This is a genomic window from Bifidobacterium sp. N4G05, from assembly GCF_002742445.1.
Lineage (GTDB): Bacteria > Actinomycetota > Actinomycetes > Actinomycetales > Bifidobacteriaceae > Bifidobacterium > Bifidobacterium hominis.
In genome coordinates this window covers 173,014-288,356 of record NZ_NJNQ01000004.1, presented here as the reverse complement: position 1 = coordinate 288,356, position 115,343 = coordinate 173,014, and the positions used below count along the sequence as shown (strand labels likewise).

Sequence of the window (115,343 nt, the reverse complement as noted above, 5' to 3'; positions counted from 1 at the left end):
GAGGAAGTTGTAGTACAAGCCGGCCTGCATGGCTGGTTTGGTGCTTTTCGCCAGAATCGATGCGGGGCGGGTGATTTCCACTTCCGGCAACTGGGCCGTGGCCTCCCACAAGGCGGCCGCGCCCGTGCGAATGCCGGTGGTGATCAGTCCGCAAATCACTGAAGCGTCGGCTGTTACGTAATTGAATGTGGTAGCCGTGCCGAAATCCGCCACCAGAATCGGACCGCCATACTCGTAGTAGGCTCCCGCACAGTCGGCGATGCAGTCGGCACCCATGTTCTGCGGATTGTCCATACGAATGTTAATGCCGGTTTTGACGCCCGGTCCAACGATCATCGGATCGATATTGAGGAATTTCACAATGCTGGCGCGGAACGAATGCATGACCTTCGGCACCACCGATGAGATGATCACATCATCCACATCGCCCGGCGCGTAGCCGCTCAACCGCAGGAATTGCGTGATCATCAGGCCATATTCGTCTGACGTGTGGTTCGATTTCGTGGTGATGCGGTATGTGCCGGCGATGTGCCCGTCATCAAGGAAGCCGATCACCACATTGGTATTGCCGATGTCGACTGCGACCAGAAGCATATCGAATTCTCCTTACGATTACTGTATTGACGCTATTTCTTGCGATTGTGGTTGATATTCACGATTTGGGCGGAATCGTGTTGTCGGTGTTGCGCAATGCCGACAATTCGGTGAGTATGCGTTCCGCCAATTCCTGCTTGCCCATCTTGTTCCAATGTTCGATGATTGGCTCATCGGGGGTTGCGCCGGGCTTTAATACCGTCACCACATTCGTGTCCACCGCGAAGCCGGCACCGGGGGTATTGAGATTGTTGGCCACCAGCATGGAACAATGCTTCGATGCGAGTTTTTTCGCCGCGTTCGCTTCCAAATCCTGCGTTTCCATGGCGAAACCGCACAAGGTCTGGTCAGCTGTTTTATGCTCGCCCGCCCACGCGAGAATATCGGGATTCGATGTGAGATGCAGATCGATATTGACGCGCCCGTTCTTCTTGATTTTCTCCTGAGCCTGCTCGACGGGTCGGAAATCGCCGACTGCGGCCGCCATAATCGTCAGATCGGCTTGCACGAACCGTTCTTGTACTGCGTCGAACATGTTCCGCGCGGTGGTGACGTGAATCACATCAACGCCATGCGGTGCGCTCAATGACACAGGGCCCGACACGAGCGTCACATCCGCACCCATATCGCGTGCCTGTTCGGCGATCGCATAGCCCATTTTTCCGGTGGAATGGTTGGTGAGGTAGCGTACGGGGTCGAGCGGCTCCTGCGTGGGGCCGGCGGTGATGAGCACACGTAATCCGCGTAATGGCAACGTTTCAGCAGGTTGGGTCGCACGCAGCAAATCAGCCACGGCCGCTTCGATCGCGGCAGGCTCCTCCATGCGCCCTTTGCCGACATCCTGGCAGGCGAGCATGCCGGAACCCGGTTCCACAATGGTCCACCCGAGTTCACGGCAGGTATTGAGATTGCGTTGCGTCACGGCATTCTCATACATGTGCACGTTCATGGCAGGGCATAGGATTTTCGGTCCTTCGCTATAGGCAAGCACGGTACTTGTCAGCTGGTCGTCGGCAATGCCGCATGCGATTTTCGCAATGATATCGGCGCTCGCGGGAGCGATGACGAGCATGTTCGCCCATTTCGCATCATCCACGTGATTGATATGCAGCGGATCGGAAGGAGTGTGGGCAACATCACAATCGTTGCGTTGTGCTGCGAACATGGACGTGCGCGTCTGCGTATGCGTGAGCGAGCTGAACGTCAACGGGGTGACGAACTCCTGTGCGGCTGCGGTCATGGTCACGCGAACCTCATGTCCCTGCTTGCTCCAGTCGGAGGCGAGATGGCAGGCCTTGAATGCGGCGATGCTGCCGGTCACGCCGAGAAGAATATGCGCCATAGCCGATATTGTCCTTCCATTGACGTTGGCAAGACTTACGAAAACTGCGTCAAGTATATATCGAACCGGCTGAAGCATGCGGCATTGCGGCATTGCCGTCAGATGAATCCTGCGGGCATGGCGGATTGTAGAATCAGACTTTGGTGATCGACCCGTACAGGCGGTCAACCAGAACAAAACCATAATCAAACAGGAGCAATCATGTCGCAATCTTCAGGTGCGTACGGCGCAGCCGGCGCAACCGAACAGAAGAACGAATCGAAGGAACAGCCGCACAACACGGCCAGCACCGACACCACGCTGAACGAGCGGGCCAAATCACCGAAAACGCAAGGCCCGAAGAAGTGGGTCTATGTGCTTGTCGCCGTCATTGCGGTCATCGCCATCATCATTGGTGTTAACGCTTTCCGAAACCATAGTGAATCCAACAACGCGAATGGTACATCGGCCAAAGCCGACACCGTTACTGTGGGTCTGAAACTTTCCCCGGTCAGCCTTGACATTCGCCAACAGTCCGGAGCCGCGCTCGAACAGATCCTCGACGGCAATGTCTACGAGGGACTGGTGTCGCGCGATTCGAACAACAAGGTCCAGCCAAGCATCGCCAAATCCTGGGACATTTCCAAGGACGGTAAGACCTATACGTTCCATCTCAATGACAAGATGAACTTCTCCAACGGCCACAAGCTTGATTCGGCCGACGTGGTGTGGTCCATCAACCAGCTCATCGAGAAGCAGTATCTGGATTCCGACGCCATCGAAAGCGTCAGCAAGGTCGAGGCGGTCGACGCCGACACCGTGAAGATGACCCTTTCCGAACCGGATTCGAACCTGCTGTGGAACCTCACCGGACGTCCGGGACTGGTGTTTGACAAGGACGCCAAGTACGACGCGAAGACCCAGGCCGTTGGTTCCGGACCGTACACCGTCGAATCCTTCGACCCGGGCAACAAGATCGTGCTCAAGGCCAATGCGAAGTACTGGGGCACCGCGCATAAGGCGCAGACCAACAAGGTGGTCGTCCGCTTCTTCTCCGACGACAACGCCGCAGTTAACGCGCTCAAGAGCGGTGATGTGGATGTGCTCTCGCCGGTGAACGCCACACTCGCCAAGGGGCTCGACAAGTCGAAGTATCAGGTCTCCGCGGCATCCGGAAGCGACAAGTTCGTGCTCGCCTTCAACTGCACCAATCCGAAGCTGGAAGACAAACGCGTGCGCCAGGCGATCCGCTACGCCATCGACCACAAGGAGATCATCGCGTCCCGCGGCAACGTCGACCAGACGCTCGGCGGTCCGATCCCATCCGTCGATCCTGGCTACGAGGACCTGACCGGCCTGTACCCGTACAATCCATCCAAGGCCAAGAAATTGCTGGGCGAAGCCGGATACTCCGCCGACAAGCCGCTGAAGCTCACCCTCACCTATGCCAACACGTATGGTCCCGAACTCGGCAACCAGCTTAAGAGCCAGCTCGCCAAGGTCGGCATCAACCTGAACATCAATTATGTGGAATTCTCCACTTGGCTGCAGGACGTGCACGCCAATGGCGACTATGAGCTTTCCTTGGTGGACCACGCGGAAAGCCACGATTTCTATTCGTGGACGAACCCGGAATACTACTTCCACTACAACAGCAAGAAGGTTCAGGAACTGTACGCCAAGTCGCTGGCCTCCACTGATTCCGCGACCAGCGAGAAGTACCTCAAGCAGGCGGCGCGTACCGTCAGCGAGGACGCTCCCGCGGATTGGCTGTTCGGATACCGTGTGACGGTCGCCCGCGACAAGAATCTTCACGGATTCCCGGGCAAGCTTACGCAGATCCTGCTGCCGCTATGGCAGGTCTACAAGACCAAGTAAGTTACCGGTAATGAAATTCATCATCCAACGGCTGGGGCTGTTCATCGCGGCCCTGGCCGGTCTTTCTCTTTTGGTGTTTCTCGCACTGCGTATCCTTCCCGGCGACGTCGCCGCGGTGATTGCGGGAACGAAGGCGACACCCGAACGCGTCGCCGCGTTGCGCTCGCAGCTCGGACTTGACCGTTCTTATCCGGCGCAATACGCGGATTGGATACTTGATCTGCTGCACGGCGATTTTGGAACATCCGTGATCAGTGGGCGTTCCGTCGTGTCCCAAGTGACGGAACGTGTCGGTATCACCTTTCCTCTGATCGTTATGAGCCTGGCTATCGCACTGGTCATAGGGCTTCCGCTGGGATGTGCTGCCGTGCTGACCCGCAATCCGCATCTGCGTGGTTTGTTCCATGTGGTCGCCATCGTTGCGGGTGCCATCCCCGCGTTGTGGGGCGGACTGCTGCTGATTCTGCTGTTCGCTCGCGGTAGCGGATTGTTTGGATTGTTCCCATCTCAAGGTTTCCCTGATGAGGGATGGTCGGATCCGTCATCCGCATTGTCCTCTCTTGTATTGCCGTCAGTTGCTACCGGTATTACTGCGGGGGCGTCGGTAATGCGGTACACGCGTGCGGCGGTCGGCGACATGGCCTCGTCGCAGGCGGTCGATATGGCAATGGCATGCGGCATGACCCGCAAGCAGGCGATATTGAAGGTCGCCTTGCGTCTTGCCACGCCGCAGCTCGTATCGGTGATCGGCCTGACCTTCGCGCATATGGTCACCGGCGTGATGGTGGTGGAGAACCTGTTCGCGCTTCCCGGACTTGGTGCCATGCTCGTCACCGATGTGGGCAACCGCGACCTTACCTCCGTGCAAAGCGAGCTGTTCCTGCTTGCGGCGTTGTTCCTGTTGCTGGGGTTTGCGGTCGATTTGGCACACCGCGCGTTGGACCCACGTCTCAAAAGCGCGGGCGTCGGCTCGCAGGAGGTGTCCGCATGACCGATTCGAACAATCGAAACATATCGCCCAAACCCGTGTCATGCGCGACGGTTCCGGACGGAGCCAAGCGCACGGCAGCAGGGTCGCCGGCAGCGAAGACGGTCATCGCATCCATCTGGCATACCGGCGGTGGCAAATACGCGATGATCGTCATCGGACTATGGGTCGCGGTATCGGCCATATCGTTGTTCTGGACGCCGTACCGTCTCTTGGACACCGATGGCTACCATGTCTGGGCGTCACCATCCGGTTCCCATCCGCTGGGTACGGACGGTGTCGGTTCTGATGTGCTGAGTTGGCTGATGGCGGGATCTCGTACCAATCTGGCGATAGCGTTGCTCACTGTATGCGTCGCCGCTGCGGTCGGTCTGCTGCTCGTCGCAGCCATGGTGTCACGCAACAGTGCATTTGCTTCCACATCGGTGGTCGTCGTGGACGCGCTGATCTCCCTGCCCACCGTACTGATCGCATTGATTCTCACAGTGCCGTTCGGAGCCTCGGCCGCGGTCATCGTCATCTCCTGCGGATTCGCATACGGCATGAATCTGGCAAGGATTCTGCGCCCAGCCGCCATGCTTGCGGTGCGCTCGCCATACGTTGAGGCGTCATTATGGGCCGGGGCCAGTCCGATTCGCGTGTTCTTCACGCATATCCTGCCGAACACCCTGCCTGTGCTCAGCGTGCAGCTTTCCATCAGCGCCGGCACCTCGCTGCTTGCCGAGGCGGGATTGACCTACCTTGGCGTGGGTGTCGGTTCGGGCGTTCCCAGTTGGGGACACTCGCTGTCCACGTCGGTCAGATTCATCAGCATCTATCCTATGGCCGTGCTATGGCCGGGTCTGGTGGTCACTGTGGTCGTCATTGCGTTGAACCTTTTCGGAGATGCGCTGCGTGACGCCATCGACCCATTGACGAACTCGGCATTGAGGAACATCGCATGAGTGTGAATATTCGGAATCTCGATATCTCCATCAACGGCAATCCAATCGTGCATGACGTGCAGCTGACCATTGCGGACGGCGAGCGCGTGGGGCTGATCGGCTCATCCGGCTCCGGCAAGTCGATGATCGCCAAAGCCATGATGGGAATCCTCCCCAGTATGGCGCAGGTACGCGGCGACATCGACTTGGATGGCACGCATGCCGTCGGCGCCACCGATGAGGTCATGGCCAACTTGCGCGGCCGCTCCGTGGGCATGGTGTTCCAGAACCCATCCGTCGCGTTGAATCCCGTGATGACAGTGGCCCAGCAGGTCGGATTGCCGCTGTACCTCCATTACGACCTGACGCCTGAAGAGCGGGTGGAGCGTGTCAAGGCGATGCTGTCGAAAGTCGGTCTTGCCGAGGATACGCTGCTCAAATATCCACATGAGCTGTCGGGCGGCCAGCAACAGCGCGTCGGCATCGCCACGGCGTTGATCACCTCGCCGAGACTGATTATCGCCGACGAGCCGACTACGGCATTGGATTCGATCACACAGCGGCAGATCGTCGATCTGCTGACTTCGCTGGTCGACGATTCCGGCGCGTCCATGCTGTTCATCACCCATGATTTTTCGGTGCTGCGTCGCGCCACCACCCGATGCTACGTGCTATCCGAAGGGCATGTCGTGGAATCCGGCGCGACTTCCATGCTGCTGGAGCGTCCCACGACGCCCGAAGCCACCAATCTGGTCCGGGCTGCGCGCGAGCTTTCGCTCGATGTCGAAGGAGGACGATGATGGCCGAACCGACCATTCTGCTTGAAGGACGTGGCATCGACAAGTTCTTCGGCAAAGGCAGGCAACGCAGACAGGTGCTGTTCGGCGTGGATATCACGGTCTACGCGGGGGAGTGCCTTGCCGTGATCGGCGGCTCCGGATCGGGAAAGACCACGCTTACGCGTGTGTTACTCGGTTTAGAAGATGCCGATGCCGGCGACATATGCTATCGCGGTGAGGTTCTGCGCAATCAGACCGCGAAATCGTTGCGTAGCCAGTCCGGACTGGTATTCCAGAATCCATTCGATTCGTTGGATCCGCGATGGCGTGTCTCGAAATCTGTCATGGAGCCGTTGCGGTTGCGCCACCACGACTGGTCCCCTGAACAGATTTCGGCGCGTGTGGACGACGCTTTCCTCAGGGTGAGCCTCGATCCGACGGTATACCGGAACCGCTTCCCCATGGACCTATCCGGAGGACAGGCGCAACGTGTCGCGATCGCCCGCGCCATCGTCGACCATCCGACCGTGTTGCTTGCTGACGAGCCGATGAGCGCCATCGACGTTGCCGCACGCGTGCAGATTCTCGAATCGTTCAAGTCGATCCGTGCCGCCGAACCGGAGATGGCGCTCATCATGGTGTCTCATGATCTGGGTGTTGTCCAACACATAGCCGACCGCATCATGGTGGTACATGACGGGCATGCCGTCGAAATTGGAACGGCCGCCCAAGTGCTGGAACGTCCGAAAAACGACTATACGAAACGGCTGGTCGACGCCGCTTCGATGTGATGGCCTCTCGCAAAAACTCACCCATGTCCGCTATTCGGACATGGGTGAGTTTTTGCCGCCGGAGGATGTGCTATCGTATGGTTCATGTTCAATTTCTCATGTTGTTGCTGTCGCTGACCAACCGCCCGAGGGGCGCGTGGTTCATCGAAGCATAACTTGAGACAGGGCATTCTTTCGACATCCGCATTCTAGTGGGATGCCATTTCATCGCACAAGAATCATCCCATAGCCAGTGCCTTATGCGGTTGGCATGCTGCGGCTGCATATGTGGATGAACCGCAGCGAAAACACCATCACAGGTCCCGTTTCAAATCATTGCAAGTGATAAACGCGAGCTTCTCGAAATCAAAACAACGAAATCATTCATCGGAAGCTAACGGAAATCACTCTTCGCAAGGAAACGACATGACCATCCACAACTCCCTTTCCGAGCTCATCGGCAACACTCCGCTCGTCAAACTCAACCATGTGACCGACGGCATCAAAGCCGCCATCGCAGTCAAAGTCGAATATTTCAATCCTGGCGGCTCCTCCAAGGATCGCATCGCGGAACGTATTATTGACGCGGCCGAACGCAGCGGCGAACTCAAGCCGGGCGGTGTGATTGTGGAGCCGACCTCCGGCAACACCGGCGTAGGACTTGCCCTCGTGGCGCAGCAGCGCGGCTACCGTACCATTTTCACCCTGCCAGACAAGGTTTCCGAAGCCAAGCGTGCGGTACTCCGCGCATACGGTGCGGAAGTGGTGGTAACCCCTACCGATGCTGGTCCGGACGATCCGCGCTCCTACTATCAGGTGGCGGAACGCCTCGCCAAAGCGATCCCCGGCGGATACCGCCCGAACCAATACGACAACCCGAACGGACCGGAAAGCCACTACCGCACCACCGGTCCGGAAATCTGGGAAGCCAGCGACCATCAGGTCACGCATTTCGTGGCGGGCATCGGCACTGGCGGCACCATTTCCGGCACCGGACGCTACCTGAAGGAAGCTTCCGACGGCGCAGTACAAGTGATCGGCGCCGACCCGGAAGGATCCATCTATTCCAATCCGAACGACGTGCATCAGTACAGCATCGAAGGTGTCGGCGAGGATTTCTATCCGAAAGCGTTCGACCGTGAACTTCCCGACGAAATCGTGCAGGTCAACGATACCGAAGCATTCGAAATGACCCGCCGTTTGGCTGCGGAGGAAGGTCTGCTTGTCGGAGGCTCGTCCGGCATGGCCGTTATGGCGGCCCTCAAATACGCTCGCGAGCATGATTTGGATGAAAACCAGCTGGTCGTGGTGTTGCTGCCGGATTCCGGTCGTAGCTATATGGAAAAGATCTTCAACGACGATTGGATGCGTGCCAACGGATTCGCCGACGTTGTGGAACGCACGTCCAAGCCGAGCCTTGCGGAACAGTATCTGTAAACCGCCAATTCATATCTCAACATCATGTCCATCATTCGTTCAATCCAAACCATTCGCTATTTTCAAGGAGTTCCCATCATGACCATCTCGACCAACACCGAAGCCCTGAGCGCCACCGCACTCGCCACCCGCGCCATTCACGCAGGTCAGGAGCCCGACCCGACCACCGGAGCCGTGGTCACTCCTATTTATATGACGTCCACTTTCAAACAGGACGGTGTCGGCGGACTGCGCAACGGCTACGATTACAGCCGTTCCATCAACCCGACCCGCAACTCTTTCGACGAACAGCTTGCAGCGGTCGAAGGTGCGAATTATGCATTGAGCTTCGCTTCCGGCTTGGCCGCCATCGACGTGCTGTTGCGTGCCACCCTCAAGCCGGGAGACAATATTCTGCTGGGCAATGACGTATATGGTGGCACCTACCGTCTGCTTTCCAAGGTGTTCGTGCCGTGGGGCATCGGCCTCGACGTGGTGGACATCACCGACACCGAGGCCGTTTCCGCGGCGCTCAGCCAGAAGCAGTACCAGTACATTTGGGTGGAAACCCCGTCGAACCCGCTGCTCAACATCACCGATATCGCAGCCACGTCAGCGGTCGCTCACGCGCATGACACCAAAGTGGTGGTAGACAACACCTTCGCATCCCCGGTATTGCAGCATCCGTTGACGGATGGCGCCGACGTGGTCGTATATTCCACCACCAAATACATCGGCGGACATTCCGACGTGGTCGGCGGAGCTGTGGTGCTCAACGACAAGGAAATCCGCGATGAAGTGGCGTTCCTGCAGAACGCGGCCGGAGCTGTGCCATCTCCGTTCGACTCCTGGCTTGACATTCGTGGCCTCAAAACGTTGGATCTGCGCGTCAAGCAGCACAGCCGTAACGCCATGAAGGTGGCGCAATGGCTGGAAACCCGTCCTGAAGTGGAACGCGTATGGTACCCGGGACTGGAATCCCATCCAGGCCACGAGATCGCGGCACGACAGATGCATGGCGGCTTCGGAGGCATGATCTCCGTACAGATCGCAGCCGGATTCGAAGCGGCCAAGAAGTTCGCCGGTGCTACGGAAGTGTTCACTTTGGCTGAGTCGTTGGGAGGCGTGGAATCCCTGATTGAGCATCCGGGCGCCATGACCCACGCTTCCGTCGCCGGTACCACGCTGGAAGTGCCCGCCAATCTCGTGCGACTTTCCGTCGGTCTTGAAGATGCTGACGATTTGATCGCAGATTTGGAACAGGCTTTTCGCCAGATCTAGTAAAAACAGCTTGTGATAAAGCCATCATGAGAATGTGACAACTTTGTGTAATCTGTCACATTGTTGCGACATGCATAAATCCTCGCCATCGAATGAGCTGGAAGCGTATCTTTTCCTTTCCCACTCAGGCTATGGCGAGGTTTTTACCATGTGAACGATCCGGACATCGTGCTCGCCGACGAACCGACCGGTGCGTTTGATTCCTACACTTCCGTGCAGATTATGGTTGGTGCCATTGTGCTGCCGGTCGGTAACGCCACCGCCCTCCGCACCGAATAGAAGCGGTTTGATACTAGACTGCTGCGTATGACAGAGTTTACGTCGGCGCGTGACGCCCTACGCACCTACTTCGGATATGACGCCTTCCGTCCTGGTCAAGAAGGCGTAGTCAATGCGATTATCCAAGGCCGTGATGCGCTCGGTGTCATGCCCACCGGTGCTGGCAAGTCGATCTGCTACCAGATTCCCGCCACGCTTCTTCCGGGCATGACCATCGTCATTTCCCCGTTGATCTCGTTGATGCGCGATCAGGTCGACGCGCTCAACGACGTGGGCATTTCAGCCGCGTTCATCAATACCACGCAAAGTCCCGACGAACAGGATCTGGTGTTCGCACAGGCATTGTCGGGACGGATCAGACTGCTGTATGTGGCTCCGGAACGTTTGGAAACCGAACGTTTCCGTACGTTCGCCAGTCGTGTGCCGATTTCTCTGGTCGCCGTTGATGAAGCGCATTGTGTGTCGCAATGGGGTCAGGATTTCCGTTCGTCATATCTTGGTATCGGCGATTTTCTGAAGGCGTTGCCGACTCGTCCGACGGTTGCCGCGTTCACTGCGACCGCGACGGAACGGGTGCGCCGCGATATTATCGGAATTCTTGGATTGCGTGATCCGTCCGTCACCGTCACCGGCTTCGACAGGGCCAACCTGTATTTCGACGTGATCAGGATGGAAAGGAAACATAAGGCTTCGTGGGTGGCTTCGTATATTGCGGATCATCCTGACGAATCCGGTATCGTGTATTGCGCGACTCGCAAGGAAGTGGAGTCGCTTGCCGAATCATTAAATATCGCCGTGCGCGAGCTGCGTGCGGTGAAAGGTGAGGATGCGACGCGAATCGGCACGGTCGCAGTCGCCTATCATGGCGGTATGTCGGCCGAAACGAGGGAGCGGGCGCAACGTGATTTCGTAACCGACCGTGTGCCTGTGGTGGTTGCCACGAATGCGTTCGGCATGGGAATCGACAAGTCGAACGTGCGTTATGTGATTCATCATAATATGCCGGAATCGATCGAAGCGTACTATCAGGAGGCCGGTCGTGCGGGGCGTGACGGCGAGCCTAGCCGGTGCACGTTGCTGTGGAACGAGTCTGATATTGCTACGAGGCGAAGGCTGCTTGATTCGGATTATGAGAACGAGCGTTTGACCGTCGAAGAGCAGGAGGTCGTGCGCGCGTCGAAACGGCGTCTGCTCAACGCCATGATCGGTTATTGCCGTACCACGGATTGTCTGCACGAGTATATGACCAGGTATTTCGGTGAGGCCGGGGGAGCGGCCGTCCGTGTTGACGGCGCATGCGTGGGAGGATGCGCGAACTGCGAGCACACGTTTGAAACCGTTGATGTTACTGAGATCGCGCGGGCCATCAGCCGCTGCGTGCATGACGTGAACCAGAAGGTCGGTTCGGGGAAGATCGTCAAAGTGCTGCGTGGGTCGAAAGCGCAGGATTTGAATTATCTCCATCCTGCCGATCTGCCGACGTATGGCATGTTGAGCGTGACTTCGGAGGCGCAGATTCGTGACGTGCTCAGCCAGATGGCGACGGATGGTTTTCTTTCCATTTCGGAAGGCTCCATGCCGATTGTTCGCTTCGGTGAACGTGCGGCGGAAACGGTCGCGCCGAATTTTCATTATGAAATCAAGAAGATCGAACGGAAGCACGCTGCGAAACGTGCGGAATCGCCGTCCGTAGGTTCTCAGGCCATGGGGGCATATGTGCCGGGCGACGGAGACGAGGAATTGTTCGCCAAGCTGCGTGCGTTGCGGCTTGACATCGCCCGCGAACTCGGTAAACCCCCGTATATCGTCTTTTCCGATAAAACGTTGCGCGACATGGTGCGTATCAGGCCGGTCTCTGGCGAGCAGTTTTCGCAAGTCAACGGCGTGGGCGCGCTTAAATTGAAAGCGTATGGCGAACGGTTCATGGAAGTGATCCGCGATTTCGTTGCATGAATCATGTGACGTGTCAGCTTGAAGAATAATCGTATCGATTATTGCAAAACCATACGTCTCATATGATGTGTAACGCATTATCGGCAACATGTATGGCGGTGCGGTTGACGTATGCCGGCAAAACGGCGACAGTAGAGAAGAACAGTTGTTGAAGAAAGGATTGATGATGGCAGAAGACAAGCCGGTTGTGGAAAGCTTCCAGCTCGACCACACCAAGGTGAAGGCTCCGTATGTGCGCTATATCGACACGCAGACCGGTCCGAATGGCGATGTGATTTCCAATTATGATTTGCGTTTGGTGCAGCCGAATGAGAATGCGATTCCGACCGGTGGCCTGCACACCATCGAACATACGATTGCGGTGCTGTTGCGTGAACGTATCGACGGTTATATCGATTGTTCCCCGTTCGGTTGCCGTACCGGTTTCCACCTGCTGACGTGGGGTGAGCATTCCACGGAAGAAGTGGCTCGCGCGTTGAAGGAGGCGTTGGAATTCATCGCATACGAGGCCACATGGGATGACGTTCCTGCCACCACCATCGAAAGCTGCGGCAATTACCGCGACCATAGCCTGTTCACGGCGAAGGAATGGTGCAAGGATATTCTTGCCAAGGGCATCAGCTCTGACGCGTTTGAGCGCCGTCTGGTCTGATTCGCGCGTGGTTGCAAGTCTGCTTTTCGGGCATATTGCGAATACTGTGCCGTGGGCATGGTATTTTTAACGCTCGGAAGAAGACAAGGCGATGCAAAGGTGAACGAGATGGGTGAGGAGAGCGTCATTACTTCTGAACGGCGGTTCCGCCGCGCCACTATGGCTGATTGGCCGACCATGCAGAAGATTTATGAGCATGCCCGCAAGTTGATGGCCTCCAATGGCAATCCCACGCAGTGGGGTGATAAGTTCCCGCGTGAGGAAGTGGTTCGTGACGATATCGAATCGCAACGCACTGTGCTGCTTGTTGATACGGTTGATGGCGAGGAACGTGTGCTCGCCCAGTTCGCATTGTGTCCGGGCGTCGACCCGACGTATGTGAATATCGATGGTGCCTGGCTGGATGACGATCCGTATGTGACCATCCACCGGATTGCCTCGTCGGGTCTCGCCAAGGGTGCGGCGAAGGACTGCATCAACTGGTGCATCGAACATTACGGCAATGTGCGTGCGGATACGCATCCCAACAACAAGGCCATGCAGCATGTGCTCGAATCGAATGGTTTTGCGCGCTGCGGCTTGATTCAGTTGCTTGACAGGCCGTTCGATACCACTCGTATCGCCTATCAGCGTCATGAATGGTGAGATTTGCGGATTTATATGGATTGATATCAATCAATATAAATTTCATTGCAAATAATCACAGATAATCTGCGATATTGAGAAACAAAAATCCCGTTGAATATCATATTTCAGATGTTCAACGGGATTTTTATATCCGATTGTGTTGCTTTCGATATATTTTACGAAAGATATATCGAAAGCAACAGTATTACCGGTTGTTTAGAACAGTCCTGGCTTGTTCAATGCGGAATGCTTGCGGCTGTACACGAAATACACGATCAAACCAAGAGCGAACCAGATTGCGAAACGCACCCAGGTCTCCCAATTCAAACCGCAAATCAGAATGAAGCAGAAAATGATCGCGCAGATCGGCGTGAACGGCACGCCCGGAGCGCGGAAGCCGCGGTGTGCGTCCGGCTGGGTCTTACGCATCCACAGAATGCCTGCGGACACGATGATGAACGCCGACAGCGTACCGATGTTCACCAATTCGAACAATACGTTGATGTTGATGAAACCGCCGGCGATGGCCGTCAGGATGCCGAAGAACCAGGTGCCCTTGTAGGGGGTACGGTACTTCGGGTGCACTTCGCCGAAGAACTTCGGGAACAGGCCGTCGCGGCTCATGGCGTAGCAGATGCGGGACTGGCCGTACAGCTGCACCAGCATCACCGTGGTCATGCCGATCAGAGCGCCAAGATTGACGATGAACGCCAGCCAGTTGAGGCCGGTTTCGAGAATCACGCCGGCCACCGGAGCGTCAATAAATTTCGCGAACTCCTTGTATGGCACCACACCGGTCATAATCAGCGTCATGATGATGTACAGCACAGTCGACACGGCCAACGAAATAAGAATGCCGCGTGGCAGTGTCTTGTTCGGATTGATGGTCTCCTCGGCGGAGGAGGAGACGGCGTCGAAGCCGATGAAGCTGAAGAACACGATCGACGCCGCCGGAACAATGCCGTACGGCTGCGTCGAGCCCGGCTGGAACGTGTAAATGCCGTACGGGGAGAACGGCTTCCAATTGGCAGGATTGATGTACCAGACGGTGCACACGATGAACAGCACGATGATGGCCAATTTGATCATCACCATAATATCGTTGGTTTTCTTCGTCTGGTTGATGCCAATGGCCAGCACCCAAGTGATGATGAGCACGATTACGAAACCAGGCAGGTTGAAGTATGTGGTTACGCCTGGTGTGGTGCCGTATGCCGCGGTCAGCTCAACTGGCAGATGCAAGCCGAAACCTTCCAACAGTTTGTTGAAATAACCGGACCATCCGGCGGACACGGTGGCCGCCTGCAATGCGTATTCCAAAATCAAATCCCAGCCGATCACAAATGCGATCAGCTCGCCGAACGCCAAATACGCGTACGAATATGCGGAACCGGACACTGGTGCCATTGCTGCGAACTCTGCATAGCACAATCCTGCGAAACCGCAGCAGATCGCGGCCAGGAGGAAGGAGACGCACAATGCCGGACCTGCGGTGAGGGCGCCCTTGCCGGTGAGCACGAAAATGCCGGTGCCGATGATGGCGCCGATTCCCAGCATGGTAAGGTCAAACGTTTTCAATGTGCGTTTCAGTGGAGTTGACTCGGATACGAGCTGGTCCACTGACTTTTTGCGAAAAAGATCCATGGTCTTAATTCCCTAAAAGTGGTTTTATATGGGCTGGACCGGACGGATTTCCGGGACTCTGGCACGCCTCAAACGCCAGAAATCAAAGAAGGGCTGAACGCCTCATGTATGGGAGGTATACGCGCCTTATGTAAAGAGAGTGTAAAAACCTGGCGCGGACAAAAACGTGAAAACCCCGTGAATCGTCTCACCATGTGTGCGCGTCTTTTCGAAGCCGTCATATGGGAGCGCAACAATAGAGCCATGACTTTCAATGCTGCCCGTGAATGGAAATTCTCATCCGAACAAGGCAAGGCCAATTATGAGGCCGCCCAAAAGCAATACCCGGCGCAGGCCATCGTCGATATGGCCGCATTGCGAGACAATATGCGTCATTTGGTGAGCGTGGTTGGCGGCCCGAATTCCGGCACTGCCGTGATGGGTGTGGTCAAGGCTGACGCGTACGGGCATGGTCTTATTCCGGCTGCGCTTGCGGCGCTCGCAGGAGGCGCGACATGGCTGGGCACGGCGCAGTCGCATGAGGCGCTGCTGCTGCGCAAGGCCGGTATTGGACCAGACCGCTGCCACATTCTGACATGGGTATATAACGGCATGGCGGTGCCTTTTGACGAGCTGATCGACAATGATATCGATATTTCCGTAGGCTCATTGCCGGGCATTGACGGCGTTGCGGCCGCGGCGCGTCGTCTTGGGAAAACCGCGCGTGTGCACGTGAAGGTCGATTCCGGTTTCGGACGTAATGGATTCACTCCGGCCACATTCGACGCGGCGCTCGCCAAGCTGGTGCCTCTCGCTAAGGAGGGTGTGCTGCATATTGTTGGACAGTGGAGTCACTTGGCGGTGGCCGACGCTCCCGACGTGCCTGAATTCGTGGCGTCCACTGATAGACAGGTCGAGAATTTCAAGGATTTCACCCGTCGCATGGAAGTTGCCGGCATTGCGCCGGAGATTCGTCATCTTGCCAATACGGCGGCCACGCTTTCGCGCCCGGAGATTCATTTTGAGCTTACCCGCCCGGGTATTGGCCTGTATGGTTATGAGGCTGATCCGGCCATGGGCACGCCTGGCACGTATGATTTGACGCCGGCCATGACATTGCAGGCGCAACTCGGCACGGTCAAGGATGTGGAGGCGGGCCATGGCATTTCCTATGGCCGCACGTACCTGACTCCTACGGATACGTCCACCGCGATCGTGCCTGTAGGATATGCGGACGGCATTCACCGTTCCGCTTCCGGTTTCGATATGGAAGGCGCGAAGCATGTGGTCAAACCTGGCGGTCCGGTGCGTGTGATGACTACGGAAGGTCCGCGCCTATACCGTGTGTCTGGCCGCGTGTGCATGGACCAGTTCATGCTTGACCTGCACGGTTCCGCGGAAAAGCTTGGCGTGCATGAGGGCGACACCGTGCAGCTGTTCGGTCCGGGTCGTGGCGAGGATTATGCCGAACCGACCGCCGACGATTGGGGCCGTGCCGCAGGCACCATCAGCTATGAGATCTTCACCTGTCTGTGCAACCGCATTCCGCGCCTGTACGAGCACGCCACCGACGTGCTGTCGGCCGAAGATCTCGCCAAACTCAATCCCGCAACCATTCTGTAAGGCAACGGGCGTGGGAAACAAGGCACGCCGTGAAAGTCAATATGGTGGGCGCGGCACGTTCGATGGTTGGTCAACGTGCCGCGCTTGCTGTTAAGGTGGTGAGCTATGCCAGGAATGATTCTGAAGGAAGATATCGAAAAAGTTCGCGCCACCGCCGATCTGTATGACATTGTGTCCGCGACGGTTTTGCTCAAGCCTTCCGGAACTGGCGCTTATGTAGGGCTGTGCCCTTTCCACGATGAAAAAACGCCAAGTTTTTCCGTGCGCCCGGCGTTGGGTGTATGGCATTGTTTCGGTTGTGGTCTCGGCGGTGACGTGTTCGGCTATGTTGAACATCAGGAGAACATCGACTTCCGTGACGCCGTCGAGCTTTTGGCCGACAAATACCATATCGAATTGCATTATGACCAGTCGAACGCCAAGAAGGAGCATACTGGTTCAAAACGTGCCCGCCTGCTGGAAGCCAATGAGGCCACGCAGGAGTTTTTCGTATCGCAGCTGATGACCAAAGATGCGCTCGCTGCACGTAAATTGCTTGACGGTCGTAACTTCAGCCAGGCCGATTGCCAGCGTTTCGGTTGTGGATACGCTCCGCAGGGTTGGGACAATCTGGTTCGGTACTTGGCTGGCAAAGGCTTCACACAGCAGGAGATGCTGGATGCAGGATTGGCTCGCCAAGGCCAGCATGGGGTGTACGACTATTTTCGTGGCCGCGTAACATGGCCGATTCGCGATTCGACCGGTCGTACGCTTGGTTTTGGCGCACGCAAATTGTATGAGGATGATTCAATCGGCGCGAAATACATAAATACGCCGGATACGGCGTTGTATCGCAAAAACCAGGTGCTCTACGGCATTGACATGGCGAAGGCTGCGATCGTCAAGAAACGTCAGGTGGTGATCGTCGAAGGCTATACCGACGTGATGGCCATGCATCTGGCCGGAGTCGACACTGCGATCGCCACATGCGGTACCGCGTTCGGTGCGGAACATGCCAAAATCGTACGTCGTCTTATCGCCGACGACTCGTTGGGTGCGGTGCAGCTGGTTGGTCCGTTGAAGGTTGATGGGCAGCAGTTGAGTTCCCGTATCGTGTTCACTTTCGATGGCGATGCCGCCGGACAGAAGGCTGCGATTCACGCGTTCGGATTGGATGCCGCGTTTTCGACGCAGGCGTTCGTCGCCGTGGCCGATGACAATCTCGATCCGTGCGATCTGCGCATCAGACGTGGCAATGAGGCGGTTCGCGCGCTTATTGCGAACGCCGAGCCTCTGTATGATTTCGTGATCAAAACCGCCATCGGGCGTTTCGACACCACCTATACCACGGGGCAAATGGGGGCAGTCAAGGCCGTGGCGCCACTGATCGCACAGATTCGCGACCGTTCGCTGCTTGACCTGTATTCACGTAAGGCGGTACGTCAAATCGGCGTCGATCTCGACATTATGCAGCGCGAAGTACGTGACGCCCGTCGCAAACTCAATGTGCGGGACGAGGACGCGTATGCGCCGAAACGTCGCTTTGCCGCCAATGCCGCAGCGGCGGCGGAACCTCGCATGGATCAGGGCATGAATCCATATGCGAATCCTTCCGCGCGCAAGGCACTGGAACATCGTGACGCGGCGGAACAATCCTATTACCGTATTGACGATGCCGTGTTCATCTGTGAACAGCAGTTCATGGCGACCTTGATCCAGATGCCGCTTGCCGTGGATCCGACATTGTTCGCCAGCCTCACGCTGTCGAGCTTCATGACTCCCGTGTTCCGTACGCTGTTCCAAGCAGTCGCCGCCGCTGGTGGTCTGCCGTCCGCGGACACCCCGCAAGGACTGTGGATGCATAATCTCACCAAAGCAGGCGGGCCGATGTTGGAATCCGTGATCAACGAGCTTGCCGTCATGCAACTGCCGTTGCCGCCGAGTGACGCCGATACGGAACGCGCGTCGCAACAATCGCAAGAAATCAACGTGCAATTGCGCAAACCGACGGATGATGAGCGCAGATACGCGTCCGAACTCATCATTCGACTGCTTGACACGGGCATCATGCGCAAAATCGGTGCGGACAAGCGTCGCATGGCGCAACTGCCAGACGGTGCCGAGAAAATCGAGTTGCTCGGTCAGATCACCAAACTTGAGACCTTGCGTAAGGATCTGCAGGCGAGGGTGTTTGGCAATAACGTTGCCTGAACATTTGTCGTGTACCTAAGTGTCTGCCGCGTGCCAGAACGTCCGATAACTCCCGAACGTCTTTGTCTTGCACCTGGATCTGCCGCATATCCAAGTGCTGTATGAACGGTCAGCGAACATGCGGTGAACGAGGCGAGAATACTTAACGAATTCTTAGTTGACATACAGTATCTTCCGGCGTGTTTTGCAATTGCAAAACAGTTTTGCCGGTTTGCAAAGGTAAAGAACAGTAGGGCGTAGTGGCTGAAAAACGTTGGAATGGTCGGAAAAATCGTATGCCAAGGGTATGTGCTATGCGATTTTTCGGGTAAAGTGAATACGGCGTTTCTTGAGAAAATCGCCCGGGTCTGCAAACGGTTTGCAAACTGGATTCACGGAGGAATGAATGCGACGATTGGTCGTTAAAATCCTGAAAAACGAGACCATTCTCGTAGTTGCTTCCATACTTGCTCTTATTTCATGCTTTATCGTGCCTCCCGACAAGGAGTATGGCGGATATATTCATGCGAGCACCATTTCGCAGCTGATCTGCCTGATGCTGGTGGTGTGCGGTTTCCAGCGCATCGGCGTGTTCCGTATTATCGGCTCACGATTGCTGCATCATGTGAACACTGCGCGCGGATTGGTGATCACGCTGATTTCGCTCACGTATTTTTCCGGCATGCTGATCACCAATGATGTGGCGTTGGTTACGTTCATTCCGTTCGCGATCGCGGTGCTTACCATGGCTCATATGGAGGAGCATGCGGTGCTGGTCGGCACCTTGATGACCGTCGGTGCGAACGTGGGCAGTATGTTGACGCCAATCGGCAACGCGCACAACCTGTATCTGAAAGCGTTGACCGGCATGCCGTCCGCTGAAATGATTGGCATTATGGCGCCGTATTCCGTTACCGCGGCGGTATTGCTGGTGCTTATCGCCTGCGTGGTATTCGGCAAGAAACCTGTTTCCGAATTTTCCTCTATCGACGGCAGCGGTATCGAACAGAATGTGCTCGCTCCGAATTCCGACCAGCCGCGGCCGGATGAGATTCGTGTGACCGGCTATGGCGCCGGTTATGGGGGTTGGCGCACGATCGTATATTGCGCATTGTTCATCGTGTGTTTGCTGGCTGTGAGCGATTTCATTCCGCTATGGGCCATGTGCGTGATCGTGGTGGTGGCGTTCCTGTTCTGCGATCGCCGCGTGTTCCGCAATATCGATTGGGGATTGCCGCTGACCTTCTGCATGTTCTTCATTTTCATCGGCAATATGAAACGCGTGCCGGAATTCTACGAGCTGGCCGCCTCCTTGGTGGGGGCGCATCCGCTGGAAGTGTCCGTGGTGTCCAGCCAGTTCATCTCCAACGTGCCGACCACGCTGCTGCTGTCAGGCTTCTGCGATCAATGGCGTGCGCTGATCATCGGCACCAACCTTGGTGGCATGGGTACGCTGATCGCATCCATGGCGTCGCTGATCGGCTACAAGAACGTGACACGCAAGTATCCTGACAAGAAGGGACGCTATCTGGCTGTGTACTCGGCGGTGAACGTGCTGTTCCTCATTGTGCTGGTCGGTTTGAGCTGGATCATCGAACCGTGATCTTTCACTCCCCGGTTTTGCGGGCTGTCCGCTCGTATCAAGGTCGGGAAATGGTAGGTTGTCATAGTTTTGCCATCGGTATGATGGTCTTGTTCCGCGCGTTCAAGTTGGCAAGAACGCGCGAACTGACTATACTGGATCAAGTTTGGCCCTGTAGCTCAGCTGGATAGAGCATGTGACTTCTAATCTCAAGGTCGGGAGTTCGAGTCTCCCCGGGGTCACCACCAAGCCCTTACGTCAATAGACGTAAGGGCTTTCGCATATTGATAGGCGGCTGCTGCTTCGGCGGTAGCTCGGGGCAATGGGAGGAGCCCATGAAACGAATCGTCACCGGCATTCTGGCGCATGTTGACGCCGGCAAAACCACGCTGTCGGAAGCGTTGCTGTATGCCACGGGCAACGTACGCAAACTCGGCCGTGTCGACCATGGCGACGCGTTTCTCGACACCAACACGATGGAACGGCAGCGAGGCATCACCATCTTCACCGAACCGGCGATCATCACCACGCCGAACCTCACTCTCACCTTGCTTGACACTCCGGGACACGTCGATTTTTCGGCGGAAATGGAACGAACCCTCGCCGTGCTCGACTATGCGATTCTGGTCATTTCTGGTGCTGATGGCATTCAAGGGCATACCGAAACGTTATGGCGATTGCTGAAACGTTACAACGTGCCCACTTTCATCTTCGTCAATAAAATGGACGCTCCCGCAGCTGACAAAACGAAACTGCTCAATCAGCTGAAGAAGCGTTTCTCGGATGGCTGCATCGATTTCACCGGAGCGCATGATGACAATGCGGCGCTTGCCGATGTCATGGAAGATATCGCCATGCAAAGCGAAACCGCCATGGAATCGTATTTGGAAAGCGGAACGATCCCGGATGAAACCATTCGTGAGATGATCGCTGATCGTGCTTTGTTCCCGTGTTTCTTCGGATCCGCGCTGAAAATGGACGGTATTGACGAGTTCGTCGCAGGATTCGAGCGGTATGTGCGCGAGCCGGAGTATGACAGCGCATTCGGCGCGCGCATATATAAGGTATCGCACGATACGCAAGGCAATCGCCTGACATGGCTCAAGGTAACGGGCGGTGAATTCAAGGCGAAGACGATGCTTTCCGGCACTGAGCGGGTCGGCGCCGACCTTGGCGAGTCGAAAATCGGCGACGATGGCATGTGGCATGAGAAGGCCGATCAGGTGCGCGTGTATTCCGGTGCGAAATTCGCTACGGTCGATTCGGTTGTTGCTGGCACCGTGTGTGCCGTCACGGGCTTGACTCGAACATTTCCCGGTGCGGGGCTTGGAAAAGAGCATGATGGTGCGAATCCGGTGCTTCAGCCGGTGCTCACGTACACGTTGCTGCCGGGGGAGTGCGATATTCACGCCTGCTTGGTTGCGTTGCGCGAGCTTGAAGATGAGGATCCGTTGCTGCATGTGGTGTGGCAGTCGCATCTGGAGGAAGTTCATCTGCAATTGATGGGTGCGGTGCAGTTGGAGGTCATCCAGCAGATGATGCACGACCGGTTCGGCTTGGACGTGTCATTCGGCCCGGGCGGCATCTTATATAAGGAGACGATCGCACATCCGATTGAGGGTGTCGGCCATTTCGAACCGTTGCGCCATTATGCGGAAACGCATGTGCTTCTCGAGCCATTGCTCGCCGGCAGCGGCATGCGGTTCGCGAGTGTGTGCAGCGAGGACGTGCTCGACCGTAACTGGCAGCGGCTGATTCTGCAGCATTGCCGGGAACGTGAGCATTTGGGTGTGCTTACCGGTTCTCCGGTCACCGATATGAAGATCACATTGCTGGTTGGCCGTGCGCATTTGAAACATACAGAGGGGGGCGATTTTCGTCAGGCCACGTATCGTGCGATTCGGCAAGGCTTGATGGAAGCGAAGGAGCGCGGCGACTGCCGTTTGCTGGAGCCGTGGTATGGCTTCCGTTTGGAGGTTCCGCAAGATATGGTCGGCCATGCGATGGCCGATATTCAGCGTATGAGCGGTTCGTTTGACACGCCTTCCGGCGATGGCGAGTATATGGTGCTTGAAGGTGAGGCTCCGGTCGCTCAAATGCGTGACTATGCGATGGACGTGAATGCCTACACGCATGGGCGTGGACATTTGAGTTGCGTGTTCGCAGGGTACAGGCCATGCCACAACGCCGACGAGGTGATTGAACAGTCCGCATACGATCCGGAATTCGACTTGGAGAACACGCCGGATTCGGTGTTCTGCGCACATGGAGCCGGCTACCCGGTCAAATGGTACAAGGTTCCCGAATTCATGCACCTCGACTACGCCTGGCATGGTGAGTGTATGTAAAAAGGGTTCTAAACTCCCGCACCTAGGGGTGTTTGGGCACCTATCTCGTCTATATATGGCAGACGACTCGCGTATTTTTACCCCCGAAGTGGCTGTTTTCGGCAGTTTTGCGAAAGTGACGTGCCATATATAGGCGAGAAGCCTCCGGACGGAAGGCGAAATCTGCCATGCATAAGCGAGATAGACCGCCTCAGGCGGTGCGTTGCTTGTAAGACGGGTGCCCCGAATGCCTGTTGAGGATGTATGGGAAAAAGAAAACCCCACGCGAGGTGGGGTTTGATGGAGCGGACAACGGGACTCGAACCCGCGGTCTCAACCTTGGCAAGGTTGCGCTTTACCAACTAAGCTATGTCCGCAAAGAACTTCCGCCGTGAGAAGCGGAAATTCAGTGGGTGATATAGGAATCGAACCTATGACCCCTTCCGTGTGAAGGAAGTGCGCTAGCCGCTGCGCCAATCACCCGTGGGATAATTCCGCCGGTTTCCCGGCTTCGTTACCCGCTTCGCGTGGGCGATACAAGATTCGAACTTGTGACCCCTTCCGTGTCAGGGAAGTGCGCTACCTCTGCGCCAACCGCCCGAAGCGAGTGCTAACTTACGTGGATTTTCGGCGGAATGCAAATCGTCGGCGTGTCGCAGTGGTGTTGCGAGAAAACGACACGCCGTCAATTAGCGATTGAAACCACTGGAATTTCCATGGTTTTTGCGTCTGGATCGGACTTGACGAACGTTTCTTCAGAAGGAGATTGCGCCAACGTCAAGCGCATCTGACGCCACGCCACATTGCCGTGCGTCGAAGCGGAAGTGCCTTCGTCCACGAATCCCAGACGGGCGTAAAAGCCGACAAGACGTTCCTTGCATGTCAGCACAATGCCTTTGCGCCCGGCAATCGTCGAATCAAGAATCACGCGACGGAGCAGATAACTGGCGCAACCGCGATGCTGGTAGACGGGAGCCACGTCCACGCCGAAGATCATCTGCCAATCGCCATGTTCGTCGTGCAGGGAAACATCCTCATACATGACGTCAGCCAAATCCTTCTCATTGGTCGTCATACCGTTGACGAAGCCAATCAGTGTGCCGTCTTTCACAGAAGCGGGGAAGCGGGCATCGTCATCGGCATCAGTGTTGATCAAAAGCCAGAAATGTTCCGGATATGTGGCGACGCGTGCAGTCAGGCTCTCGTTCGTTGCGGCCTCCGCAGGTGGGAAACAGGCAGCCTCCACAGCCTCAATCGCGTCCAAATCCTCCATCGTTGCATGTCGAATGAGCATGTGCATACTCTCTCGCAAGGTATACCCAATCTTCACATTTCAATATGGGCGAACAGTGGAAACGCCAGCGTGCAATACTGTGAAAGGATCATCGGACGTATTGTCGGAAGCTGATAAACGCTTATATGAAAAACCGATAACGACGTGGCCTGTTCCGCGATTGTTGCGCGGTACGATAGGGCGAATCCACGGCGAAAGCCTGGAAAAGCCTGAAAAAGGTTCCGAGGGATCCGTAGAGCATTCGAAAACCTAAAGAGAAAGATGGGAGGCGCGTGTGTTCGATTGGACATTTGTGACGCACTACGCGCCGTTCTTCGTCAGCGGCGCGGAGATGACTCTGTTCATCTCCGTGTTCGGCATCGTGCTTTCGATCGTGGTCGGACTTATCTGCGCAAGCATTGAAATCGCGCGCATTCCAGTGCTGAAGCAGATCGTGCGCGTCTACATCGAACTCAGCCGTAACACGCCGTTGTTGGTGCAACTGTATTTCCTGTATTTCGGTCTGCCGAAACTTGGCGTCGTCTGGTCCGCGGAACAGTGCGCGATCGTGGGACTCGGATTCCTTGGCGGTTCGTATATGGCCGAAGCGATGCGTGGCGGCCTCGAAACCATTCCGAACGTGCAACGCGAATCCGCGTACGTGCTGGGCCTCAGCCAATGGCAGACCTTGAGACGCGTAGTGATACCGCAGGCCATCAGCACGTCCATTCCGGGCATTGTGGCCAATGTGATCTTCCTGATCAAGGAATCGTCCGTTGTGTCGGCCATCGCGCTCGCCGATGTGATGTACATGGCCAAGGATCTGATCGGCATGTATTACAACACGTATGAATCGTTGTTGATGCTGGTTGTCGCATATCTGGTGATTCTGCTGCCGATCTCATTGTTCGGCACTTGGCTGGAACGGAGGTTCGACTATGAGCGGCGCTGAGATTCTGCTCGAGCCGGGCGTGTTTCCGCGCCTGTTGCAGGGCCTGTGGGTTACGGTGTGGATCGCCGGTGTGTCGGTGGGTCTTTCCGTGCCGGTTGGATTGGTTGTCGGCTGGCTGATGACGATGAAAAATCCTGTCATTTGTGTGTTGACCAGGATTTATTTGGATTTCATTCGTATCATGCCGCAATTGGCGTTGCTGTTCATCGCATTTTATGGCTTTGCCCGTGCGTGGAATTGGAATTTGGATGCGACCGGCGCATGCGTGTTCGTGTTCGTGCTGTGGGGCGGCGCGGAATTGGGTGATTTGGTGCGTGGCGCGCTTGAGTCGATTCCGAAAGCCCAGTATGAGTCCGCATATGTGCTTGGGTTGAGTGGCTGGCAGACGTTCGTCAAAGTGATTCTGCCGCAAGCGTTGCGTAGGCTTCTGCCAGCTTCGGTGAATCTGGCGACACGAATCGTGAAAACGACATCGTTGGCCGTGCTTCTCGGCGTGGTCGAGGTCATCAAAGTGGGCCAGCAGATCATCGACGCGAACCGTTTCCAATATCCGACCGGAACCCTGTGGATTTACGGGGTGATTTTCTTCATGTACTTCATTGTGTGCTGGCCGCTGTCCATCGTGGCCCGCCGACTGGAAAAGAGGTGGTCGCATGACTGACGCGACAGGCAAGCAGGCTCAGGTGGGTCAGGCGAGTCTTGAGATTGCGCATCTGGTCAAACAGTACGCCAATGCCGACAAGCCGGTATTGAACGATATTTCGTTCGACGTGCCGCATGGCAAGGTGTTTGTGATCGTCGGGCCTTCCGGCTCCGGCAAGTCGACGTTGTTGCGCACCATCGCCGGCCTTGAGCCGATTCAGGGCGGTACCATTTCTCTGAACGGCGAAGTGATCGAAACGGGTAAGCCGGGCACCGAATCCGCCGGCCGCAGCAAGCGCAGCAGCGAACTGCGTACCCGTGTTGGCATGGTGTTCCAAAGCTACGACCTGTTTCCCAACAAAACCGTGCTTGGCAACATCACACTGGCGCCGACCTTGGTGCAGAAGCGAGATAAGGCCGAAGTCGAGCAGGAGGCGATCAAGCTTCTGGAACGCGTCGGTCTTGCCGACCGCAAGGATTCCTGGCCTCATGAGCTTTCCGGCGGCCAACGCCAGCGCGTGGCCATCTGCCGTGCGCTGATTTTGCATCCGGAAGTGCTGCTGTTCGACGAAGTCACCGCCGCGCTCGATCCGGAAATGGTGCGCGAAGTGCTTGACGTGATGCTCGAACTCGCTGATTCCGGCCAAACCATGCTCATCGTGACGCATGAAATGCAGTTCGCGCGAGCCATCGCCGATCAGGTGATCCTGCTTGAAGACGGCGGCATTGTGGAACAATCTGACAATGCTGAACAATTCTTCACGAATCCGACCACTGAACGAGCCAAGCAGTTCCTGCGCACGTTTGAATTCGACAGGCACCGCAAGTCCGCCGATCAATCCGAATAATCCAGGCAATGGCGAAGATCGGCGAAGATCGGTGCAATTCAAGATTTTGATAGCAGTCATCTTTGCAAGAGAGGAGAAACCATGACCGCATCAATCATCAACAAAACATTCAAGAGCATCGTGGCCGCATCGGCCGCGTTGATCATGGCAGCCTCGGTGGCTGCTTGCGGCCCGTCCGCGGCCACTCCGAGCGACGAAGGCTCCGCAAACAACGATTCCAGCTCCAGCAGTAGCGCCACCGCCCGCACTTTGGATGAGATCAAGAAGTCCGGCGAACTCAAGGTTGCCGTCTTCTCCGACAAGGCTCCGTTCGGCTACATTGACAAGGAAGGCAAAAACGCCGGCTACGACGTTTACTTTGCCGAGCGCCTCGGTAAGGATTTGGGCGTGAAGGTCAAGTACACTTCCGTCGACCCGGCTGCCCGCGTGGACGTGCTCACCGCCAACAAGGTGGACATCACGCTGGCCAACTTCACCGTCACCGACGAGCGCAAGGAGAAGGTTGATTTTGCCAAGCCGTACATGAAGGTGGCACTCGGCGTGGTTTCCCCGGAAAATGCCGAAATCACTGACGTGAGCCAGCTTAAGGGCAAGACGCTGATCATCGCCAAGGGCACCACCGCCGAAAGCTACTTCGAGAAGAACGAGCCCGATGTCAAGCTGCAGAAGTACGACCAGTACGCCGACGCCTACAATGCGCTGCTCGACGGTCGTGGCGACGCTTTCTCCACCGACAACACCGAGGTACTGGCTTGGGCCAAGTCCAACAAGGGCTTCAAGGTCGGCATCACCAAACTCGGTGATGAGGACACCATCGCTCCGGCTGTACAGAAGGGCAACAAGGAGCTGCTCAACTGGCTGAACGACGAAATCGTGAAGCTGGGCAAGGAGAACTTCTTCCATAAGGATTACGAAGAGACCCTGAAGCCGGTGTACGGTTCCGATGTCGATCCGGATGACATCGTGGTCGAGGGCGGCAAGCTCTGACAATCACCTGACCTGACGGCGACCTGCCGTCCGTCAATTCTGTTTCCAAGCCTTCCGTGGCATGTGCCGCGGGAGGCTTTTTCATATCCTGATAACCGTTCATAAAAAAGAATTATTACGATTTGCGCCTTCCATAAAAAACGCATATAGCCACGCTGGCATGGGAAAGGATTTTTACCGATATCTTGTGATTATCGCTTAAAAAGCCATACGAAAACACACAAGAGAGAGGGGCGTCGTATGAAATACGCAGTGATCGGTGCAGGCGGAATGGGCGTCCAGTACGGTGTGCTGCTGCAGGAATTCGCACACAAGGATGTTGATTTCATCGATACGTGGAAGCCGAATGTCGAGAAGATCCGCGAGCAGGGCGGTGCCTACGTGTCTCAAGATGGTGAAGACCGCCATCTCGTACCGATCAACGTGTACTACCCGGAGGAGTATGTCGGCCAGCCGGACGTGTGGATCGTGTTCCTCAAGCAGATGCAGCTTGACGGCGTGCTCAAGCGCTGCGCCCACCTGTTCAACAAGAAGCAGATTGTGTTCTCCGCCATGAACGGCTATGGACACTTCGAAAAGCTCAACGAATACTTCTCCAAAGACCGCATTTACGGCGGCACCGCACTGATCGGTGCCTACGTGTACGGCCCCGGCGATTTCAACTTCACCGGCGGAGCACATGCCAAGGCCATGAACCTGTGCGCCTACGCGGATGACGTGACCGACGAGGTGCGCAAACACGAGCAGGCGCTGTACGAGGATTTCGCAACGGCCACACTCAACCCGACCATCGTCGACAACTTCATCGGCATGTGCATGGCGAAAATCGTATTCAACTCGGTGCTGAACACGTTGTGTACCATGTACCAGATCCGCTTCGGCGAATTCCATGCGCATCCCGACGCGCGTTGGCTCACCGAACAGCTGGTCGATGAAGCTTACAGTGCGGCCGAAGCAGCCGGATACCAACTGTTGGGCACGCGTGAAACGGAAGTCAAAACCATTCTGCACACCGCGGGCGTGGCACATCCGCTGCATTATCCGTCTATGTATCAAGACCTGACCAAGGGGCGTCCAACGGAAGTCGACTACATCAACGGCTATATCGCCAAAGTCGGACGCGATAATGGATACGTGTGCAAACTGCACGAGTTCTTGACCCGCGAAGTGCATCTCGCCGAACAAGCCTTCGCCATCCACAATCCAGACATCGTGAAACAAGCTGAGGCAGACGCCGAAGCAAGCAAATAAACGGTCAATCATCAATCGCAATGAACGGCAGGTAGCTGCCAATTGCTGCGAAACAAACTTTTCGCACACCAATAAGAGAGGGGAAACCATGACCATCACCATCGCCAAGAAGAGCGGCATCAAACGAATCGCCGCCGCAATACTCGCCGCTGCAACACTTATTTCCGTTGCGGCATGCGGTTCCGGCAACAGCGCATCCGCATCCAAGGAAAGCCTGAACACCACGAAGGGCAAGACCACCACAATCACCGTCGGCGTGTGCGCAGGACCATACGGCGACATGGTCAAGAAGGTCATCGCGCCACTGCTAAAAGAGGACGGTTTCGAGCTGAAAACCAAGCTGTTCAACGATTATGTGCAGCCCAATAAGGCACTTGCATCTGGTTCCATTCAGGCGAATCTTTTCCAGCATGGCAACTATCTGAAGAAGTTCACCGCCGATAACAAGCTCGACCTGACCTCCCTTGGACAGACCCCAACCCTTGGCTTGGGCATTTACTCCAAGAAATACAAGTCCATTAAGGACATCAAGGACGGTTCCACCGTGTCCATCGCGAACGATGGCTCGAACCTGGCACGTTCTCTCGGCGTGCTTCAGCAGCAGGGCTTGGTGAAGCTCAAGGGCGAGGTCGATGCCACCAAGGCTACGGTCGATGATATCGCATCCAATCCGAAGAACCTCAAAATCAAGACGATCGATGCGGCGCAGCTGGCCCGTTCCTTGGACACCGTCGATGTGGCTTTGGTGCCGGGCAACTACTCTTGGGCAGCCAAACTCGATCCGAGTTCCGCGCTCGCCTTGGAAAAGCAGGATGATGGTGTGATCGAAGTGTTCGTGGTCCGCACCCAGGACGTCGATTCCGACTTCGGCAAGGCCGTCAAGAAACTGCTTGTCAGCCAGAAATTCAAGGACGCCATCGCCAAGAGCGAGTTCAAGGATTTCGGCAAGCCGACCACTTGGTGACGCTATAGCGTGCGGTAATACAAAGGCCCGTATGGATTGAAAACTCATACGGGCCTTATAACGAGATTCATCGAACAAAACGTATTGAACGAACTTGAACAAGTGCTCGAATGAAGCGAGGAACGAACCATGAGCGTTATTGAACTCAACGACGTGTCTGTGACTTTTCATGAAGGCGGGCGAACCGTCGAAGCGGTCAAGCATGTGAACATCAGTGTAGAAAAAGGCGAGATTTTCGGCATCGTGGGTTTTTCCGGAGCTGGCAAATCCACTTTGGTGCGCACCATCAATTTGCTGGAACGACCAACAGGCGGCCATGTGATAATCGACGGCAACGATATCACCGCACTCAAAGGCGGCCAATTGAGTGACCTGCGCAAGAACATCGGCTTTATTTTCCAAGGATTCAACCTGATCACCAACGTTACGGTCGGCAAGAACATTGAATTCGCGCTGAAAGCCGGCGGATATCCGAAAGCGCAGTGGCCGGAACGTGTCCGCGAACTGCTGGCACTGGTCGGTTTGGAAAACAAGATCGACAGCTACCCATCAAGCCTGTCGGGCGGGCAAAAGCAGCGCGTGTCCATTGCGCGTGCGCTCGCCAACAAGCCGGAAATCCTGCTGTGCGACGAAGCCACCAGCGCACTCGACCTGGAAACCACAGAAGGCATTCTGGCACTCTTGCAGCGCATCAACCGCGAACTGGGCATTACCATCGTGTTCATCACGCATCAGCTTGACGTGGCGAAGCAAATTTTCGACCGAGTGGCCGTTATGGAAAACGGTGTGGTAGTGGAGCAGGGCAACACGTTCGACGTGTTCAGTGCTCCGAAACATCCGACCACCAAAGCGTTGGTGGAACGCTACCTTGGCATTGCCGTGCCACCGCAATTGGTGCCATCGCTGCCGGCCGGCACCATCGTGGAACTGCGATACAAGGGCGATGCGGCACTCGAGCCGCTCATCAGCCAGGTTGCGCAGGATTACGGTGTGAGCATCGACGTGCTGCATGCGAATGTGGAATACTTCGGTTCGCAGGCCATCGGCATTCTGATTGTGCTTGTTTCCGGCGCGGGGGAGCCGCTGCTACAGGCGTTGGACACGTTGAGAACGCATGTGTTCAGCTATCGGGAACTTGATCGTGGGCAGCTGGTTGTGGCCGCCGAAGCTGCGGATAATCAGGAGGCGTGAGAACAATGGAAGAAACTCTGGAAATCCTTCAAGACAATCTTGGGCAAGCACTGATCGACACGGCATATATGGTTGTGGTGTCGGCGATTATCGGCGTGGTACTGGGCACGCTGGTGGCATTGCTGCTGTATTTGACTGAAAACCGCTTGTTTACGCCGAACCATGCGCTGAACGTTATTGTAGGGTTCATCGTAAACGCGATTCGCTCGCTGCCGTTCCTGATTCTCATGGTGGTGCTTATCCCGGTTGTGCAATTGATTTTGGGTGACCCTTACACGCCGACCGGTGGCGCAATCTCCCTGTCGATCGCCGCAGTGCCGTTCTTCGCGCGAATCGCGGAAAGCGCGTTCTCCGAAGTTGATCCGGGCCTGCTTGAGGCTGCCATCTCCACTGGCGCTACCACACGCCAAATCATTGTGGATGCGGTGTTTCCGCAAGCTTTGCCGTCGTTTATTCGCGGCGTGGTGCTCACCATCATTTCGCTGATCGGCTATTCTGCAATGGTCGGTACCATCGGAGCCGGCGGCATCGGCGATATGGCCATTCAATACGGCTATAACCGTTACGAAACCGGCGTGCTTGTTGTGATTGTTATTATTCTGATCGTCATTGTGCAGATCATTCAGTGGGTTGGCGATTGGTTCGCGCGCAAGGTGACGCACTGATGGTTGCGTATATGCGTGAATGCGCGCATATACAGTCGCGAGATGATAGGGAGGGTTGATTAATGACTTCGTATGTTTCTCCTGTCGCGTTCACTACGGTGGCGCAGTCGATTCCGTCGAATGTGTTCGCCGATATGGATCGCAAAGTGGCTGCCGCGGTTGCCGGTGGGGCTGATGTGATTGATTTGGCCAAAGGCAATCCAGACGCGTTTCCTGCTGATTTCATTCGAGAAGTAGCCAAAAAAGCGGTTGACGATCCGGCCAATGCCCGGTATTCGCCATTCGATGGCAAGCCTAGTTTTCTGCGGGCTGCCGAACAGTGGTATCGCAATACGTACGGTGTTGAGGTTGATTGGAAAACCCAGCTTTTTGCCGTGGAGGGCGCGGTCGATGGTTTGGCCGCGTTGTTCGCCGTGCTGGTTTCCCCAGGCGACGCTGTGGCGTATGCGGATCCATATTACCCTTCGTACCATTGCATGACGGTGATGAGCCGTGCCGAGGAGATACTGTTGCCATCGTTGCCGGAGCGTGGGTTCCTGCCGGATTTGGACGCGGTTCCTGCACAGGTGTGGGATCGTGTGAAAGTGCTGGTGCTCAACTATCCGAACAATCCGACGGGTGCGCAGGCTCCGCGCGAGTTTCTGCAGCGTGCCGTTGATTTGGCTCATGAGCATCATTTCGCGATCGTGCAGGATTTCGCATATGCGGGATTGGGTGTCGATGCGCAGCAGATCAGCATACTGTCACTGCCGGGTGCGTTCGATGTTGCGGTGGAAGTGTGTTCGCTGTCGAAAATGTATGCGATGGCCGGCTGGCGTGCCGGTTTCATCGCAGGCAACGACGACATCGTGTCTCATGTGAAGCAGTACCACTATCAGATGGGTTCCATGGTTACGTCCAGCATTCAAGACGCGGGCACTGCGGCACTGCTGTCGGATCAGAGCTGTGTGGCCGAACTTGCGGAACGGTATGCGTCTCGTCGCGAAATCGTTGCAGGTGGATTGCGTGAAGCCGGCTTGGATGTGTTCGATTCAGACGGCGGCATCTACGCTTGGGTACACGCTCCTGAGGGTCAGACGGGTGAACAGTTTGCCGACACGCTGTTGGAACGTGCGGCCGTCGCCGCGCTTCCGGGCACATGCTTCGGCAAAGTAGGCAAGGATTACATACGATTCAGCCTGCTCAAATCCGAAGATCAGTTGCGTGAGGCTGTGCGCCGGGTGGCTGCTGTACTAGCGTAGTTTTTCCTGCGTGGCCTTTTATGTATGAACTGGCGATTGCGGTGCGATGCCTTGCATCTCCGCCGTTTGATAGCCGCTTACAAGAAAACGTTATGGCGATTCGCGCGTTCTATAACAAACGTTGATAAGGCGCGGCACGCGTTGAAACGCAGGATGCGGTTTAGTGGGTACCAGTGACCGCGTGAATGGCATGCGGCAATGAGCCACAACCCGAGGGGGTGTGCGCCATGACTAGATTCAACACTCAGCTTGTTCACGGACTGCCGGTCAACGACAACAACACCGGAGCTGTGAACCCGCCGACTACGAAGCGCTTGATGCCGCTGTTTCCGGGCACTCCGCCAAGGGACCCGCGCGTGGTTGTCCGGCGAAGGACGTGTATTTCGAAGTTCTTACCAATTCGTTGCTGCAGGTCAACAATGTGACGAAGATTGCCGAAATCGCTCATCGCTATGGTGCGATTTCCATTGTCGACAACACATTCGTTATCCCGTATCTGCAGCAGCCGCTTGACCAAGGTGCCGACATCGTCATCCATTCCGCTACCAAGTATCTGGCCGGCCATTCCGAAGTCAACGCCGGTCTTGTGGTGGTCAAGGGCGACGAGCTGGGCAAACGTGTCTACTTCGCACAGAATCGTTTGGGCGGCGTACTTGCGCCGAACGAATGCGATTCGGTGCGTCGTGGTATTCAGACGCTCGCTCTGCGCATGGACCGCCAGCAGGAGAATGCGTGTGCGATCTCCAGCTATCTGTTGCTGCATCCGCTGGTCAAATCCGTGCATTATCCGGGATTGCCGGGGCATGAGTATGAGATTTGGGCATTGTTCAGGAAGTTGCGGATGAGGTGACGGTAATGAAAGACGGCCATCTTGTCGAATATGGAGCTGTCGGTTCCGTGTTACGACACCCTAAAGATGCGTATACGAAGATGTTGCTTGAGGCATCGTCTAAATTTGATGTGATTAATGCCTCGTAAGGAGTGATTTTATGACTGATGATACGACAATTGATTTCTATGGAGCCGACTGGTGCGGTGACTGCCGTCGAGCCAAGGCAGCATTGGACCGTTTCGGGGTCGCCTACAACCTTCATGATATCGAGCATGAGGATGGTGCTGCAGAGAAAGCCATTGCGATTAGCGGACAACAGCACATTCCCGTGATTCGGTTCGCTGCCGATGGCTCATGGCTGGTGGAGCCTTCGGCCACACAGTTGCAAGCCAAATGCAAGGAACTCGGCCTGATCTGATCCAACATCTCGTATGCCATCTCACGAGCCGGACAAGGAGAATTGTCTCCTGTTCGGCTCGTAGACGTATGTGGGTCGGCTTCCGGACGGTCGATGTCCGGTTTCCGAATGGACTTTGCCCAACTCGCGGACATTGTCTACATGCGATTGCATTCTTTGGTAAGTTTTTGCTTGGGTTCGGCAATGGTTGCAGAACCTACGGAAAGCCGTCAATCAACAGGCTTTCGAGAGAAAACCAAAGAAGGGAGTAATGTCATGCCGTTCCTTATTACGCTCCTTGTCATTGCACTTATCGTCGCTTTCCTGTTCTTGTCCACGTTGTTCATCGTGCCGCAGCAGCAGGCCTACATCATCGAACGTTTCGGCAAGTTCAACAAGGTGCAGTTCGCCGGCATTCATATTCGAATCCCGCTCGTGGACCGCATCGCCATGAAAACCAACATGCGCGTCAATCAGCTCAACGTGCAGTTGGAAACCAAAACGCTCGACAACGTGTTCGTCACCGTGGTGGCCTCTACCCAGTTTCGTGTCGATCCCAGCAATGTGGCGACCGCATACTACGAGCTGCGCGATCCGGCCGGCCAGCTGCGCTCCTACATGGAGGATGCGCTTCGTTCCGCCATTCCTGCATTATCTTTGGACGATGCATTCTCCCGCAAGGACGATGTAGCCTTCGACGTGCAGAAGACCGTCGGCAATGAAATGTCCCGCTTCGGTTTCACCGTAGTCAAGACGCTGATCACGGCAATCGATCCGAGTCCACAGGTCAAGAACGCCATGGATTCCATCAACGCGGCACAGCGCGAAAAGGAAGCCACGCGTCAGCGTGCCGAAGCCCAGCGTATTCAGATCGAGACCCAGGCGGCCGCCGAGGCTGAGAAGACACGCCTCCAGGGTGAGGGTCAGGCTAATTATCGTCGTGAGATCGCCAACGGTATTGTCGACCAGATCAAGAGTCTGCAAGCTGTCGGTATGAATGTGAACGACGTGAACAATGTGGTGCTGTTCAACCAGTATCTCGATACCATGCGTAATCTTGCCTCGTCGCAGAACGCGAAGACGGTGGTGTTGCCTGCTTCGACGCCTGGTGGCTTCAATGAGATGCGCGATCAGATCACTCAGGCCATGATGTCCGCGGACGAAGCTGCGCAATAGTCGCGCAATAATCGCAACGTCATGCTGAATGGCATTGGCACCAAGTGGGGACGTCCCGTAAAGGACGTCCCCACTTGCCGTGAGTTGTTGAGAGATGATATTCTCCATGCGCATGTCTTTGAGGACCAGAAGAACGCTTCGACGCACGTCATGACATGCTGACAAGACCTTCCTTTGTATTTGAACTTGGCTATCTCGAGGTTGAGCTGGGCTATCTCGGGGTGTTCCCCTAAGGGATGCGAAGAACGGGGAAACAGTATAAACTCGGTTACGGATCAAGCGTGTTAGACGCCGTATGGGGGAGGCAAAGAAGACTATGGCGAATACTGAAGGGCAAGAGTCGGTGATGGGGACGCGCAGACCCATCATCGAAGTGAAGAACCTGCGTAAGGAGTATCCAGTGCTCGACGAGACCGTCGTGGCATTGGAACGTATCAATCTCACCATTCCGCAAGGTCAGATCTGCTGTATCTATGGCGAATCCGGTTCCGGCAAATCCACTCTGCTCAACCAGCTTGCCGGCATGGAAAAACCAACCAAGGGCGGCGTGCGCATCAGGGGAGTGCCCATCTCCCGTCTAGACGAACGGCAGCTGGCGGAATTCAGACAGAAGCATCTCGGTTTCGTATTCCAGTCATACAATCTACTGCCCAATCTGACCGCCGTCGAAAACGTGGCAATGCCGTTGATGTTCCAAGGCATGCCAAAAAACAAACGCGAGACAATCGCCAAGAAAATGCTGAAACGAGTAGGGCTCGGCAAACGCATGAACCACTATCCGACGCAAATGTCAGGCGGTCAGCAGCAGCGCGTCGGCATTGCGCGAGCGTTCGCATCGCGGCCGCAAGTCGTATTCGCCGACGAACCGACCGGCAATCTCGATTCCAAAACCAAAAACGACGTGATGGACATGATCTGCACGTTCGCACGAGACCTGAACCAAACCATCGTGCTCGTCACGCACGATGACAATATGGCGCAATATGCCGATCGTATCGTAACGCTGCTTGACGGGCGCATCATCGATGACCGTCTGGTGAATAACGCATGACAGCAAGAAGAGAAGGGGAAACCATGAGCAATGGCAGCCATTCCGCAAAATTCATCAACATGGTCATCGCACTGGTGGCATCCGCCGTCATCGCGTTGACCTGCATCGTGCCGACGGCGCTCGCAGAAGACGGCGATGGCACGGACGCCGGCAACGGCGGTTCCACCGTGCAGCTGGCGGGTCCGGTGCCGAATATCATCATCACCAACTACACGTATGGCGACGGTTCCGTGGCGGTGGGCACGAATTTCGATCTTGGCTTCACTTTCCAGAATATGGGCAAGGTTGCGGTCAGCAATATGGTCGTGACTGTTGACGGCGGCGAGAATTTCGCCATTTCCGGCGGTACGAACACGTTCTATTACGAGTCGCTATGGGCGGGTTACTCGCTGACGCAGACCGTGCCCATGCAGGTGCTGTCGAGCGCGAAGAACGGCGCGCAGGGCATCGATATCAACTTCAAATACGAGTATGTCGATGGCGACACCCGCAACTCCAACACTTCGGATATTAAGATTTCCGTACCTGTTTCGCAGCCTGACCGCTTCGAACTGGGTGATCCTGTGCTTCCCGACACCGTCAATGCTGGTGAAGAATCCACTATTTCCATGGAATATGTGAACAAAGGCAAGGGGGATGTGTCCAACGTCGAAGCGTCCATCGAAGGTGACGGCATCACCGCCACGCAAGCCACGCAGTACATCGGCAATGTGGCATCCGGCGCTTCCGGCTCCATTGGATTCGCTTTCACCGCTGATGCGGCCGGCGAATATGATGCCAAACTGAAGGTGACATACGAGGATGCCAATGGCCAGCAGCAGAGCAAGGAATCGCCGGTGAAGATCACGGTGTCTGAGGCACCGGCCCCCGTCGATCCCGGTACGGATGTTGACCCACAGACAAACCAGGGCATTCCAGCTTGGGCATGGATCGTCGTTGCCGTGGCTGTCGTTGCTGTGATCGCCATGGTGGTCATAGTGGTTGTGCGTCGCCGCAAGAAGGCGAAGAAGGCAGCCGAAGATGATGATTGGGATTGGGATCCCACTGATTCGCATGCCGGCACTGATGCTGATGGCACTGCCAATACGGCTGCCGATACGGCAGGCGCTATTGATGCGCCGACCCAGGTGATTGATTCCGTGCCCTCCGTCAAGGAGTGAGCATGCGTTTTTCGGATATCGCACGTTCGTGCATGCAGAATCTGCTGCGTCGCAAATCGCGTACGGTTCTTACGGTGCTTGGCGTGATCGTCGGCTGCTGTTCAATCGTGCTCATGATTTCCATTGGCCAAGGCATCAACGAACAGAACGAGCAGATGCTCAAAAACATGGGCAACCTGAACGACATCACCGTATACGCGGACGGCGGAAGTTCGCATTCCACGGCAACGTCATCCAGCGTGAGCGGTGCTGGCAGCGAACAGGCGAAACTCGACGATGACGCCGTGCAGAATTTTCGCAGCATTGCCGGTGTGGCTGGAGTGCTTCCGCAGAAAACGATGTCATACAGTGTGGATGCCACGCAAGGAGCTGGCTCCCGGTACGTGTCGCAATATGTCAACGTGGTGGGAGTCGATGCCACGCAATTGGAAGAATCCGGCTATAAATTGGCCAGCGGACGTCTTCCGATGCGTGCCGGCGAAGTGTTGGCGGGCAAATCCTTCGTGTATTCGTTCTACGACAAGTATGCGTCAGATCCGAGCAATCATCGTATAGAAGCGGGCGGTTATTACTGTGATGAGCATGGTTGCGCCCAATCCGAAGGCGAAGACCCGTTCTTCGATATGCTGAACTCCAAAATCACACTGATTACCGGAGCCAACTATCAAAGTCCCGACGACTACCGCAAGGTGGGCAGAGGATCCGTGGCGCCATCCGATTCCGGCAGTGGCGAGAGTCCCACCATTACCATGCCATACACTGTGGTGGGTGTCATTGATTCCTCCGCCAACAACTATGATGCGTTCACTTCCGGCATTGTGATGAGCATCGACGATATGAAAACGTTGAACGCCAAAATATCGGGGGATACCAAGACCAACATGTCAAGCAAGGTCGTTTACGATCAGGTATTGGTGCATACCCAAGACATCAAAGACGTTGCCGACGTTGAAGCGCAAATCAAGGGTGCAGGTTATCAGACTTCCTCGTTTGAGCAAACGCGTAAGGAAATCGAAAAGCAGTCGCGGGGCATCCAGCTGGCTTTGGGCGGCATCGGCGCGGTGTCGTTCTTCGTTGCCGCGATTGGCATTGCCAACACCATGATCATGTCGGTATCGGAACGTACTCGCGAAATCGGCATTATGAAGGCTCTCGGCTGTTATGTGCGCGATATTCGCATGATGTTCCTCTGCGAGGCTGGCGCGATCGGCCTAGTTGGCGGTGCGATCGCCTGCCTGATTTCCGCAATTGGCTCGATAGGCATCAATATGGCGTCTTTGGGTGGATTCAGTATTGAGAATATCGGCAAAGCGATTATGGGCGGCGACGATGTGAGCCGTATCTCAGTGATTCCATGGTGGCTTTTTGTGGTGGCCATGCTGTTTTCGATTGCCGTTGGCGTGGTCGCAGGTTTCGGCCCTGCCAATAAGGCTGTGAAGATTCCGGCTTTGGATGCCATCAAGAATGATCAGTGATTGCTGATTACGGATTGCTGATTACGTGACTGATTACAGATTGGCGGGAATGGTCTTGCGAATATAACGACCATTCCCGCCAATTCGTTGATACACATTAATTATTCGTTGAGAATACCGTGAATTCGAGAGACGATGGTTGCCGCGGTCAATCCGTAACGTTCATTAAGCTCGTCAAGCGGCACTCGATCGGTGAACTCTTTGGATGCACCAAAATTCAGCACACGAACGTGAGAAGCTTTGGCATTATTGGAATTTGCGTAGAACGCGGTGACCTTCTCACCCCATCCGCCTTCCAACTGGCCATCCTCCAACGTAACGACCAAACGATGCCCATCGGCAAGCATCGTCAGCAATTCGGCATCCATCGTGGAATACTGCAATGCGTCAACAAGCGTCGCAGTGATCGCAGCATGCGTCTCATCATCTTCAGCAAGCGCCGACGTGACTTTCGCAGCCAACGGCATGGTGTTGCCGAGTCCGAGAATCGCAACATCTTTGCCGGGCTGAACAATCTGATAGCGGGAGAATGGACATTCCCCGGTAATATTGACGGCCGGATTATGCTCTTCGGCACGCTGCAACGGGTCGAATGCCATATCGGCGGCACGTTCGAGTGAGAGAATCTGCTCGCCAGGCATACGAATCGCTACCACGCCATGGTCGGACGGGCCGGTAGCCCAAGCCAGCATGTCAAGCATCTGTTCGCCGCTTGCGGGAGCCAAACAGGTCACGTCAGGAACATTGGCGAACATCGTCATATCGAATGTGCCTGAATGCGTGTTGTCGGCACCGGAAATTCCCGCACCGAAAATCAGCAGTGTGGCGGGAACATGGTTCAGCGCCAACTCTTGTTGCAGTTGGTCGAAGGTACGCTGGAAGAACGTGGCGGAAGTCGCAAGCACGGGGCGGCCGCTTGCTTTGGCGATGCCCGCGGCGAACGCGGCCGCATGCTCTTCCGTAATGCCGGTATCAACATAATGTGCGCCCGCACGCTCGCGAAAATCTCGTGTGATGCCGTTCGATCCAGGGGTTGCGGGGGAGATGACCACCAATCCCGGCTCGCCGCTGAAACGGCGCTCCAACGATGCCATGGCCATTTCGCCATAGTATTTACGTGCGTCGAGCGGTTTGCCGAGCGAGGCCTCCGGATCTTGCCAATGATTGGCCTCGCATTTGCCCGCATGAGGTTGAGGATTGGTCTGATTGCAGCCGTCCGAACCGTTGTCGGACTCCTCGCCATCGTCGAAGCCCAGGCCTTTGGTGGTGTGAATATGCACTACGATCGGGTGGTCGATGCCTTTGACCTCGTTCAACACCTCCACCAGCGTGTCAATATCATTGCCCTGCTCCACATAGCGGTAATCCAAGCCGAATGCCTTGAACAGGTTCAGTTCCGCCGTGCCATCTGACGCACGTAATTTGGCAAGCTGGCCGTACATGCCACCGAAATCCTCAGCGATCGACATTTCATTGTCGTTGACGATGATGATGAGATTGCCGCCCTGCTCAGCCGCGTTGTTCAGTCCCTCGAAAGCGATTGCTGAACTCAAGGAACCGTCTCCGATAATGGCGACGACATTGCCGATAGCGCTTTCGCCTGTTGCAGTGCGTTGCATATCGCGAGTCTTGGCGAGACCGCACGCGAGTGAAATCGAAGTGCCGGTATGACCAAGTACAAACGAATCATGCTCGCTTTCCAACGGATTGGTGAAACCGGTCACCTCGCCGAATCGGGATTTGTCGAGATATGCTTCGGCACGTCCGGTAAGCATCTTGTGCACGTAGCTTTGGTGCGACACGTCGAAAATAAAACGGTCGTGAGGTGAGTCGAACACGCGATGCAATGCCACGGTGAGTTCCACCACGCCAAGATTCGAGCCTATATGCCCGCCATGCTTCCTGCCGTAATCAAGCAGCGCGGTGCGGATTTCAAAGCATAAGTCGCGTAATTGTTGAGCTGAAAGGGCATGTACATCCGCAGGAGTGTGAATCGAACTCAAAATGCCAGCGGTCATCGTGCGCAATCACCCTTCCCTACGATCAGTGCAACCAAGTGCGAAATCTTATCCCACTGTATGCCCCGACGAGGGTGTTTGCGGGCAAAGGAGCGCAAAGTCTTCTCAACTTGAGGCACAATGGAGGTGTTTGCAATCGTGAAAAGCCGTCATTCGCAAAGGAGCGCGAACATGAAAGCCGTATATGCCAACGGAACGAATCATGATGATCCGCTGTCCATGCTCGAAGTGGGCGATATGCCCGAACCTGAAACCAAGCCATTCTGGTCCACCATTCGTGTGAAATCAGCGAGTGTGAACCATCATGACGTGTGGAGTCTGCAAGGTGTGGGGCTTGCCGACGAGCAGACGCCGATGATCCTCGGCACTGATGCGGCTGGCGTGCTGCAAGAAGACATTCCCGTGCGAAAGGGGCTTAAGGCCGGCTCCGAAGTGGTGCTGTACACGTTCATCGGCACCGATGGGGCCGGAGTCATGCCGGGGGAGCGTCGTTCGATTCTTTCCGAACGATATGCGGGAACCATGGCCGAATGCACGCGGGTCCCCAGCGCCAACGTGTTCGCCAAGCCTGAGAATCTCAACTTCGATGAGGCTGCAGCATTGGGTACCAGCTGGCTTACCGCATATTCTTTGCTGTTCACCTCGGCGAATGTGAAGCCGGGAGATACGGTGCTTGTTCAAGGTGCCGGCGGAGGCGTGTCGACCGCTGCGATTCAGCTTGCCCATGCGGCTGGATTGGAAGTGTTTGTTACCTCACGTAGTGAAGACAAGCGCAATCGTGCATTGGAAATCGGCGCAGACGCGGTGTTCGAATCGGGTGCGCGACTGCCTCGCAAGGTGGATGCCGTCATCGAATCCGTCGGAGCGTCCACTTGGAGCCATTCCGTCAAATCCGTGCGTCCGGGAGGCACCATCGCCATCTGCGGCGCGACCACGGGCGATCAGCCTGGCGCCGAACTTACGAGAATCTTCTTCCAAGATATTCGTGTGCAAGGCAATACCATGGGTTCTCGCGAGGATTTCGCACGCCTGTTGAAATTCGTGGAACATGCCGATCTGCATCCGGTCATCGACTCCGCATATGCGATCGATGATGCGCGCCTTGCGTTTTCCAAAATCGTGAATGGTGACGTTTTCGGGAAAATCATGTTGCACATCTAGCCGATTGCGTAAAGTAAACGGTGTTCAAGAACATGTTCTTTTGGATTCTTTCGGAGGTCTTTGATGGCAGACAACAAGCCTGAAGTCGCAGTGATCATGGGGTCGGCGAGCGATTGGGAAACCATGAAGCACGCCTGCGAGATGCTTGACCAGTTCGAAGTGCCGTACATGAAGCAGGTGATTTCCGCGCACCGCACCCCGGAATTGATGGGTGAGTTCGCGCATAATGCCCGTGCCAACGGCCTGAAGGTCATCATCGCCGGCGCTGGCGGCGCGGCACACCTGCCGGGCATGGTGGCGGCCCAGACCACCCTGCCGGTCATCGGCGTGCCGGTGCGTTCCCATGCGTTGTCCGGCTGGGATTCGCTGTTGTCCATCGTGCAGATGCCGGGCGGCATTCCGGTCGCCACCACTGCGGTCGGCAATTCCGGTGCCACAAACGCGGGCCTTTTGGCTGTGAGCATTCTAAGCACCACCGATGAGCGTCTGGCCAATGCCCTGCAGGAATACCGTGACTCACTGAAGGAAAAGGTGGCTGAATCCAATGCCCAGCTTGTCTGAGGAAACCAACGGCCGTGTTGAAAGGCTGATGCCGGGCGCTACCATCGGCATTATCGGTGGTGGTCAGCTTGGCCGTATGATGGCGTTGTCTGCCCGCTATATGGGCTTCCGCATCGGAGTTCTCGACCCGACTCCGGACTGCCCGACCGCGCAGGTGGCTGATTTCCAGGTCACTGCCGAATATGACGACATCACCGCAATCCGTGAACTGGCCGAAAAATCCGACGTACTCACGTACGAATTCGAAAATGTGGACGCGGACGCGATCGACCAGGTGCGTTCCCTTGCGGCGGCTCCGCAGGGCACCGATCTGCTGCGCGTCACGCAGGACCGTGTCAACGAAAAGCAGTTCATCAACGACCATGGCACGCCAACCGCACCGTGGAAGGCCGTCAACAGTGTTGAGGAACTCGACGCGGCGCTTGACGAAATCCACTATCCTGCGGTGCTTAAAACCCGTTCCGGCGGCTATGACGGACATGGACAGACAGTGCTCAAGTCGGACGCCGATCTTGAAAAGGTGCGTGCCCGTGCCGATCGCGGTGGCGGATTCCCGCCAAGCATTCTCGAAGGCTTCGTCGACTTTGCATTCGAAGCAAGCATTCTCGTTGCGGGCAACGGCAAGGATTACGTGACCTTCCCGATCGTGCGTAACGAGCATCGCAACAATATCCTGCATATGACCATCGCTCCTGCCGAAGTCAGCGAAGCTGTGGCGAAGGAGGCGCACGAACTCGCGTTGCGCTTGGCGCAGGGCTTCGAATTGGCGGGCATTCTCGCCATCGAACTGTTCGTCACCAAGGATGAGCGGGTCATCGTCAACGAGCTTGCGCCTCGCCCGCATAATTCCGGCCATTACACCATCGAGGCATGCTCGTTCGACCAGTTCGATGCGCATATCCGAGGCATCGCGGGTTGGCCGCTCGAACAGCCTGAACTGCTCAAGCCGGCCGTTATGGTCAATGTGCTCGGCCAGCATGTGGCACCGACCCGTGCGCTGATTGCCGAGCATCCGGAATGGAGCATGCATGACTATTGCAAGGCCGAAGTGCGCCATGACCGCAAGATGGGTCATATTACCGTGCTGACCAACGACACTAAGCAGACCGTGGCCGATCTTGAACAGACCGGCTGCTGGGATGATTTGAAATAAACCTAGACGGTAGGTTTCGCGCGCCGGCCTTTCCTTCAAGGATTGGTCGGCGCGCGAATTCATCAAGGATGGACGTAGATTGGCAGACGGACGCGTGGAGCGCAATACCAAGCAAAAAGAACTGATTCATGATGCTCTGAAGGCGAGTGATGAATTCATTTCCGCACAGGATTTGCATCGCAAGCTGGAAGACGAAGGCGTGAAAGTGGGACTCGCCACCGTATATCGTCAGTTGAACGCGCTGGCTGAGGCTGGGGAGGCCGACACCGTGCGTTTGGAAGGTCAGCAGCTGTTTCGTCTGTGCGGCGATGATGGACATCACCATCATCTCGTATGCACGAACTGCGGCAAAACCGTGGAAATCGAATCACCATCCGAAACATGGCTACGTGGCATCAGCGCAAAATATGGTTTTACCATCGAACGGCATACGCTGGAAGTGTTCGGGCTCTGCTCCGACTGCCAGAACAAGGTGCGGTAGCAATTCCAGCAATCGTAGTGAGAATGTATGCGAATGGCGAAATCATGTGAAATGAGATATCGCCATCCAAACTGCCTGTACCCCCATTATGTTTTTGCGATTTCATCGGTATATCCATAAGAAAATCAGAAGAAACTGTGGATGAAATCGATCATTATATCTTTTTGTCAGATATAGCCACGAAAATGGTGCCTTAGTGTCGCCGTAAGGCGGGAAACGAAGTGAACTGACACGTTACGAGTGGAGAGACGCACTTGACGAACGAATCCGTGAATAACGAGACGATTGAGGAACTGAGGATTTCGACGATTGATCCAAATGCACCCGCCAAGGAACGTAAGGAATTCCCTGGGTGGTTGTATGGCGTACTGTTTGTGGTGTTCGATGCCATCGGCGTGGCCGCACTGCAGATCGGCGTTAGCCAAGTCACCACACGCGTCAAGCTATCGAACAACATGTGGCTGACTGGTTGGGGCTTCGTCACCAAAATGTTCACCAGTCTCAACTTTGTGGCCGTGCTCAACCTGATTCTGTGGGGCGTGCTCTATGTGATATTGCTCATGCTCATCAACCGTTTCTGGATTGCCACTCCCATATTTTTGGCGGTGACGTTCATTATCGCGGTGATTGAACATTTCAAAGTATCCATACGATATGAGGCGATTCTGCCCAGTGACTTGAACTTCCTGAAAGCCGACGCTGGCAATCTCATGAGCTTCATGCCGGCCGGAGCGCATTGGGCGATTTTGCTTGCGGTTGGAATTTTTGCCTGTTTTATTGCGTTGTTCGTATTTTTGAATCACCGCGATGGACGTCATGGCAAGCTGTTTCGTGGGGACGACAAGCAGTCGTGTTCGTTGAATGCGATTGTTCGACTGCTGCTGATCATCGTGCCGGGAACGTTCTTCACACTGTATTCCATGCAGGTGAGCACCGTTGGATCTTGGGCGAAAAACTTTTCTTCCGTAATGGGCGATATGCCTTCCATGTGGGATTCCGTCTACGATGCGCAACGCAATGGTCCGCTGGTCGCGTTCACCAGGCAACTTAATCCGAAAGCCATGGTGAAGCCCGACAACTATTCCGAAGAGACCATGCAGGAAGTCGCGGCACGCTACGAGAAAGCCGCGAAGAAAATCAACGCATCGCGTACCGAAAATATGACCGACAGCACAGTGATCTATGTGTTGTCTGAATCGTTCTCCGACCCGTCTCGCGTGCCGGGATTGAAGGTCAACAAGGATTCCATGCCCAACATCCGCTCCATCAAAGAGGACACGACTTCCGGTTTGATGCTTTCGTCCGGATATGGTGGCGGAACCGCCAATCTTGAATATATGGGATTGACCGGTTTGAGCATGGCGAATTTCGATTCGTCGCTTACCAGTCCGTACCAGCAGCTCGTGCCGAGCGAGCATTGGACGCCGACCATCAACCAGCTGTGGGGTGCGGCGAAGAATTCCATCGGACTTCATCCGTATGAATCGTCCATGTATTCGCGTGCCACCAACTATAAGAAGTTTGGATTCTCGCACTTCTATACGTTGACCGGTCCGGACGTCATCTCGCATCAAGACAAGATCGACGATTCGCCGTATGTGTCGGATGAGGCCACGTATAAGAGCACCATTGAAGAGGTTGAGAAAACCGACGGCAACCAGTTCCTGCAGGTCATCACCATGCAGAACCACATGCCATACCACGATTGGTATAAGAACAACGATTTCAAGGCTGAATCCACCACGGACACTCCTTTGGAGGACGATGAGAAGGAGTCCATCGAAACCTATCAGAAAGGTGTGGCTCTGACCGACGAGGCGACCGCCGACTTCCTTGACAAGCTCGACGCCATCGACAAGCCGATCACCGTGGTGTTCTACGGTGATCATCTGCCGGGCATTTATTCGTCCGCTTCCGAAGACGACAACAATTCGCTTGCCTTGCATCTGACGGATTATTTCATCTGGTCCAACAAGGCGTCCAGCTCGCAAGGCAACGAGATCGACAATGCCGACTATTCGTCGCCGAACTTCTTCGTGGCGCAAGCTGCCGAGCATATGAACGCCAAGGTGTCCCCATATCTGGCGTTCCTCACCCAAATGCATGAGAAGATCTCCGCCATGGAGCCACCTGTCGTCAACAATATCCAGGGATGGGACCGTATTCCTGAAGGCCAGAACATTTATCTTGATGCTGACGGCAATCCCATGGCTGAAAGCGATTTCGATACGGAAACCAAGCAGCTGCTGGCTGACTATCAGCTTATTCAATACGATATTACGACAGGAAAGAATTATCTGAAAGATACGGATTTCATGGATTTGCCGTGATATTTGGCAGTACGTGTGAATGCTATCAAATATTCGAGCATAATCTAAATAACTGTCAATTATAAATAATTGATGATTTGTGGGATTGCCAATAATAATAATACAAAGAAGACCTGTGCTGATTGGGCACAGGTCTTCTTTGATTGGCAATTGATTGCGCGTTTATATTGCGCTTGCTGTACTACTGCAATGCCTTGGTGCCAATGTCGTGACGGTAGAACATGCCCTTGGTGTCGAGCTTGTCGATAATCGCATACACCTTGTCTTGAGCGGTCTTGATATCAGCGGCAGAAGTTTCGACCAGCAGCACGCGACCGGAATTGGCGATCAGGCCTTCTTCGCTACGAGCCACGCCAGCGTAATACACGTGGGAATCCTCGTCGACTGGAATCTCAGGAATCGCAGCGCCCTTGATCACATCGACAGGATAGCCGTCGGCGGCGAGCACCACACCAAGCGTGGCATTGTCGTTATCCCAAGTGAATTCCGGAGTCTCGCCATTGAGCAGAGCGCTGATGCCAGCGCCAAGATCAGACGTGAGCTTCGGCAGCACGACTTCCGTTTCCGGATCGCCAAAACGAGCATTGAACTCGATGACCTTCGGACCGTCAGCGGTGGCAATCAAGCCAGCGTACAGAATGCCAGTGAACGGCGTTCCCTCATCAGCCATAGCCTGAACGGTCGGCTTTACAATGGTTTCAATAGCGGTATCAACCACATCCTGACCGATCTGCGGAACCGGGCTGTACGCACCCATGCCACCGGTGTTCGGACCCTTGTCGCCATCATATGCGCGCTTATGATCCTGCGAAATCGGCATCGGCCAGAAATCAGTGCCGTTCACAAAGCTCATCAGCGAGAACTCCTGACCCTCCAGGAAGTCCTCGATAACAACCTTTGCACCGGCGTTGCCGAAACGATGATCGACGAAAATGTCTTCAAGAGCGGCGATGGCGGTTTCCTCATCCATGGCAACGGTCACGCCCTTGCCGGCGGCCAAACCGTCAGCCTTGATCACAATCGGAGCGCCATGCTCACGAACATAAGTCGTGGAACGCTCCAAATCGCCGAACGTCTGATACTTTGCGGTCGGAATGCTGTGACGCTCCATCAGCTGCTTGGCGAAATCCTTGGACCCCTCGATCTGTGCGGCGGCCTTGCTCGGACCGAACGCCTTGATGCCAGCTTGAGCGAAATCGTCAACGATACCCTCGATAAGCGGCACTTCCGGACCGACGAACACCCAGTCATAGCCGTTGTTCTTTACGAAATCAATCAGCGCGGCATGATTGGACGGGTTGATCTGCGTGATGCGGATGCCGTCAAGCTCCATACCTGGATTGCCCGGAGCCACTGTGACTTCGCTGACGCTGCCGCCACGCATAAGCGCATGAGCGATGGCATGCTCGCGTGCACCGGAACCAATGACCAGAACCTTCATGTTTCCTCCTGTTATGTCCCTTCTGGGAAAATCCTATGTTCAGGAAAGTCTTTGGAAATAAAAGAGGGTGGCCGTTATGGCTCACCCCCGTATATGTATTTACTGCAGTTCGACGTCGCTATCGGTCTTCTTGACGATATTGCCGAGCACATAACCGGCTTCGCCATTGGACTTGAGCAATTCCATGGTCTTATCAGCATCTTCGGCGTTGACTGCCAGCACCATGCCAATACCCATATTGAAGATGTTGAACATTTCCATATGATCGATTTCGCCGGCCTTTTCGAGCACGTCGAAAATCGGCAGCACCGGCCAAGAGCCGAGATTGATGTGTGCAGCCAAGCCGTCCGGAATCATACGCGGAATGTTTTCGATGAAGCCGCCGCCGGTGATATGGGCGACGCCCTTGACCACGCCGGCCTTGAACAGCGGGGACAGAGCCTTCACATAGATCTTCGTCGGGGTAAGGAGCACATCGCCGAGCTTTTCGCCATCGAGTTCGTCAAGCACGGTGTCGACCGTGTAGCCGGCCTTCTCGAACAGGGCCTTGCGCACCAGAGAGAAGCCATTGGAATGCACGCCGGTGGACGGCAGACCAATGAGCACATCACCTTCAGCGATGGTGGAGCCGTCCACGATTGCGGACTTCTCGGCAACACCGACCGCGAAACCAGCCAGATCATACTCGTCTTCGTCATACATGCCCGGCATTTCAGCGGTTTCGCCACCGATCAGACCGGAACCAGCCTGTACACAGCCGTCGGCAACGCCAGCCACAACCTGCTCGAGCAGTGCTGGATCGTTCTTGCCGCAGGCGATGTAATCCAGGAAGAACAACGGTTCCGCACCCTGAGCGGCAATATCGTTGACGCACATGGCCACGCAGTCAATGCCGATGGTGTTGTGCTTGTTGGCCATCTTGGCGACGACCAGCTTGGTGCCGACGCCATCGGTGCCGGAAATCAGCACCGGCTCCTTGTATCCGAGGGAAGCCAGATCGAACAGGCCGCCGAAGCCGCCGATACCGCCGACTACGCCCGGACGGTTGGTGCGCGCCACATGGGACTTGATGCGCTTGACGACTTCGTAACCGGCTTCGACGCTTACGCCGGCTTCCTCATATGCTTTTGGCATATCAAACCTTTCTCGGGTTCAGTGTTCTTCTTGGGATGAAGTAGTGGTGTATTCGTTGCCCTCGTACTTGCTCTTATACAAGGCGAATTCAGGCAGACGCACGCGATCTTCCGGAGTGAGTGACTTCAAAAAATCACTTTCATAATCGTCGAGTGCAGTCGGGTAGTCGCCATTGAAGTAGGCTACGCACAGACCGCCGTACGGGGCGTCCGCTCCTAGACCAATGGAATCGACCAAGCCGTCAAGCGAAAGGAAGGCCAGGGAATCGGCGCCGATGAAATCGCGAATTTCTTCAACGGACTTCTTTGCGGCGATCAGTTCCTTGGTGGTGGAAATATCAATGCCATAGAAGCATGGATACTTCAGCGGCGGCGAGCTGATGCGCATATGCACTTCGGCGGCACCGGCTTCCTTAAGCAGCTGCACGATGCGCTTGGACGTGGTGCCGCGCACGATGGAATCGTCGATGACGATCACGCGCTTGCCTTTGACCACGCCGCGCACGGCGGACAGCTTCATGCGCACGCCTTGCTCGCGCAGTTCCTGCGTCGGCTGGATGAAGGTTCGAGCCACATACTGGTTCTTGATCAGGCCCATCTCGTTTGGCAGACCGGCTTCTTCCGCATAGCCGGAGGCCGCGGACAGCGAGGAATTCGGCACGCCAATGACCATATCGGCATCGACCGGCGATTCTTGGGCCAGACGCGCACCCATACGCTTGCGGGCGGAATGCACGTTCACGCCGTAAATATCGGAATCCGGGCGTGCGAAGTAGATGAATTCCATCGAGCAGATGGCCAGTTGGGTCTGGTTCGTGTACTGCACGATTTTGTAGCCGTGGTCATCCACGACCACGATTTCGCCCGGGCGGATGTTGCGCACCAGCTCGGCGCCGACGATGTCGAGCGCGCAGGTCTCGGAGGCGAGCACATATGCGCCGTTCTTCATCTTGCCAAGGGAGAGCGGACGGAAGCCGTTCGGATCGAGCGCGCCGATCATGGCGTTCTCGGTCATGATCAGATAGGCGAAGCCGCCATGAACGGTGTTGAGCGCTTCCTTGAGCTTCTCCATGAAAGTGCGCTTCGAGGAACGGCGGATGAGGTGCATAAGCACTTCGGTGTCGGAATTGGAGTGGAAGATCGCACCTTCGTCCTCCAGCTTGCGGCGCAGGGACGGGCAGTTGGTGAGGTTGCCGTTGTGGCACAGGGCCATATCTCCATCATGGAAACGGAAAATGAACGGCTGAATGTTGTCGGTGCCGCCAGAGCCGGCAGTGGCGTAGCGCACGTGGCCAATCGCCCTGTCTCCCTTCAGGCGTTCGATTTCTCGCTCGTCGCTGAACACCTGGGTCAACAGACCCGTTCCGCGATGACCGATGAGATGACCATTATCGTTGGAGACAATGCCGGCACCCTCCTGACCGCGATGCTGCAACGCGTGCAAGCCGAAGTAGGTGAGTCGGGCGGCGTCCGGGTGGCCCCAAACGCCGAAAATACCGCATTCCTCGTGGATGTCTTCGAGTTCAGCTGACAAGCCAAAGCTCCTTCCAAAACCATGGAGACAAGGGGTTCGCTACCGTTCAACCCTACCAACCGGAGGCTACAATTGGCGGTTTTCGTGGAGTCCTTAGGGGCACTTGGCATGTCGGGTGTGTCGAACAATTGTTCGAACTCTCTGATATGCTGAATGCAGGAAAATACAGTGCGGTGCATCGGCGATGCTTTGTCGGTGCTTTGCGAGGCGAAGTGCTCGTTGACGTTTCAAGATGGAGCCAAATCATGGAAGGAGTCTGAAGATGGCCGAACGTACCTATATCGCTATCGATCTGAAATCCTTCTATGCGTCTTCGGAATGTGCGGAACTTGGATTCGACCCACTTTCCACGAATCTGGTGGTGGCTGATCAATCTCGTACCGACAAAACCATCTGTCTTGCGGTGTCGCCATCGCTCAAAGCGTATGGATTGCCTGGCAGGGCAAGGCTTTTTGAGGTCAAGGCGAAGCTTAAAGAAGTCAATGCGGCACGGCGGGCGGCAGCGCCGGGCGGTACGCTGAGAGGTGAATCGTATGATGCGAATGAGCTCGCAGCAGATCCGAATCTGGCTGCTGGCGTGTATATAGCCAAGCCGCGAATGTCGCATTATCTCAACATCAGTGCGAAAATCTACAGCATATATTTAAGGTACGTATCCGAAGCTGACATTCATGTCTATTCGATAGATGAAGTATTCATGGATGTTACCGGGTATTTGCGGGCTTACGGCAAAAGCGCGCATGATATGGCCCGTGAAATGATCCAGCAGATTCTTCGGGAGACGGGCATCACCGCAACGGCCGGTATCGGTACGAATATGTATTTGGCGAAAGTGGCTATGGACGTGGTCGCCAAGCATATTCCCGCGGATAAGGATGGCGTGCGTATCGCGCAATTGGATGAGATGTCGTATCGCCGGCTGTTATGGGCGCACAGGCCGTTGACTGATTTCTGGCGTGTGGGACGAGGGTATGCGAAGAAGCTCGAAGCCCAAGGTCTAATGACAATGGGCGATATAGCCCGATGTTCCATAGGCCGTGCCGACGAGTATTACAACGAGGGCCTGCTGTACAAGATGTTCGGTGTGAACGCCGAGCTGCTTATCGACCATGCGTGGGGTTGGGAACCTTGCACGATCGCCGACATCAAAGCGTATAAGCCAGCTGGTCATAGTATGAGTTCGGGACAGGTGCTTACGGGCGCGGTCGGTTTTGACTCGGCGCGGCTGATTGTGAGAGAAATGGCGGACACCTTGTCTTTGGACTTGGTTGCCAAAGGTGTGAAGGCCGACCATATGGGGTTGATGGTCGGTTACGATACCGCCAGTCTTGATCCAAAGCGGCTAGGGGAGTGTGGCACTCCGGAATTGAAGGCGATGGCTGAGCGAGCCATTGCCGAATATAGCGGTCCCGTAACTCTTGATAGGTATGGTCGGCGTGTGCCCAAGCCGGCTACAGGGTCGATTGGTCTGGGCGACCATACGTCATCCACCACGCGCATATGCGATGCGGTTGACGAATTGTTCTGCAGAATCGTCGATCATCGGCTGTTGGTACGTCGATTGAATGTGGTTGCTTCTGATTTGCAAACGGTCGAACAGCTGGCTGAGCGGAATGCTGCGGCGAATTACGTTCAGCCCGATCTGTTTTCGGATATGCAGGAAGTCTCAAATGGAAGCGATAGCAACGATTGCAGTGATAACGTCGATAACAACGCGCGGTCTTCCTACGCTGACGATATGCGGGTTGTCGATGAGATTTCCGAACAGCATGTGCAGCAGACGATTCTTGACATCAAACGCAAGTTCGGCAAAAACGCCGTCATTAAAGGGATGGACATGTTCGCTGATGCCACAGGTCAACAGCGCAACCGGCAGATTGGAGGTCATGCAGCATGAGTTTGCAGCAAACCGACCGTTACGATGACATCATCAACTTGCCTCATCATCGCTCGTGCACGCGCCCGCACATGAGCATGCATAACCGTGCCGCGCAATTCATGCCTTTCGCCGCTCTCACCGGCTACGACGACATCATCAAACAAACCGCCACCCATTCGAACGAAGCAGTGGAACGCGCCAACACCCCCGTCAATCTCGCCGAAGGCTACCTCTCCGCCTAACATGCGTCGGAGACCAAAAAAGAGGCTGTTTGGTTTGATTAGGGAGGAATCCCGATCAAACCAAACAGCCTCTGTATGTTCGAATCTACGTCAGAACGCTTTTATGGATGCGGTCGCGGATCAGGCGGTGAAGTATTCCACGCCGGCTGTGAACAGCGGCTGATCCTTTTCGCCCGGAACGTTCTTGAATGTGCCGTTGCTGTAGCGTTCCGAATGGCCCATCTTGCCGAACACGCGGCCGTCTGGGCTGGTGATGCCTTCAATGGCCAGCAGCGAACCGTTCGGGTTCACGTCCAGATCCATGCCAGGCACGCCGGCTTCGTCTACATACTGCGTGGCGATCTGGCCGTTGGTTTTGAGCTGCGCAAGCACGTCATCGGAAGCCACGAAACGGCCTTCACCATGGGAAATGGCGATGGTGTGCATGTCTCCAACGGAAGTCTTGGAAAGCCACGGAGACAGGTTCGACGCGACACGGGTGCGCACCAAGCGGCTCTGGTGGCGGCCGATGGTGTTGAACGTCAGCGTCGGGCATTCTGCAGTCATCGGCACGATATCGCCGTACGGCACCAAGCCGAGCTTGATCAGAGCCTGGAAACCATTGCAGATGCCGAGCATCAAGCCATCGCGGTTGTTCAACAGGTCACGCACCGCTTCGGTGACGGCAGGAGCGCGGAAGAACGCGGTGATGAACTTGGCGGAGCCATCAGGCTCGTCGCCGCCGGAGAAGCCGCCCGGAATCATAATGATCTGGCTCTTCTTGATCTCCTCAACCAGCGCTTGGGTGGATTCGGCAACGGCAGCCGGAGTGAGATTGTTCACGATCAACGTGCTCACATCGGCACCGGCACGCTCGAACGCGGCAGCGGAATCGTATTCGCAGTTGTTGCCAGGGAACACGGGGATGATCACATGCGGCTTGGCAATGCCGGTACCGGTGTAGACGGTCTTCTTCGGAGCGTCGAAGGAAACAGCCTCAACGGTCTTGCCCTTCTCATCGCCCTTGGAACGGTACGGGAACACTGACTCGATGCCACCCTCCCAGGCATCCTGCAATTCAGCCAAATCCAACGTCTCGCCAGCAGCAACGAAATCGTAAGCTTCGGTGGTCTTACCAATCTCACCGATCTCAACCAGATTCGACACTGACGGAAGCTTGGCGCCATCAGCCAATTCCACAATGAAGGAGCCGTAAGCAGGAGCAAACAGATCATCCACGGAAATCTTGGAATCAAGAGCCACGCCAATCTGGTTGCCGACGGTCATCTTGAACATAGCCTCGGCAGTAGCGCCATAACCCGGAGTGGACACGGCCAGAGCATCACCGAAATCAGTCAGCTCCTCAACCACAGAGAACGTCTCAAGCAGCGCATCCTTGTCAGGAGTCAAACCGTCAGCGAGATAACGCGGAGCGATACGAACCACACGATGGCCGGCACCCTTGAATTCCGGCGAAGTGGCACGCTTCATATTGCCCACGGCCACGGCGAAGGAAATCAGCGTCGGCGGCACATCAAGCTGCTCGAACGTGCCGGACATGGAATCCTTACCGCCGATCGCGCCGGCACCAAGATCAACCTGAGCCATCAGCGCGCCAAGCACGGCGGCCATCGGCTTGCCCCAACGGGTCGGCTCATCGCGAAGCTTCTCGAAATACTCCTGGAAGCTCAGGTACGCCTTCTCATGCTCGAAGCCGGCAGCAACCAGCTTCGACAGCGATTCAACCACAGACAGGTAAGCGCCGGTGAACTGGTTCTTCTCCATAATGAACGGGTTGAAGCCCCAAGCCATCGCGGACGCGGTAGTGGTTTCGCCGAACACCGGAAGCTTGGCAACCATGGCCATATTCGGGGTCAGCTGCTTCTTGCCGCCGAACGGCATGAGTACGGTACCCGCACCGATAGTGGAATCGAAACGCTCGGAAAGACCCTTATTGGAAGCCACGTTCAGATCGGTGAGCATGGCATGCATACGGTCAGACAGGGAACCGGAAACCCACGGAGTGGTGTAGGACTGCTGCGCTTCGACGTGGGCCACTTGATGCTTCGGGGCACCGTTGGAAGCGAGGAATTCACGAGACAGATCAACGATCGCGTCGCCGTTCCACACCATAGTCATGCGCGGATCTTCGGTTACGGTCGCGATGACTTCAGCCTCGAGATTCTCTTCCTTGGCGTAGCCGAGGAACTCGTCGACGTCTTCGGCTGCAACGTCCACGGCCATACGTTCCTGCGATTCGGAAATCGCAAGTTCCGTGCCGTCCAAGCCCTCGTACTTTTTCGAAACCTTGTTGAGATCGACATACAGGCCGTCAGCGAGCTCACCAACAGCAACGGAAACGCCGCCAGCACCGAAATCGTTGCAACGCTTGATCAAACGGCATGCGTCACCGCGACGGAACAGACGTTGCAACTTACGCTCGACAGGAGCGTTGCCCTTCTGCACTTCGGCACCGTCAAGCTCCAGAGACTCAACATTGTGAGCCTTGGACGAGCCGGTGGCACCACCAATGCCGTCACGTCCGGTACGGCCGCCGAGCAGAATGATCTTGTCGCCCGGAGCGGGGGTTTCGCGGCGCACATGATCTGCCGGAGTCGCGGCCACAACCGCACCGACCTCCATACGCTTGGCCACATAGCCCGGGTGATAGATCTCGTCGACCTGACCGGTGGCAAGACCAATCTGGTTGCCGTATGAAGAATAGCCGGCGGCTGCGGTAGTGACCAGCTTGCGCTGGGGGAGTTTGCCCTCGAGGGTTTCGGAAACAGGAACGGTCGGATCGGCGGCACCGGTCACACGCATGGCCTGATACACGTAGGAACGGCCGGAAAGCGGGTCGCGGATGCAGCCGCCGATGCAGGTTGCCGCACCGCCGAACGGTTCGATTTCCGTCGGGTGGTTGTGGGTTTCGTTCTTGAACAGGAACAGCCAATCCTCATCATGGCCATTCACATCAACCTTTACCTTGACGGTGCAGGCGTTGATTTCTTCGGATTCATCAAGATTCTTCAGAATGCCGTTCTTCTTGAGCCACTTCGCGCCGATGGTGCCCATATCCATGAGGCATACAGGCTTTTCGTCGCGGCCAAGCTCGTGACGCATCTCAAGATACTTATTGAACGCGGCCTGCACGGTCGCGTCATCGATCTGCACATCATCAAGTTGTGTGCCGAACGTGGTGTGACGGCAATGATCGGACCAATACGTGTCGATCACCTTGATTTCCGTGATCGTCGGATCACGCTGTTCCTCGGTGAAGTAAGCACGGCAGAACTGCAGATCAGCCAAATCCATGGCCAGGCCACGATCGACGATGAACTGCTCGAGATCGGCGTCGCTCATGGTGCGGAAGCCTTCGATGACCTCCACCTTGCCCGGTACCGGCACCTGCGTTTTCAACGTGGTCTTGGTTTCCAGCGAAGCTTCGCGCGCCTCGACCGGGTTGATCACATAATGCTTGATGGCGGCGATATCGGCGTCGCTCAGCTCGCCTTCAAGCGCATACACTTTGGCGGAACGAACAGTCGGACGCTCTCCCTGGGAGATCAGCTGAATGCATTCGCTGGCGGAATCCGCACGCTGGTCGAACTGGCCGGGCAGATACTCCACAGCAAACACAATATCAGAACCGAAATCAGGCAAATCGGCGGAAACATTATCGACCTGCGGCTCACTGAACACGGTAGGGGTGGCCTGTGCGAACAGTTCCTCGCTAATGCCTTCCACGTCATAACGATTGACGAGACGCACATTCTTCAGCGATGCGATGCCAAGAATGGTCTTCAGCTCGTTGGTGAGCTGCCTGGCCTCGACATCAAAACCCTGCTTCTTTTCCACGTACACGCGAAAAACCATGGTTGACTCCTTGAAAGAGGGGCTTGGTGAGATTGATAAAAGTAAGATTTTCAAAAACGATGAAGCCCGCATCCGAGTTTGTACTGCAGATGCGGGCTATCGCAAGTATCATTCGGCTACTTCAATGCCTTCGGACTTGGCGAGTTCGGCCAAACGGCTTTCGATTTCTTCGTAGGCCGGGATGATGTCGCCCAGGTCGCGGCGGAACAGATCCTTGTCGAGATGCTCCACCTTGCCGGAATGATCACGCTGATCCCACAGACGGCAGGAATCCGGGGTAATCTCGTCGGCGAGCAGCAGAGTGCCGTCGGAAGTGCGACCCATTTCGATCTTGAAGTCCACAAGCTTGACATCGATCTTGGCAAAGATCTCGATCAGGGCCTCATTGATGCGGCGGGCGAGCGGAGCAATCTCAGCCAGATCCTCACGGGTGCACACGCCCAACGCAACCAGATCGTCATCGTTCACGAACGGATCGTGCAGATCGTCGTTCTTCAGGAAGTACTCCAGCACCGGCTCCTTGAGCTCGATGCCCTCTTCCACGCCCAAGCGAGAGCAGAAGTGTCCGGCAGCGGTGTTACGCAGCACGATCTCGAGCGGGAACATGGTGACCTTCTTGACCAGCTGGGAGGTTTCGCCTACGCGAGCCACCAGATGGCTGTCGATACCGCGCTTCTTCAGCAGATCGAAGATCAGCGTGGTGATGAGGTTGTTCAGCCTGCCCTTGCCGGCGAAGTCTTCCTTCTTTTCGCCGTCACCTGCGGTAGCGGAGTTCTTGTATTCGACCCAGAGTACTTCCGGATCTTCAGTTGCGTACAGTTGCTTGGCTTTGCCCTCGTAGAGCTTTTCCAACTTATCCATTACTCGCCTTTCCTGGTGTTTGGGAGGTAGATAGTTTGGTGAACTTGATGGTTAACAAGATACCAACGGGAGGCTACAATCGGCGCGTTCCCGGCCGAGTTGTGAAAGCCTCCCGTGCGACTTCCGTACAAAGATTCGATCGTGGAATCACATTGAGGTTGAAATAGGGTCAGATGACTGCAATATCAAGTGACCGTGCGACCTGTGCGGCTTTGTTGCGTGCGTCGCTTTCGTCGCTTCCAAGAGCCAAGGCGACTGCCATGCGGCGATGGCCGTGCACTTCCGGCTTGGCGAAGATACGCAGGTCGGTGCCCGGCTCAGCCAATGCCGCACCGACATTGCGGAATTCAGCCTCGCCGTCGCCTTCCACCACAATCGCATGGCTGGCTGCAACCGAACCTTCCGGAATCGACAGCGCGACATGATCTTGCGTGATCGGAAGTCCAAGAATCGCGCGCGCATGCAGGGCGAACTCGCTCAACCGTTGGGAAGCCATCGTCACCATGCCCGTGTCGTGCGGGCGCGGCGAAACCTCATTGAACAATACGGAACCGTCAGTCAATACAAACAATTCCACGCCGAATACACCCCAACCATGTTCGCCAGAAGCCTTGGCCTTGCCCACCAAGCCTTCCACCGCACGGCGTGCGATCTGCTGCGACTGCTCAAGCACTTGTGGAGTGGAGGAAGCAGGCTGCCAGGATTCGCGATAATCACCATTTTCCTGACGTTGCCCGATCGGATCGCATGTTACGATGCCGCTGCTGGAACTGACGGTCAGTACCGTCAATTCGTAATCCAATGGAGCCAATGCTTCTACAATCACTCGGGAAACGTCACCCTCGTCGTGTGCGCGGCGACCTTCCTGTGCCTCAACCCAAGCCGCGTCAATCGCGTCGGCGGAACGAACCACGGACTGGCCGTGACCGGAAGAACTCATAATCGGCTTGACCACGCACGGGTAGCCAACCGTTTCTGCCCCAGCACGAAGCTCTTCCAGCGAGCCTGCGAAACGGTACGGGGTGGTCGGCAATCCCAATTCCTCATGCGCAAGCACGCGCAAACGTTCGCGATCCATGCAGATGGATGCGATTTCGGCGCTGGGTACCACTTGGGCGCCACGTTTTGCCGCGTCAGCCAGTTCGCTGGTGGCGATCGCTTCGACTTCCGGCACAATGATGTCCGGCTTAATTTCGTCGAACAATGCTCGCAACTGTTCGGCATTGGCCATGTCAAGCGAACGATATTCGTGTGCCACCTGCTGTGCCGGAGCGCCTTCATAGGAATCGGCCGCACACACCCATGCGCCAAGCCTCATGAGTTCAAGAGTGACTTCCTTGCCCAGCTCGCCGGAGCCAAGAAAAAGAACACGAGTCGGATGCTTACCAAGCGGAGTGCCCAAGGCACGATTCTTTTCAGTCATGTCTTCCATTGTGCCATCGGCGTAGGATGGAATGCATGTCTGAGACGGAACAGGAAGAAACACAGCGTCCCCTGACCATCGCCATGGTGGTCGACACGTCGGGAAATCGAGGCAATGGCACTTCGAATTCGGCATTGCAATGGGCGGAGGAATTGAAACGGCAAGGCCATACGGTCAGGCTCGTGGGCATTGGTGCGCCTGAATACCCGGCGCGAGTCAACCATGTGCCTCTGGTCAGTTGGGCGGCGAAGAAGCAGCAGATGCAGTTCGCCGAGCCGAGCGACACGCTGTTCAGAACCGCGTTTCAAGGAGTGGACGTGGTGCATATCTACACGCCGTTCCGTTTTGGACAGCATGCTTGCAAAGTCGCCAAAAAGATGGGAATCGCGGTTACTGCGGGCTATCATGTGCAGCCGGAGAACATCACGTATTCGGCAGGTCCGCTGAAATATATTCCGGGTATCGACTCGTTTATCTACTGGCTGTTCAATCTGTGGCTGTATCGCAAAATCGACCATGTGCATGTGCCCACCGAACTTGGTGCAAGTCTGCTGCGCTCCCACGGATACAAAGCGAAACTGCATGTGATTTCCAACGGATACGAAGCGCGATTCACTCCGAAAATGCAGCGCGATGCAGGGAAGTCCGCGTCGGTTCCGTTCCGTATCGTCGCTTCTGGACGATTGACGAACGAGAAGAATCATGTTGCGTTGATTCAGGCGATCGCACGTTGCAGGCATGCGCAAGATATTGAATTGACGATTGCCGGCACTGGTCCTCTGAAAAGGAAATTGCGGCGACTTGCGTCACGCTTGCTTTCCAGACCGGCGTCGATTGGATTCCATAAGAACACAGAAATGCCGGCTTTGTTGCGTTCCGGCGATCTGCTGGTGCACCCTTCGATCGCCGATCTTGAGTCGGTGAGTGTGATCGAGGGTATGGCTGCCGGTTTGGTTCCTGTGATTGCCTCGTCGCCGTTGAGTGCGGCAGGCCAGTTTGCATTGCGGGAGGAGTCGCTGTTCCCCGTTGACGATGTGGAGGCGTTGGCGAGACGTATCGATTGGTGGATCGACCACCCCGACGAATTGTCGAAATGGGGCGAAATCTACGCCGAACACACCAAGGAGCATTATTCGGTGGAGTCGTCCGTGCGTAAGTTCATTGCAATGGAACGCGATGCGATCGCTGACAATATCAGCAAATAAAGCAATGCGTAATACGCGTAATACGCGGCGTGAATAAAACCGAGTACGCGATTAATGGCTGTTGCGTTAGCAAAAAAGGCGTGGGATGCAAGTCCCGCGCCTTTTGTTGTTCGTTTTAATATTTTATTGTTTGTTTTCCAATAATTATTCTATGCCTATTCTCGTCGGCGATGCTCTACAGCAGTGCGATCAGCTGCTCAACCTGCTCGTCGGTGGTGGCCCAGCTGGTGCAGATGCGCATCACCGTGTGCGTGTTGTCGGCCTTTTCCATGAAGCCGAGGCGTACGTTGCGCTGTAAACGTTCGGACGTCTCGTTGTCAAGCGTGATGAAGATCTGGTTGGTCGGCGCGTCAAAGGTGAGCGTATAGCCGCGTTCCACGAGCACTTTGCGAATGCGGTCGGCCGCGTCATTGGCATGACGTGCGATTCTGCAGTACAAGTTGTCGGTGAACAGCGTGTCGAATTGCACGCCCAGCAGCCAGCCCTTGGCGAGCAAAGCTCCATGCTGCTTGACAAGCGTCACGAAGTTCTTCGGCATGTTGCCATGCGTGAACACCACCGCTTCGCCGAACATGGCACCCACCTTGGTGCCACCGATGTAGAACACGTCCGCGATGCGTGCGATGTCTTCAAGCGTCACGTCGTTGCCGGTTGCGGTCAGCGCGTAGCCGAGTCGTGCGCCGTCGATGAACAATGGCATGTCGTACTTCGTGCAGATCTTGCGGATCGCCTCGAGTTCGGCGAGCGTGTAGAGCGTGCCATATTCGGTGGACTGTGAAATGTACACGCATCCGGGGAATACCATATGCGTGTAGTTGCCGTCCGCGTAGAACGTGGCGCAGTACTCGTCGAGCTCGTTCGCATCGATCTTGCCGTCATGGTGGGGGAGTGTCAGCACCTTGTGGCCGGTGAATTCGATGGCGCCCGCCTCATGCACGTTCACATGGCCGGTACTTGCCGCGACCACGCCGGCATACTGCGGTGTGATGGAGTCGATGATGGTCTGATTGGTCTGCGTGCCACCTACCAGGAAGAAGATCTGAGCGTCGGGGCAGGAACATGCCTCACGAATCTTGGTTTTCGCGCTTTCGCAGATGCTGTCATTGCCGTAACCCGGATATTGGTTCTGCGCGATCTGTTCGATGTGTTCGATGATTTCCGGTGTTGCCGTACAGGAATAGTCGTTTTCAAAAGACAGCATGATGCGCTCCTTGTATCTGACTTATGCTGATGACTTGCGATCGGCGGTTTGCTGTATTCAAGCCGTCTGGATAACAAAAAACCTCGGAATTTCTTCCGAGGTCTCTATCGGGGTGGCTAACGCGGCTCGAACGCGCGACCTTCTGAACCACAATCAGATGCTCTACCAACTGAGCTATAGCCACCATGTTCTCGCTTCATGTAGAAGCGCAACAGGTGAAAACTATACACGATTTTCCAGATATGTCTACATCGGCGTGTTGCGCGTGCCTGTCGTTGGCTTGCACTGTGGAACGTTCATTATGTGAACGGCATGCTACGCAAAGCAGAAACTCACGCGTACCTTGTAGTCGCTGCATGCGGGATGGTGTGCGGTAACGGCGGTGTGAGCCGTCTCGGAGTATTTTCGGCGTATGTGGATCATCGGCCGAAAAGCTGTGAAGTGTGAAGGAAGAGATATTCATGCAGAAGGTCAAAGCGTTTGGTGATTGGCTTACCAAGTGGTTCACCGCGATTGTGATTGTGTGGGCCGTGTTCAACTATTTCGTGCCGCAGGCAAGCTTGTGGGGCAAGTCCTATACCGGTTATTTCCTGGGTATCGTGCTGTTCGGTATGGGTCTTACCTTGACCCTCGACGATTTCAAGCGCATTCTCACCCAGCCTCTGATGGTCATCGTCGGCACCGTGGCCCACTTCGTCATCATGCCGTTGGTGGCTGTGCTGCTGTGCTGGATTTTCCGTCTTGATGGTGCGCTCGCCGTCGGTGTGATTCTGGTCGGCTGCTGCCCGTCCGGAACCTCGTCCAACGTGATGAGCTATCTGAGCCGTGGCGATGTGGCGCTGGATGTGTCCATCGGCATTCTGTCCACGCTGTGCGCGCCGTTCATGATTCCGCTGTTGATGCAGTGGCTCGCTTCCCAGTATGTGTCGGTTCCGGTGGAATCCCTGTTCCTTAATGCGGTTAAGGTGGTGCTGTTCCCGATCGCTCTTGGCGTGATCTGCCATGCCATTTTCGGCGAGAAGATAGAGAAGATCACGGTCGCTCTGCCGATCGTGTCCCAGGTGGCCATTCTGCTTATCATCGGCGTGGTTGTCGCGGCCAACGGTCCGAAGCTGTTCGTGGCTTCCTCGCTGCTTGCCATTCCGGTGGTCATTCTGCACAACCTGTGCGGATATGCGCTGGGCTTCGGCTTCTCCAAGCTCATGTACAAGGTGTATCCGAAGGGCTTCCGTTATGCGCAACAGAAGGCCATCACCTTCGAGGTCGGCATGCAGGATTCCGCGTTGGGGGCGACTTTGGCGCTGACGTCGTTCGCGTCCAATCCGTTGGCCGCGGTGCCGTCCACGTTCTTCAGCGTTTGGCACAACATTTCCGGCTCCGTGCTGTCCAGCTGGTGGCGTGAGCATGATGACAGGCATCAGATTCATCCTGATTCCGACAATGGCGAGAAGGGCTCGGCTGCGAAGGCCCGTGAAGACGCCGTTGAAACGGCCAACGGCTGACATTCGTCAGTAGATTTCGTCGTTATATTGCGCATTCCCTGAATCTTTCAAAATGATTCAGGGAATGTTCTATTTTGAGTGGTGTAAACGTGTCATTGTGATGTTTTGTTACATTACGCTGATGTAGACAAAATGATTGAAATTATTGGAATTTAAGGGCGTTTTCACCTGTATTTTTTGTTCGTTTTAAGGTATACTGTAACCGAAGGCCGGAGTTGTGGATCAGTCGAGGATTCGTCAGGTCGCAACGAAGCGTCTATGGCCGCGAGGTTCATGCGCAACGCCTTTAAGATATAACTGAACAATAGCGATTCGAGATGGCGGCGATGGGGTAGTACGGCGAACGCGCCGGGCCGCAAATGCAAAACAGACAACGAGACTGAAGAGTGCGCGCAAGGCGGCGCGTGGCAAAGAAGTGGGAACCTCCTTCCCAGACGGATGGCCCCGGATTCGAAAGGATTCGGGGCCATCCCTTTTGCGACTTGCGACACGGCATGTTGGAATGTCTCGGGAATCCGTATAATAGTAATTCGTGTGTGCCAACGGCATGCCTTATGTAACAGGCGTGCGGGTTGGGATATCCCGGAACTCGATTGCATCACGCGCAGCAATGCGGCGGTGAGAGAGGGATGGGCCATCGGGCCGGTGGACTGTGGCTATCTTCACGATTCAGATGCGTGGAGTGTGGGCGCAGTGCGGCGGTCACACGAAAGCAAGAGAAACCACTGAATCGGAGAATTCAAGTTGCCTACTATTGAACAGCTCGTCCGTAAGGGACGTCAGGCAAAGCCGAAGAAGTCCAAGACTTTGGCACTGAAGGGAAGCCCGCTGCGCCGCGGCGTGTGCACCCGTGTTTACACCACCACCCCGAAGAAGCCGAACTCGGCACTGCGTAAGGTCGCTCGTGTGCGCCTGAGCTCCGGTGTGGAAGTCACCGCTTACATCCCGGGCGAAGGCCACAACCTGCAGGAGCACTCCATTGTGCTCGTGCGCGGCGGCCGTGTCAAGGATCTGCCGGGTGTTCGTTACCACATCGTTCGTGGCGCCCTCGATACCCAGGGTGTGAAGGATCGCAAGCAGGGTCGTTCCCTGTACGGAGCAAAGAAGGCGAAGTAAGAGATATGTCACGTAAAGGACCTTCCAAGAAGCATCAGCTGCTGCCGGATCCGATCTACGGTTCCACCGTTGTGGCACAGCTCATCAACAAGATTCTGCTCGACGGCAAGAAGTCGATCGCTGAAGATATCGTCTACTCCGCTCTCGATATGGTCAAGGAAAAGACCGATCAGGAGCCGGTGGCAGTGCTTAAGCGCGCTCTCGACAACATCCGTCCGTCCCTCGAGGTTCGCTCCCGCCGCGTCGGTGGCGCTACCTACCAGGTTCCGGTCGAAGTGAAGCCGGCTCGTGCGAACACCCTGTCCCTGCGCTGGCTGACCGACTTCTCCCGCGCCCGTCGTGAGAAGACCATGGCTGAGCGTCTGGCCAACGAAATCCTCGATGCCTCCAATGGCCTTGGTGCTTCTGTCAAGCGTCGCGAGGATACTCATAAGATGGCAGAGGCCAACAAGGCCTTCGCTCATTACCGCTGGTAATTAGTCGAGAACGAGAGTTAAGGAACACTCATGGCACTAGACGTGCTCAATGATCTCAACCAGATCCGTAACATCGGCATCATGGCTCACATCGATGCCGGTAAGACCACTACCACCGAACGTATCCTGTACTACACCGGCAAGAACTACAAGATCGGCGAGACCCATGACGGCGCCTCGACGATGGACTTCATGGCTCAGGAACAGGAACGCGGCATCACCATCCAGTCCGCTGCAACCACCTGCTTCTGGAACCGTCAGACCCATGACGAGAAGCAGAAGTTCCAGATCAACATCATCGATACCCCTGGCCACGTGGACTTCACGGCCGAGGTGGAGCGCTCCCTGCGTGTGCTCGATGGTGCCGTTGCCGTGTTCGACGGCAAGGAAGGTGTGGAGCCGCAGTCCGAAACCGTGTGGCGTCAGGCTGACAAGTACGGCGTTCCGCGTATCTGCTTCATCAACAAGATGGATAAGCTCGGCGCTGACTTCTACTACTCCGTCGACACCATCAAGACCAAGCTGGGCGCGACCCCGCTTGTCGTGCAGCTGCCGATCGGCGCTGAGAACGACTTCGCCGGCGTCGTCGATCTGATTCGTATGAAGGCTTACGTCTGGAACGATGTTTCCGGCGATATGGGCGCTCACTACGACACCACCGACATCCCGGCCGACCTGCAGGACAAGGCTGAGCAGTATCGTGCAGAGCTGCTCGACCAGGTCGCAGAGTCCGACGAAGAGCTGCTTGAGAAGTACCTCGAGTCCGGCGAACTGACTGAGGACGAGATCCGTGGTGGCATCCGTAAGCTCACCATCAACCGTGAAGCCTACCCGGTGCTCTGTGGCTCCGCCTTCAAGGACAAGGGTGTTCAGCCGATGCTGGACGCCGTCGTCGACTACCTGCCGAGCCCGGAGGACGTTCCGTCCATCGTCGGTTTCGATCCGAAGGACGAATCCATCGAGATCGATCGCAAGCCGACCACCGATGATCCGTTCTCTGCTCTGGTCTTCAAGATCTCTACCCACCCGTTCTACGGCAAGCTCGTGTTCGTGCGCGTCTACTCCGGCGCCGTCGCTCCGGGCGACACCGTGCTTGACTCCACCAAGGGCAAGAAGGAACGCGTCGGCAAGATCTTCCAGATGCACGCCGACAAGGAGAACCCGGTCGATGCCGCCGAGGCCGGCAACATCTACACCTTTGTGGGCCTGAAGAACATCACCACTGGTGACACCCTGTGCGACGAAAAGGCTCCGATCTCCCTCGAATCCATGACCTTCCCGGATCCGGTGATCGAGGTGGCCGTGGAGCCGAAGACCAAGGCCGATCAGGAGAAGATGAGCATCGCTCTGGCGAAGCTGTCCGACGAAGATCCGACCTTCCAGGTGAAGACCGACGAAGAGTCCGGCCAGACCCTGATCTCCGGCATGGGCGAGCTGCAGCTCGACATCATCGTCGACCGTATGCGTCGTGAATTCAAGGTGGAGTGCAACGTGGGTAACCCGCAGGTTGCATACCGCGAGACGATCCGCAAGGCCGTCATGAACCAGGAATACACGCACAAGAAGCAGACCGGTGGTTCCGGCCAGTTCGCAAAGGTCTTGATGAACTTCGAGCCGCTCAACACCGAAGAGGGCGAGACCTACGAGTTCGTCAACGAGGTCACCGGCGGCCACATCACCAAGGAATTCATTCCTTCCATCGATGCTGGTGTGCAGGAAGCCATGGAATCCGGCGTGCTCGCCGGCTTCCCGGTGGTTGGCGTCAAGGCTACCGTCACCGACGGCCAGGTCCACGACGTCGATTCCTCCGAAATGGCCTTCAAGATCGCAGGTTCCATGTGCTTCAAGGAAGCTGCTCCGAAGGCCAAGCCGGTCATCCTCGAGCCGATCATGGCCGTGGAAGTGCGTACTCCGGAAGAGTACATGGGCGACGTGATGGGCGATATCAACGCCCGTCGTGGTTCCATCCAGTCCATGACCGACTCCACCGGTGTCAAGGTCATCGATGCCAAGGTTCCGCTGTCCGAGATGTTCGGCTACATCGGCGACCTTCGCTCCAAGACCCAGGGCCGCGCAATGTTCACCATGCAGATGGACTCCTACGCTGAGGTTCCGAAGAACGTCTCCGAGGAAATCATCAAGGCCCAGCGCGGCGAGTGACACGCGCTGCCGCTTAAGTGGAAACTGTCTCCAGTCAGCGCTAGTATTTTGTAGCGCTGACTGGGTTCGGGCTCCAAAGTGGCACAAACCCGTCAAACCCAGTAAAATGTAGCGAGTGCCTTGAAGCGAGTTCAAGGCTTACTACGAGACGTCCAGGAGGACAAAACACATGGCAAAGGAAAAGTACGAGCGTACTAAGCCGCACGTTAACATTGGTACCATTGGCCACGTCGATCACGGTAAGACTACCCTGACCGCAGCCATCTCCAAGGTCCTGCACGAAGAGTACCCGGACATCAACCCGGCTTACGACTTCAACCAGATCGACGCCGCTCCGGAAGAGCAGCAGCGTGGTATCACCATCAACATCGCCCACATCGAGTACCAGACCGCTGAGCGTCACTACGCTCACGTCGACTGCCCGGGCCACGCCGACTTCGTGAAGAACATGATCACCGGCGCTGCCCAGATGGATGGCGCTATCCTCGTTGTGGCTGCTACCGACGGCCCGATGGCTCAGACCCGCGAGCACGTGCTGCTCGCTCGTCAGGTGGGCGTGCCGCGTATCCTCGTCGCTCTGAACAAGTGCGATATGGTCGACGACGAAGAACTCATCGAGCTCGTTGAGGAAGAGGTCCGTGACCTCCTCGACGAAAACGGCTTCGATCGCGATTGCCCGGTCATCCACACCTCCGCTTACGGCGCACTGCACGACGATGCTCCGGATCACGAGAAGTGGGTTGAGTCCGTCAAGGAACTCATGAAGGCTGTCGACGAGTACATCCCGACCCCGACTCACGATCTGGACAAGCCGTTCCTGATGCCGATCGAAGATGTGTTCACCATCTCCGGCCGTGGCACCGTGGTTACCGGCCGTGTCGAGCGTGGTAAGCTCCCGGTCAACTCCAACGTCGAGATCGTTGGTATCCGTCCGACCCAGACCACCACCGTCACCTCCATCGAGACCTTCCACAAGCAGATGGATGAGTGCGAGGCTGGCGACAACACCGGTCTGCTGCTCCGCGGCATCAACCGTGACCAGGTCGAGCGTGGCCAGGTTCTGGCTGCTCCGGGCTCCGTGACCCCGCACACCAAGTTCGAGGGCGAAGTCTACGTGCTGACCAAGGACGAAGGCGGTCGTCACTCGCCGTTCTTCTCCAACTACCGTCCGCAGTTCTACTTCCGTACCACCGACGTCACCGGCGTTATCACCCTGCCGGAAGGCGTTGAGATGGTGCAGCCGGGCGATCACGCTACCTTCGGCGTTGAGCTGATCCAGCCGATCGCTATGGAAGAGGGCCTGACCTTCGCAGTGCGCGAAGGCGGCCACACCGTCGGCTCGGGCCGTGTCACCAAGATCATCGAGTAGTTTCTGCTTGATGTCAAGACACGCTTGAACTAGCGTTTTAGGAAAACCTCCCAAGGCATTTTTGCCGAGGGAGGTTTTCCTATATATGGAAGGCTTACCGACAAAGTATGCACACCGTGGCATAATGAGCAAGGCTCTTTTTAAGCTTTCCCTGTTAGACGAAGAAATAGGTGAGTTAATTTGGCACAGACTACCAATGACATCAAGAACGGTTCCGTCCTGAACCTCGATGGCCAGCTGTGGGCCGTCATCAAGTTCCAGCACGTCAAGCCGGGCAAGGGCCCCGCTTTCGTGCGCACCACCATCAAGAACGTGCTCTCGGGCAAGATCGTCGACAAGACCTTCAATGCCGGCATGAAGATGGAATTCGAAACCGTCGACAACCGCAACCTCCAGTACTCCTACGAGGACGGCGACAATTTCGTGTTCATGGATATGACCACCTACGATCAGATCTACATTCCGAAGACCCTCGTCGGCGACCAGGCCAAGTTCCTGCTGGAAGGAACCGACTGCGTCGTGTCCTTCCACGATGGCACCCCGCTGTCCGTCGAACTGCCGGCTTCCGTGATCCTGACCGTCACCCATACCGAACCGGGTCTGCAGGGCAACCGCTCCAACGCTGGCACCAAGCCGGCCACCGTTGAGACCGGTGCCGAAATTCAGGTTCCGCTGTTCATCGGCGAAGGCGAGAAGGTCAAGGTGAACACCACCGACGGCTCCTACCTCGGCCGCGAGAACTGAGAGTAAGGACGAAAGAAGTTTCATGGCACGTTCCACCGCTCGTAAGAGGGCTCTGAATACGTTGTATGAAGCGGATGAGAAGGGACAGGACATCCTGTCCCTTCTTGCTGAGCGCATTGAGCAGCCCGGCGCCCAGACTCCGCTGCCTGAATACGCCATCGAAATCGTTCGTGGCGTTGCGGAACATATCGCAGCCATCGATTCCACGCTTGACGAGCATTCCACCGGTTGGAAGGTCAAGCGTATGGGCGTTGTCGATCGCAATATTCTGCGTATCGCGGCGTGGGAGATCATGTTCAATGATGATGTTCCCAATATGGTGGCCATCGACGAGGCGCTTGGCCTTGCCAAGACGCTGTGTGATGATGAATCACCGGCATTCATCCACGGTCTGCTCAGCGCTGTCAGCGCTGATGCGGATGCCGTTCAAGTGGATGGGCAACCGACCGAACCTTCAGCTGAGTAAAGCTGAAAGTTAAGCGATTCGGCCGGGTCGCGAGTCCTAACCGGCCGCTATCCTTGGTACGAATACCTTGACTATAAGGGGGTTTTGGTGAACCAGTATGATTCCGAAGCCGTGATGTTTGACCCTCAAGATGCCGTTCTCGTTCTCGAAGACGGACAGGTGTATGTGGGTGAGCCTTACGGCGCGATCGGCACGACCAGTGGGGAGATCGTTTTCGCAACCGGCATGACCGGTTATCAGGAGACGCTTACGGACCCCAGTTACGATCGTCAGATCGTGGTACAGACGTTCCCTCATATTGGGGACACGGGAATCAATGGGGAGGATCCGGAATCCTCGCGAATCTGGGTTGCCGGCTACGTCGTGCGCGATCCTAGCCCGAGCGTGAGCAATTGGCGCGCAACCGGCAGCCTTGATGACGATCTGGAAGCCAACAAGATTGTTGGCATCAGCCATATCGATACCCGTAAGCTGGTGCGTCACCTGCGTTCCGCCGGTGTGATGCGTGCTGCGATTTTCTCCGGTGACGCTTTGCTTGACGACAATGGCAAGCTGCGTACTATCGAATCCATGCTCGACGAGGTTAAATCCACTCCGCAGATGAAGGGGATGAGCCTCTACGACGAGGTCAGCACCAAGCAGGCCTACACCATCGAACCTTGCGGCGAATTCGAAGGCAAGGAGCCGCTGTACACCGTCGCCGCCGTCGATTTGGGCATCAAGGCCATGACTCCGCATCGCATGGCGGAGCGTGGTTGCCGTGTGCATGTGGTGCCATCCACCATCACGTTCGACGAGCTTGAAGCTCTTCATCCTGATGGTGTCTTCTTCTCCAATGGTCCGGGAGATCCGGAACAGGCCGCCCCTGAAGTGGACCTGCTTCGTCAGGTGCTTGATGCAGGCCATCCGTTCTTCGGCATCTGCTTCGGCAACCAGCTGCTCGGCCGTGCGCTTGGCTTCGGTACGTACAAGCTGAAGTTCGGCCACCGTGGCATCAACCAGCCGGTCAAAGACATGACCACCGGCAAAATCGAAATCACCGCGCACAACCACGGTTTCGCCGTCGACGCGCCGATTGGTGAAACCGTTGACGCGCCGTTCGAAAACGGCAAGTACGGCAAGGTGTTCGTCAGCCACGTCGATCTGAATGACAATGTGGTTGAAGGCCTGCAGTGTGTCGATATTCCGGCATTCTCCGTGCAGTACCATCCGGAAGCCGCAGCCGGCCCGCACGATGCCGCATATCTGTTCGATCGTTTCGTGGATCTCATGCGTTCCGCCAAGGAGGGAACCCGCAATGCCTAAGCGCACAGACATCAAGTCCGTGATGGTCATCGGCTCCGGTCCGATTGTGATCGGCCAGGCCGCAGAATTCGATTACTCGGGCACTCAGGCCTGCCGCGTGCTTCGTGAGGAAGGCATCCGAGTCATTCTCGTCAACTCCAACCCGGCCACCATCATGACCGATCCGGAAATGGCGGATGCCACCTACATCGAGCCGATCTCCACGCCGATCCTCGAGCAAATCATCGCCAAGGAACGTCCTGACGCCCTGCTGCCGACCCTAGGTGGTCAGACTGCACTGAACGCAGCCATGGCACTGGGTGAGGCCGGTGTGCTCAAGAAGTACAACGTCGAGCTGATCGGTGCTTCCCTTGAAGCCATCGACCGTGGTGAGGACCGTGAGCTCTTCAAGAAGGTCGTTGAGGAGGCTGGCGCCGAATCCGCACGTTCCGACATCGCCCATTCCCTCGAAGAAGTCGATAAGATCGCTGAGAAGTTCGGCTATCCGCTGGTTGTGCGACCGAGCTTCACCATGGGTGGTCTTGGTTCCGGTATTGCGCACAACGAAGAGGAACTGCACCGCATCGCAGGCGCAGGCATCCATTATTCCCCAACCGACGAGGTGCTGATCGAAGAAGGCATCGAAGGCTGGAAGGAATACGAACTCGAGCTGATGCGCGACAAGAAAGACAACGTCGTGGTCGTCTGCCCGATTGAGAACGTGGATCCTGTCGGTGTGCACACCGGCGATTCCATTACCGTGGCGCCTGTGTTCACTCTGACTGATCGCGAATATCAGAAGCTTCGTGATATCGGCATCGCCATCATTCGCGGCGTGGGCGTCGATACTGGCGGTTGCAACATCCAGTTCGCCATCAACCCGAACACCGGACGCATCATCGTCATCGAAATGAACCCGCGTGTGTCCCGTTCCTCCGCTCTGGCATCCAAGGCAACCGGCTTCCCGATCGCGAAGATCGCCACCAAGCTGGCTCTTGGCTATACGCTCGACGAAATCCAGAACGATATCACGCAGTCCACTCCGGCCAGCTTCGAGCCGACTATCGACTACGTGGTCACCAAGGTCCCGCGTTTCGCCTTCGAGAAGTTCCCGGGTGCCGATCCGACACTGACCACCTCCATGAAGTCCGTGGGCGAGGCCATGGCTCTGGCAGGCAATTTCCAGGAATCCCTCGGCAAGGCCATGCGCTCCATCGACAAGCGCCACATGGGCTTTAACTGGGACGGCGACAAGCCTTCCGCACAGGAAGTCGATGAGCTGCTGGACGCCATCAAGGTGCCGACCGAACATCGTTATCTGCAAATCCAGCGCGCCCTGTGGGGAGGCGCCACCGAACAGCAGATTTTCGACGCCACCAAGATCGATCCGTGGTTCATCCGCCAGTTCGAACTCATCAATGAGACAGCTCTTGAAATCAAGGGAGCGGAGAAGCTTAGCCGCAAGCTGTTGAAGAAGGCGAAGCTGGCTGGTCTTTCCGATCTGCAGATCGCCCACCTGCGTCGCTTGGGAGACGAAGGTGAAAACGCGATCCGCGAGCTGCGCTGGTCGTATGATCTTCGCCCGGTCTTCAAGACGGTCGATACTTGTGCCGCCGAGTTTGACGCGGTGACTCCGTACTACTACTCCTGCTATGCGGACGAAAGCGAACTGCGCCCGCGTGAGCGCGAAGCCGTGATCATTCTCGGTTCCGGCCCGAACCGTATCGGTCAGGGCATCGAGTTCGACTACACCTGCGTGCATGCCGTGCAGGAACTGGGCAAGGACTATGACACCATCATGGTCAACTGCAACCCGGAAACCGTGTCGACCGATTACGACATGTCCGATCGCCTGTACTTCGAACCGCTCACCTTCGAAGATGTGCTCGAAATCTACGAGGCCGAAAAGAAGATGGGCCCAGTCAAGGGCGTTATCGTTCAGCTTGGTGGCCAGACCCCGTTGTCTCTGGCAGCTCGCCTGAAGGCTGCAGGCGTGCCGATTCTCGGCACCACGCCCGAATCCATCGATCTGGCTGAAAACCGTGAGCTCTTCGGCGAAGTGTTGAAGAAGGCCGAGATGAACGCGCCTCGCTACGGTACCGCTCTGAGCCTTGACGAAGCCCGTGAAGCGGCACACAACATCGGTTACCCGGTGCTGGTGCGCCCGAGCTACGTGCTTGGTGGTCGTGGCATGGAAATCGTGTACGACGATGCCCAGTTGCGCAAGTACGTGGACCGCGCATTGAAGGAAGCCCAGGCCGATACCGTGGTTTCTGGCCGTCTGCCTTCTCCGCTGCTGATTGACAAGTTCCTGCAGGATGCCGTGGAAATCGACGTTGATGCCCTGTTCGACGGCGAGGAGCTGTATATCGGTGGCATTATGGAGCATGTCGAGGAAGCCGGTGTGCATTCCGGCGATGCCGCATGCACCTTGCCTCCGAGCACCCTTTCCGATGATCAGATTCGTCGTCTGCGCGAGGGCACCTATGCCATCGCCAAGGGCTGTGGCGTGCAAGGCCTGATCAACGTGCAGTACGCCTTCATGGCCAACACGCTGTACGTCATCGAGGCGAATCCGCGTGCCTCCCGTACCGTACCGTTCGCTTCCAAGGCGACCGGCGTGGCACTGGCCAAGGCAGCGGCCCGCATCATGGCTGGCGAAACCATTCAGCAGCAGCGTGACAACGACTTGCTGTTGCCTCACGGCGATGGTGGTGATATTCGCCGCGGTCAGCAGGTTGCCGTTAAGGAATCCGTGCTTCCGTTCAAGCGTTTCCGCACGCCGCTCGGCAAGACCGTCGACGTGTTGCTTGGACCGGAGATGCGTTCCACCGGCGAGGTCATGGGCTTTGACCGTGACTTCCCGCATGCGTTCGCCAAGAGCCAGCTGGCCGCTTATGACGGTGGCTTGCCGACAAGCGGCAACGTGTTCATTTCCGTGAACGACACCGACAAGCGTCAACTGCCGTTGTTCGCCGCACGCTTGGTGGAGCTTGGCTTCAACATTTGGGCCACCGAGGGTACCGCATCCGTGTTGCGCCGCTATGGCATCGACTCCAAGATCGTTGATAAGATCAGCGTTCGTATGGATTCCGATCCGGATGATCCAATCACCACCTACCATGCGGAAGGCAGCGTCGGCAAGAATGTCGTACAGCTGATCGAGGAAGGTGCCATCGATCTGATTCTCAACACACCGAACTCCCGTGGCTCCCGTTCCGACGGCTATGCCATCCGTTCGGCGGCCATTGCTGCGGATCTGCCTCAGTTCACCACCATGACGGAATTCTCCGCCGTGTTGATGGCCATCGAGGCTGTGCGCAATAATGATTATCAGATCATGAGCATTCAGGATCATTCCCAGCAGCTGTTCGAGTTGGAAAGCCGTGAGTAATGGTAAGTAGCCTCAGTAGTGAAGAGATGAGTGCCCAGCGTTCGGATTTCGGTCTGCGTCTGAGCAATTCCATGGCCAAATATGGTCCGCTGTGTGTGGGCATCGACCCGCATCGGCAACTCCTTACCGACTGGGGCTACAATGTGGATGCTTTAGGCGCGGAGCTCTACTCCATGCGTATGTTGCAGGCAGCCAATGGTAGAGCGGCGGCCGTCAAATTCCAGTTCTCCATGTTTGAGCGCTACGGTTCGAAAGGCATCGCGGCGCTCGAACGGGTACTGTATGCGGCCCGTCAGATGGGAATCATCACCATTGTCGACTGCCTGCACGGCGGTCTGCCGACTACAGTGTCCGCATTCGCCGACGCCTATTTCAAGCCGGGAGCTCCTCTGCTGGCCGACGCCATCACCTTGCTGCCGTACTACGGCGCACGTTCTTTGGGTGGCGTGATCAACGACGCGCTCAACAACGGTCGAGGCGTGTTCATCGCATCATTGACCTCGAATCAAGAGGGTGCCAGCCTACAGACAGCCATTCGTCAGGCGGGCGAATATAAGGGCAGAACCGTGGCCTACGGCATCGCCAGCACCGCGCAGAAATTCAACAAGGGTAATGACGGTATGGGTTCCGTTGGCTTGATCATCGGAGCCACCATCGGTCAGTGGATCAATGATTCCGGCATCGACCCAGCCAAGTTCACCGGCCCTATTCTGTCTCCGGGCTACGGATGGCAAGGTGCTGAAACCCGCGACCTTAAGACGGTATTCAAAGGTACTAAAGGCAATGTGCTTGTCACCGTATCTCGTTTTATCGCCACACATGGTCCGGATATTGCCTCTCTGAGCGCGGCCACAGAATCCGTGGCGCTCGATATTCGTCAGGCGCTTATCGAAGCGCAGAACGAAATCGATGATGAGGTTTTGGACGACGACGAAGAAGAGTGATCGCGCGTTCTCAAATCCGATGCTGAGATTCCATATTCCATGTTCTGTTGATTGTTATGAAGAATGAGGATGTAATGACTGATTCTCGTCATGGCCGTTTGATTGTACTTTGTGGCCCCGCCGGTGTTGGTAAAGGCACCGTTTTGGGACGCGTACGTGAGCAGCATCCGCAGATCTGGCTATCGGTATCTGCAACGACCCGTAAACCACGTCCAGGCGAAGTGGATGGCGTCAATTACTTCTTCATGACTGAACAGGAGTTTCTCGCCAAAGAAGATGCCGGTGAGTTTTTGGAAACCGCTGACGTCTTCGGTCTTGCTCACTACGGCACGCCCGTGAAACCAGTCGTGGAACATCTCGAACAGAATATTCCCGTCATTCTGGAAATCGACATCCAAGGTGCCCGTAGCGTCAAGCAGCGTGCGGGGGAGTTGGGTCTTGATGTGATGACCGTGTTCATTGCGCCGCCGTCGTTCGAGGAATTGAAACGTCGTCTTGTCGGGCGTGGTACTGAAACCCCGGAACAGCAGGCGAAACGTTTGGAAACCGCGAAAATCGAGCTTGCAGCTGAACCTGAATTTGACAAAGTCATCGTCAATAATGTTGTCGATGATGCTGCAAATGAACTGTGGAATCTTATTGCAACGGAATTCGATCTGTAATCGTAATAATTAAAAATTGCAACATGCGTTCGAATATATCGGGCGCATGTTTTTTTTAAAAAAAAGAAAAATGAGGATTGCGCAGTAAGTAAACTATGCAATCCTCATTATGTATTATTTGAGATTTGCTGGAACTCAGGCGAGACCGGAAAGCTTGTTGATCAGCTCCGGATCACGCGTGGCACCCTTATCTGCGGAACGCGCGAAAGCTGCGTAGGCCTTCAGCGCCTGGGAGACCTTGCGGTCGCGGTGCGCCACATAGCCGTCGCCGGCTTCGAGTTCGGTGCGGCGTTGGGCCAGCTCTTCGTCGGAAAGCTCGACGTTCACCGTACGGTTCGGGATATCGATGTTAATGATGTCGCCGTTCTTGATTAGGGCGATCGGACCCTTGCTTGCCGCCTCGGGAGCGATATGGCCGATGGCCAGACCGGAGGAGCCGCCGGAGTAGCGGCCGTCGGTCAGCATGGCGACCTGCTTGCCGATACCCTTGCCCTTGACGAACGACGTCGGGTACAGCATCTCCTGCATGCCCGGGCCGCCCTTCGGGCCCTCGTAGCGGATGACCAGCGCCATGCCGGGCTTCAGAGTGTCGTTGAGGATGACCTCGATGGCCTGCTCCTGGGATTCGACGACCAGTGCCGGTCCACGGAAGGTCCAAATCTCCTTCGGTACGCCGGCGGTCTTCACCACGCAGCCGTCAGGGGCGAGGTTGCCGCGCAGCACGGCTAGACCGCCTTCGGTGACAGCCGGATGGTCGATGTCATGGATCGCGCCGTTCACACGGTCGCGGTCGAGGGAATCGAACAGGGTGGTGTGCGTCCACGGATCCGGGGAGACAATGTGGCCCGGAGCGGCCAGATACATCTGCTTGGCTTCCTCGGTGCAGGAATCGCGCATGATGTCCCAGTCATTGAGCTTGTCTTCCAGTGTCTTGTAATCCACGGAATGCACGTCGCGGTGCAGCTTGCCGGCGCGGTCGAGTTCGCCGAGGATACCAGTGATGCCGCCTGCGCGATGTACATCGGAAATCTCCCACTCGCCGGACGGGGAGGCCTTGCAAATGCACGGCACGGTGTGGGAGATACGTTCGATGTCGTCCAGGGTGAAGTCCACATCGGCGGACTGGGCCATGGCGAGGATGTGCAGCACGGTGTTGGTGGAGCCGCCCATGGCCACATCCATGGTCATGGCGTTCTCGAAGGCTTCCTTGGTGGCGATGGAGCGCGGCAGTACGGAATCGTCATCGTCGTCGTAATACTGCTTGGCGATCTTGACGATCTGCTCGGCGGCGCGCTTGAAGAGGTCCTTGCGGTAGGAGTGGGAGGCCAGAATGGTGCCGTTGCCCGGCAGGGCCAGACCGATGGCTTCGGTCAGGCAGTTCATCGAATTCGCGGTGAACATGCCGGCGCAGGAGCCGCAGGTCGGACAGACGGTCTTCTCGTAGGCTAGCAGATCCTCTTCGTCCAGATTGTCGTCGGCGGAGGCGTACATCACATCGATCAGATCGGTGTTCTTCTTCACTGTGCCGTCAGGCAGCACGGTCGTGCCGGCTTCCATCGGGCCGCCGGAGACGAAGACGGTCGGGATGTTCAGACGCAGAGCGGCCATCAGCATGCCCGGCACGACCTTGTCGCAGTTCGGGATGCAGATCAGGGCGTCGGCACAGTGCGCATTCGCCTGATATTCCACAGTGTCGGCGATGATGTCACGGCTCGGCAGGGAGTACAGCATGCCCGTGTGACCCATGGCAATGCCGTCATCAACAGCCATCGTGTTGAACTCACGTGGGATGCCGCCGGCTTCCTTGATAGCCTCGGAGATCAGTCGTCCGACCTTGTTCAGGTGCACGTGGCCGGGCAGGAACTCGTCGAAGGAATTGGCAATGGCGATAATCGGCTTGCCGAAATCCTTACCGTCCACACCCGCGGCACGGTAGAGGGCGCGAGCGCCCGCGAATACTCGTCCATTCATCAGTTTTGCAGATCGCATTTCCATGTTCTCTATTGTGGTAGTTAAACGGGACACGTGTTTTGTTAAAAGCCACTATGTGGAATTTGCAGAAGCGTTACATTCGCAAGCGTTGACGAAGATGCTTGCGCTTGTCGAAAACATGAGAGAAGGGGCTTGAATCAGGTCCAGTGGCGGCTCTATACTTAAGACTTTGGTAAGGAAGCTTTTGGCTTATCTGATGATTGGGAGATAATCAATATGGCATTCGGCACTCAGCCAACCCCGACCGGTCTTGCGGAACCGCCGATCGATGATTTGATGGAGCATGCTGACTCCAAGTATGCACTGGCTATTTTCGCAGCCAAGCGTGCCCGTCAGATCAATTCCTATTTCACCCAGCTTAACGAGGGCTTGCTGCAGAACGTCGGTCCGCTGGTGGAATATCAGAATCAGGAGAAGCCGCTGTCCATCGCCTTCCGTGAAATCAATGAAGGTCTGCTTGAGGAGACCCTCGGCGAAGACGATCTGACCGAAGGCAACTGACGCGACGGCTCTTGAACAAGAGTCGAATCTCGAATTTTCATTCGCCCCGATACCTGAGCGGTGCGCTTTGAATAGTCCACAATGAAACTATTGATTGCGTATGCGAAGGACGGGGCGTTTTTCGTAGCAATCAGAAGGGACGAACGTGTGGGGCGTTCGTGAAAGGAGCAGCCAGATGGCTGAATTGAAGTTGATTTCCGCTGAGTCGGTAACAGAGGGGCATCCGGACAAGGTCTGTGATCAGATTTCCGATGCGATTCTTGATGATATGCTTGCTCAGGATCCGCAGTCTCATGTCGCTGTGGAGACGTGCGCCACTGTCGGTCAGTTCTTCGTGTTCGGAGAGGTGACGAGTGATGGGTATTCTGACATTCAGAACATTGTGCGTTCTGTGGTGCGTAATATCGGCTATACCAGTTCCCGTGTCGGTCTTGATGCTGATTCTTGCGGTGTGACCGTGTCATTGACTGAGCAGAGTTCCGAAATCAATCAGGGTGTGGCTCGTTTGAGTGGTGAGGCGGAATCTCAGGCATCTCGCGAGCAGCGCTACGAAGCACAAGGTGCCGGCGATCAGGGTGTGATGTTCGGCTATGCATGCGATGAGACCGACGCGTTGATGCCATTGCCGATTTACTTGGCGCATCGTTTGGCATATCGTCTTACGCAAGTGCGCAAGAATGGCGAGGTGCCTCACTTGCGTCCGGATGGCAAGACCCAGGTGACCATCGAATACGATGAGAATGATGTTCCTGTTCGTCTCGATACGGTGCTGGTTTCCACTCAGCATGATCCGGAAGTCGATCAGGCATGGCTTAAGGAGCAGCTGACGGAGCATGTGATTCGTCCGGTGCTCGACGATGTGCTTGCCGACCGTGTGGCGCATGATGAATATCACGTGCTCGTTAATCCGACCGGTTCGTTCGTGCTTGGCGGTCCTGCCGCGGATGCCGGTTTGACCGGTCGCAAGATCATCGTCGACACGTATGGTGGTGCGGCGCATCATGGTGGCGGCGCATTCTCCGGCAAGGATCCGAGCAAGGTGGATCGTTCCGCGGCCTATGCGGCACGTTGGGTGGCCAAGAACATTGTGGCCGCTGGCCTTGCGCATAAGGTTGAAGTGCAGGTGGCGTATGCCATTGGCGTGGCCGATCCGGTGTCCATCAATGTGGAAACGTATGGCACTGAAATTGGTGTGACCCGCGAGCAGATTCAGCAGGCTGTGCGCACGGTGTTCGACCTTCGACCGGCCGCCATTATCGACGAGCTCGACCTGAAGCGTCCGATCTATTCCAAGACCGCTGCTTATGGTCATTTCGGACGCGACGATGCTGATTTCACCTGGGAGGCCACCAATAAGGTCGACGAGCTGAAAGCCGCCATCGAGGGCTGAGCTACCCTTGAATCATGAGTACTGAGGATGCCGAACAGCTGGCGCTTGACGGGCTTGCCCCGCGCAAGCGGCGCAAACGTGCGCCTACGCCCAAAACGCCGGCTGCCGAGCATCCCATCGCCCAAGTGGTGCTGGACATTCAAGCCACCCATTTGGGGCAGACCTTCGACTACTACGTCGAGGAGAAATATTCCGAAGAAGCACAACCTGGCGTAATGGTGCGCGTGCGTTTCGGAGGGCAACGGGTCAACGGCATCGTATGGAACAGAACCGATACCAGCGAAACCCCGGAATCGTCGTTGAGATTCATTGAACGAGTGGTCTCCGATCGTGTGCTGGTGCCTGCGTCCATGCGGAATGACGCTACGCTTATCGCGGATGCGTTCGGTGGAACACGAGCCAACATCCTACGTTTGGCGGTGCCTGCGCGCGTGGCGCGAGTCGAACAGGAGCAGCGCCTCGGTAACCGAACGAATATCGAAAAAAACAGGCGCAGGGAGTCGCTCGCCAAGGCCGAACGGGAATTATACGAACAACTGCAACGGCAATACGGCAATATCAATCTGCTTCATGAAGCATTGGAATCGCAACGTTTTCAATCGTTCGTGTTCGATCCGCTTCCGGGTGCCGACCATTGGCGGCAGTGTGCGGCATGGATGGTGGTTTCGGCGCTGTTGCAGGGCAAACCGGCAGTGCTGGTGCTGCCGACCATGCGTGAGATTGAGGATATGGCTGAGACCCTGCAGGCTATTGGCTTGCGCCTTTTCGCACCGATGCAATCCTCCAATGGAGCGTATGACGGCGATTTCGCCATTCTGAATGCGCAGATGGCGCCGGCGGAACGGTATCGTGCCTATCTGGCCATCTGCGAGGGGCAGGTTCGGTGCGTGATCGGCACGCGTGCGGCGATGTATGCTCCGGTGGACGGCAATGCGTTGTTCTTCATACTCGACGATGTGTGCTATCAGGATGCCGATGGCATGATGCCATACGCCAACGCTCGTGGAGTGCTGCGGTTGCGCGCGAAATCGCATAACGGTGTGTTCGTTGCGATGGCCAATGCGCGCAGTGTGCAAAGCCAGTGGGAGACCGATGCGGCGCACGTCGGAGCCACTCAGGTCAGCGGTTTCAGCACGCCTATTCATGCGTTTCCTGCGGTGACCAAGGAGGCAAGTCCGTGGATTCGTTGGCTCAATCGCGATGAACTGGCGAGACTTGCGGATGCAACCATTGGCGCGCGTGTGCCGCACACCGCGGTGCGAGTGTTGTCGAAGGCGTTGGAAAGCGGCCCGGTGTTGTTGAGTATTCCGCAAGACGGCATCAGCGAGGCATTGAGCTGTGCGAAATGTCACCGACAGGCGAGATGTTCGTATTGCACCGGGCCTTTGGAACGATTGTTGGACGGGTCCGTGCGATGCCGCTGGTGTGGCTCCGCCACAGTGCAATGGGCTTGCCCGGCATGCCAGGGCGAGCGCATGCGAGTGGTTCGTGTCGGGGCCGCGGGAACTGCACAGGAACTGAGCCGGCTGTTTCGTGGCGTTCCTATTGTGCTTTCAACGCCAAGCCAGCCGCGTGGCATTGTTTCCGATATTGGATTTACGCCGCAGCTGGTCATCGCCACTCCCGGTGCCGAACCCCGTGTGCGTGGGCGGAATCCTTCGGAATGTGAATACCGTGCTGTGGCCATTCTTGACGCATGGACCAGCCTGTACGCGTTCGGTATCGACGCGGGCGTAGACACGTTAACATCGTGGATGCGTGCGGTTTCGCTATGCGCGCCGCGAATCAGGGGAGGTCAGGCACTGCTGATCGGAGAAACCGATCCCACACTTGCCCAATCGTTGATGCTTTGGAATTCAACGTTGTTGGCACAAACCGAACTACAGGAACGTGAGCAGACGGCATTGCCCCCAGTGTTCGCCGCTGCCTGCGTGTGGGGCCGCCGTGACGCGGTGAAAGCCACGTTGGAGCGGATTGGTGCATTGGGCGGGGGAGATATGTCTACCATCGAAACCGCCGAAGGCGTACTGCCGTCCGTATTGGGGCCGGTGCCCATCCCGCAGCCGCGAACCATTGATTCACGTGAGTTGGAAGGTACTGCGGATCGTGTCAAGGCCGTGGTGCGTGTGCCGCAAAGCCGACGTGGCGAATTGGCGTTGCGTTTGCGCTCCGCCAGTGCCCGCCATGTGGCCGCTCGTGAGCCCGGTGAGCTGCGTTTCCAGCTTGATCCGAAGGAGCGAATCTGACGCACGTCCCCTCGCCGTGAAAAACTAGATAGGTTGAAGTTCGGCATAAGGCCGTATGGCATGAATGGAGGATCATATGAAGGGCTGGCCAGGAGAGCCTGACATGGAGTACGACGTGCTCATGGCAGACGGTGAAGCCGCGGCGAATGCGGGCAAACCGATCACCGATGTGATTTTCGATTTCGGCAATGTGCTCATCTACTGGGATCCGGTTGCCGTGATGGCGCCACGGTATAGCGACGAGCTTGTTGAGCAGTTCCTTGACAACGATATTTCCGGCTTTTATGACATCAATGACGAGTTGGATTGTGGCATGTCGAACGATGATGGTGTCGCCTTGATGCGTGAACGTCACGGAGACAAGTGGGCCGACATGTTGCAGTACTATCTTGACAATTTCGTTGACTCGCTGACCGGCGTGGTGCCGGGCGCTCGCGTGCTCATCAATGATTTGAAAGCTGCCGGCGTGCGCGTATGGGGATTGAGCAACTGGCAGAAGGACCTGTTCCCGATCGCGCTTGAGAATTTCGATATTCTGCGCAGTCTTAACGATCGTGTGGTTTCGGGGTACATTTCCCTGCGCAAGCCCAACAAGGATATTTACGAGTTCGCGTTGCAGCAGTTCGGCATTGACGCTTCCGGCGCGGTATTCGTGGATGATAAGGCCATGAATATCGTAGGTGCGAACAATGCTGGCATTCGCGGCGTTCGATTCAAGGATTCGCGTGCATTGCGTGCGTTGCTCATCGATGCAGGTGTGAAGATTCCTGCAGTGCGCCAGGCATAGTGTTGGTGCGTCGCGTTCCCCTGTTGCACACACTGCTGATATGTGTGCTGTTGATATGACGGAATGATTCCACGATGATAACGATGTGAATGAGGATTTGATAAGGAGGACTTTCCATGCTGAAAGTGCTGTTTGCCGGTACTCCGGATGTTGCTGTGCCGTCGTTGGAGCTGCTGGCTGAAGACACCGAGCATTTTGAAGTGGTCGCCGTGCTCACCCGACCGGATGCGCCTACCGGTCGTGGACGCAAGTTGGTGCCGAATCCCGTGAAGCAGGCCGCTCTTGAACTTGGCCTGCCGGTGATCGAATCCGATCCGAGCGAGGAAACCTTCATTTCCGAACTGTCGGCCACCGGAGCTCAGGCTGCCGCAGTGGTGGCGTACGGCAAAATCCTGAAGCAGGATGTGCTCGACGCGTTGCCGATGGGCTGGTATAACCTGCATTTTTCGCTGCTTCCGCAGTGGCGTGGCGCGGCTCCTGTGCAGCGTTCCATTTGGGCCGGCGAAAAGGTGACTGGTGCCACGGTGTTCCGTATTGTGCGCGCCATGGATGCCGGTCCGATTCTGGCGCAATCCACCGTGGAAATTGGAGCGCACGAAACTGCCGGCGAGCTTCTGAACCGTCTTGCCGAAGATGGATCACACCTGCTTGCCGCATCGTTGCAGGCCATGGCCGACGATCAGATCATTCCGGTGGAACAGCCTGCCGGCGCATATGAGATAGCTCAGAAGATCACCGTTGAAGACGCACATATTCGTTTCGACATTCCCGCGTTCGCGGTGGACCGTCAGATTCGTGCCTGCACACCCAATCCGGGCGCATGGTGCGAACTGCATGCCAACGCTGAAGCTGAACCGACCACACTGCACGTGCTTCGAGCACAGAGCGCCGATATGAGCAATCCCAACACGCCCGCTTCGCTTGAGCCGGGGCAGATTGTGGCCGGAAAGAAGAACGTATGGGTGGGCACTTCCTCAGATCCACTGGAATTGCTTGAGGTCAAAGCCCAAGGCAAAAAGGCCATGCGTGCCGCCGACTGGGCGAGAGGTGCTCATCTCGACGGAGCCTACTGCAAGTAAAATCGAAAACAGGTAGACCATATAAAGTTGCCGTGTGAACATCATGATTTCACACGGCAACTTTTGCTATATCAAGCTTGTGATACTGCGATTCAAATCATCAGAAGAGTCAAATCTCGAAAATCAACGAAGAAAATCAAGAATTCGCGTCAAATCGCGTTCGCTCACACGATGTGGAGCATCCGCCTGAACCGCAGGCTTGGCGCAGAACGCCACACCGAGCCCGGCGGCATGAATCATCGGCAGATCATTGGCCCCATCACCAACCGCAACGGTCTGATCCATATTGATGCCCATGTGTGAAGCCCAATCATGCAGCGACTGCAACTTCACATCTTTCGTAACAATATCGCCAAGCACACGGCCGGTCAGACGGCCATCCGCGGCTTCCAAACGATTCGCAATCCAAAAATCAAGATGTGCGTCGGCGGCAAGACGATCCACGACTTCATGAAAACCGCCGGAAACCACGCCGACCTTCCAACCATGCGCATGCAAGGCATCAATCAAATCGAGCGCACCGTGCGTAAAATGCACACGACGATATACATCATCGAATACCGAAGTCGGCAAATCCTTCAGCAATGCGACGCGAGCCTGCAATGCCTCACGAAAATCAAGTTCGCCATTCATCGCGCGTGCGGTAATCGACGCAATCTGTTCGCCAATTCCAGCAGCGGCGCCCAACTCGTCGATGACTTCCTCGTCAATCAGTGTGGAATCCACATCCATGACCAGCAGACCCGGCTGAGAAAGGGTGGGCGTGGGTGCGATGTTCGGCGATTCTTGTTCAAGCATGGTTTTGATTGTCGGAAATCATGCGGACAATGAGTATTCTTAATGGGTGAATGTATGAGACGGTTGCATTCCGGTTTGGGTTTGTCGGAGTGTTCCCGCGTGTTGGAAGTGGGGTCTGCATGGATCGGCGTGACGATACGTTGGCATCATTGGGCGAGGCAAACGATCAGTTGATGGCCAAGAACCATGCGCTGGCCAAGGCATTGAACCGCGCCACTCAGGAGCTCACCAAAGCCAAAGCGCAACTGAACCAGTTGGCCGGTCCTCCCATGACCTTTGCCACCATGGTGCGCGTGTATTCCGCTCGAACGGACGAACAGGGTGTACAGCGTGCCAGCGCCGAAGTGATTTCCGGTACGCGACGCATGATTGTGCCGGTTGCGGCGAATGTGCAGGCGTCCAGGCTTGAGGCGGGACGCACCGTGCTGCTCAACGAAAACATGGTGGTGGTTTCGCAGGCTGACACCGACACGTTGGGTGCAGTGCGTACGGTGAAGCAGGTTATTGATGATGGACGATTGCTGGTAGCCGACAATGGCGGTAATGTTGCATTGGTCCGCCGTTCGGGCACGTTGGCGAAGGCTGTGATCAATGTGGCCGATCGTGTTACGGTCGATTCGTCCATGCGATTCGCGTTTGCGCTGGTTCCCGCGCAGAATGACGCTGATCTGGTGCTTGAGGAAGTGCCGGATGTCACGTTTGCCGACATTGGCGGTTTGGACGAGCAGATCGAACGCATTCGCGATGCCGTGCAAATGCCGTTCCTGCATCGTGAACTGTTTGAACGGTATGATTTGAAGCCACCGAAAGGTGTGCTGCTGTATGGGCCTCCGGGCAATGGCAAAACCTTGATCGCCAAGGCCGTAGCCAATGCGCTTGCCGAAGGCGCGGCTGGCGGCAGGGGTGTGTTTCTGTCGGTGAAGGGGCCGGAACTGCTCAATAAGTTCGTGGGCGAGTCGGAACGGTTGATCCGCATGATTTTCAAGCGTGCGCGCGAACGTGCCGCGGAAGGCAAGCCGGTGATTGTGTTCATCGATGAGATGGATTCGTTGCTGCGCACGCGTGGATCTGGAGTGTCATCGGACGTGGAAACAACCATTGTTCCGCAATTTTTGGCCGAACTTGACGGTGTGGAAACGCTTGACAATGTTATGGTGATTGGCGCATCGAACCGTATCGACATGATTGATCCAGCCGTGCTTCGCCCTGGACGTTTGGACGTGAAGATTCGTGTGGAACGTCCGAAATTGGCACAGGCGGCGCAGATCATCCGCCATTATCTGACCGATGACCTGCCGCTGGCGCCGGGACTGGATGCGAAGGCCCTGATTGGCGTGCTGGTCAACGACATTTATGCCAACGACGAACATCGGCATCTGTGCGATGTGCGTGATGAGCATGGCCAATGGCATCCGGTATATCTGGCGGATGTGGTGTCTGGAGCGGTGTTGAAGAACATTGTGGATCGTGCCAAAACCCGCGCCGTGAAGATCTCCATTGAGGATGGCCAGCCCGCGGCGATCGGTGTCGACTTGCTGGCCAAAGCAGTCGACGAGGAATTCATGGAAACCCAAGATGCGGTGCTGGATGCCGATCCGGAGCAGTGGAGCCGCATCAACGGTTTGGATGCCGGGCATGTGACCAGCATCCGCCAGGTGGCGTAATGCCGTCGAACAATGTGAAAACAGACGAAAGGAAGTCATATCGATGAGCGTTCGTCGAATTATGGGCACGGAAACCGAATATGCGGTCTCGGCGCCGAAACTTGGGCATTACAATCCCGTGCAATTGTCGTTTGACGTGGTTGGGGCCGCGGCGAACGAACGAACTAAGCATATCCGCTGGGATTATCGGCAGGAAGACCCCATCAACGACGCGCGAGGCACCAGACTGGAACGCGCCGCGGCACATCCCGACCTGCTTACCGACGCGCCGCAACTCAACATCACCAACGTGATCGCAGCCAATGGCGGACGTGTGTATGTGGATCATGCGCATCCGGAATACTCGTCTCCCGAAACCAATGATCCTTTTGATGCCGTGCTCTATGACCATGCCGGAGACTGCATCATGCGCGTCTGCGCACGCAAAGCCAGCGAACAGACCGGCACCGCAATCGTGCTACATCGCAATAACGTCGACGGCAAAGGCGCAAGCTGGGGCACTCACGAAAACTACATGATGCTGCGTTCGGTGCCATTCAACCAGGTTGCGAAACTCATGACGGCCCATTTTGTGGCGAGGCAGATCTTCACGGGATCAGGTCGCGTCGGCATTGGCGAGCGGAGCGAAACCACAGGCTACCAGCTCAGCCAACGTGCCGACTACTTCCATATGAAAGTCGGTTTGCAGACCACGTTCGACAGGCCGATCATCAACACGAGGGACGAATCGCATAGCACCGACGAATATCGCAGACTGCATGTGATTGTCGGCGACGCAAACCGTATGGATGTGCCGCAAGCGCTGAAACTTGGCACCACCAGCATGCTGCTTTGGCTGCTTGAACATGCCGAAGAGGCGGGATTGAACATGGATGAGGCCTTGAGGCCGGTCACTCTTGCCGATCCGGTGCACGCCATGCATGAGGTGTCGCACGATCTTACATTGGGTGCCGCGTTACCGCTGGAAGACGGCGGCGAAACCACGGCATGGCAGATCGAAGTCACATTGCGTTCCCTGGTGTATGCCGCCTCGGCCGTGGTGTATGGGACCGATGCGTCTGGCGAACCGGCGTGGCCGGACCGCTCCACCCGCAACATCATGGCGATGTGGGGACAGGCGCTCGCCGATGTGGCGGCCATTCGCCATGCCGACGATGATATGCGACTTGCGATGCGTGGGGAAGCTTCCCGTGTCGAATGGCTGTTGAAATGGCAGTTGTTGGAGAAGCTGCGGCGTAAGATCGGCTCTGGCTGGGATGATGCGCGCATCGCGGCCGTTGATTTGAAATGGGCTGCGATCGATCCCGTCGATTCGATTTTCGATCGGTTGCGTGACCAAACGGAACGTCTGGTCACGGACGAGCAGTTGGAACAGGCTTCGGTTGAAGCGCCATCGGCTACTCGTGCGTGGTTGCGTGCTGAGATTATTCGTCGCTTCCCCGAGCAGGTCGTGGCTGCGTCATGGTCTCATCTCACCGTGCGTCATCGAACGATTGGTGATAATACCGTGGAGAATCCGATGGTCTCATTGGATATGTCAGACCCTCTGAAATATAGCAAATCTCAATGTTCTGGCTATTGTGAACGTGTCCAAGATGCGGCATCGATTTTGGAAATGTTACGATGAAATGCTATCTGTGCGGGTAACATTGCCATCAATTGGTCGCGAAGAACGACCATTGGCAACAGGTAACATCATCCCGGTATTTTGAGGAGAGGACGTGCCGGGACTGTACAGAGGAAACGAAAAGGCATATCTATGGAACTAAGGCAAATCGCCCTCGAAGTCGCCCGCATCCTGCAGGACGCAGGCAAGCATGCGTTGAGCGACCAGACGAATCCGCGCGACATGAGAAAACTGGAAGCGTCCGAAGACTGCTTCCGCTTCACTTCAAACACCGACGAGCGCCTACAGCAGTTCATCAGCAACCGTCTGACCTATGTCGACGTGTTCGATGGCTTCTGGCAGCTGAGGCCGGAGCAGTGTTATCCCGGCCAACGATACTGGTGCGTGGGCGGCATCGACGGCGTGATCAATTTCGCACGCAACATGCCGGAATGGACCATCACCGTGACATTATTCGAATTCAACGACCAGTGCTCCGCACAGCCGATTCTTTCGGTCGTGCACGCTCCGGCGTTGGGATTGACGTATCTTGCGGTGCGTGGATCCGGCGCGATCCGTATTCGCAGGACCCCGCTGGGAGACAAACGCGAGAAAATCATTCCTTCAACCGCCTCATCCCTTGATGGTTCGGTGGTGAGTTTCGGCATGTCCCCGGTATCGTCCGAATCGCAGCGCGCGCTTGATGTGGTGGCGAAGATCGCCGGGCGTCCTGCCGATATTAAACGTGTCGGTCCGGCGTCCCTTGATTTGTGCAAGGTGGCCGACGGCACGTACGACGCGTATTTCGAACCGCACTTGCATGAGTGGGACGTGCCTGCCGTGTCCGCCGGTGCCATGGTGATTTGGGAGGCTCAAGGCCATCTGACCCAGTGGAACGGCGAAGGCGTTCACTGGCGTCAGGAGAACGATGTGGTGGCCACCAACGGCCTGATCACCAACGATCTGAGCCAGTATTTGGCATAGCGTTGCATGCTGCGCCACACCTGATATAAGGTGTGGCGCAGTGTTTTTTGTAGATTTGCAACCGGGAGTTACAGGGAGGAACGTCATGCCTCAGGAATTTGAACAGGCTCAATCCGCATCCGCAGGTCAAGAGGTGGGTGACGTTGTCGAATCCGCCGGTGTGCAAGTCGACGAAACCACTGATGCGTTGGATGCCGTGCTTGACGATATCGAATCGGTGCTCGAGTCCAATGCCGAGGAATACGTCGGTAGTTTCGTGCAAAAAGGCGGCGAGTGATGCCACAGCTGCGAGACAGCGGCAATCATTCCTCGTCTCCGCTTGATGCGGGAACGTTGCGTGAGGTTCATTCTTTCGCTCGTATTTTCGGCATTGAAACCGAATATGGCGTCAGTGTGACTGGCGCGGATGCGCCATGCGACGCCAGCCAGACGGCAATGATGATGTTCCAGCCGATCGTTGCCTCCGCGCGATCGACCAATACGTATATTGAGAACGGTTCGCGACTGTATCTTGATGTCGGCTCGCATCCCGAATACGCCACGTCCGAGGCCTGCGATCCCATGGATGCTCTGGCTGTGGATGCGGCTGGCGAACTGGTGATGCGTGACCTTGCGCAGGATGCCCAGCAGAGGCTCCGTTCCACTCACGGGGCGCATGCCACAGTGCATGTGTTCAAAAACAACGTGGATTCCGCGGGGCATTCGTTCGGATGCCATGAAAACTACTTGGTACGACGTTTTGTACCGTTGGAAGTCATCGAACACGAATTGCTGCCGTTTCTTATCACACGTCAGGTGTTCACTGGCGCAGGCAGGGTGACGGAATCGGGTTTCCAGGTCACGCAGCGCGCCGATTTTCTGGATGAGGCCGTTTCGTCGGCCACCACAAGATCGCGTCCAATGGTCAACACCAGGGACGAACCGCACGCCGATCCCGACGCTTTCCGGAGACTACATGTGATCATCGGCGATTCAAATCGTTCCCAATGGGCCACGATGATGAAGCTTGCCACCACGCATCTGGTGTTGTGTGTCATTGAACAGGCGGGGCGTGAAGGGCATGAATCGGGATTCTCACGTTTCGCGTTCACGGATCCCGGCGCTGCCAATCGTGCAGTCAGCCATGATCTGAGCGGCGTGAATGCGTCGTTCGACATGGCCGACGGATCGACGTTGCAGGGTGGTGCCGTAGCCATGCAGGAACGTTATCTGCAGACTGTGGAACAGTTCGTGGATGAGCATCCGGAAGTGGCTTCGTCGTTGCCTCGCACCGATGTGCACGATGTGATTCGTCTGTGGCACAATGCGTTGGAAACATTCCGTTCCGGCAATGTGGATGCCTTGAGCGGCAAGGTGGACTGGGTGTGCAAGCATCGCCTGTTCGAAGCGCTGCGTACCCGTTCCGGTGGGAAGGTTGCACAGTGTAAATTGGAGCAACTGGATTTGGATTATCATGACGTGGCCAACGGCACGTTGTATGACTCGTTGCTTCGTCGTGGGGCTTTGTGTTCATTGATTGGCGATCGGCAGGCTCAGAAGGCCCGCACCACGCCTCCGGCAGATACACGTGCCGCATTGCGTGGCAGGTTTGTCTGCGCGGCCAAGGCGTATGGCGCGCAGTATTCCTGCGATTGGACCAGGTTGTCGTTGCAGACGCCGCAGAAGATGGACATGGTCTTGCTCGATCCATTTCAATGTGAAGGGAACGAGGATTTCCAGGCCATGCTTGATGCTTTGGCATAGATGGTCTGCATGCATCTACGAGAGTGGGGCACGGTCGAGGTTTATGGACCGTGCCCCACTCTCGTATTCGTGTTCCGCTATTTCGTTACGTGATTCTAAAGCGGTTAGTGTCGTTTTAGACCGATTCAAGTCAGGCTTCGCCGCGGTATTTCGCCATCATCTGCGATTGCAGCTGCTGCGCGCTTGGCGGCGTCCATGTAATGGCGTCCGCACCCGCTTCGATGGTAGCGAGAATGCGTTCTTCGGAACCGCCTCCTGATGCGAGAATCGGGATTTCCGGGTGATGCATGCGGATGCTTGCCACAACCTGAGCGGTGCGTGCGCCTGCCGCCACATTGATGATGGCCGCGCCGGCAAGGATCTTGCATTCGGTGATCTCATCGTCTTCTGTGACTGTGGCGATGACTGGAATGTCAACCATCAACATGGTGGTCTCGATGGTTTCCGCAGGAGCTGGCGCATTGATGACAACGCCTGCCGCGCCTTGCATTTCGGCTACCATAGCCAATTCGGCCACACGTGGACCTGTGGTGGTGCCACCGCCCACGCCCACGAACAACGGCATTTGGGCTACAGTGAGCAGCGCTTGTGTGATAACCGGCTCGCCGGTGAACGGGTAGACGGCGAGAATGGCGTTGGCATTGGTGTTGCGAATAATCACGGCATCGGTGGTATAGGCGAACGATTTGAGAGTATGGCCTTTGACTGTGATGCCGCCGCAATGCTGCGATATGACTTCGGGCACTCGCGCATTGGGGGAGGAGAGACGACCTTCGACGCGCGCGGTTCCATAACGGGTGCGTGACACGTGAGGCGTCACGGAATGCTGTTCCACGGCCACGGCCTCACTTGGAGCGAATAGGGATCGTTTGCCGATACGAATTGGTTTGGGGTCGTTTGCCTCGGGAGTGGCCTCCTGCTCGTCGCTCATTCCCGCACCTCCGTGTCTGTGTGATTCAGCATAAGAAATTCATGGATGGCTTTGCGTCGTTCCGCGTACTCTTCGTCGAGGAGTCTGGTGTCGGTGTTGTCGATGATACGCCGCAGAAGTTCGCTGAGAGTGGAAAGCTCCTCTTCGTTCAGACAGTCAAGCATATGCGCTGCCGTGCCTGATGATTTTGGAAGCTGCTGTAGTGGTGCCACGCCCCGACGGGCCGCTTCGACGTTGCGTACCCGTGTCGCGGCGCGAAGCACGCTCTGTGTGCGCGTCGCCTTGAGCTTGGTGTGCAGTATCAAGATGTTGAGTTCGTGCAGTTGGTTGATGACTTCTTCTTTGCGTTGGTCGGTCATGAGATTCCCCATCTATATGGACACGATGTCTAATATGCATAGTCTAGCGCAGAATCAACCTGAGAAACGGTTGCATGCGGGAATCAGAAAAAACAGATGCCCCGACCATCGTGGTCGGGGCATCTGATCGTCCATCATCGCAATGATTACTTGGTGACAGCCTTCTTCAGCAGGGAACCGGCGGAAATGCGAACACCGTAGGTTGCCGGGATCTCGATGGTTTCGCCGGTGCGCGGGTTGCGTCCGGTGCGTGCGGCGCGCTTGACGCGCTCAGCGGAGAACAGGCCGGTCAGCTTCAGGCCTTCGCCGGACTGCATTGCCTCGACGAACACGTCCTGGAAAGCGTTCACAGCTGCCTCAGCCTGTGCCTTGGTCAGGTTAGACTTCTGAGCGATCTTCGAGACGAGATCAGACTTGTTGTATGCCATAAAGCATCCTTCTTGGATCAGGGGACATTCTGATTACGAACATCCACGTTCTTTATGATATTAGCGCACTATTATGAGGGAAACGGCATTTTATAAGGGCTTTGGGCGCTTTTTTTATAAATAGGGGGTAAACCGAAGCGTACGGGGGCGTTTGTCAGATCAAATTGTGCCTGTCGAGCCATTTCATAGCCAGCGCGCCGACCGGAATTCGCAGCCAGTAGAAGGCGATTCGGTAGACGAGAGTAGCGGACACGGCAATGGTGGAGGGAATGCCCACGGCGGTGAACGCCACCGACAGCGCGGCTTCCACGGCACCCAGACCACCAGGTGTGGGAACTGCGGACCCCAAAGTATTGGCAAGCAGGAAGATGAACGTGGTCTCTATGGGATTCGTGTGATACCCAAACGCCATCAACGCGGCCCAGAAGCCCAGTCCGGTCGCAAGGTTGAGCACCAAAGCGCCCGCTATGCCGAAAGCCAGTTCCTTCGGACGTGCGAGAACGTCGACTAGATTGCGTGCGTAGGCCTTTGCCATCGGAAGATATTTCTCGGTCACCAAATGACGTACCGGAGGAATCGCCATGGCCGCCGATACGACCAGCGCGACGAGGGCGATCACCATGATCAGCGTATTCGTCGGAATCATGCCGGACAAGGTATTGCGCCCCGTGAATAGGCCGATCATCAGCAGCAGCACGATGGTGGTGCCTCCCTGCACGGCCCAGACCGCGCTCATAACCGCCGTCGCAGCGGTGCTACGATAGCCGCTTTTACGTAGGAACTGAAGGTTGACGAACGCGGGACCGACACCGGCCGGCATGGAAACGGCGGTGAAGCCGGATGCCATTTGAGAGCAAAACAAGCCGATCGTATTGCGTTTGTCAGAATCCATGAACACACCCAAGGTGATGGCGGAACCTAGCCATGCGATAAAACCGAGAGCAACGCAAACCAAGGCCATAGCAAGATTCGCGTCTCTGACCGCTTTGATCATCTCGGCCGGCTGTATCTGTGTGAACACCACATATACGGCAACCACCAGCAAGGCGATGGCGAAGAAGGAACGGAAGCTGAATCGCGATAGCGTGACCTTTTCCATCGAATCCGCAACATCCTGCGGGGCGAGCGCGGAAATCCGTGTACGTAGATCGGAAAGCATCTTCTTATCCCAACCCGGCAGAGTGCGCGTCGCGGCGGGAACGGCGGCTTTTTGCACAAAAGGCGCCAGATTGATGAGCTGCTCATCGCCCCAGGTCCTGCGAGCGCAGGCGATCGCACGGTCGACGCCGTTCAATGTCGCAAGCAATACGAGAAGCTGTACTTTGTCAAGGGCGAAGTTCGGCGATGCGCTGCCGTAGTCGCCATTCTGCCATCCGGCAATTACCGGTTGATTGTTTTCCATGCGAGACAAGGTGTCGGGGGTGATGCGCCGATGTGTGAAACCATGGCGATGTGCTGCTGCGAGGTATTCCATGAATGTTTCCATGTCATGGTCGGACATGGTGTTTTGGTTGCATTCCAATGGCATGTGGTTGCGGTGGAATACCAGAATGGAGGATTCTCCATAGTCGGCCACGCCGTATACGCTCGGAGTTTTCAGGCCGGCGTTGGCTAGGCCGAGAATCATGGCGTAATGGTGGTGCGTGGCGTCGACGGAGGAACGGTCACGGCGCATGGAAACACCGGTCAGGCGAAGCCACTGCCACACCTGATTGAGGTAGCCGGCTGCATGTACCTGATTGTCGAGCACGGAAACGGTGTATTGCGTGCCTTCATAATCGACGACATCGTAAATACGGGAATTTTCGATTAAATCATCATCTAATGTGGCTTTCAATACTCCTGAATCGGCGTATGGGGCGACTCTGCGTGTAAGTAGTGATACGTCAATGCCGATGGAACGTAATGATTGCTCGATCTGTGTGCCCCAGGCGCCATTGTTCTGCGTGCCGATGGCGAAACGAATCAGCATGCCGATAACGCGGCCTATGGCATAGGATGTAATGGCGCCGGCCAGCGAATTCCATGAAAGCACAACCATCAGCATCGCCACGGCGTACAGTACGTTCCATCCCCATTTGGTGCATGAGCGGATACGACGTGGGCCTGAAACGGTGAGGAATGACGTCATGGCGGCGTAAAAATCGGGAAGCAGTCCGGTGCCTACGGATGTGCTGTTGGATTGTAGCGGAATGATCAGCATGGCATTGTTGGAATTGCTGATCAGTGCGGATACGCCCCATACTGCGAAGAATCCGAAGATGAGGGACATCACGGAAACCACGCTTTGCAGCCATTCTTTGGATGCGAGCAGCTGGATGAGCACGCTGACGGTGATGCATACGATGGCAAGTTGCTGCAGTAGGGAGGATGGCACATCCGTCAGCCAGCTGACCACGCGTCCTGCGGAGCGAACGTCGGATTCCACGCCGGATGCGGTGCCGTGCAGATACACGGAGAACAGTATTACGCCTATGCCGAGCACCAGTGCGAAGAACGCATGTGTTAAATCGGCGAAATCACGGCTGCGTTTCGGTGGCACATCGTCGATATGCGGTTTGGGCTTATTGGCTTCGGGGGAGTGAGACACTGTTGACTTGCTCCATACGTATGAGATTGGCTTCAGGTGGGTCATATTGCCCCACTGCATTCGATAATACGCCTTGAGGGTGGCTACGAAATACGTGGCCACCCTCAAGATGCATGGTTTTTAGTGTTTATTCGACAGTCGTGATTCAGCGGTCGAAATCCACCAGCTTGCCGGCGACACCGGTATATGTTGCCGGAGTCAGTGCCTTCAAGCGAGCCGCTGTGGCATCATCGAACGCCTGCTGGTCGATGAACTGTTCGACGGCGTCCTTGGAGATTTCATGGCCGCGCATGAGTTCCTTGACCTTCTCGTACGGCTTGTCCATGCCTGGCAGACCTGCCAGTTCGCAGGCGCGCATGGCGGTCTGAATCGGCTCGCCAAGCACCTCCCAGTTGGAATCCAGCTCGGCTTCGATGGCGATGTCGTTCGGATGAATGGAATTCAGGCCGCCCATCAGATTGTTGAGTGCCAGCACGGAATAGCCCAGTGCGGAACCGATATTGCGCTGTGTGGTGGAATCGGTCAGATCGCGCTGCCAGCGGGACTCGACGAGCGTTGCGGACAAGGTGTCAAGCAGCGAGCAGGAGATCTCCAGATTCGCCTCAGCGTTTTCGAAACGGATCGGATTGACCTTGTGCGGCATGGTAGAGGATCCGGTGGCGCCCTTGACGGGAACCTGGGCGAACACACCACGGGAGATGTACATCCATACATCCACACACAGGTTGTGCAGAATGCGGTTCGTATGGCTGATGGTACCGTACAGCTCGGCCTGCCAGTCGTGCGATTCGATCTGCGTGGTCAACGGATTCCAAGTCAGACCCATGCGGTTGGTGACGAACTCACGGGAGACGGCAACCCAATCCACGTCCGGGCATGCGGCCAAATGCGCGCCGAACGTGCCGGTAGCGCCATTGATCTTGCCGAGATATTCCTGAGCCTTGACCTTGTTCAGCTGGCGGTTCAGACGGTACACGTACACCGCAAGCTCCTTGCCCAGCGTGGTCGGGGTAGCCGGCTGGCCATGGGTCAGCGACAGCATGGCCTTGTCGCGGTATTCTTCGGCCTTCTGAGCCAGATGGTCGAGGATGGCCTGCGCACCCGGCAGCCACACGTTCTCGATGCCGTTCTTCACGCAGCGGGCAATGGACAGGTTGTTGATGTCTTCGGATGTGCAGGCGAAATGCACCAGGGTCTTGAGCCCGGTCAGCTGGGTTTCATGGCCGAGCACGTCGGCGGCCTTGTCAAGCTGATCGTCGATGTAATATTCCACGGCCTTCACGTCATGATGGGTTTTGGCCTCATGAGCAGCATGCTGAGCGATGCCTTCAGCGCCGAAATCCTCAGGAATGGAGCGCAGGAACGCCTGCTCCTCATCGGTAAGCGGCTTGACGCCCGGAACGATGGTCTGGTTTCCGTTGCCTTCAAAACCGTTGGCAAGCAAAATCATCCATTCGACTTCCACACGCATGCGCTCGCGGTTCAATGCCGGTTCGCTCAAATATTCGACAAGCGGAGCGGTCTGCCCATGGTAGCGGCCGTCAAGAGGGGTCAATGCGATTGCAGGGGAAATATCAGTAAGCTTCATAGATAACAGCATACGTTCAGCCGTAAACGAGATTCGGATATCTGTCCGTTCGGTGGATGACGCCTATCCTGCGTTATCGGTTCCGCTCGGCTGCGGCTGACCGCTGTGTGCTTTCATTTGCTCATGCGTCCTTCGAAATACATGACCTCCTGCAGGTCGCCGTCGAGAATCTCATCGAAATGTCGTTCGTGGGTTTTCACGGCGGATGATCCCATATCGGTTGCGTTCTGGTATGCGGCTTGATGATATTTCAGCCAATGCGTGATCTCCTTGTTGTCGGGAGCATCTGTGACGGGAGTTCCCGCGAACGTTGATTCCGGATTGTTGTCGGACTTGCTTGCGGTGCCGCGTACGGTCAGCCAATGTTCGGAATTGGGGTTGGCCGCGCCGTCGAGGGCTGCCACAAGCTCGTCGTCCATTTCCACGCTGGTCACCCACGTTTTGTCTGGAATCGGATGGTTGGCGACGGGCGATCCGGCGGTGACCACATGTTTGATGTCATAATCGTCCTTCAGATCCGATGCGATGGTGGCGGCGACGATGCCGCCCTGCGAATGCCCGATCAGTGCGACCGGCTCATCGGATTTGATGCCGGCCTGCTTCAGGGCCTCCTGGACCATGCGTGCGCTGTCCGCCTCCATACGCTGCTTGCTGTGGGAGCTCATAAGCTCAACGTTCTGCGGCCATCCGAACGGGGAGTCCGGCTGGCCGTCGGTGCCGGGAATGGTGACGAGCCATGAGTTGGTGCCATCGGTTCTGCGGTATTTGGAGATGGCGATGGTACCGTACTCAAGCCCGCTGTCGAGATCGGCTTTGCCGAGACGTTCCTCGCCGAGACGCCGAAGATCTTCCATCGCTTCGCTCACGCTATGCGATTCTCGAACCACTTCGGTTTTCGGCCGGACTCGGGTGACGGTGAGGTTGTTGCCCTGAATCAGGTTGTAGCCACGCGACGTTGCGTTGGAAATGGTGCCGGCCGCATGGTTGACTTCGTCGGTATGCAGCAGGCCTTTGACCTTGCCGTATCTGCTGAGCGCGGCGCCGGCCGCGCCCATAATGCCTTCCTGCGCCCAATCCAACGAATCCAACAGGTAGATGGGGTTGGATTTGCCTTCGTTGATGGAACCCATCACGTATCCCAAGGCGGACATGGCCGTGCCGATAAGTATCGACTCCTTCGGGAATGCTGTGATCGTCAATTGCAGAAGTTCGTTCAAGGCCCTTCTGCCGGCGTCATCGACATGGGAATACAGGGATTGCGCACGAATGATCAATGCCGATAATTCAGACAATCGTGCCGCCATCGCTCCCAGTGCGCTCGCGTGGCCGTCGCAACGTTCTATGAGTTGATCGTATGGCAATTCGATATGATCTGCGGCATTGCAGTAGGAGTTTGATCCGGATAGCAGGACGACGGCCGATGACGCATAGGGATAGGTGGAAAGCTGAAGCCTCAATGCCCGGAACGAGTCATGGGCGCGGTTCAGCTCATCGGCCGCATGGCTGAGCGCTTTCGCGGCACGCAGATAGGCTTCGGTTTCCTCTGTGGAATATTTGCATCCGCCGCTGACTCTGGCGGTCACTTGCCAGCTCATACCGCACCTACCGACCATAGGATGCGTGAGGTGTCGTTGAGCGCGTCTCGCAGCGCCAAGGATTGCTTGCGTAACTCATCGAGCCGCGCGCGATATGATTCGGCGGCGATTCCCGCCCAATTGGGTAGTGAACTGGATGCGAGCGCGGCGTCGAGATCGTCGAGGCGCTGTGATGCGGAAGTGAGTTTGGCGTTGATCAGCGTTTGGGTGGCGTGTATGCCGGTACGGCAATGGCAGGGCATGCCTGGCATCGAGGTCAGGGCGTTGATGGGGTCGTAGCCCAGTGAGGGGACGAACGGGTATGCGATTGAAGTGTTCATAGCTGTATTGGAACACGTCGGTCGGCTGTCGTGGTGTGGAGGGCGAGGCCTGTGGTCGGAGGATGGTCAAAAAAACAAGTTGCCGGCGTGTCGTCGTTGGAAAATCAACGAGAGCACGTCGGCATGCCTGTGGATAACTCTTTGAAAGAGACCCCCTTTACCAAGGTTTTGCAGGTGAGGACGTTCCGTCGGAATCCTGTTTGGCGGCAGAACCGGAATCATTGGAATCGGATTGGGTGGATTGCGCGTTCTGCGCCAGAAGCTCCTCGACTTTCTGACGCTGCTCGTCGGTCAATGTGCTTCCGTTGCCTTGATTGCCGTCGGTGACGGACTGCCCGCCTTCGATGGCGGTGTCGGTATCGGATTTTCCTGAATCCTGCATTGAATGGATCTTCTTGCGTATGGATTCGGTCAGTTTTGCCGAGATGGCGGCGTTATGTTCGATGGATGAACGCACGTTCGGCAACAACAACACGCCTGCCGCTCCGGCTTCACGGAATTGGGCGTCGGTCTGCTGCTGTTGGGTCTGCAATTTGTCGAAATCGGCGTCCTGCTGCTGGCTGGCCTTGATATTCGCGTTCAAGCTGTTTGTGGCTTGATTGTAGTTGCTTACGGAAGCGAGATTCACTATGGCAAGCGCGCTCACGGCGATTGAAATGGCCGCGATGACGGCGATGATGATGCGAACAGGCAAGGATGCGCGTGCTTTGACGGTCATGTTCACAGCAGCCTCCTGGATTGCGTGATCCATGCTCCGGCTTCGAACGCCAGCAGCAGCTCCACGGCAATGGCGAACGGCCAGACCACGGCGACGGTTCTCGTGCGTTGTTTGGTGGTTTGCGTGACACGCCATTGGCCGGAAGCCTCTTTGGAGGCTCCGCCGTTCATGGTTGTTGTCGCGTTGAGTTGGATGGCGGTTCCGCTGAGTTCGTCGGCGATGGTGTTCATCTCGTCGGCGTTCATGCGTGATACGCCGGGTTCACCGGTTTCCGGATCGGTGACCCACTGTCCGTCGCCTTCGTTCACACCATCGCCGGTCATGGGGATGTTACCCCCTTGTTCGCTGCCGACGGCAATGGTGAACGCGTCGGAAAGGTAACGGCGTAATGATGAGAACGTACGACGTGTTTTCGAAGATGTCTGTTCGCCGTCCGAAATCAGGTACAGCACAATAGCATCATCCGGATGCTGCTCATGAATCGACTTGCATGTCAACAGCAACTGGTCAATCGGCACATCCAAAGTCGAACCGGCCGAAACGGAAGTCGATTCCGGTGCGAGCGTATCCGCCCAATTGTCGATCGCTTTCGAATCGGGTGTCAATGGAACATCCAATGTCCCCGAAGCTCCAAATCGCAATGCCGCGAAACTGGAATTCGGGTACATGGCGGTGATGTCCTTCACGGCCTGCTTGGAAACATCCAAACGGCTGAGTTGCTCGTCGGAACCGTATTGCGCGTCTTTGACCGCCATGGAACCGGTCACGTCGACCGCCACCACCACATCGGTGGCGTTGATCGCGCGGCTATTCGTGGGTGAGACGATGCTTGGAGTCAATGCCATAACGGCCACGAGCATGCAGGCAAGTGAACGTCTTACACAAGCCCAGACGGTTTCGTCGCTTTGCTCCTGTCTGCGGATATGCAGCACGATCTGCGCGACTGCGCAAGCCAGCATGACCACGGCGATCGCCGAGCCGACGGGCCAACCCAAAGCGGGGGAGAGCGTTAGATGATTCATCGCTTCAACCTCCAAGCCAATATCAGCCAGAACACCATTACCACAGCCAGCGCCAATGTCCACCATCCAGGCGCGTCCGACATGGCGGCCTTGCTGTTTGACGCGCTTTCCTGGCTGCGACGTGATTCGATTTGTTTGACCAGTTCGGCAACGGAAGCGCCGTTCGATTGCGTGAGAAACACACCGTCATGTGATTCGATTTCGGATTTGAACTGATTGGTGGTCTGCTCCGATTCGCTTTGCTGTGGTCCGGAGAAAAGCCCGTCAACCGTGATTTCCGCCTGTTTGGTCAGGTCGAGTGCTTCCTGAAGCGTGTATGTCGGATCTCCTGAAACGACATTATCGGTGGCGAGCACAATGGAAGCGGCACGTTGGCGGGACGAGGTGTCCGCATTGGCGCTGCCGTAGGCGAAGCCGGGCAGCATGGCCGCACAGCTCACTACGCCGTCGCCGATCAGGGAAGTGGCGTCCTTGCGATTCTGAGTGCCCTCCAGCCAGTTGGAAATCGCCTGATAGTCGCTGTCTTTCATCTTGTCGATATCATCTTGCGATTCAACGCCCTTCAGTATCGTGCTGGCCTTGTCGAGCTGCTCGGATACCAGCTCATAATCGTCGGTCAGCGGAAACACGGTACGTGACGTGGAATTGAAAATACTCAATCCGATGCGTTCGCCCTTGAAGCTATCAACCAATCTGCGGTAGGTGTCGATCACTTCTCGGTCGTAAGGCAACGTCGATCCAGACACGTCCAAGCACAGCACGATATCGCGGCTGCTTGCGCGTTCCTCTCCTTCGTCCACGGTGCTGGGGCGTGCCACCAGCGCTATCGTCAGTGCCAACGCGACCACCAGCAGAACAGCGGCCATGCGTGACAGCGTGCGCCACTGCCGGAACAGCTTCGACGCGGTTTCGGTGTTGAGATCGTCATCCAAGCTGAACGTTCGTGCGGCTCCAGTATCGGCATGTTTGCGTTTTGCGTCGACCAGCACCATGACGGCGACGACGGCCAATGCCACGATCAGTCCTGCGAAACCGGCCCACGGCCAGTGCCATGACAATTTCATTCATCGCCACCTTTCCACAAGATTGGCAACCCACTCTCCAGCTTGTTCGACGGTGGCCTCCCTGGCGGTGTGATTGCGTTCGGCGTCAGCGAATTCCGGAGGATACAACGCTTCGATGGTCTGCCTGAGCAAGGTGAGACCATGCTGATTGCCTGTCGTGCGTGGAGTCGCTTCAATGTCGGTGAGCGTTTGGCTGCGCACATCGCTGCCGGTGGCTGCGGATGCGAAATCCCTTGCGATGGCTGCAAGCAGAGCGAACGCGTTCTCCCTCGTAAGATCGCCCTTGGCGTGACGGGTAACCACATCATCGATGCGTTCGTGCCATACCGACGTGCCCGTGGCCGCATCATGACGTCCATGATTGGCTTTTTTCGTGGGCTTGCGGTTCGGACGCGACAGCCACACCACGAGAATGACGAGTGCCGCGGCAATGGCGAGGCACACTGCGATGACGACGCCCAGACCCGTTTCGATATGAATCGGATCCATCGTGTCGAAACCGTTGTCGGACAAGGTGATGATCATGCCTTGCCTCCCAGGGTGATTGCGGACGGGGCTTTCAGCTGATTGCGCGTGGAGCGGGCCAGGGAAACGGATACCATCCGAGCGAATTCGCGGAACATGCGTTCGCTTGAATCGGCACGGATCACGGTGGAACCGCAACGATTCAACTCATGCCGGACGGATGCGGACAGATATTCGCGGTGCGTGCGAACCTCCTGCGCTGTTTTGCCAGTGCGTAGGAACGCGGGGACGCGACGATCGCTGCCTGCGTCGAACACCGTGCGTGCATGTGTGTCGTCGAATGGATTGATGGTGGCCACGTCGATAAGCACCATAGGGTGGGTTCTTGCGATCCTGCGGATGGATTCCATATGACGTTCCTCGAGTGCGTGCTCGTCGGTGGCGAGTATGACCAGCGCATCCCTGTCGCGAATGCGGCGGGCATACTCCAGCAGGGCGTCGATATTGCGGGGCTTGCTCCAATCACGTTGCAATGCATCGTCCAACGTATGCTCGAATTGCGCGAGTCCGCCATTAAAAGGCACGCGAGTGATCGAGCCTGCGTCGCCGAACACGATGGACACTTCGTCCCCTCGGCGCAGGCTGAGTGCGGCGAACATGCACAAGGCGTTGGCTGCGACTTGGTGCGCCTGCTCACCGGAAACGCAGGTACCGGTCATCTCCTGCCCGACATCGAGCAGAAGCCAGGTCCGCGAGGTGCATGGGCGTTCCCGCTGCACCACCATTGGGCGTCCGGCACGGGCACTGGTCTTCCAATCAATCCGTTTCGCCTCGTCTCCGGGCTCGTAGACGCGGATGTCCATGACATCGTCGGCGCCGAAACGTTTGTCCGATGCATGTGCTCCCTCAAGAGTGCCAAGTGCTTTACGGACGGTCGGCAGACTCAACGTGGTTCCGAGAGCCTCGATCTTGCTGCGGATCGGATCTTCGGAACGAATTGTGCCGATCATGGAACGGGAACCGCCTGAACGATGGAGTCCACCACCTGGTCACTGGTGATGCCGTCGGCAAGAGCTTCAAACGTTAGCAGAATGCGATGGCGCAGCACCTCATGGGCGAAGGTTTTGACATCTTCCGGAATCACATAGTCGCGTCCCTGCATCAGTGCGTTGGCCTGTCCGATACGGATCAGCGCGATGGATGCGCGCGGCGAGGCTCCGAGACGCACCAGCGTGGACAGTCCTTGCACCGGCTTGGTGCCTGCCCCTCGTGATGTGGCCGCGATATCGACCGCATATTTCATGATCGCGTCGGAGACATGCACGCGGCGGGCGGCGGAGCGCAGGAATTCGACGTCGCTGATGGATACGACATCTCCGGTGAGCATTCGTGAATCGAAGGTGTCGGAACCGCGACGGGTAAGCATGGAGAGCATGCGCTGCTCTTCTTGGGCGGTTGGATAGGTCATGACCGCCTTCATCATGAAACGGTCCATCTGCGCTTCAGGAAGGTTGAATGTGCCTTCCTCCTCGATGGGGTTCTGCGTGGCGATGACCATGAAAGGCTTCGGCAGCGCAATGCGCTGGCCTCCGATGGTGGTGGCTCCTTCGGCCATGGCTTCAAGCATGGCCGACTGTGTTTTCGCGTTCGAACGGTTGATTTCGTCGAGCAGCACGAAATTGGCGTGGATGGGTCCGATCTGCGTGGAGAACTTCTGTGTGGCGAAATCGAAGACCTGGGTGCCCACCAGATCTGACGGCATCAGGTCTGGGGTGCACTGCACCCTTTTGAACGATCCGGACACAGAGGTCGCCAGCGTTTGCGCTGCCGTGGTCTTGGCCAGACCAGGAACGGATTCGATGAGAATGTGACCGCCTGCCACCAGTGTGGTGATCAGCGATTCGCGAAGATTGTCCTGCCCCACCAAGGTCTGTGCGAAGCGTGCGCGGATTCGTGCGCCGATCTGCTTCGCGCGGTTGATGTCTTCCGCAGACAACGTGCTTGGTTTGCTGACGGCCGGCATGGGAATGGGGACCGGGGCCGGTGCCGGATTTTTTGGAGGGAATAAAGCCATGATTGCTACTGTAACGGGTTAAGCTGACGGAAGGGACCAATTCACAGGCTTTTCACCTGCGGCGATGAGCGCTTGATTGGCGCGTGAGAACGGCTTGGATCCGAAGAATCCATATCGTGCTGACATGGGGCTTGGGTGGGGCGACTTGATGATGAACGCATTGGTGAGCAGCGGCTCCAACGTTTGCGCCTTGCGTCCCCACAGAATGGCGACCAAGGGTTTGACGCTGCCGTCGGGATTACAGCGGTTGTTGAGCGCCCTGATCGCAGCGTCAGTGACGATCTCCCATCCTTTGTCTTGGTGGCTGCCGGGCTTGCCCGCCTCGACGGTCAGACACCTGTTCAGCAGCATGACGCCCTGGTTCGTCCAAGGCGTCAGATCGCCGTTCGCTGGCATGGGGATGCCGAGATCATCCGTCAGTTCCTTGTATATGTTGGTCAGGCTGCGAGGTATCGGCTTGACTTCCGGTGCCACGCAGAAGCTCAGTCCCACCGGATGTCCGGGGGTGGGGTAGGGGTCCTGTCCTACGATAAGCACCTTGATGCTGTCGAACGGAATGGTGAACGCGCGTAGAATATTCGCGCTAGCCGGAAGGTATCGGCGTCCGGCTGCGATCTCCCCTCGGAGAAAATCGCCCATGTGGTGCACCTGTGGCTCGACTTCGGCGAGGGCGTCCGCCCATCCGGACTCCACGAGGTCTTTCAATGGTTTGATGTGCGCTTGTGTCATGAACCTTACTGTACGACGTGTTGCGGTCCAGACGGTTGGCATGGTCTGGTTTTCACGGGATGGTTTCACGAACGTGCGGAATAGGGTGGGAATGCGGTTTGATTGCGTTCTGACTGAGGTGGTCGGTACACTTGGCAGATAAGTGTGTGAGAAACGAGGTTTGCAATATGGCTAAGCAGGACAAGGAGACCTACGATTCCTACGAGAAGGATGTGTACGATAATCCTCCGTCGGGGCCTATGGGCGTTCACCGTGGCGCGCGTTCTGCGGCGTCCCGTGCCGTGCCGTACGTCATTGTCATCATCGTGGCGCTACTTGCTGGTCTGCTGTTCTGGGGCGTTTACTCGGGTGAGATCAACAATCTGAAGATGCCGTGGTCGTCGCAGGAGAGTTCGACTGCTTCAAGTGCCGAAAAGGCCAAGAGCGCCAAGAGCGCCAAGAGCAAGTCCGAGTCCCGATCCGACTCCGCTTCTGGCAATGAGGCGGACGCATCCAATACCGATTCGTCGACCGGCTCGCAGCAAAGCGAACAAAACGAGCAAAACGCCGAACAGGATGCCGAGCAGACGGATAACGCTACTGCGCAGCAGGTCGTGAACACGGGCACCGAGGTGCGCGTGGTGAACGCGACGAACATCACCGGTTATGCGCAGAGCAAGGTCGATGTGCTGACCCAAGCCGGGTACACCAGCGTTTCCGCCAGTAATCCGACGGGAAACGTTCCCTCGCAGACCGTGGTTTGGTATCAGAACGAAACCGATAAGGCCACCGCCGAGAATGTCGCCCAGACCTTGGGAATCTCGAATGTGCAGCAGAGTAATGGGCTTGTCACGCCGATCGTCGTGGTGTTGCTGGACTGAAAAACGCCGTGGCAAACATGTGAAGCCTTGTTCTCCTCGTGGGGGCAAGGCTTTTTGTTTTCTTGAAATTCCAATGATTATGGCGTTTTTTATGAGGTTTGGTTTCTTGCTTACAGCGCAACCATCGACATTGAGTTTGGCACTCTCGTCCTGAGAGTGCTAATCTGCCAATTAGCACTCGAGGAGTGAGAGTGATAACTGGCAGCTGACGGCTGGTGCGTTCTTCGCTTCGAAAGTGGGAATAATACCGTGTAGCCATATGTGGAGGAACAATGGCAAAGATCATCGCATACGACGACGAAGCTCGTCAGGGAATGCTCGCGGGTCTCGACAAGCTCGCTGACACCGTCAAGGTCACCCTCGGTCCGAAGGGCCGCAACGTGGTTCTCGACAAGACCTACGGCGCTCCGACCATCACTAACGATGGCGTTTCCATCGCCAAGGAAATCGACTTGGATGACCCGTACGAGCGCATCGGCGCCGAACTGGTCAAGGAAGTCGCCAAGAAGACCGACGACGTCGCTGGCGACGGCACCACCACCGCAACCGTGCTCGCACAGTCCCTGGTGCACGAAGGCCTGAAGAACGTCACCGCCGGTTCCAACCCGATCGCTCTGCGTCGTGGTATCGAGAAGGCTTCTGAGGCTATCGTCAAGGAGCTTATCGCAGCTGCCAAGGACGTTGAGACCAAGGACCAGATTGCTGCCACCGCAACGATTTCCGCAGCCGATCCGGAAGTCGGCGAGAAGATCGCCGAAGCGCTGGACAAGGTCGGTCAGGATGGTGTTGTGACCGTTGAAGACAACAACCGTTTCGGCTTGGATCTGGACTTCACCGAAGGCATGCGTTTCGACAAGGGCTACATCGCCCCGTACTTCGTGACCAACGCCGAAGATCAGACCGCAGTGCTTGAAGAGCCGTACATCCTGCTGACCTCCGGCAAGGTGAGCTCCCAGCAGGACGTCGTGCACATCGCCGAACTGGTCATGAAGACCGGCAAGCCGCTGCTGATCATCGCCGAGGACGTCGACGGCGAGGCTCTGCCGACCCTGATCCTGAACAACATCCGCGGCACCTTCAAGTCCTGCGCCGTCAAGGCTCCGGGCTTCGGTGACCGCCGCAAGGCCATGCTGCAGGATATGGCCATTCTGACCGGCGCACAGGTCGTGTCCGACGAACTGGGTCTCAAGCTCGACTCCGTCGACATGTCCGTGCTCGGCACCGCCAAGAAGGTCATCGTCTCCAAGGATGAGACCACCATCGTGGCCGGCGGCGGCTCCAAGGAAGACGTGGCTGCCCGCGTGGCCCAGATTCGTGCCGAAATCGCCAACACCGATTCCGATTACGATCGCGAGAAGCTGCAGGAGCGTCTGGCCAAGCTGGCTGGCGGCGTTGCCGTCATCAAGGTTGGCGCTGCTACCGAAGTCGAGGCCAAGGAACGCAAGCACCGCATCGAAGATGCCGTTCGCAACGCCAAGGCGGCCATCGAAGAAGGCCTGCTGCCGGGCGGCGGTGTCGCTCTGGTTCAGGCTGCTGCCAAGGCCGAGAACGACGTCAAGCTCGAAGGCGACGAGGCAACCGGTGCGGCGATCGTGTTCCGCGCCATCGAAGCTCCGATCAAGCAGATCGCCGAGAACGCTGGCCTGTCTGGCGATGTGGTGATCGACAAGGTCCGTTCCCTGCCTGACGGCCAGGGCCTGAACGCTGCAACCAACGAGTACGAGGACCTGCTGGCTGCCGGTGTCACCGACCCGGTCAAGGTCACCCGTTCCGCTCTGCAGAACGCAGCCTCCATCGCTGGTCTGTTCCTGACCACCGAGGCTGTTGTGGCCAACAAGCCGGAACCGCCGGCAGCCGCTCCGGCCGCTGGCGCTGACATGGGCTACTGATCCAAAGGTTCGGCAAAGCCTAACGGCATAAGCGAAAAGCTATCAGCGGAGCCCGCTTCCCAAGGTGGAGGCGGGCTCCGCTTCTCTTTGTGCCTGCTACTGCTTTGACCGTATCGGAAGCATCTGCCGCTACTGCGCGAACAGACGCGACGCCTGCATTTCGGTTTCCGAATAGAGCGTGGACGCTTGCGAAAGCGCATGTTGAATCGATTCAAGCGACTGCTCCATCTGCTGCTGGGCTGCCCGCCATTGTTCCGCCACCGCATTGAATTGCGTGGCGGCTCCGCCGCGCCAAACGCTTTGCAGATTGTTGAGATTGGCGTACATGCCTTGCACCGATTGACGAATCGCTTGGATGGAGGCGTTCACTGCCGCGCTTGAGGATTGAATCTGTTCGCTGTCCACCTGATACTGTGCCATGATGATCCTTTCGTTGCTGCGTTTTGTATGATGGTTTTCGCCGTTCCTCATGCTTGACGCATCCGAACGGTAATGTGGACTGTATGGCAAGAGTGAACGCGATGAACGAAAAAACCAGGGTTGTGGTCGGAGAATGGCCGAATTCGTGTCCTACCGGCGTGTCGCAACAAGGGCAAAACTTTAAAAATCGTTGGAACGAAGCGCTTTGTGCGCTTCTTGCCATGATATTGTGCTGTACTGCGATGATGTGGATAACTCCCGTCGGCAATGCGGATGAGGGTACCGGCACCGGCATCACGGCTACTGAAAACATCACTGACACCCAGAATCTGCTCGGATCGAATGTCGCTGAAATCACGGACGCCATCAGCAAAACGAAGCAGGAAACCGGGGTTTCCGTGCGTCTGCTGTATCTGGCGAGCTTCAACAGCGACGAAAAACCTGCGAAATGGGCGAGCGCATTGTTGGAATCGCTTGATCCGAAGCCGAATACGGTGTTGTTGGCGGTCGCTTCGAATGACGGCAATCTGGTGGTTGCCGTGTCATCGAATTCCGACGAATGGCTGAAAAAGAAGTCGACCGTCGATGCGCTTTCCGATGCCGCGCAGAAACCTCTGATGGAAAGCACCCCAGATTGGTCGAAGTCCGCGACCGATATGATGGATCAGATCGTAGTGCAGAAGAAGACCTCGACGTCGTCGCAAACGGTGCTGTTGGGTGTTGGCGGCATGATCGCCGTATTGGTGTTGCTGATTGTGATTATGGTGGTGTTCCATATTCTGCGCAAACGTGGCGTCATCAAGCGTAAGGTCCGTAAGCATGCGGGGAGGCATGCCGTGGTTACCATGCGTTCCGAGCCGGTGAAGGCGTGGAGCGTTGATGACGAGCCGTCTGCTGATGCGCCTGATAAGGAACCGACGCCAAAGGAAGATTCAGAATCCGTTCAGGAAACATCCAGTGAAAAGAGTGATGCTTAAGGCATGAGCAAGCCTATTGAAGCATCCATTGTCGTTGTTGATGACGAACCGTCCATCCGCGAACTGCTGGTGGCGTCCCTGCATTTCGCCGGTTTTGAAGTGAATACCGCGGCTTCGGGATCCGAGGCCATCGAGGTTATCGAAAAAATACAGCCTGATTTGATCGTGCTTGACGTGATGCTCCCGGATATCGACGGCTTTACGGTGACTCGTCGCATTCGTCAAGAGGGCATCACCACGCCGGTGCTGTATCTGACGGCTCGTGACGATACGCAAGATAAAGTCATGGGCCTGACCGTGGGTGGCGATGATTACGTGACCAAGCCGTTCAGTCTTGAGGAGGTTGTCGCGAGAATCCGCGCCATCTTGCGCCGTACCCAGGAGCAGGTTGAAGACGATCCGATCATTCGCGTCGCCGATCTGGAAATCAACGAGGATTCGCATGACGTGTCCCGCGCCGGCCAGCCGATCGACTTAAGCCCCACCGAATACAAGCTGCTTCGTTATCTGATGGATAACGAGGGACGTGTGCTTTCGAAAGCGCAGATTCTGGATCACGTGTGGCAGTACGATTGGGGCGGAGACGCTGCGATCGTTGAATCGTATATTTCCTACCTGCGTAAGAAGGTCGACGGCCTTACGGTTGAGGATGAGAACGGCGAGAAGCGCAAAGTGGCTCCACTCATCGAAACGAAGCGTGGCATCGGTTACATGATTCGCGCGCCGAAGAACTAAACGGTTCCTACGATGAGTCAGGATATCCGTCAGCCGTCAGCTGACCCGCAGAACGCGCAGAAGAACGCCGCCCAGCCGTGTCCGCAACGTGTGCCCTTGCGCCGGCGGATCGGCAGGAAGGTGCAGGCCATTCCACTGAGTACCAAGCTGGTCACCTGCATCATTGTGCTGCTCACCATTGGCACCATTGGTATTTCCTTTTCCATTCGTACACTTGTAAGCAATTATCTGCTGCAGAAAACCGACAATCAGTTGGTGAATCAGGCGCAGATGATCTTCAATAGCATGGATTCGCTGGACAGCACTACAAGCGAAGATGGCAGGAGCTTGGTGAACACGTACTATGTTGAGGTACGTGACAGCGAATACAGGCGTACGGGAGCGGGATCGGTGCCCATGCTTCGGGAGGGCGTGGTATCCGAGCCGAGCCTGCCCTCCGACGGCAGTATCGATGGGGTTACGCTAGGAGAGCCGTTCACCACGCAGGCGGTGGTGCATGTCACCACCAGTCGGATGCCAGATCATTCCATCATGCAGGCCGCGCAGTCGCCATGGCGTGTAGTGGCGTTGCCCTGGAGCGAGAAAAGCAAAACCGGTGAAGTCAAAAACAGTGGCGTCGTGTTCATCGGATTGTCTCTCAGCGACCAGATTGACACCGCGAACACGTTGACGCGGTTCTGCGCCATGGTCGGCATCGCAGTGGTGCTGATCGGCGTCATCCTCGGCACCATCGTCGTGCAAAGCACGCTTGCTCCGTTGAAACGTATCGAAAAGACTGCGGCGAAGATCGCGGCAGGGGATTTGAGCCAGCGCGTTCCCGACTTGCCGGAGAACACGGAAGTCGGTTCGCTGTCCATGTCGTTGAACGCCATGCTGACGCGCATTGAGGAAAGCTTCCACGCGCAGGAGGAAACGACTGAGAAGATGAAGCGGTTCGTTTCCGACGCCAGTCATGAATTGCGTACCCCGCTTGCTGCGATTCATGGTTACGCGGAACTCTACAAAATGCAGCGTGACATGCCGGGGGCGTTGGAGCGTGCCGACGAGTCCATCGCGCATATCGAGGCGTCCAGCGCGCGTATGACGGTGTTGGTGGAGGATCTGCTTTCTTTGGCGCGTCTTGACGAAGGTCGTGGCATCGATATCACCCAGCAGGTGAAGCTCACTTCCGTGGTGAAGGACGCTGCCGACGATTTGCATGCGCTTGATCCGAATCGTGGCATCACCTGCGGCCAGGTGGTGCTGCAGCCAGGGCAAGATATGAACAATCCTGCGAGGTTGACGTTCCAACCGGGGCAGATGCCGGATATTACGCTGACGGGCGATGCTTCAAGGTTGCGTCAGGTGGTGACCAATATCGTTGGCAATATCCACCGCTATACGCCGGCCGATTCGTCGGTGGAGGTTTCGATGGGCGTGTTGCCGGCTTCCATCAGCCCGGAGTCGTTGTCTCGCATGCCGTCGAACGAGCAGTCGCTGCGTCACTTGGTCGAAGCCATCGAAGTCGGGCAGTCGATGCAGGTGGGTATGAACTATGCGATCGTTCGCTTCAGCGATCATGGTCCCGGCGTTCCGGCCGAGGCGCGTTCAAAGATTTTCGAACGTTTCTATACGGCTGACCCGTCCCGAGCTCGGCAGAAGGGCGGCACCGGCCTTGGCATGGCGATCGCGCAATCCGTGGTCAAGGCGCATCACGGTTTCATCTGCGCTTCCGGCAGCGAGGGAACCGGCTTGACATTGACGGTGGTGCTTCCGGTGGCTCCGGTGGAGCCGCGTCCGTTGACGCAGGCCAGTGACGAACGCAAGGGTGACAAGTGGGGCCGCAGGCCGAAAAAGCAGTGATGCAAACGCCTGAAAAGGCCTGATTTGACGGTTATTGGCGCAAGAGATGGTATATATCCCACCTCTTGCGCTAAACTGTATCTTTGATTTGTAATCGGTGAGCGGTTTTCTTTCGCTTGCCCGAAGGTATGTGGATTACGTAAGAGTGAGGTGACAATGCCTAGCGGACGCGTTCGTTGGTTCGATGCGAACAAAGGCTATGGTTTTATTCAGAACGAGCAGGGCGCCGATGTGTTCCTGCCTGCAGCTGCCCTGCCGGAGGGCGTGAAGACGTTGCGCAAGGGCGCAAAGGTCGAGTATTCCGTGGTGGAGGGCCGCCGTGGCCCGCAGGCGATGGGCCTTACGCTCGTCGCGTCCGCTCCGTCTCTGGTCAAGGCGACGCGACCGAAGCCGGATGATATGGCCGCCATCGTGGAGGATCTCATCAAGCTTCTGGATTCCGCCGGAAACCAACTGCGCCGACATCATTACCCGTCGCCGGCCGAAAGCAAGAAACTGGCCACGCTGATGCGTGCCGTGGCCGACAACTTCGACGTACAGGAATAATTCATGTCCGATACCACAATGGATCCCAGGGCGATCGCTCAAGCGGCGGCCATTGAAGTCGCCGATGAGGATAGTCAGGTCGGCGACTTCGTCGAAGCCATCGATTTGGGAGACAACGTCACTGATTTTCGTTTCGAAACTCGCGTGCGCGGGTATGAGGGATGGCAGTGGTCGGTGACGTTGTATCACGATGTCGAGTTGGATCATTGGACGGTCAATGAGTCGTCGTTGGTGCCTACCGACAAGGCGTTGCGTCCACCGGAATGGATTCCGTGGAAGGATCGTCTCGAACCGACCGACTTGGCGGTGACCGATTCGATCGGTACCGATCCCGACGATCCCCGTATGGAGGAGGGGTTCCGTAAGACGGAACCTGCCGAACCGGGCGAAAGCGTTTCCTCCGATGCGGAGTCTGCCGAAACGACGAATGCCAGCGATAATGCCGAGATGGACGCTGACGGGGCTGCCGGCTCGCAAGGCGAGAGCGCTGCAGCATCGGTGACTTCTGAAGAGGATATCGACGAGGCGGTTGAGGAATTCGACCTGTCCCGCCGACACGTGCTTACGTCTTTGGGACGTTCCCAGACCGCGAAACGTTGGTATGAGGGGCCACGTGGACCGAAGTCGTTGTCCACCAAGACGTCGGATGGCAATCCGTGCTCGACGTGCGGATTCTTCATTCCCCTGAAAGGCGAGCTGAACCTCCTGTTCGGCGTGTGCGCCAACAAGTGGAGTCCTGATGACGGTCGTGTCGTGTCCATCGACCATGGCTGTGGCGAGCATTCCGAGATCGAGCCTCCGGAACCGTCGCATCTGTGGGTGCAGTCGAAGCCGGCCTTTGATGACCTTCATATCGACATCATCGCGCAGGCTCCGCGTGACGAGCGCAGTTCCGTCGAACTGATCGAACGGTTGTCAGTGGACGAAGGCAACAATCCGAACGATGAGGAGGAAGCCTCCGAAGCCGATATCGAAGCTAATACCGTGGATGACGACGCGAATCAGGAAGAAGTGCTCGAACACACGGCCCCGCAGGACGAACCTGAAGTGGAAGCCACCGTTGAGCTAGGCGGTGACGAGGATTCGGAAGCCGAAGAGGCGCCTGAAAACGATTCGGAAGCCGAATAATCCGGTTTTACTGCAGATAGGGGAGAAGCCCGCATTCCCAACTTGGGGGGAGCGGGCTTCTCTCATATCTGTAAACGTTGCAAATGCTTAGTGCACGACGGTGACGGTGCAATCGGCGAAATTGACGATCTGTTTGGAGACGGAACCGAGGAAATGCGCATCCAATCCAGACAGTCCGCGGGAACCGACCACCAAATGGCGTGCGTAACGGGAAGCTGCGATTAGTCCCTTCGCCGCGGAGATATGGAAGGCGTGCGATTCGATCTGGAAATCGTCGGGAATGCCGGCCGTGGGAATCTCCACCGAATCGAGCAGCTCGTCAAGAATGCGTTCCGCACGCTCCTGACCTACGGCTATTGGCGCGATGGCGTTCTCATACCCTTCGATGACACCGAGATCTTTCAGCTGCCAGCAGAACATCACCTGCAGGGGAGCGTGATGCAGTGCAGCCAGATCGATGGCGAACCGCAGGGCGTGTCGCGATGTTTCCGATCCGTCGACGCCAACCACAATCGGACGCTGGCTTCTTGGCAGCGGGGAACCCGGCAGGTCGTATGTCACGGTGTTCTCCGAGGGCGTAAGCGCATTGGCGATGGCATCCTGCACGCTGGATTCCTCGTTGTCGAGAATGCGCACCACGGTGACCGGAACCTCCGCAGCTTCGGCGAGCGAAGCTGAAAGAGATCCGAGGAACCAGCGCGCTACGCGGCCAAGGGAACGGCGTCCTACCACAATCTGCTGCGCGTCCCTGCCTATCTCCAGCAATGCGGATGTTCCTGTGGCCTTGACCGATGTGAGTTTGACATGATCCTCATTGATGGTCATGCCTTGCGAAGCCTCGGAAACCCAGTCACGAAGCTTCTGCGCGATATCATGACGGACTTCGGCCCATTGTTCTTCGTCTTCCGGCTCTGATCCCATATCCCAGGAATGGGACCAGGCGAACACTGCATTGACCTGCTGGCCGGTAAGCGATGCCTCGTTCAGCGCCCAGCGTAATGCGGCGAAGGATTCGTCGGAACCGTCAACGCCGACGACGATATCATGGAGACGAGTGTCTGCGATCGATCCGGAACCGGCCGCATTTAGGGTGGTGTCGCTCATCTTGGTGACCTCCTTGGTCGTTGCTATATGTCAAGCATATACGTTCGGTTGCGTCGAAAGCGCAATTTACGCGCGGATGAAGCAAACGTCACCGCGAATCGGTAGAGTGTTGAAGGACTAACAAGAGTGGAAGGACAAGCATGTTCGAACGGTTTACCGACCGTGCGCGGCGCGTGATCGTGCTGGCGCAGGAAGAAGCTCGTACCCTCCAGCACAACTACATCGGTACCGAGCATCTGCTGCTTGGCCTGATTCGCGAGGGTGACGGCGTCGCAGCCAAGGCGCTGGCCTCAAAGGGTGTGACCTTGGATGACACCCGCAAACAGGTCGAAGAGATGATCGGTAAGGGGAATGCCACGCCGAACGGCCACATTCCCTTCACTCCGCATGCCAGGCAGGTGTTGGAGCTGTCGCTGCGTGAGGCGTTGCAGCTGGGGCACAGCTATATCGGCACCGAGCATATCCTGCTCGGTCTGATTCATGAAGGCGAAGGCGTGGGCACTCAAGTGCTGATCAAGATGGATGTCAATCTTGGTGAACTGCGCAGCGCCACCATCGACTTGATTCGTGGCAATTCCGGTGATGGCAAGGGCGACGGCAAGGGTGATTTGGCCAACGCCGGTGGCGTACAGGATCGCCGCAACCAGACCGGTTCCGCGATTCTTGACCAGTTTGGCCGCAATCTGACCGCCGAAGCTGCCTCCGGCAAGCTTGATCCGGTGATTGGCCGCTCGAGTGAGATCGAGCGTGTGATGGTGGTACTGAGCCGCCGCACCAAGAACAATCCGGTGCTGATCGGCGAGCCGGGTGTCGGCAAAACCGCCGTGGTCGAAGGCTTGGCGCAGAAGATCAACGCCGGTGACGTTCCGGAGACGTTGAAGGGCAAACAGGTCTATTCGTTGGATCTGGGCTCCATGGTGGCTGGTTCACGCTACCGTGGCGATTTCGAGGAACGCCTGAAGAAGGTGCTCAAGGAGATCAAGACCCGCGGTGACATCGTGCTGTTCATCGATGAGATCCACACCATTGTGGGCGCTGGCTCTGCAGACGGTGCTCTTGGCGCTTCCGACATGCTGAAGCCCATGCTGGCCCGTGGCGAGCTGCAGACCATTGGCGCTACCACCACTGACGAGTATCGCAAGTACATCGAGAAGGATGCGGCTCTCGAACGTCGTTTCCAGCCGATCCAGGTGCATGAGCCGAGCATTGCCGAGACCATTGAGATCCTTAAGGGCTTGCGTTCCCGTTACGAGAACCACCACCATGTGACGATCACCGACGGCGCGTTGCAGGCCGCGGCCGAGCTGTCGAGTCGTTACATTCAGGACCGTCACCTGCCCGACAAGGCCATCGATCTGATTGATGAGGCTGGCGCGCGCCTGCGCATCCGTCGACTGACCGCTCCGCCGGAACTCAAGGAACTCGACACGAAGATCGCCAAGCTTGCCGAAGAGAAGGACCAGTCCATCAAGGATCAGGACTTCGAAAAGGCCGCTGAGCTGCGTGATAAGCAGGAGAAGCTGGAATCCGAGCGCAAGCAGAAGGAATCCTCATGGCGTGAAGGCGAATCCGACGTGAAGATGGTCGTGGATGAGGATGTCATCGCCGAAGTGATTTCCCAGACCACCGGCATTCCGGTGTTCAAGCTCACCCAGGCCGAGTCCAAGAAGCTCATGACCATGGA

96 protein-coding genes, 5 tRNA genes and 1 pseudogene (2 of these 102 only partly in view) are annotated in these 115,343 nt (G+C 56.5%); 68 read left to right on the top strand and 34 right to left on the bottom strand.

The genetic code is table 11. The annotated features are described in order from the left end of the window. Together CE153_RS05955 and coaBC are read right to left on the bottom strand one after the other, a co-directional pair. Positions 1 to 594: the 5' portion of a type III pantothenate kinase gene (locus CE153_RS05955; protein ID WP_099595521.1), read on the bottom strand. 177 nt of this gene lie to the left of the window's left edge; 594 of the gene's 771 nt are visible here — the first part of the coding sequence; its start codon is at positions 592 to 594; its stop codon lies off the left edge, out of view. Positions 595 to 652: 58 nt separating this feature from the next. Beyond that, positions 653 to 1,936 (bottom strand): bifunctional phosphopantothenoylcysteine decarboxylase/phosphopantothenate--cysteine ligase CoaBC, encoded by a 1,284-nt coding sequence (coaBC, locus tag CE153_RS05950; RefSeq protein WP_099595520.1) that lies wholly within the window; start codon positions 1,934 to 1,936, stop codon positions 653 to 655. 201 nt (positions 1,937 to 2,137) lie between these two features. Here coaBC and CE153_RS05945 point away from each other — a divergent pair, with 201 nt between their 5' ends. The 11 genes from CE153_RS05945 to CE153_RS05895 all read left to right on the top strand — a co-directional run bounded on the left by CE153_RS05945 (position 2,138) and on the right by CE153_RS05895 (position 13,479). Beyond that, a complete protein-coding gene (locus tag CE153_RS05945) occupies positions 2,138 to 3,793 on the top strand; it encodes an ABC transporter substrate-binding protein (protein WP_099595519.1) in 1,656 nt (551 codons plus the stop codon). A gap of 10 nt (positions 3,794 to 3,803) precedes the next feature. After that, complete coding sequence (locus CE153_RS05940; protein WP_099595517.1) at positions 3,804 to 4,784, top strand: ABC transporter permease; 981 nt, start codon at positions 3,804 to 3,806, stop codon at positions 4,782 to 4,784. A 143-nt stretch (positions 4,785 to 4,927) separates the two neighbouring features. Next, complete coding sequence (locus CE153_RS05935; protein ID WP_180753425.1) at positions 4,928 to 5,725, top strand: ABC transporter permease; 798 nt, start codon at positions 4,928 to 4,930, stop codon at positions 5,723 to 5,725. After that, positions 5,722 to 6,504: an ABC transporter ATP-binding protein gene (locus tag CE153_RS05930; protein ID WP_099595516.1), complete on the top strand. Its 783-nt coding sequence runs from the start codon at positions 5,722 to 5,724 to the stop codon at positions 6,502 to 6,504. The genes CE153_RS05935 and CE153_RS05930 overlap by 4 nt, the downstream gene beginning before the upstream one ends. Next, positions 6,501 to 7,274: an ABC transporter ATP-binding protein gene (locus tag CE153_RS05925; protein ID WP_099595514.1), complete on the top strand. Its 774-nt coding sequence runs from the start codon at positions 6,501 to 6,503 to the stop codon at positions 7,272 to 7,274. Before CE153_RS05930 ends, CE153_RS05925 begins: the two co-directional genes overlap by 4 nt. A gap of 405 nt (positions 7,275 to 7,679) precedes the next feature. After that, the gene (locus CE153_RS05915) at positions 7,680 to 8,690 is read left to right on the top strand and encodes a cystathionine beta-synthase (RefSeq protein ID WP_099595512.1); all 1,011 of its coding nucleotides are present in this window, start codon (positions 7,680 to 7,682) and stop codon (positions 8,688 to 8,690) included. A gap of 78 nt (positions 8,691 to 8,768) precedes the next feature. Then, positions 8,769 to 9,950 carry a cystathionine gamma-synthase gene (locus CE153_RS05910; RefSeq protein ID WP_143433098.1) on the top strand — a complete coding sequence of 394 codons (1,182 nt, stop codon included), beginning with the start codon at positions 8,769 to 8,771 and terminating at the stop codon, positions 9,948 to 9,950. 150 nt (positions 9,951 to 10,100) lie between these two features. Beyond that, a complete protein-coding gene (locus tag CE153_RS09105) occupies positions 10,101 to 10,229 on the top strand; it encodes a hypothetical protein (RefSeq protein ID WP_270202327.1) in 129 nt (42 codons plus the stop codon). Between the two features lie 27 nt (positions 10,230 to 10,256). Next, positions 10,257 to 12,182: a DNA helicase RecQ gene (recQ, locus tag CE153_RS05905; protein WP_099595509.1), complete on the top strand. Its 1,926-nt coding sequence runs from the start codon at positions 10,257 to 10,259 to the stop codon at positions 12,180 to 12,182. A gap of 166 nt (positions 12,183 to 12,348) precedes the next feature. Beyond that, the gene (locus tag CE153_RS05900) at positions 12,349 to 12,834 is read left to right on the top strand and encodes an S-ribosylhomocysteine lyase (protein ID WP_022245363.1); all 486 of its coding nucleotides are present in this window, start codon (positions 12,349 to 12,351) and stop codon (positions 12,832 to 12,834) included. Between the two features lie 108 nt (positions 12,835 to 12,942). Beyond that, the gene (locus CE153_RS05895) at positions 12,943 to 13,479 is read left to right on the top strand and encodes a GNAT family N-acetyltransferase (RefSeq protein WP_022245364.1); all 537 of its coding nucleotides are present in this window, start codon (positions 12,943 to 12,945) and stop codon (positions 13,477 to 13,479) included. A gap of 198 nt (positions 13,480 to 13,677) precedes the next feature. Here CE153_RS05895 and CE153_RS05890 read toward each other — a convergent pair whose 3' ends face one another. Beyond that, complete coding sequence (locus CE153_RS05890) at positions 13,678 to 15,105, bottom strand: amino acid permease (protein WP_099595508.1); 1,428 nt, start codon at positions 15,103 to 15,105, stop codon at positions 13,678 to 13,680. A gap of 243 nt (positions 15,106 to 15,348) precedes the next feature. On the opposite strand from CE153_RS05890, the gene alr reads away from it, so the two are divergent. The 5 genes from alr (at position 15,349) to CE153_RS05865 (ending at position 22,806) form a co-directional block, all read left to right on the top strand. Further along, positions 15,349 to 16,707 carry an alanine racemase gene (gene alr / locus CE153_RS05885; protein WP_099595548.1) on the top strand — a complete coding sequence of 453 codons (1,359 nt, stop codon included), beginning with the start codon at positions 15,349 to 15,351 and terminating at the stop codon, positions 16,705 to 16,707. 105 nt (positions 16,708 to 16,812) lie between these two features. Continuing rightward, on the top strand, positions 16,813 to 18,897 hold the full coding sequence (gene dnaG / locus CE153_RS05880; protein ID WP_099595507.1) for a DNA primase: 2,085 nt from the start codon (positions 16,813 to 16,815) through the stop codon (positions 18,895 to 18,897). A gap of 385 nt (positions 18,898 to 19,282) precedes the next feature. Next, positions 19,283 to 20,479 (top strand): anion transporter, encoded by a 1,197-nt coding sequence (locus CE153_RS05875; protein ID WP_099595505.1) that lies wholly within the window; start codon positions 19,283 to 19,285, stop codon positions 20,477 to 20,479. A gap of 147 nt (positions 20,480 to 20,626) precedes the next feature. Further along, positions 20,627 to 20,703 (top strand) — tRNA-Arg (locus tag CE153_RS05870). A 90-nt stretch (positions 20,704 to 20,793) separates the two neighbouring features. Further along, a complete protein-coding gene (locus CE153_RS05865; protein ID WP_099595504.1) occupies positions 20,794 to 22,806 on the top strand; it encodes an elongation factor G in 2,013 nt (670 codons plus the stop codon). 280 nt (positions 22,807 to 23,086) lie between these two features. Here CE153_RS05865 and CE153_RS05860 read toward each other — a convergent pair. The 4 genes from CE153_RS05860 to CE153_RS05845 form a co-directional block, all read right to left on the bottom strand. Continuing rightward, positions 23,087 to 23,162 (bottom strand) — tRNA-Gly (locus CE153_RS05860). A gap of 33 nt (positions 23,163 to 23,195) precedes the next feature. After that, positions 23,196 to 23,268 (bottom strand) — tRNA-Val (locus CE153_RS05855). 45 nt (positions 23,269 to 23,313) lie between these two features. Continuing rightward, positions 23,314 to 23,385: transfer RNA gene (locus CE153_RS05850), tRNA-Val, on the bottom strand. 85 nt (positions 23,386 to 23,470) lie between these two features. After that, a complete protein-coding gene (locus tag CE153_RS05845; RefSeq protein ID WP_236824478.1) occupies positions 23,471 to 24,079 on the bottom strand; it encodes a GNAT family N-acetyltransferase in 609 nt (202 codons plus the stop codon). Between the two features lie 274 nt (positions 24,080 to 24,353). Here CE153_RS05845 and CE153_RS05840 point away from each other — a divergent pair, with 274 nt between their 5' ends. From CE153_RS05840 to CE153_RS05770, 15 genes and pseudogenes are all read left to right on the top strand, one after another. Then, positions 24,354 to 25,010, top strand: a complete 657-nt coding sequence (locus CE153_RS05840) for an amino acid ABC transporter permease (RefSeq protein ID WP_099595501.1) — start codon at positions 24,354 to 24,356, stop codon at positions 25,008 to 25,010. Next, entirely contained in the window at positions 24,997 to 25,671 is a 675-nt protein-coding gene (locus CE153_RS05835; protein ID WP_099595500.1) for an amino acid ABC transporter permease, read from the top strand. The genes CE153_RS05840 and CE153_RS05835 overlap by 14 nt, the downstream gene beginning before the upstream one ends. Further along, positions 25,664 to 26,500, top strand: coding sequence for an amino acid ABC transporter ATP-binding protein (locus CE153_RS05830; protein ID WP_003836374.1), 837 nt, complete (start codon positions 25,664 to 25,666; stop codon positions 26,498 to 26,500). Before CE153_RS05835 ends, CE153_RS05830 begins: the two co-directional genes overlap by 8 nt. Positions 26,501 to 26,581: 81 nt before the next feature. Continuing rightward, complete coding sequence (locus CE153_RS05825; RefSeq protein WP_099595499.1) at positions 26,582 to 27,487, top strand: cysteine ABC transporter substrate-binding protein; 906 nt, start codon at positions 26,582 to 26,584, stop codon at positions 27,485 to 27,487. A 240-nt stretch (positions 27,488 to 27,727) separates the two neighbouring features. Beyond that, positions 27,728 to 28,738, top strand: coding sequence for a ketopantoate reductase family protein (locus tag CE153_RS05820; RefSeq protein ID WP_099595498.1), 1,011 nt, complete (start codon positions 27,728 to 27,730; stop codon positions 28,736 to 28,738). 88 nt (positions 28,739 to 28,826) lie between these two features. Continuing rightward, complete coding sequence (locus CE153_RS05815; RefSeq protein WP_099595497.1) at positions 28,827 to 29,702, top strand: MetQ/NlpA family ABC transporter substrate-binding protein; 876 nt, start codon at positions 28,827 to 28,829, stop codon at positions 29,700 to 29,702. A gap of 129 nt (positions 29,703 to 29,831) precedes the next feature. Continuing rightward, a complete protein-coding gene (locus CE153_RS05810) occupies positions 29,832 to 30,893 on the top strand; it encodes a methionine ABC transporter ATP-binding protein (protein ID WP_099595495.1) in 1,062 nt (353 codons plus the stop codon). A 5-nt stretch (positions 30,894 to 30,898) separates the two neighbouring features. Next, the gene (locus tag CE153_RS05805; protein ID WP_033501370.1) at positions 30,899 to 31,558 is read left to right on the top strand and encodes a methionine ABC transporter permease; all 660 of its coding nucleotides are present in this window, start codon (positions 30,899 to 30,901) and stop codon (positions 31,556 to 31,558) included. A gap of 62 nt (positions 31,559 to 31,620) precedes the next feature. Then, complete coding sequence (locus CE153_RS05800; RefSeq protein WP_099595493.1) at positions 31,621 to 32,799, top strand: pyridoxal phosphate-dependent aminotransferase; 1,179 nt, start codon at positions 31,621 to 31,623, stop codon at positions 32,797 to 32,799. A 227-nt stretch (positions 32,800 to 33,026) separates the two neighbouring features. Continuing rightward, a pseudogene (locus CE153_RS05795) lies at positions 33,027 to 33,601 on the top strand (PLP-dependent transferase); the annotation flags it as partial. Positions 33,602 to 33,788: 187 nt separating this feature from the next. Beyond that, on the top strand, positions 33,789 to 34,049 hold the full coding sequence (locus tag CE153_RS05790; RefSeq protein ID WP_099595492.1) for a mycoredoxin: 261 nt from the start codon (positions 33,789 to 33,791) through the stop codon (positions 34,047 to 34,049). Between the two features lie 255 nt (positions 34,050 to 34,304). Further along, complete coding sequence (locus CE153_RS05785) at positions 34,305 to 35,204, top strand: SPFH domain-containing protein (RefSeq protein WP_099595490.1); 900 nt, start codon at positions 34,305 to 34,307, stop codon at positions 35,202 to 35,204. Positions 35,205 to 35,520: 316 nt separating this feature from the next. After that, on the top strand, positions 35,521 to 36,255 hold the full coding sequence (locus CE153_RS05780) for an ABC transporter ATP-binding protein (protein WP_180753422.1): 735 nt from the start codon (positions 35,521 to 35,523) through the stop codon (positions 36,253 to 36,255). A 23-nt stretch (positions 36,256 to 36,278) separates the two neighbouring features. After that, positions 36,279 to 37,415, top strand: a complete 1,137-nt coding sequence (locus CE153_RS05775) for a COG1361 S-layer family protein (protein ID WP_099595488.1) — start codon at positions 36,279 to 36,281, stop codon at positions 37,413 to 37,415. 2 nt (positions 37,416 to 37,417) lie between these two features. Beyond that, positions 37,418 to 38,890, top strand: a complete 1,473-nt coding sequence (locus tag CE153_RS05770) for an ABC transporter permease (RefSeq protein ID WP_099570826.1) — start codon at positions 37,418 to 37,420, stop codon at positions 38,888 to 38,890. A 101-nt stretch (positions 38,891 to 38,991) separates the two neighbouring features. On the opposite strand, the gene CE153_RS05765 is transcribed toward CE153_RS05770, so the two are convergent. Beyond that, positions 38,992 to 40,908 (bottom strand): 1-deoxy-D-xylulose-5-phosphate synthase, encoded by a 1,917-nt coding sequence (locus tag CE153_RS05765; RefSeq protein WP_099595486.1) that lies wholly within the window; start codon positions 40,906 to 40,908, stop codon positions 38,992 to 38,994. Positions 40,909 to 41,079: 171 nt separating this feature from the next. Here CE153_RS05765 and CE153_RS05760 point away from each other — a divergent pair, with 171 nt between their 5' ends. The 5 genes from CE153_RS05760 (at position 41,080) to CE153_RS05740 (ending at position 46,594) form a co-directional block, all read left to right on the top strand. Then, positions 41,080 to 42,069 carry a zinc-binding dehydrogenase gene (locus CE153_RS05760; RefSeq protein WP_099595545.1) on the top strand — a complete coding sequence of 330 codons (990 nt, stop codon included), beginning with the start codon at positions 41,080 to 41,082 and terminating at the stop codon, positions 42,067 to 42,069. Between the two features lie 63 nt (positions 42,070 to 42,132). Next, the gene (purE, locus tag CE153_RS05755; protein WP_003836415.1) at positions 42,133 to 42,630 is read left to right on the top strand and encodes a 5-(carboxyamino)imidazole ribonucleotide mutase; all 498 of its coding nucleotides are present in this window, start codon (positions 42,133 to 42,135) and stop codon (positions 42,628 to 42,630) included. Further along, positions 42,614 to 43,783, top strand: a complete 1,170-nt coding sequence (gene purK / locus CE153_RS05750; protein ID WP_099595484.1) for a 5-(carboxyamino)imidazole ribonucleotide synthase — start codon at positions 42,614 to 42,616, stop codon at positions 43,781 to 43,783. The genes purE and purK overlap by 17 nt, the downstream gene beginning before the upstream one ends. A gap of 79 nt (positions 43,784 to 43,862) precedes the next feature. Further along, a complete protein-coding gene (locus tag CE153_RS05745) occupies positions 43,863 to 44,264 on the top strand; it encodes a Fur family transcriptional regulator (protein WP_180753421.1) in 402 nt (133 codons plus the stop codon). 254 nt (positions 44,265 to 44,518) lie between these two features. Next, positions 44,519 to 46,594: an LTA synthase family protein gene (locus tag CE153_RS05740; protein WP_099595483.1), complete on the top strand. Its 2,076-nt coding sequence runs from the start codon at positions 44,519 to 44,521 to the stop codon at positions 46,592 to 46,594. A 181-nt stretch (positions 46,595 to 46,775) separates the two neighbouring features. On the opposite strand, the gene purD is transcribed toward CE153_RS05740, so the two are convergent. From purD to purF, 3 genes are all read right to left on the bottom strand, one after another. Continuing rightward, positions 46,776 to 48,035: a phosphoribosylamine--glycine ligase gene (purD, locus tag CE153_RS05735; protein WP_099595482.1), complete on the bottom strand. Its 1,260-nt coding sequence runs from the start codon at positions 48,033 to 48,035 to the stop codon at positions 46,776 to 46,778. Positions 48,036 to 48,134: 99 nt separating this feature from the next. Further along, on the bottom strand, positions 48,135 to 49,169 hold the full coding sequence (gene purM, locus CE153_RS05730; protein ID WP_080788330.1) for a phosphoribosylformylglycinamidine cyclo-ligase: 1,035 nt from the start codon (positions 49,167 to 49,169) through the stop codon (positions 48,135 to 48,137). 18 nt (positions 49,170 to 49,187) lie between these two features. Beyond that, positions 49,188 to 50,702 (bottom strand): amidophosphoribosyltransferase, encoded by a 1,515-nt coding sequence (purF, locus tag CE153_RS05725; RefSeq protein ID WP_099595480.1) that lies wholly within the window; start codon positions 50,700 to 50,702, stop codon positions 49,188 to 49,190. 262 nt (positions 50,703 to 50,964) lie between these two features. Between purF and CE153_RS05720 the strand changes: the two genes are divergently transcribed. Then, positions 50,965 to 52,599, top strand: coding sequence for a Y-family DNA polymerase (locus tag CE153_RS05720; RefSeq protein WP_099595479.1), 1,635 nt, complete (start codon positions 50,965 to 50,967; stop codon positions 52,597 to 52,599). Continuing rightward, complete coding sequence (locus tag CE153_RS05715; protein WP_004219532.1) at positions 52,596 to 52,823, top strand: hypothetical protein; 228 nt, start codon at positions 52,596 to 52,598, stop codon at positions 52,821 to 52,823. The genes CE153_RS05720 and CE153_RS05715 overlap by 4 nt, the downstream gene beginning before the upstream one ends. Positions 52,824 to 52,943: 120 nt before the next feature. Here the strand turns inward: CE153_RS05715 and CE153_RS05710 are convergent, their stop codons facing one another. The 3 genes from CE153_RS05710 to purT form a co-directional block, all read right to left on the bottom strand. Continuing rightward, on the bottom strand, positions 52,944 to 56,678 hold the full coding sequence (locus tag CE153_RS05710) for a phosphoribosylformylglycinamidine synthase (RefSeq protein ID WP_099595477.1): 3,735 nt from the start codon (positions 56,676 to 56,678) through the stop codon (positions 52,944 to 52,946). A 108-nt stretch (positions 56,679 to 56,786) separates the two neighbouring features. Next, complete coding sequence (gene purC / locus CE153_RS05705; RefSeq protein ID WP_099595475.1) at positions 56,787 to 57,539, bottom strand: phosphoribosylaminoimidazolesuccinocarboxamide synthase; 753 nt, start codon at positions 57,537 to 57,539, stop codon at positions 56,787 to 56,789. Positions 57,540 to 57,708: 169 nt separating this feature from the next. Beyond that, entirely contained in the window at positions 57,709 to 58,962 is a 1,254-nt protein-coding gene (gene purT / locus CE153_RS05700) for a formate-dependent phosphoribosylglycinamide formyltransferase (protein WP_099595474.1), read from the bottom strand. Between the two features lie 26 nt (positions 58,963 to 58,988). Between purT and CE153_RS05695 the strand changes: the two genes are divergently transcribed. Then, on the top strand, positions 58,989 to 60,167 hold the full coding sequence (locus tag CE153_RS05695) for a glycosyltransferase (RefSeq protein WP_099595473.1): 1,179 nt from the start codon (positions 58,989 to 58,991) through the stop codon (positions 60,165 to 60,167). A 175-nt stretch (positions 60,168 to 60,342) separates the two neighbouring features. Here the strand turns inward: CE153_RS05695 and CE153_RS05690 are convergent, their stop codons facing one another. Beyond that, positions 60,343 to 61,368: a threonine aldolase family protein gene (locus CE153_RS05690; RefSeq protein WP_099595471.1), complete on the bottom strand. Its 1,026-nt coding sequence runs from the start codon at positions 61,366 to 61,368 to the stop codon at positions 60,343 to 60,345. Between the two features lie 111 nt (positions 61,369 to 61,479). Further along, positions 61,480 to 61,552 (bottom strand) — tRNA-His (locus CE153_RS05685). A 277-nt stretch (positions 61,553 to 61,829) separates the two neighbouring features. On the opposite strand from CE153_RS05685, the gene CE153_RS05680 reads away from it, so the two are divergent. From CE153_RS05680 to gmk, 11 genes are all read left to right on the top strand, one after another. Continuing rightward, the gene (locus tag CE153_RS05680) at positions 61,830 to 62,870 is read left to right on the top strand and encodes a bile acid:sodium symporter family protein (protein WP_033501328.1); all 1,041 of its coding nucleotides are present in this window, start codon (positions 61,830 to 61,832) and stop codon (positions 62,868 to 62,870) included. Positions 62,871 to 63,614: 744 nt separating this feature from the next. Further along, positions 63,615 to 63,986: a 30S ribosomal protein S12 gene (rpsL, locus tag CE153_RS05675; protein WP_003808601.1), complete on the top strand. Its 372-nt coding sequence runs from the start codon at positions 63,615 to 63,617 to the stop codon at positions 63,984 to 63,986. A 5-nt stretch (positions 63,987 to 63,991) separates the two neighbouring features. Then, a complete protein-coding gene (rpsG, locus tag CE153_RS05670) occupies positions 63,992 to 64,462 on the top strand; it encodes a 30S ribosomal protein S7 (RefSeq protein WP_003836460.1) in 471 nt (156 codons plus the stop codon). Positions 64,463 to 64,492: 30 nt separating this feature from the next. Continuing rightward, a complete protein-coding gene (gene fusA / locus CE153_RS05665) occupies positions 64,493 to 66,622 on the top strand; it encodes an elongation factor G (protein ID WP_022244930.1) in 2,130 nt (709 codons plus the stop codon). A gap of 169 nt (positions 66,623 to 66,791) precedes the next feature. Further along, entirely contained in the window at positions 66,792 to 67,991 is a 1,200-nt protein-coding gene (gene tuf, locus CE153_RS05660; protein WP_003836467.1) for an elongation factor Tu, read from the top strand. Between the two features lie 180 nt (positions 67,992 to 68,171). Next, positions 68,172 to 68,735 carry an elongation factor P gene (gene efp / locus CE153_RS05655; RefSeq protein ID WP_003836469.1) on the top strand — a complete coding sequence of 188 codons (564 nt, stop codon included), beginning with the start codon at positions 68,172 to 68,174 and terminating at the stop codon, positions 68,733 to 68,735. A gap of 22 nt (positions 68,736 to 68,757) precedes the next feature. After that, the gene (gene nusB / locus CE153_RS05650; protein ID WP_099570806.1) at positions 68,758 to 69,201 is read left to right on the top strand and encodes a transcription antitermination factor NusB; all 444 of its coding nucleotides are present in this window, start codon (positions 68,758 to 68,760) and stop codon (positions 69,199 to 69,201) included. Positions 69,202 to 69,315: 114 nt separating this feature from the next. Next, on the top strand, positions 69,316 to 70,506 hold the full coding sequence (gene carA / locus CE153_RS05645; RefSeq protein ID WP_442861969.1) for a glutamine-hydrolyzing carbamoyl-phosphate synthase small subunit: 1,191 nt from the start codon (positions 69,316 to 69,318) through the stop codon (positions 70,504 to 70,506). Then, the gene (gene carB / locus CE153_RS05640) at positions 70,499 to 73,879 is read left to right on the top strand and encodes a carbamoyl-phosphate synthase large subunit (protein WP_099595468.1); all 3,381 of its coding nucleotides are present in this window, start codon (positions 70,499 to 70,501) and stop codon (positions 73,877 to 73,879) included. The genes carA and carB overlap by 8 nt, the downstream gene beginning before the upstream one ends. Then, entirely contained in the window at positions 73,879 to 74,823 is a 945-nt protein-coding gene (gene pyrF, locus CE153_RS05635) for an orotidine-5'-phosphate decarboxylase (RefSeq protein WP_099570803.1), read from the top strand. Before carB ends, pyrF begins: the two co-directional genes overlap by 1 nt. Before the next feature lie 74 nt (positions 74,824 to 74,897). After that, a complete protein-coding gene (gmk, locus tag CE153_RS05630; RefSeq protein ID WP_099570802.1) occupies positions 74,898 to 75,485 on the top strand; it encodes a guanylate kinase in 588 nt (195 codons plus the stop codon). 135 nt (positions 75,486 to 75,620) lie between these two features. Here gmk and ilvD read toward each other — a convergent pair whose 3' ends face one another. Next, complete coding sequence (gene ilvD / locus CE153_RS05625; protein WP_099595467.1) at positions 75,621 to 77,480, bottom strand: dihydroxy-acid dehydratase; 1,860 nt, start codon at positions 77,478 to 77,480, stop codon at positions 75,621 to 75,623. A 213-nt stretch (positions 77,481 to 77,693) separates the two neighbouring features. Between ilvD and rpoZ the strand changes: the two genes are divergently transcribed. The 5 genes from rpoZ (at position 77,694) to fmt (ending at position 83,480) form a co-directional block, all read left to right on the top strand. Then, on the top strand, positions 77,694 to 77,978 hold the full coding sequence (gene rpoZ, locus CE153_RS05620; protein ID WP_099595465.1) for a DNA-directed RNA polymerase subunit omega: 285 nt from the start codon (positions 77,694 to 77,696) through the stop codon (positions 77,976 to 77,978). Between the two features lie 175 nt (positions 77,979 to 78,153). Then, entirely contained in the window at positions 78,154 to 79,368 is a 1,215-nt protein-coding gene (gene metK, locus CE153_RS05615) for a methionine adenosyltransferase (protein WP_099595464.1), read from the top strand. Between the two features lie 14 nt (positions 79,369 to 79,382). Next, complete coding sequence (locus tag CE153_RS05610) at positions 79,383 to 81,614, top strand: primosomal protein N' (protein ID WP_099595462.1); 2,232 nt, start codon at positions 79,383 to 79,385, stop codon at positions 81,612 to 81,614. 76 nt (positions 81,615 to 81,690) lie between these two features. Further along, positions 81,691 to 82,401 (top strand): HAD family hydrolase, encoded by a 711-nt coding sequence (locus CE153_RS05605; RefSeq protein ID WP_099570798.1) that lies wholly within the window; start codon positions 81,691 to 81,693, stop codon positions 82,399 to 82,401. Positions 82,402 to 82,517: 116 nt separating this feature from the next. Then, positions 82,518 to 83,480 carry a methionyl-tRNA formyltransferase gene (gene fmt / locus CE153_RS05600; protein WP_099595461.1) on the top strand — a complete coding sequence of 321 codons (963 nt, stop codon included), beginning with the start codon at positions 82,518 to 82,520 and terminating at the stop codon, positions 83,478 to 83,480. A gap of 123 nt (positions 83,481 to 83,603) precedes the next feature. On the opposite strand, the gene serB is transcribed toward fmt, so the two are convergent. Beyond that, positions 83,604 to 84,278: a phosphoserine phosphatase SerB gene (serB, locus tag CE153_RS05595; protein ID WP_099595459.1), complete on the bottom strand. Its 675-nt coding sequence runs from the start codon at positions 84,276 to 84,278 to the stop codon at positions 83,604 to 83,606. Between the two features lie 119 nt (positions 84,279 to 84,397). Between serB and arc the strand changes: the two genes are divergently transcribed. The 5 genes from arc to pafA all read left to right on the top strand — a co-directional run bounded on the left by arc (position 84,398) and on the right by pafA (position 90,275). Further along, the gene (arc, locus tag CE153_RS05590; protein ID WP_099570795.1) at positions 84,398 to 85,942 is read left to right on the top strand and encodes a proteasome ATPase; all 1,545 of its coding nucleotides are present in this window, start codon (positions 84,398 to 84,400) and stop codon (positions 85,940 to 85,942) included. 43 nt (positions 85,943 to 85,985) lie between these two features. Beyond that, positions 85,986 to 87,569 carry a depupylase/deamidase Dop gene (dop, locus tag CE153_RS05585; RefSeq protein WP_180753420.1) on the top strand — a complete coding sequence of 528 codons (1,584 nt, stop codon included), beginning with the start codon at positions 85,986 to 85,988 and terminating at the stop codon, positions 87,567 to 87,569. A gap of 132 nt (positions 87,570 to 87,701) precedes the next feature. After that, positions 87,702 to 88,532 (top strand): inositol monophosphatase family protein, encoded by an 831-nt coding sequence (locus CE153_RS05580; protein ID WP_099595456.1) that lies wholly within the window; start codon positions 87,702 to 87,704, stop codon positions 88,530 to 88,532. A gap of 85 nt (positions 88,533 to 88,617) precedes the next feature. Next, entirely contained in the window at positions 88,618 to 88,809 is a 192-nt protein-coding gene (locus tag CE153_RS05575; protein WP_099595454.1) for a ubiquitin-like protein Pup, read from the top strand. Next, positions 88,809 to 90,275 carry a Pup--protein ligase gene (gene pafA, locus CE153_RS05570; protein WP_099595453.1) on the top strand — a complete coding sequence of 489 codons (1,467 nt, stop codon included), beginning with the start codon at positions 88,809 to 88,811 and terminating at the stop codon, positions 90,273 to 90,275. Before CE153_RS05575 ends, pafA begins: the two co-directional genes overlap by 1 nt. 130 nt (positions 90,276 to 90,405) lie before the next feature. Here the strand turns inward: pafA and CE153_RS05565 are convergent, their stop codons facing one another. The 14 genes from CE153_RS05565 to CE153_RS05500 form a co-directional block, all read right to left on the bottom strand. Then, positions 90,406 to 91,206 (bottom strand): dioxygenase, encoded by an 801-nt coding sequence (locus CE153_RS05565; protein WP_099570790.1) that lies wholly within the window; start codon positions 91,204 to 91,206, stop codon positions 90,406 to 90,408. Next, positions 91,203 to 91,565 (bottom strand): MarR family transcriptional regulator, encoded by a 363-nt coding sequence (locus tag CE153_RS05560; RefSeq protein WP_099595451.1) that lies wholly within the window; start codon positions 91,563 to 91,565, stop codon positions 91,203 to 91,205. Before CE153_RS05560 ends, CE153_RS05565 begins: the two co-directional genes overlap by 4 nt. Positions 91,566 to 91,711: 146 nt before the next feature. After that, the gene (locus CE153_RS05555) at positions 91,712 to 91,993 is read right to left on the bottom strand and encodes an HU family DNA-binding protein (RefSeq protein ID WP_003808664.1); all 282 of its coding nucleotides are present in this window, start codon (positions 91,991 to 91,993) and stop codon (positions 91,712 to 91,714) included. A 154-nt stretch (positions 91,994 to 92,147) separates the two neighbouring features. Next, entirely contained in the window at positions 92,148 to 94,643 is a 2,496-nt protein-coding gene (locus CE153_RS05550) for a lysylphosphatidylglycerol synthase transmembrane domain-containing protein (protein ID WP_236824281.1), read from the bottom strand. Positions 94,644 to 94,728: 85 nt separating this feature from the next. Then, positions 94,729 to 96,171, bottom strand: a complete 1,443-nt coding sequence (gene purB / locus CE153_RS05545; protein ID WP_099595450.1) for an adenylosuccinate lyase — start codon at positions 96,169 to 96,171, stop codon at positions 94,729 to 94,731. 113 nt (positions 96,172 to 96,284) lie between these two features. Further along, a complete protein-coding gene (locus tag CE153_RS05540; RefSeq protein WP_180753419.1) occupies positions 96,285 to 97,766 on the bottom strand; it encodes an esterase/lipase family protein in 1,482 nt (493 codons plus the stop codon). Continuing rightward, positions 97,763 to 98,086: a hypothetical protein gene (locus CE153_RS05535; RefSeq protein WP_099570785.1), complete on the bottom strand. Its 324-nt coding sequence runs from the start codon at positions 98,084 to 98,086 to the stop codon at positions 97,763 to 97,765. Before CE153_RS05535 ends, CE153_RS05540 begins: the two co-directional genes overlap by 4 nt. A gap of 157 nt (positions 98,087 to 98,243) precedes the next feature. After that, a complete protein-coding gene (locus tag CE153_RS05530; protein WP_099595448.1) occupies positions 98,244 to 98,837 on the bottom strand; it encodes a DUF6466 family protein in 594 nt (197 codons plus the stop codon). Continuing rightward, a complete protein-coding gene (locus CE153_RS05525; protein ID WP_099595447.1) occupies positions 98,807 to 99,826 on the bottom strand; it encodes a VWA domain-containing protein in 1,020 nt (339 codons plus the stop codon). The genes CE153_RS05530 and CE153_RS05525 overlap by 31 nt, the downstream gene beginning before the upstream one ends. Next, the gene (locus tag CE153_RS05520; RefSeq protein WP_099595446.1) at positions 99,823 to 100,890 is read right to left on the bottom strand and encodes a VWA domain-containing protein; all 1,068 of its coding nucleotides are present in this window, start codon (positions 100,888 to 100,890) and stop codon (positions 99,823 to 99,825) included. Before CE153_RS05520 ends, CE153_RS05525 begins: the two co-directional genes overlap by 4 nt. Further along, positions 100,891 to 101,415 carry a hypothetical protein gene (locus CE153_RS05515; RefSeq protein WP_099595445.1) on the bottom strand — a complete coding sequence of 175 codons (525 nt, stop codon included), beginning with the start codon at positions 101,413 to 101,415 and terminating at the stop codon, positions 100,891 to 100,893. Continuing rightward, complete coding sequence (locus tag CE153_RS05510; RefSeq protein ID WP_099595444.1) at positions 101,412 to 102,365, bottom strand: DUF58 domain-containing protein; 954 nt, start codon at positions 102,363 to 102,365, stop codon at positions 101,412 to 101,414. The genes CE153_RS05515 and CE153_RS05510 overlap by 4 nt, the downstream gene beginning before the upstream one ends. Next, the gene (locus CE153_RS05505; RefSeq protein ID WP_099595443.1) at positions 102,362 to 103,429 is read right to left on the bottom strand and encodes an AAA family ATPase; all 1,068 of its coding nucleotides are present in this window, start codon (positions 103,427 to 103,429) and stop codon (positions 102,362 to 102,364) included. The genes CE153_RS05510 and CE153_RS05505 overlap by 4 nt, the downstream gene beginning before the upstream one ends. 18 nt (positions 103,430 to 103,447) lie before the next feature. After that, on the bottom strand, positions 103,448 to 104,158 hold the full coding sequence (locus CE153_RS05500) for a uracil-DNA glycosylase (protein ID WP_099595442.1): 711 nt from the start codon (positions 104,156 to 104,158) through the stop codon (positions 103,448 to 103,450). A gap of 167 nt (positions 104,159 to 104,325) precedes the next feature. On the opposite strand from CE153_RS05500, the gene CE153_RS05495 reads away from it, so the two are divergent. Beyond that, entirely contained in the window at positions 104,326 to 105,018 is a 693-nt protein-coding gene (locus tag CE153_RS05495; RefSeq protein WP_099595441.1) for a LytR C-terminal domain-containing protein, read from the top strand. 272 nt (positions 105,019 to 105,290) lie between these two features. Further along, positions 105,291 to 106,907, top strand: coding sequence for a chaperonin GroEL (groL, locus tag CE153_RS05490; protein ID WP_099570776.1), 1,617 nt, complete (start codon positions 105,291 to 105,293; stop codon positions 106,905 to 106,907). Between the two features lie 129 nt (positions 106,908 to 107,036). Here groL and CE153_RS05485 read toward each other — a convergent pair whose 3' ends face one another. Next, the gene (locus CE153_RS05485; protein WP_099595440.1) at positions 107,037 to 107,327 is read right to left on the bottom strand and encodes a WXG100 family type VII secretion target; all 291 of its coding nucleotides are present in this window, start codon (positions 107,325 to 107,327) and stop codon (positions 107,037 to 107,039) included. A gap of 83 nt (positions 107,328 to 107,410) precedes the next feature. Here CE153_RS05485 and CE153_RS05480 point away from each other — a divergent pair, with 83 nt between their 5' ends. The 5 genes from CE153_RS05480 (at position 107,411) to CE153_RS05460 (ending at position 112,555) form a co-directional block, all read left to right on the top strand. Beyond that, entirely contained in the window at positions 107,411 to 108,304 is an 894-nt protein-coding gene (locus CE153_RS05480) for a TPM domain-containing protein (protein WP_099595439.1), read from the top strand. Positions 108,305 to 108,307: 3 nt separating this feature from the next. After that, positions 108,308 to 109,039, top strand: coding sequence for a response regulator transcription factor (locus CE153_RS05475; RefSeq protein ID WP_003836535.1), 732 nt, complete (start codon positions 108,308 to 108,310; stop codon positions 109,037 to 109,039). Positions 109,040 to 109,051: 12 nt separating this feature from the next. Continuing rightward, entirely contained in the window at positions 109,052 to 110,881 is a 1,830-nt protein-coding gene (locus CE153_RS05470; protein ID WP_099595438.1) for a HAMP domain-containing sensor histidine kinase, read from the top strand. Between the two features lie 156 nt (positions 110,882 to 111,037). Further along, complete coding sequence (locus tag CE153_RS05465) at positions 111,038 to 111,427, top strand: cold-shock protein (protein ID WP_003836539.1); 390 nt, start codon at positions 111,038 to 111,040, stop codon at positions 111,425 to 111,427. Between the two features lie 3 nt (positions 111,428 to 111,430). Then, on the top strand, positions 111,431 to 112,555 hold the full coding sequence (locus CE153_RS05460; RefSeq protein WP_099595437.1) for a DUF3027 domain-containing protein: 1,125 nt from the start codon (positions 111,431 to 111,433) through the stop codon (positions 112,553 to 112,555). A gap of 87 nt (positions 112,556 to 112,642) precedes the next feature. On the opposite strand, the gene CE153_RS05455 is transcribed toward CE153_RS05460, so the two are convergent. Then, positions 112,643 to 113,659: a universal stress protein gene (locus CE153_RS05455; protein WP_099570772.1), complete on the bottom strand. Its 1,017-nt coding sequence runs from the start codon at positions 113,657 to 113,659 to the stop codon at positions 112,643 to 112,645. A gap of 140 nt (positions 113,660 to 113,799) precedes the next feature. Between CE153_RS05455 and CE153_RS05450 the strand changes: the two genes are divergently transcribed. Further along, positions 113,800 to 115,343 carry the 5' portion of an ATP-dependent Clp protease ATP-binding subunit gene (locus tag CE153_RS05450; RefSeq protein WP_099595436.1) on the top strand. It continues 1,042 nt past the right edge of the window, so the window shows 1,544 of its 2,586 coding nt (coding positions 1-1,544); its start codon is at positions 113,800 to 113,802; its stop codon lies off the right edge, out of view.

Excerpts from the sequence above, each read along its gene's own strand:
- coaBC (WP_099595520.1), bottom strand. The coding sequence starts at position 1,936 with ATGGCGCATATTCTTCTCGGCGTGACCGGCAGCATCGCCGCATTCAAG.
- CE153_RS05945 (WP_099595519.1), top strand. The coding sequence starts at position 2,138 with ATGTCGCAATCTTCAGGTGCGTACGGCGCAGCCGGCGCAACCGAACAG.
- CE153_RS05940 (WP_099595517.1), top strand. The coding sequence starts at position 3,804 with ATGAAATTCATCATCCAACGGCTGGGGCTGTTCATCGCGGCCCTGGCC.
- CE153_RS05935 (WP_180753425.1), top strand. The coding sequence starts at position 4,928 with ATGATCGTCATCGGACTATGGGTCGCGGTATCGGCCATATCGTTGTTC.
- CE153_RS05930 (WP_099595516.1), top strand. The coding sequence starts at position 5,722 with ATGAGTGTGAATATTCGGAATCTCGATATCTCCATCAACGGCAATCCA.
- CE153_RS05925 (WP_099595514.1), top strand. The coding sequence starts at position 6,501 with ATGATGGCCGAACCGACCATTCTGCTTGAAGGACGTGGCATCGACAAG.
- CE153_RS05915 (WP_099595512.1), top strand. The coding sequence starts at position 7,680 with ATGACCATCCACAACTCCCTTTCCGAGCTCATCGGCAACACTCCGCTC.
- CE153_RS05910 (WP_143433098.1), top strand. The coding sequence starts at position 8,769 with ATGACCATCTCGACCAACACCGAAGCCCTGAGCGCCACCGCACTCGCC.
- recQ (WP_099595509.1), top strand. The coding sequence starts at position 10,257 with ATGACAGAGTTTACGTCGGCGCGTGACGCCCTACGCACCTACTTCGGA.
- CE153_RS05900 (WP_022245363.1), top strand. The coding sequence starts at position 12,349 with ATGGCAGAAGACAAGCCGGTTGTGGAAAGCTTCCAGCTCGACCACACC.
- CE153_RS05895 (WP_022245364.1), top strand. The coding sequence starts at position 12,943 with ATGGGTGAGGAGAGCGTCATTACTTCTGAACGGCGGTTCCGCCGCGCC.
- CE153_RS05890 (WP_099595508.1), bottom strand. The coding sequence starts at position 15,105 with ATGGATCTTTTTCGCAAAAAGTCAGTGGACCAGCTCGTATCCGAGTCA.
- alr (WP_099595548.1), top strand. The coding sequence starts at position 15,349 with ATGACTTTCAATGCTGCCCGTGAATGGAAATTCTCATCCGAACAAGGC.
- dnaG (WP_099595507.1), top strand. The coding sequence starts at position 16,813 with ATGCCAGGAATGATTCTGAAGGAAGATATCGAAAAAGTTCGCGCCACC.
- CE153_RS05875 (WP_099595505.1), top strand. The coding sequence starts at position 19,283 with ATGCGACGATTGGTCGTTAAAATCCTGAAAAACGAGACCATTCTCGTA.
- CE153_RS05865 (WP_099595504.1), top strand. The coding sequence starts at position 20,794 with ATGAAACGAATCGTCACCGGCATTCTGGCGCATGTTGACGCCGGCAAA.
- CE153_RS05845 (WP_236824478.1), bottom strand. The coding sequence starts at position 24,079 with ATGCTCATTCGACATGCAACGATGGAGGATTTGGACGCGATTGAGGCT.
- CE153_RS05835 (WP_099595500.1), top strand. The coding sequence starts at position 24,997 with ATGAGCGGCGCTGAGATTCTGCTCGAGCCGGGCGTGTTTCCGCGCCTG.
- CE153_RS05830 (WP_003836374.1), top strand. The coding sequence starts at position 25,664 with ATGACTGACGCGACAGGCAAGCAGGCTCAGGTGGGTCAGGCGAGTCTT.
- CE153_RS05825 (WP_099595499.1), top strand. The coding sequence starts at position 26,582 with ATGACCGCATCAATCATCAACAAAACATTCAAGAGCATCGTGGCCGCA.
- CE153_RS05820 (WP_099595498.1), top strand. The coding sequence starts at position 27,728 with ATGAAATACGCAGTGATCGGTGCAGGCGGAATGGGCGTCCAGTACGGT.
- CE153_RS05815 (WP_099595497.1), top strand. The coding sequence starts at position 28,827 with ATGACCATCACCATCGCCAAGAAGAGCGGCATCAAACGAATCGCCGCC.
- CE153_RS05810 (WP_099595495.1), top strand. The coding sequence starts at position 29,832 with ATGAGCGTTATTGAACTCAACGACGTGTCTGTGACTTTTCATGAAGGC.
- CE153_RS05805 (WP_033501370.1), top strand. The coding sequence starts at position 30,899 with ATGGAAGAAACTCTGGAAATCCTTCAAGACAATCTTGGGCAAGCACTG.
- CE153_RS05800 (WP_099595493.1), top strand. The coding sequence starts at position 31,621 with ATGACTTCGTATGTTTCTCCTGTCGCGTTCACTACGGTGGCGCAGTCG.
- CE153_RS05790 (WP_099595492.1), top strand. The coding sequence starts at position 33,789 with ATGACTGATGATACGACAATTGATTTCTATGGAGCCGACTGGTGCGGT.
- CE153_RS05785 (WP_099595490.1), top strand. The coding sequence starts at position 34,305 with ATGCCGTTCCTTATTACGCTCCTTGTCATTGCACTTATCGTCGCTTTC.
- CE153_RS05780 (WP_180753422.1), top strand. The coding sequence starts at position 35,521 with ATGGCGAATACTGAAGGGCAAGAGTCGGTGATGGGGACGCGCAGACCC.
- CE153_RS05775 (WP_099595488.1), top strand. The coding sequence starts at position 36,279 with ATGAGCAATGGCAGCCATTCCGCAAAATTCATCAACATGGTCATCGCA.
- CE153_RS05770 (WP_099570826.1), top strand. The coding sequence starts at position 37,418 with ATGCGTTTTTCGGATATCGCACGTTCGTGCATGCAGAATCTGCTGCGT.
- CE153_RS05765 (WP_099595486.1), bottom strand. The coding sequence starts at position 40,908 with ATGACCGCTGGCATTTTGAGTTCGATTCACACTCCTGCGGATGTACAT.
- CE153_RS05760 (WP_099595545.1), top strand. The coding sequence starts at position 41,080 with ATGAAAGCCGTATATGCCAACGGAACGAATCATGATGATCCGCTGTCC.
- purE (WP_003836415.1), top strand. The coding sequence starts at position 42,133 with ATGGCAGACAACAAGCCTGAAGTCGCAGTGATCATGGGGTCGGCGAGC.
- purK (WP_099595484.1), top strand. The coding sequence starts at position 42,614 with ATGCCCAGCTTGTCTGAGGAAACCAACGGCCGTGTTGAAAGGCTGATG.
- purD (WP_099595482.1), bottom strand. The coding sequence starts at position 48,035 with ATGAAGGTTCTGGTCATTGGTTCCGGTGCACGCGAGCATGCCATCGCT.
- purM (WP_080788330.1), bottom strand. The coding sequence starts at position 49,169 with ATGCCAAAAGCATATGAGGAAGCCGGCGTAAGCGTCGAAGCCGGTTAC.
- CE153_RS05720 (WP_099595479.1), top strand. The coding sequence starts at position 50,965 with ATGGCCGAACGTACCTATATCGCTATCGATCTGAAATCCTTCTATGCG.
- CE153_RS05715 (WP_004219532.1), top strand. The coding sequence starts at position 52,596 with ATGAGTTTGCAGCAAACCGACCGTTACGATGACATCATCAACTTGCCT.
- CE153_RS05710 (WP_099595477.1), bottom strand. The coding sequence starts at position 56,678 with ATGGTTTTTCGCGTGTACGTGGAAAAGAAGCAGGGTTTTGATGTCGAG.
- purC (WP_099595475.1), bottom strand. The coding sequence starts at position 57,539 with ATGGATAAGTTGGAAAAGCTCTACGAGGGCAAAGCCAAGCAACTGTAC.
- purT (WP_099595474.1), bottom strand. The coding sequence starts at position 58,962 with ATGACTGAAAAGAATCGTGCCTTGGGCACTCCGCTTGGTAAGCATCCG.
- CE153_RS05695 (WP_099595473.1), top strand. The coding sequence starts at position 58,989 with ATGGAATGCATGTCTGAGACGGAACAGGAAGAAACACAGCGTCCCCTG.
- CE153_RS05690 (WP_099595471.1), bottom strand. The coding sequence starts at position 61,368 with ATGCTGTCTTTTGAAAACGACTATTCCTGTACGGCAACACCGGAAATC.
- CE153_RS05680 (WP_033501328.1), top strand. The coding sequence starts at position 61,830 with ATGCAGAAGGTCAAAGCGTTTGGTGATTGGCTTACCAAGTGGTTCACC.
- rpsG (WP_003836460.1), top strand. The coding sequence starts at position 63,992 with ATGTCACGTAAAGGACCTTCCAAGAAGCATCAGCTGCTGCCGGATCCG.
- fusA (WP_022244930.1), top strand. The coding sequence starts at position 64,493 with ATGGCACTAGACGTGCTCAATGATCTCAACCAGATCCGTAACATCGGC.
- tuf (WP_003836467.1), top strand. The coding sequence starts at position 66,792 with ATGGCAAAGGAAAAGTACGAGCGTACTAAGCCGCACGTTAACATTGGT.
- nusB (WP_099570806.1), top strand. The coding sequence starts at position 68,758 with ATGGCACGTTCCACCGCTCGTAAGAGGGCTCTGAATACGTTGTATGAA.
- carA (WP_442861969.1), top strand. The coding sequence starts at position 69,316 with ATGTTTGACCCTCAAGATGCCGTTCTCGTTCTCGAAGACGGACAGGTG.
- carB (WP_099595468.1), top strand. The coding sequence starts at position 70,499 with ATGCCTAAGCGCACAGACATCAAGTCCGTGATGGTCATCGGCTCCGGT.
- pyrF (WP_099570803.1), top strand. The coding sequence starts at position 73,879 with ATGGTAAGTAGCCTCAGTAGTGAAGAGATGAGTGCCCAGCGTTCGGAT.
- gmk (WP_099570802.1), top strand. The coding sequence starts at position 74,898 with ATGACTGATTCTCGTCATGGCCGTTTGATTGTACTTTGTGGCCCCGCC.
- ilvD (WP_099595467.1), bottom strand. The coding sequence starts at position 77,480 with ATGGAAATGCGATCTGCAAAACTGATGAATGGACGAGTATTCGCGGGC.
- rpoZ (WP_099595465.1), top strand. The coding sequence starts at position 77,694 with ATGGCATTCGGCACTCAGCCAACCCCGACCGGTCTTGCGGAACCGCCG.
- metK (WP_099595464.1), top strand. The coding sequence starts at position 78,154 with ATGGCTGAATTGAAGTTGATTTCCGCTGAGTCGGTAACAGAGGGGCAT.
- CE153_RS05610 (WP_099595462.1), top strand. The coding sequence starts at position 79,383 with ATGAGTACTGAGGATGCCGAACAGCTGGCGCTTGACGGGCTTGCCCCG.
- CE153_RS05605 (WP_099570798.1), top strand. The coding sequence starts at position 81,691 with ATGAAGGGCTGGCCAGGAGAGCCTGACATGGAGTACGACGTGCTCATG.
- fmt (WP_099595461.1), top strand. The coding sequence starts at position 82,518 with ATGCTGAAAGTGCTGTTTGCCGGTACTCCGGATGTTGCTGTGCCGTCG.
- serB (WP_099595459.1), bottom strand. The coding sequence starts at position 84,278 with ATGCTTGAACAAGAATCGCCGAACATCGCACCCACGCCCACCCTTTCT.
- arc (WP_099570795.1), top strand. The coding sequence starts at position 84,398 with ATGGATCGGCGTGACGATACGTTGGCATCATTGGGCGAGGCAAACGAT.
- dop (WP_180753420.1), top strand. The coding sequence starts at position 85,986 with ATGAGCGTTCGTCGAATTATGGGCACGGAAACCGAATATGCGGTCTCG.
- CE153_RS05580 (WP_099595456.1), top strand. The coding sequence starts at position 87,702 with ATGGAACTAAGGCAAATCGCCCTCGAAGTCGCCCGCATCCTGCAGGAC.
- CE153_RS05575 (WP_099595454.1), top strand. The coding sequence starts at position 88,618 with ATGCCTCAGGAATTTGAACAGGCTCAATCCGCATCCGCAGGTCAAGAG.
- pafA (WP_099595453.1), top strand. The coding sequence starts at position 88,809 with ATGCCACAGCTGCGAGACAGCGGCAATCATTCCTCGTCTCCGCTTGAT.
- CE153_RS05565 (WP_099570790.1), bottom strand. The coding sequence starts at position 91,206 with ATGAGCGACGAGCAGGAGGCCACTCCCGAGGCAAACGACCCCAAACCA.
- CE153_RS05560 (WP_099595451.1), bottom strand. The coding sequence starts at position 91,565 with ATGACCGACCAACGCAAAGAAGAAGTCATCAACCAACTGCACGAACTC.
- CE153_RS05555 (WP_003808664.1), bottom strand. The coding sequence starts at position 91,993 with ATGGCATACAACAAGTCTGATCTCGTCTCGAAGATCGCTCAGAAGTCT.
- CE153_RS05550 (WP_236824281.1), bottom strand. The coding sequence starts at position 94,643 with ATGCAGTGGGGCAATATGACCCACCTGAAGCCAATCTCATACGTATGG.
- purB (WP_099595450.1), bottom strand. The coding sequence starts at position 96,171 with ATGAAGCTTACTGATATTTCCCCTGCAATCGCATTGACCCCTCTTGAC.
- CE153_RS05540 (WP_180753419.1), bottom strand. The coding sequence starts at position 97,766 with ATGAGCTGGCAAGTGACCGCCAGAGTCAGCGGCGGATGCAAATATTCC.
- CE153_RS05535 (WP_099570785.1), bottom strand. The coding sequence starts at position 98,086 with ATGAACACTTCAATCGCATACCCGTTCGTCCCCTCACTGGGCTACGAC.
- CE153_RS05530 (WP_099595448.1), bottom strand. The coding sequence starts at position 98,837 with ATGGATCACGCAATCCAGGAGGCTGCTGTGAACATGACCGTCAAAGCA.
- CE153_RS05525 (WP_099595447.1), bottom strand. The coding sequence starts at position 99,826 with ATGAATCATCTAACGCTCTCCCCCGCTTTGGGTTGGCCCGTCGGCTCG.
- CE153_RS05520 (WP_099595446.1), bottom strand. The coding sequence starts at position 100,890 with ATGAAATTGTCATGGCACTGGCCGTGGGCCGGTTTCGCAGGACTGATC.
- CE153_RS05515 (WP_099595445.1), bottom strand. The coding sequence starts at position 101,415 with ATGATCATCACCTTGTCCGACAACGGTTTCGACACGATGGATCCGATT.
- CE153_RS05510 (WP_099595444.1), bottom strand. The coding sequence starts at position 102,365 with ATGATCGGCACAATTCGTTCCGAAGATCCGATCCGCAGCAAGATCGAG.
- CE153_RS05505 (WP_099595443.1), bottom strand. The coding sequence starts at position 103,429 with ATGGCTTTATTCCCTCCAAAAAATCCGGCACCGGCCCCGGTCCCCATT.
- CE153_RS05500 (WP_099595442.1), bottom strand. The coding sequence starts at position 104,158 with ATGACACAAGCGCACATCAAACCATTGAAAGACCTCGTGGAGTCCGGA.
- CE153_RS05495 (WP_099595441.1), top strand. The coding sequence starts at position 104,326 with ATGGCTAAGCAGGACAAGGAGACCTACGATTCCTACGAGAAGGATGTG.
- groL (WP_099570776.1), top strand. The coding sequence starts at position 105,291 with ATGGCAAAGATCATCGCATACGACGACGAAGCTCGTCAGGGAATGCTC.
- CE153_RS05485 (WP_099595440.1), bottom strand. The coding sequence starts at position 107,327 with ATGGCACAGTATCAGGTGGACAGCGAACAGATTCAATCCTCAAGCGCG.
- CE153_RS05480 (WP_099595439.1), top strand. The coding sequence starts at position 107,411 with ATGGCAAGAGTGAACGCGATGAACGAAAAAACCAGGGTTGTGGTCGGA.
- CE153_RS05475 (WP_003836535.1), top strand. The coding sequence starts at position 108,308 with ATGAGCAAGCCTATTGAAGCATCCATTGTCGTTGTTGATGACGAACCG.
- CE153_RS05470 (WP_099595438.1), top strand. The coding sequence starts at position 109,052 with ATGAGTCAGGATATCCGTCAGCCGTCAGCTGACCCGCAGAACGCGCAG.
- CE153_RS05465 (WP_003836539.1), top strand. The coding sequence starts at position 111,038 with ATGCCTAGCGGACGCGTTCGTTGGTTCGATGCGAACAAAGGCTATGGT.
- CE153_RS05460 (WP_099595437.1), top strand. The coding sequence starts at position 111,431 with ATGTCCGATACCACAATGGATCCCAGGGCGATCGCTCAAGCGGCGGCC.
- CE153_RS05455 (WP_099570772.1), bottom strand. The coding sequence starts at position 113,659 with ATGAGCGACACCACCCTAAATGCGGCCGGTTCCGGATCGATCGCAGAC.